At 47.3% G+C, this 115343-nt stretch carries 104 protein-coding genes and 4 tRNA genes (2 of these 108 only partly in view); 68 read left to right on the top strand and 40 right to left on the bottom strand.

The features are described from left to right. On the bottom strand, positions 1-148 hold the start of the coding sequence (gene sbcB / locus ACXAGX_RS15075; RefSeq protein ID WP_474839305.1) for an exodeoxyribonuclease I. The gene continues 1286 nt to the left of window position 1, outside the view; 148 of the gene's 1434 nt are visible here — the first part of the coding sequence; it begins with the start codon at positions 146-148; its stop codon lies off the left edge, out of view. Positions 149-279: 131 nt separating this feature from the next. On the opposite strand from sbcB, the gene ACXAGX_RS15070 reads away from it, so the two are divergent. Together ACXAGX_RS15070 and ACXAGX_RS15065 are read left to right on the top strand one after the other, a co-directional pair. After that, positions 280-1293 carry an isoaspartyl peptidase/L-asparaginase family protein gene (locus tag ACXAGX_RS15070; RefSeq protein ID WP_474839303.1) on the top strand — a complete coding sequence of 338 codons (1014 nt, stop codon included), beginning with the start codon at positions 280-282 and terminating at the stop codon, positions 1291-1293. Positions 1294-1388: 95 nt separating this feature from the next. Then, positions 1389-1811: a CBS domain-containing protein gene (locus ACXAGX_RS15065; RefSeq protein WP_474839301.1), complete on the top strand. Its 423-nt coding sequence runs from the start codon at positions 1389-1391 to the stop codon at positions 1809-1811. A 60-nt stretch (positions 1812-1871) separates the two neighbouring features. Here ACXAGX_RS15065 and ACXAGX_RS15060 read toward each other — a convergent pair whose 3' ends face one another. Next, on the bottom strand, positions 1872-3743 hold the full coding sequence (locus tag ACXAGX_RS15060) for a phytase (protein ID WP_474839299.1): 1872 nt from the start codon (positions 3741-3743) through the stop codon (positions 1872-1874). 81 nt (positions 3744-3824) lie between these two features. Then, positions 3825-6518 carry a TonB-dependent receptor gene (locus tag ACXAGX_RS15055; RefSeq protein WP_474839297.1) on the bottom strand — a complete coding sequence of 898 codons (2694 nt, stop codon included), beginning with the start codon at positions 6516-6518 and terminating at the stop codon, positions 3825-3827. Between the two features lie 355 nt (positions 6519-6873). On the opposite strand from ACXAGX_RS15055, the gene ACXAGX_RS15050 reads away from it, so the two are divergent. The 4 genes from ACXAGX_RS15050 (at position 6874) to ACXAGX_RS15035 (ending at position 13340) form a co-directional block, all read left to right on the top strand. After that, positions 6874-7773 carry a GGDEF domain-containing protein gene (locus ACXAGX_RS15050; protein ID WP_474839295.1) on the top strand — a complete coding sequence of 300 codons (900 nt, stop codon included), beginning with the start codon at positions 6874-6876 and terminating at the stop codon, positions 7771-7773. Then, the gene (locus ACXAGX_RS15045; protein WP_474839293.1) at positions 7770-8792 is read left to right on the top strand and encodes an AraC family transcriptional regulator ligand-binding domain-containing protein; all 1023 of its coding nucleotides are present in this window, start codon (positions 7770-7772) and stop codon (positions 8790-8792) included. Before ACXAGX_RS15050 ends, ACXAGX_RS15045 begins: the two co-directional genes overlap by 4 nt. Before the next feature lie 160 nt (positions 8793-8952). Beyond that, complete coding sequence (gene hrpA, locus ACXAGX_RS15040; protein WP_474839292.1) at positions 8953-12858, top strand: ATP-dependent RNA helicase HrpA; 3906 nt, start codon at positions 8953-8955, stop codon at positions 12856-12858. Between the two features lie 179 nt (positions 12859-13037). Next, on the top strand, positions 13038-13340 hold the full coding sequence (locus ACXAGX_RS15035) for a PilZ domain-containing protein (protein WP_070123261.1): 303 nt from the start codon (positions 13038-13040) through the stop codon (positions 13338-13340). 4 nt (positions 13341-13344) lie between these two features. Here ACXAGX_RS15035 and ACXAGX_RS15030 read toward each other — a convergent pair whose 3' ends face one another. Continuing rightward, complete coding sequence (locus ACXAGX_RS15030; RefSeq protein ID WP_474839290.1) at positions 13345-14538, bottom strand: class I SAM-dependent rRNA methyltransferase; 1194 nt, start codon at positions 14536-14538, stop codon at positions 13345-13347. A 133-nt stretch (positions 14539-14671) separates the two neighbouring features. Between ACXAGX_RS15030 and ACXAGX_RS15025 the strand changes: the two genes are divergently transcribed. The 3 genes from ACXAGX_RS15025 (at position 14672) to ACXAGX_RS15015 (ending at position 18117) form a co-directional block, all read left to right on the top strand. Then, positions 14672-15649: an NAD(P)H-quinone oxidoreductase gene (locus tag ACXAGX_RS15025; RefSeq protein ID WP_474839288.1), complete on the top strand. Its 978-nt coding sequence runs from the start codon at positions 14672-14674 to the stop codon at positions 15647-15649. A gap of 128 nt (positions 15650-15777) precedes the next feature. Beyond that, complete coding sequence (locus ACXAGX_RS15020) at positions 15778-16653, top strand: AraC family transcriptional regulator (RefSeq protein ID WP_474839286.1); 876 nt, start codon at positions 15778-15780, stop codon at positions 16651-16653. Positions 16654-16953: 300 nt separating this feature from the next. Then, positions 16954-18117, top strand: coding sequence for an alpha/beta hydrolase-fold protein (locus ACXAGX_RS15015; protein ID WP_474839284.1), 1164 nt, complete (start codon positions 16954-16956; stop codon positions 18115-18117). A 496-nt stretch (positions 18118-18613) separates the two neighbouring features. Here the strand turns inward: ACXAGX_RS15015 and ACXAGX_RS15010 are convergent, their stop codons facing one another. Together ACXAGX_RS15010 and rnhA are read right to left on the bottom strand one after the other, a co-directional pair. After that, positions 18614-19480, bottom strand: a complete 867-nt coding sequence (locus ACXAGX_RS15010; RefSeq protein ID WP_474839282.1) for a PhzF family phenazine biosynthesis protein — start codon at positions 19478-19480, stop codon at positions 18614-18616. Between the two features lie 73 nt (positions 19481-19553). Then, positions 19554-20018, bottom strand: a complete 465-nt coding sequence (gene rnhA / locus ACXAGX_RS15005) for a ribonuclease HI (protein ID WP_070123253.1) — start codon at positions 20016-20018, stop codon at positions 19554-19556. A gap of 139 nt (positions 20019-20157) precedes the next feature. On the opposite strand from rnhA, the gene dnaQ reads away from it, so the two are divergent. From dnaQ to lolE, 10 genes are all read left to right on the top strand, one after another. Then, positions 20158-20871, top strand: a complete 714-nt coding sequence (gene dnaQ, locus ACXAGX_RS15000) for a DNA polymerase III subunit epsilon (RefSeq protein WP_070123252.1) — start codon at positions 20158-20160, stop codon at positions 20869-20871. Beyond that, positions 20847-22283 carry a TIGR03503 family protein gene (locus tag ACXAGX_RS14995; protein WP_474839280.1) on the top strand — a complete coding sequence of 479 codons (1437 nt, stop codon included), beginning with the start codon at positions 20847-20849 and terminating at the stop codon, positions 22281-22283. The genes dnaQ and ACXAGX_RS14995 overlap by 25 nt, the downstream gene beginning before the upstream one ends. Positions 22284-22532: 249 nt before the next feature. Further along, a tRNA-Asp gene (locus tag ACXAGX_RS14990) sits at positions 22533-22609 on the top strand. A 30-nt stretch (positions 22610-22639) separates the two neighbouring features. Continuing rightward, a tRNA-Asp gene (locus ACXAGX_RS14985) sits at positions 22640-22716 on the top strand. Between the two features lie 25 nt (positions 22717-22741). After that, positions 22742-22818, top strand: a tRNA-Asp gene (locus ACXAGX_RS14980). Between the two features lie 29 nt (positions 22819-22847). After that, positions 22848-22924, top strand: a tRNA-Asp gene (locus ACXAGX_RS14975). A 184-nt stretch (positions 22925-23108) separates the two neighbouring features. Next, a complete protein-coding gene (locus ACXAGX_RS14970) occupies positions 23109-23789 on the top strand; it encodes a HupE/UreJ family protein (protein WP_474839605.1) in 681 nt (226 codons plus the stop codon). 15 nt (positions 23790-23804) lie between these two features. After that, positions 23805-24335, top strand: a complete 531-nt coding sequence (locus tag ACXAGX_RS14965) for a hypothetical protein (protein WP_474839278.1) — start codon at positions 23805-23807, stop codon at positions 24333-24335. Positions 24336-24471: 136 nt separating this feature from the next. After that, positions 24472-25158 carry a lipoprotein-releasing ABC transporter ATP-binding protein LolD gene (lolD, locus tag ACXAGX_RS14960; protein ID WP_474839276.1) on the top strand — a complete coding sequence of 229 codons (687 nt, stop codon included), beginning with the start codon at positions 24472-24474 and terminating at the stop codon, positions 25156-25158. After that, positions 25155-26390, top strand: a complete 1236-nt coding sequence (gene lolE / locus ACXAGX_RS14955; RefSeq protein ID WP_474839274.1) for a lipoprotein-releasing ABC transporter permease subunit LolE — start codon at positions 25155-25157, stop codon at positions 26388-26390. The genes lolD and lolE overlap by 4 nt, the downstream gene beginning before the upstream one ends. A 68-nt stretch (positions 26391-26458) precedes the next feature. Here lolE and ACXAGX_RS14950 read toward each other — a convergent pair whose 3' ends face one another. Then, entirely contained in the window at positions 26459-27805 is a 1347-nt protein-coding gene (locus tag ACXAGX_RS14950; RefSeq protein ID WP_474839272.1) for a dicarboxylate/amino acid:cation symporter, read from the bottom strand. 122 nt (positions 27806-27927) lie between these two features. On the opposite strand from ACXAGX_RS14950, the gene ACXAGX_RS14945 reads away from it, so the two are divergent. Continuing rightward, the gene (locus ACXAGX_RS14945) at positions 27928-30486 is read left to right on the top strand and encodes an Ig-like domain-containing protein (protein ID WP_474839270.1); all 2559 of its coding nucleotides are present in this window, start codon (positions 27928-27930) and stop codon (positions 30484-30486) included. A gap of 77 nt (positions 30487-30563) precedes the next feature. On the opposite strand, the gene astB is transcribed toward ACXAGX_RS14945, so the two are convergent. Beyond that, positions 30564-31904 (bottom strand): N-succinylarginine dihydrolase, encoded by a 1341-nt coding sequence (gene astB, locus ACXAGX_RS14940; RefSeq protein WP_474839268.1) that lies wholly within the window; start codon positions 31902-31904, stop codon positions 30564-30566. A 354-nt stretch (positions 31905-32258) separates the two neighbouring features. Here astB and topA point away from each other — a divergent pair, with 354 nt between their 5' ends. Both topA and ACXAGX_RS14930 read left to right on the top strand, forming a co-directional pair. Further along, positions 32259-34892, top strand: a complete 2634-nt coding sequence (topA, locus tag ACXAGX_RS14935; protein ID WP_474824785.1) for a type I DNA topoisomerase — start codon at positions 32259-32261, stop codon at positions 34890-34892. A 7-nt stretch (positions 34893-34899) separates the two neighbouring features. Further along, the gene (locus ACXAGX_RS14930; protein ID WP_474839266.1) at positions 34900-35451 is read left to right on the top strand and encodes a DUF2058 domain-containing protein; all 552 of its coding nucleotides are present in this window, start codon (positions 34900-34902) and stop codon (positions 35449-35451) included. Between the two features lie 70 nt (positions 35452-35521). Here the strand turns inward: ACXAGX_RS14930 and ACXAGX_RS14925 are convergent, their stop codons facing one another. The 3 genes from ACXAGX_RS14925 to ACXAGX_RS14915 all read right to left on the bottom strand — a co-directional run bounded on the left by ACXAGX_RS14925 (position 35522) and on the right by ACXAGX_RS14915 (position 40136). Next, entirely contained in the window at positions 35522-36499 is a 978-nt protein-coding gene (locus tag ACXAGX_RS14925) for a phosphotransferase (RefSeq protein ID WP_474839264.1), read from the bottom strand. Between the two features lie 82 nt (positions 36500-36581). After that, the gene (rne, locus tag ACXAGX_RS14920) at positions 36582-39806 is read right to left on the bottom strand and encodes a ribonuclease E (protein ID WP_474839262.1); all 3225 of its coding nucleotides are present in this window, start codon (positions 39804-39806) and stop codon (positions 36582-36584) included. A 135-nt stretch (positions 39807-39941) separates the two neighbouring features. Then, entirely contained in the window at positions 39942-40136 is a 195-nt protein-coding gene (locus ACXAGX_RS14915) for a hypothetical protein (RefSeq protein WP_474824781.1), read from the bottom strand. Between the two features lie 378 nt (positions 40137-40514). Here ACXAGX_RS14915 and rluC point away from each other — a divergent pair, with 378 nt between their 5' ends. Next, the gene (gene rluC / locus ACXAGX_RS14910; protein ID WP_474824780.1) at positions 40515-41465 is read left to right on the top strand and encodes a 23S rRNA pseudouridine(955/2504/2580) synthase RluC; all 951 of its coding nucleotides are present in this window, start codon (positions 40515-40517) and stop codon (positions 41463-41465) included. Then, positions 41455-42105, top strand: a complete 651-nt coding sequence (locus tag ACXAGX_RS14905; RefSeq protein ID WP_474839260.1) for an HAD-IA family hydrolase — start codon at positions 41455-41457, stop codon at positions 42103-42105. Before rluC ends, ACXAGX_RS14905 begins: the two co-directional genes overlap by 11 nt. Here the strand turns inward: ACXAGX_RS14905 and ACXAGX_RS14900 are convergent. Then, entirely contained in the window at positions 42091-42729 is a 639-nt protein-coding gene (locus tag ACXAGX_RS14900) for a Maf family protein (RefSeq protein WP_474839258.1), read from the bottom strand. The genes ACXAGX_RS14905 and ACXAGX_RS14900 overlap by 15 nt on opposite strands. 172 nt (positions 42730-42901) lie before the next feature. Here ACXAGX_RS14900 and yceD point away from each other — a divergent pair, with 172 nt between their 5' ends. The 17 genes from yceD to ACXAGX_RS14815 all read left to right on the top strand — a co-directional run bounded on the left by yceD (position 42902) and on the right by ACXAGX_RS14815 (position 57117). Beyond that, a complete protein-coding gene (gene yceD, locus ACXAGX_RS14895; RefSeq protein ID WP_474839256.1) occupies positions 42902-43435 on the top strand; it encodes a 23S rRNA accumulation protein YceD in 534 nt (177 codons plus the stop codon). 3 nt (positions 43436-43438) lie between these two features. Next, positions 43439-43609 (top strand): 50S ribosomal protein L32, encoded by a 171-nt coding sequence (gene rpmF / locus ACXAGX_RS14890; protein ID WP_070123237.1) that lies wholly within the window; start codon positions 43439-43441, stop codon positions 43607-43609. 17 nt (positions 43610-43626) lie between these two features. Then, positions 43627-44652, top strand: coding sequence for a phosphate acyltransferase PlsX (plsX, locus tag ACXAGX_RS14885; RefSeq protein ID WP_070123236.1), 1026 nt, complete (start codon positions 43627-43629; stop codon positions 44650-44652). Beyond that, on the top strand, positions 44649-45614 hold the full coding sequence (locus ACXAGX_RS14880) for a beta-ketoacyl-ACP synthase III (RefSeq protein ID WP_070123235.1): 966 nt from the start codon (positions 44649-44651) through the stop codon (positions 45612-45614). The genes plsX and ACXAGX_RS14880 overlap by 4 nt, the downstream gene beginning before the upstream one ends. A 49-nt stretch (positions 45615-45663) precedes the next feature. After that, the gene (fabD, locus tag ACXAGX_RS14875; RefSeq protein WP_474839253.1) at positions 45664-46587 is read left to right on the top strand and encodes an ACP S-malonyltransferase; all 924 of its coding nucleotides are present in this window, start codon (positions 45664-45666) and stop codon (positions 46585-46587) included. Between the two features lie 19 nt (positions 46588-46606). Then, positions 46607-47347 carry a 3-oxoacyl-ACP reductase FabG gene (fabG, locus tag ACXAGX_RS14870; protein ID WP_070123233.1) on the top strand — a complete coding sequence of 247 codons (741 nt, stop codon included), beginning with the start codon at positions 46607-46609 and terminating at the stop codon, positions 47345-47347. Between the two features lie 190 nt (positions 47348-47537). Next, complete coding sequence (gene acpP / locus ACXAGX_RS14865; protein ID WP_070123232.1) at positions 47538-47777, top strand: acyl carrier protein; 240 nt, start codon at positions 47538-47540, stop codon at positions 47775-47777. A gap of 82 nt (positions 47778-47859) precedes the next feature. Beyond that, complete coding sequence (fabF, locus tag ACXAGX_RS14860; protein WP_474824774.1) at positions 47860-49104, top strand: beta-ketoacyl-ACP synthase II; 1245 nt, start codon at positions 47860-47862, stop codon at positions 49102-49104. A gap of 209 nt (positions 49105-49313) precedes the next feature. Next, positions 49314-50120 (top strand): aminodeoxychorismate lyase, encoded by an 807-nt coding sequence (gene pabC, locus ACXAGX_RS14855; protein ID WP_474839251.1) that lies wholly within the window; start codon positions 49314-49316, stop codon positions 50118-50120. Next, a complete protein-coding gene (mltG, locus tag ACXAGX_RS14850) occupies positions 50104-51138 on the top strand; it encodes an endolytic transglycosylase MltG (RefSeq protein ID WP_474839249.1) in 1035 nt (344 codons plus the stop codon). The genes pabC and mltG overlap by 17 nt, the downstream gene beginning before the upstream one ends. Before the next feature lie 3 nt (positions 51139-51141). Then, positions 51142-51759: a dTMP kinase gene (gene tmk / locus ACXAGX_RS14845; RefSeq protein ID WP_474839247.1), complete on the top strand. Its 618-nt coding sequence runs from the start codon at positions 51142-51144 to the stop codon at positions 51757-51759. Continuing rightward, positions 51756-52646 (top strand): DNA polymerase III subunit delta', encoded by an 891-nt coding sequence (holB, locus tag ACXAGX_RS14840; protein WP_474839246.1) that lies wholly within the window; start codon positions 51756-51758, stop codon positions 52644-52646. The genes tmk and holB overlap by 4 nt, the downstream gene beginning before the upstream one ends. Before the next feature lie 24 nt (positions 52647-52670). Beyond that, complete coding sequence (locus tag ACXAGX_RS14835; RefSeq protein ID WP_474824769.1) at positions 52671-53447, top strand: TatD family hydrolase; 777 nt, start codon at positions 52671-52673, stop codon at positions 53445-53447. Beyond that, positions 53437-54012 (top strand): pyridoxamine 5'-phosphate oxidase family protein, encoded by a 576-nt coding sequence (locus ACXAGX_RS14830; RefSeq protein WP_474839244.1) that lies wholly within the window; start codon positions 53437-53439, stop codon positions 54010-54012. The genes ACXAGX_RS14835 and ACXAGX_RS14830 overlap by 11 nt, the downstream gene beginning before the upstream one ends. A gap of 126 nt (positions 54013-54138) precedes the next feature. Then, positions 54139-54933, top strand: a complete 795-nt coding sequence (locus ACXAGX_RS14825) for a DODA-type extradiol aromatic ring-opening family dioxygenase (RefSeq protein WP_474839243.1) — start codon at positions 54139-54141, stop codon at positions 54931-54933. A 189-nt stretch (positions 54934-55122) separates the two neighbouring features. Beyond that, the gene (locus ACXAGX_RS14820; RefSeq protein WP_474839241.1) at positions 55123-56274 is read left to right on the top strand and encodes a methyl-accepting chemotaxis protein; all 1152 of its coding nucleotides are present in this window, start codon (positions 55123-55125) and stop codon (positions 56272-56274) included. 6 nt (positions 56275-56280) lie between these two features. After that, positions 56281-57117 (top strand): nitrate- and nitrite sensing domain-containing protein, encoded by an 837-nt coding sequence (locus ACXAGX_RS14815; RefSeq protein ID WP_474839239.1) that lies wholly within the window; start codon positions 56281-56283, stop codon positions 57115-57117. A gap of 120 nt (positions 57118-57237) precedes the next feature. Here ACXAGX_RS14815 and ACXAGX_RS14810 read toward each other — a convergent pair whose 3' ends face one another. After that, positions 57238-58146 (bottom strand): NAD(P)/FAD-dependent oxidoreductase, encoded by a 909-nt coding sequence (locus ACXAGX_RS14810; protein WP_474839237.1) that lies wholly within the window; start codon positions 58144-58146, stop codon positions 57238-57240. Positions 58147-58263: 117 nt separating this feature from the next. Here ACXAGX_RS14810 and ACXAGX_RS14805 point away from each other — a divergent pair, with 117 nt between their 5' ends. The 4 genes from ACXAGX_RS14805 to ACXAGX_RS14790 all read left to right on the top strand — a co-directional run bounded on the left by ACXAGX_RS14805 (position 58264) and on the right by ACXAGX_RS14790 (position 59831). Continuing rightward, on the top strand, positions 58264-58683 hold the full coding sequence (locus ACXAGX_RS14805; protein WP_474824763.1) for an RrF2 family transcriptional regulator: 420 nt from the start codon (positions 58264-58266) through the stop codon (positions 58681-58683). A 68-nt stretch (positions 58684-58751) separates the two neighbouring features. After that, positions 58752-59000 (top strand): hypothetical protein, encoded by a 249-nt coding sequence (locus ACXAGX_RS14800; RefSeq protein WP_474824762.1) that lies wholly within the window; start codon positions 58752-58754, stop codon positions 58998-59000. After that, entirely contained in the window at positions 58975-59523 is a 549-nt protein-coding gene (locus ACXAGX_RS14795) for a YaeQ family protein (protein WP_474839235.1), read from the top strand. Before ACXAGX_RS14800 ends, ACXAGX_RS14795 begins: the two co-directional genes overlap by 26 nt. After that, positions 59523-59831 carry a hypothetical protein gene (locus tag ACXAGX_RS14790; RefSeq protein WP_474824760.1) on the top strand — a complete coding sequence of 103 codons (309 nt, stop codon included), beginning with the start codon at positions 59523-59525 and terminating at the stop codon, positions 59829-59831. Before ACXAGX_RS14795 ends, ACXAGX_RS14790 begins: the two co-directional genes overlap by 1 nt. Positions 59832-59837: 6 nt before the next feature. On the opposite strand, the gene ACXAGX_RS14785 is transcribed toward ACXAGX_RS14790, so the two are convergent. From ACXAGX_RS14785 to ACXAGX_RS14755, 7 genes are all read right to left on the bottom strand, one after another. Beyond that, entirely contained in the window at positions 59838-60299 is a 462-nt protein-coding gene (locus tag ACXAGX_RS14785; protein ID WP_474824759.1) for a YchJ family protein, read from the bottom strand. Positions 60300-60349: 50 nt separating this feature from the next. After that, the gene (locus tag ACXAGX_RS14780) at positions 60350-60709 is read right to left on the bottom strand and encodes a deoxyguanosinetriphosphate triphosphohydrolase (protein ID WP_474824758.1); all 360 of its coding nucleotides are present in this window, start codon (positions 60707-60709) and stop codon (positions 60350-60352) included. Positions 60710-60846: 137 nt separating this feature from the next. Further along, positions 60847-61461: a protein-methionine-sulfoxide reductase heme-binding subunit MsrQ gene (locus tag ACXAGX_RS14775; RefSeq protein ID WP_474824757.1), complete on the bottom strand. Its 615-nt coding sequence runs from the start codon at positions 61459-61461 to the stop codon at positions 60847-60849. Beyond that, complete coding sequence (gene msrP / locus ACXAGX_RS14770) at positions 61461-62468, bottom strand: protein-methionine-sulfoxide reductase catalytic subunit MsrP (RefSeq protein WP_474839233.1); 1008 nt, start codon at positions 62466-62468, stop codon at positions 61461-61463. The genes ACXAGX_RS14775 and msrP overlap by 1 nt, the downstream gene beginning before the upstream one ends. Before the next feature lie 132 nt (positions 62469-62600). Further along, positions 62601-63935, bottom strand: a complete 1335-nt coding sequence (locus tag ACXAGX_RS14765) for an anti-phage deoxyguanosine triphosphatase (RefSeq protein WP_474824755.1) — start codon at positions 63933-63935, stop codon at positions 62601-62603. 121 nt (positions 63936-64056) lie between these two features. After that, complete coding sequence (yfbR, locus tag ACXAGX_RS14760; protein ID WP_070127772.1) at positions 64057-64662, bottom strand: 5'-deoxynucleotidase; 606 nt, start codon at positions 64660-64662, stop codon at positions 64057-64059. Positions 64663-64720: 58 nt separating this feature from the next. Further along, positions 64721-65950 (bottom strand): pyridoxal phosphate-dependent aminotransferase, encoded by a 1230-nt coding sequence (locus ACXAGX_RS14755; protein WP_474824754.1) that lies wholly within the window; start codon positions 65948-65950, stop codon positions 64721-64723. A 670-nt stretch (positions 65951-66620) separates the two neighbouring features. Here ACXAGX_RS14755 and ACXAGX_RS14750 point away from each other — a divergent pair. Continuing rightward, positions 66621-66941, top strand: a complete 321-nt coding sequence (locus ACXAGX_RS14750; protein ID WP_070127770.1) for a DUF3718 domain-containing protein — start codon at positions 66621-66623, stop codon at positions 66939-66941. Positions 66942-67020: 79 nt separating this feature from the next. Here ACXAGX_RS14750 and ACXAGX_RS14745 read toward each other — a convergent pair whose 3' ends face one another. The 6 genes from ACXAGX_RS14745 to ACXAGX_RS14720 all read right to left on the bottom strand — a co-directional run bounded on the left by ACXAGX_RS14745 (position 67021) and on the right by ACXAGX_RS14720 (position 76927). Next, positions 67021-70107 (bottom strand): efflux RND transporter permease subunit, encoded by a 3087-nt coding sequence (locus tag ACXAGX_RS14745; RefSeq protein ID WP_474824753.1) that lies wholly within the window; start codon positions 70105-70107, stop codon positions 67021-67023. Beyond that, positions 70100-73393, bottom strand: a complete 3294-nt coding sequence (locus ACXAGX_RS14740; RefSeq protein ID WP_474824752.1) for an efflux RND transporter permease subunit — start codon at positions 73391-73393, stop codon at positions 70100-70102. The genes ACXAGX_RS14745 and ACXAGX_RS14740 overlap by 8 nt, the downstream gene beginning before the upstream one ends. A 25-nt stretch (positions 73394-73418) precedes the next feature. Then, a complete protein-coding gene (locus ACXAGX_RS14735; RefSeq protein ID WP_474824751.1) occupies positions 73419-74486 on the bottom strand; it encodes an efflux RND transporter periplasmic adaptor subunit in 1068 nt (355 codons plus the stop codon). A gap of 213 nt (positions 74487-74699) precedes the next feature. Continuing rightward, positions 74700-75575 (bottom strand): multidrug transporter, encoded by an 876-nt coding sequence (locus ACXAGX_RS14730; RefSeq protein ID WP_474824750.1) that lies wholly within the window; start codon positions 75573-75575, stop codon positions 74700-74702. A gap of 88 nt (positions 75576-75663) precedes the next feature. Continuing rightward, entirely contained in the window at positions 75664-76059 is a 396-nt protein-coding gene (locus ACXAGX_RS14725; protein ID WP_474824749.1) for an OsmC family protein, read from the bottom strand. A 19-nt stretch (positions 76060-76078) separates the two neighbouring features. Then, a complete protein-coding gene (locus ACXAGX_RS14720) occupies positions 76079-76927 on the bottom strand; it encodes a CvfB family protein (RefSeq protein ID WP_474824748.1) in 849 nt (282 codons plus the stop codon). Positions 76928-76994: 67 nt separating this feature from the next. On the opposite strand from ACXAGX_RS14720, the gene ACXAGX_RS14715 reads away from it, so the two are divergent. From ACXAGX_RS14715 to ACXAGX_RS14700, 4 genes are read left to right on the top strand one after another with little or no spacing between them, the layout of a single operon-like run. After that, complete coding sequence (locus ACXAGX_RS14715) at positions 76995-77735, top strand: 5-oxoprolinase subunit PxpA (protein ID WP_474824747.1); 741 nt, start codon at positions 76995-76997, stop codon at positions 77733-77735. Beyond that, the gene (gene pxpB, locus ACXAGX_RS14710) at positions 77719-78414 is read left to right on the top strand and encodes a 5-oxoprolinase subunit PxpB (RefSeq protein ID WP_474824746.1); all 696 of its coding nucleotides are present in this window, start codon (positions 77719-77721) and stop codon (positions 78412-78414) included. The genes ACXAGX_RS14715 and pxpB overlap by 17 nt, the downstream gene beginning before the upstream one ends. Then, complete coding sequence (locus ACXAGX_RS14705; RefSeq protein ID WP_474839232.1) at positions 78411-79343, top strand: 5-oxoprolinase subunit C family protein; 933 nt, start codon at positions 78411-78413, stop codon at positions 79341-79343. The genes pxpB and ACXAGX_RS14705 overlap by 4 nt, the downstream gene beginning before the upstream one ends. A gap of 9 nt (positions 79344-79352) precedes the next feature. Further along, positions 79353-80219: an aminotransferase class IV gene (locus tag ACXAGX_RS14700; RefSeq protein WP_474824744.1), complete on the top strand. Its 867-nt coding sequence runs from the start codon at positions 79353-79355 to the stop codon at positions 80217-80219. A gap of 30 nt (positions 80220-80249) precedes the next feature. Here ACXAGX_RS14700 and fur read toward each other — a convergent pair whose 3' ends face one another. Continuing rightward, positions 80250-80675: a ferric iron uptake transcriptional regulator gene (gene fur / locus ACXAGX_RS14695; protein ID WP_474824743.1), complete on the bottom strand. Its 426-nt coding sequence runs from the start codon at positions 80673-80675 to the stop codon at positions 80250-80252. Between the two features lie 375 nt (positions 80676-81050). On the opposite strand from fur, the gene ACXAGX_RS14690 reads away from it, so the two are divergent. Further along, entirely contained in the window at positions 81051-83057 is a 2007-nt protein-coding gene (locus ACXAGX_RS14690) for a methyl-accepting chemotaxis protein (RefSeq protein WP_474839230.1), read from the top strand. 67 nt (positions 83058-83124) lie between these two features. Here ACXAGX_RS14690 and fldA read toward each other — a convergent pair whose 3' ends face one another. From fldA to ACXAGX_RS14665, 5 genes are all read right to left on the bottom strand, one after another. Continuing rightward, complete coding sequence (gene fldA / locus ACXAGX_RS14685; protein ID WP_070127759.1) at positions 83125-83649, bottom strand: flavodoxin FldA; 525 nt, start codon at positions 83647-83649, stop codon at positions 83125-83127. A 31-nt stretch (positions 83650-83680) separates the two neighbouring features. Continuing rightward, on the bottom strand, positions 83681-83899 hold the full coding sequence (locus ACXAGX_RS14680) for a DUF2788 domain-containing protein (protein WP_070127758.1): 219 nt from the start codon (positions 83897-83899) through the stop codon (positions 83681-83683). A 92-nt stretch (positions 83900-83991) separates the two neighbouring features. Beyond that, a complete protein-coding gene (locus tag ACXAGX_RS14675; protein ID WP_474839227.1) occupies positions 83992-84774 on the bottom strand; it encodes an alpha/beta fold hydrolase in 783 nt (260 codons plus the stop codon). A gap of 58 nt (positions 84775-84832) precedes the next feature. Continuing rightward, positions 84833-85225 carry an H-NS histone family protein gene (locus ACXAGX_RS14670; protein WP_070127756.1) on the bottom strand — a complete coding sequence of 131 codons (393 nt, stop codon included), beginning with the start codon at positions 85223-85225 and terminating at the stop codon, positions 84833-84835. 139 nt (positions 85226-85364) lie between these two features. Next, positions 85365-87008, bottom strand: coding sequence for an electron transfer flavoprotein-ubiquinone oxidoreductase (locus ACXAGX_RS14665; RefSeq protein ID WP_474839225.1), 1644 nt, complete (start codon positions 87006-87008; stop codon positions 85365-85367). Positions 87009-87234: 226 nt separating this feature from the next. Here ACXAGX_RS14665 and ACXAGX_RS14660 point away from each other — a divergent pair, with 226 nt between their 5' ends. Continuing rightward, the gene (locus ACXAGX_RS14660; protein ID WP_474839603.1) at positions 87235-87987 is read left to right on the top strand and encodes an electron transfer flavoprotein subunit beta/FixA family protein; all 753 of its coding nucleotides are present in this window, start codon (positions 87235-87237) and stop codon (positions 87985-87987) included. Continuing rightward, positions 87984-88910, top strand: a complete 927-nt coding sequence (locus ACXAGX_RS14655) for an electron transfer flavoprotein subunit alpha/FixB family protein (RefSeq protein WP_474839223.1) — start codon at positions 87984-87986, stop codon at positions 88908-88910. The genes ACXAGX_RS14660 and ACXAGX_RS14655 overlap by 4 nt, the downstream gene beginning before the upstream one ends. Before the next feature lie 69 nt (positions 88911-88979). Here the strand turns inward: ACXAGX_RS14655 and ACXAGX_RS14650 are convergent, their stop codons facing one another. Then, entirely contained in the window at positions 88980-89288 is a 309-nt protein-coding gene (locus ACXAGX_RS14650; RefSeq protein WP_474839221.1) for an isoamylase early set domain-containing protein, read from the bottom strand. Positions 89289-89620: 332 nt separating this feature from the next. Between ACXAGX_RS14650 and ACXAGX_RS14645 the strand changes: the two genes are divergently transcribed. From ACXAGX_RS14645 to ACXAGX_RS14630, 4 genes are all read left to right on the top strand, one after another. Continuing rightward, a complete protein-coding gene (locus tag ACXAGX_RS14645; RefSeq protein ID WP_474839219.1) occupies positions 89621-90841 on the top strand; it encodes an efflux RND transporter periplasmic adaptor subunit in 1221 nt (406 codons plus the stop codon). Then, on the top strand, positions 90834-94001 hold the full coding sequence (locus tag ACXAGX_RS14640) for an efflux RND transporter permease subunit (protein WP_474824734.1): 3168 nt from the start codon (positions 90834-90836) through the stop codon (positions 93999-94001). The genes ACXAGX_RS14645 and ACXAGX_RS14640 overlap by 8 nt, the downstream gene beginning before the upstream one ends. 96 nt (positions 94002-94097) lie before the next feature. Continuing rightward, a complete protein-coding gene (locus ACXAGX_RS14635; protein WP_474824733.1) occupies positions 94098-94475 on the top strand; it encodes a hypothetical protein in 378 nt (125 codons plus the stop codon). 132 nt (positions 94476-94607) lie between these two features. Next, positions 94608-95771: a hypothetical protein gene (locus ACXAGX_RS14630; RefSeq protein ID WP_474824732.1), complete on the top strand. Its 1164-nt coding sequence runs from the start codon at positions 94608-94610 to the stop codon at positions 95769-95771. A gap of 52 nt (positions 95772-95823) precedes the next feature. On the opposite strand, the gene ACXAGX_RS14625 is transcribed toward ACXAGX_RS14630, so the two are convergent. Further along, on the bottom strand, positions 95824-97014 hold the full coding sequence (locus tag ACXAGX_RS14625; protein ID WP_474824731.1) for an amino acid aminotransferase: 1191 nt from the start codon (positions 97012-97014) through the stop codon (positions 95824-95826). Between the two features lie 347 nt (positions 97015-97361). Here ACXAGX_RS14625 and ACXAGX_RS14620 point away from each other — a divergent pair, with 347 nt between their 5' ends. Further along, entirely contained in the window at positions 97362-98606 is a 1245-nt protein-coding gene (locus tag ACXAGX_RS14620) for a cystathionine gamma-synthase family protein (protein ID WP_474839217.1), read from the top strand. A gap of 463 nt (positions 98607-99069) precedes the next feature. Here the strand turns inward: ACXAGX_RS14620 and ACXAGX_RS14615 are convergent, their stop codons facing one another. After that, positions 99070-99606, bottom strand: coding sequence for a glutathione peroxidase (locus tag ACXAGX_RS14615; protein WP_474839215.1), 537 nt, complete (start codon positions 99604-99606; stop codon positions 99070-99072). A 200-nt stretch (positions 99607-99806) separates the two neighbouring features. On the opposite strand from ACXAGX_RS14615, the gene ACXAGX_RS14610 reads away from it, so the two are divergent. The 4 genes from ACXAGX_RS14610 (at position 99807) to ACXAGX_RS14595 (ending at position 105602) form a co-directional block, all read left to right on the top strand. After that, a complete protein-coding gene (locus ACXAGX_RS14610; RefSeq protein ID WP_474839213.1) occupies positions 99807-102314 on the top strand; it encodes a prolyl oligopeptidase family serine peptidase in 2508 nt (835 codons plus the stop codon). Between the two features lie 143 nt (positions 102315-102457). Further along, complete coding sequence (locus ACXAGX_RS14605) at positions 102458-103156, top strand: 3-keto-disaccharide hydrolase (RefSeq protein WP_474839211.1); 699 nt, start codon at positions 102458-102460, stop codon at positions 103154-103156. A 2-nt stretch (positions 103157-103158) separates the two neighbouring features. Next, positions 103159-104838, top strand: coding sequence for a GMC family oxidoreductase (locus ACXAGX_RS14600; protein WP_474839209.1), 1680 nt, complete (start codon positions 103159-103161; stop codon positions 104836-104838). Beyond that, positions 104838-105602 (top strand): gluconate 2-dehydrogenase subunit 3 family protein, encoded by a 765-nt coding sequence (locus ACXAGX_RS14595; protein WP_474839207.1) that lies wholly within the window; start codon positions 104838-104840, stop codon positions 105600-105602. The genes ACXAGX_RS14600 and ACXAGX_RS14595 overlap by 1 nt, the downstream gene beginning before the upstream one ends. 7 nt (positions 105603-105609) lie before the next feature. On the opposite strand, the gene rrtA is transcribed toward ACXAGX_RS14595, so the two are convergent. Beyond that, complete coding sequence (rrtA, locus tag ACXAGX_RS14590) at positions 105610-106200, bottom strand: rhombosortase (protein ID WP_474839205.1); 591 nt, start codon at positions 106198-106200, stop codon at positions 105610-105612. An 84-nt stretch (positions 106201-106284) separates the two neighbouring features. Here rrtA and ACXAGX_RS14585 point away from each other — a divergent pair, with 84 nt between their 5' ends. Both ACXAGX_RS14585 and ggt read left to right on the top strand, forming a co-directional pair. Next, the gene (locus tag ACXAGX_RS14585; protein ID WP_474839203.1) at positions 106285-107049 is read left to right on the top strand and encodes an enoyl-CoA hydratase; all 765 of its coding nucleotides are present in this window, start codon (positions 106285-106287) and stop codon (positions 107047-107049) included. A gap of 52 nt (positions 107050-107101) precedes the next feature. After that, positions 107102-108820, top strand: coding sequence for a gamma-glutamyltransferase (gene ggt / locus ACXAGX_RS14580; RefSeq protein ID WP_474839601.1), 1719 nt, complete (start codon positions 107102-107104; stop codon positions 108818-108820). Here ggt and ACXAGX_RS14575 read toward each other — a convergent pair whose 3' ends face one another. Further along, a complete protein-coding gene (locus tag ACXAGX_RS14575; RefSeq protein ID WP_474824722.1) occupies positions 108821-109288 on the bottom strand; it encodes a nuclear transport factor 2 family protein in 468 nt (155 codons plus the stop codon). A 103-nt stretch (positions 109289-109391) separates the two neighbouring features. Further along, positions 109392-110357 (bottom strand): cysteine synthase A, encoded by a 966-nt coding sequence (gene cysK / locus ACXAGX_RS14570; protein ID WP_070127737.1) that lies wholly within the window; start codon positions 110355-110357, stop codon positions 109392-109394. Positions 110358-110565: 208 nt separating this feature from the next. Here cysK and ACXAGX_RS14565 point away from each other — a divergent pair, with 208 nt between their 5' ends. The 4 genes from ACXAGX_RS14565 to ACXAGX_RS14550 all read left to right on the top strand — a co-directional run bounded on the left by ACXAGX_RS14565 (position 110566) and on the right by ACXAGX_RS14550 (position 113774). Continuing rightward, positions 110566-111405: an RDD family protein gene (locus ACXAGX_RS14565; protein ID WP_474839201.1), complete on the top strand. Its 840-nt coding sequence runs from the start codon at positions 110566-110568 to the stop codon at positions 111403-111405. Continuing rightward, positions 111402-112430, top strand: a complete 1029-nt coding sequence (locus ACXAGX_RS14560; RefSeq protein ID WP_474839199.1) for an XdhC family protein — start codon at positions 111402-111404, stop codon at positions 112428-112430. Before ACXAGX_RS14565 ends, ACXAGX_RS14560 begins: the two co-directional genes overlap by 4 nt. Further along, the gene (locus ACXAGX_RS14555; protein WP_474839197.1) at positions 112415-113029 is read left to right on the top strand and encodes a nucleotidyltransferase family protein; all 615 of its coding nucleotides are present in this window, start codon (positions 112415-112417) and stop codon (positions 113027-113029) included. The genes ACXAGX_RS14560 and ACXAGX_RS14555 overlap by 16 nt, the downstream gene beginning before the upstream one ends. Positions 113030-113108: 79 nt before the next feature. After that, positions 113109-113774 carry a rhomboid family intramembrane serine protease gene (locus ACXAGX_RS14550; protein ID WP_474839195.1) on the top strand — a complete coding sequence of 222 codons (666 nt, stop codon included), beginning with the start codon at positions 113109-113111 and terminating at the stop codon, positions 113772-113774. Here ACXAGX_RS14550 and ACXAGX_RS14545 read toward each other — a convergent pair. Beyond that, positions 113756-115117 (bottom strand): MATE family efflux transporter, encoded by a 1362-nt coding sequence (locus ACXAGX_RS14545; RefSeq protein ID WP_474839193.1) that lies wholly within the window; start codon positions 115115-115117, stop codon positions 113756-113758. The genes ACXAGX_RS14550 and ACXAGX_RS14545 overlap by 19 nt on opposite strands. Before the next feature lie 6 nt (positions 115118-115123). Beyond that, positions 115124-115343, bottom strand: partial view of a molybdopterin molybdotransferase MoeA gene (moeA, locus tag ACXAGX_RS14540; protein ID WP_474839191.1) — the 3' end only. It continues 1034 nt past the right edge of the window; 220 of the gene's 1254 nt are visible here — the last part of the coding sequence; the start codon falls outside the window, past its right edge; the stop codon is at positions 115124-115126.

The raw sequence follows: 115343 nt of genomic DNA, 5'->3' as shown, positions 1-115343 counted from the left end.
TTTGCGCCATGATATTGATGGGTTTACCAACGACATTCAGTGCCATATCTGTACGTATTGCGGCAAACTGGCAAGGACTGTCTTTGAGTGGGTTGGCCCCCCAACTTTCAAAATCGTACCATAGCAGGGAAGGCGTGTTTTGTGTCATTGGTAATGCATGTCCATTGTGTTATTACTGTGCGCAGGCACTATACCAGCGCCGTTTTCACCATGCTAGCCGAAGGGGCTGGCTGACACACCAATTCGGTTAATAACTCAACAATAATAAAGGATTCACACATGAAAGCAGTCATAACCGCCGTTTTATTCGGTGCCGCTAATTTACTTACCCCAGCCGTAGCTGCCGAAAAGCCCGTTGCCATTGTTATTCACGGTGGTGCAGGCACTATTTTAAAAGAGAATTTTACCCCGGAACTTGAGCAAGCTTATAAAGCGAAGCTGGCAGAAGCGGCATCTACCGGGTATGCCCTTCTAGAAAAGGGCGAGCCGGGCGAAAAGGCCGTAATCGCCGCCATTCAGATCCTGGAAACCTCACCGCTTTTTAATGCCGGTATTGGTGCGGTGTATACCTGGAAAGGTGAACATGAACTGGATGCGTCGCTCATGCATGGCGGTACGCGAAATGCAGGCGCTGTAGCGGGTGTGAAAACCATTCGTAGTCCCATTGCAGCGGCAGCCGCCGTTATGCATCAGTCGCCACATGTGATGCTATCTGGTAAAGGAGCCGAAACCTTCGCCAAAGAGCAAGGTTTAGAGCAGGTGGATAACCACATTTTTGATACGGAACGCCGTTTTGAGTCGTTGAAAAAAGTAAAACAGCGCATGGAAAATGCGGGGTTATACGGCGATCAGCAAGGCAACGAACGTTTTGGTACGGTTGGCGCAGTGGTACTGGATGCCGAAGGTAACCTCATCGCCGGCACTAGCACCGGCGGAATGACCGCCAAGCGTTACGGCCGCATCGGCGATTCGCCTGTGATTGGTGCCGGAACCTGGGCAGATAACGACAGCTGTGCGGTGTCTGCAACGGGACACGGTGAGTACTTTATCCGCTATCACGTGGCGGCAGATATTTGCTCGCGTATGAAGTACCAGAATATGAGTCTTAAAGACGCGTCTGATACCGTTATTTTTGATGTACTAAAACCGGTGGGCGGGGACGGCGGCATTATCGCCATCGACCACGAGGGTAACATTGCGACGCCGTTTAATTCTGCGGGAATGTATCGGGCCAAAATTGATAAGCACGGTAAGCTTTCTGTTGGAATTTATGGTGAATGGGCCGACTTGTAAAAAAAATGTGAGATTTGGCGGCTGGCAACTCGCATAACCTGATAACAGCGTCTAGGCTGAAAGAAAGCGCTAATGTGGCGGACTGGAGGCTAAATATGGAATCTTTGCAAGTAAGCGATTATATGAACCATCATCCGGTGAATTTAACCGAAGAAATGACGGTAGCAGCCGCGGTGGAGACATTGCTGGCCAGCAAACAAACAGGGGGAGCCGTTCAAGATAGTAAAGGGCAGGTTGTCGGTTTTTTGTCTGAGCAGGATTGTCTCAAACAAATGATTGAATCGACTTATTATCGTGAACAGGTTTGTCGGGTGAAAGACATCATGCAAACCACAATAAGCGCGGTAAAACCCTGGGATTCTGTGCTTGAAGTTGCCCAGCGCCTCATTGCCGAACGACCACGGGTGTTTCCGGTTATCGATGAAGATGGCGTACTGGTAGGCGTAATAAACCGTGCGGCCATCCTCCGGGCTATCGATAAGCAATTGGAATCGGGTTACAGCCGCATTGCCAGCTAAATAGAAATGCCGGATCGCAGTTGCGAGCCGGCTTTGTTTTTCTAAATAGAATCACTTTATTTAGCGGTACTGGCGAATAAATTCGGCCAGTTGATAGCCCGATACTAGCTTAAAATTTTGCTGTTGCGAAGGCATAACGTTATGGCCATCCTGCACCACCAGCAGACCTTCCGGTAAGCTTTCTCCAAAAGATACTGACAAACTTTCCAGCCCATCGGTTTCAGACACGCCGTCTATTCCCGCATCTGTGTCTGCAGCAATCGCAAACGTGCCCAACAAGCGATGGTCTTTGGTACTGAACACGCCATAGCGATGATTACCCTGGCTCGAAATGATGAGATAGCGCTCGCCATCTACATCGAACAACGACATGCCTTCGATATCATCTTGGATAGGTCCGCCAACGCGAGCGAGTATGCGCGGTGTGGCGTCGATATTATTTAGATCACGTATCCACACCGCCTTATCTTCTTCGCCGTAATACAGCATGCCAGTTTCGTCATCAGCCACACAACCTTCAGGCTGTGAAGGCACGGTAAAGGTATCAATAATTCGGCTGGTGATGCTATCGTTTTGCATCGTTAAACGGTGGCGTTCAACGTGACCGTCGGTATCGTTAACCAGTACGTCCAGTTCACCTTTGTCACTGTGATACATACATAGGCCATACAAATCATTCAAATTAGATTTTAGCTTACTCGCGGTGCTTGCCGTGCGGGTATCAGCATCGAGTAAAAAAATATCAACGGTACGGCTAGTGCGGTTTGATGCAGCGGCGATGTCGAACGTGCCTTGCTCCGATTGCCAATGGGTACGCACATCCACATTGTTCACCCTGCCAACAGGCAAATGCTGTAAACGTTTGCCGGATAAATCAAACAAGTCCAACCCGCCTTTTTTATCGGTACCCAATATGACGGACTTCTCCGGCGAATCGGTCAAATACCAGATAGCCGGATCATCAGCAGCATCGCCAAATCGTGCAACGGTATCGGTTTGCGCGAAGGCTGTAAGGTAGGTGTCGACTCTCGCGCTTGTGGAAACTTTGGGTTCCGCCTCGGCGGGCAGGGCGAAGCGCACGGTATAAAGGGATTCCGTTTTATCGTCGTACAGACCTATAATTGCGTTATCGTTGTATGCCGTAAACCGGATGGTTTCCCATTTGTGATCGCCGTTGGTGGTGGTCCAGTTAATGGTTGAGTCGTTCAATACGCCAACGGCGTTGATATCTGGTGATACCAGCATTGTTAGGCCGTTATAAACGCCAACGCCTTCTATGCCCGCCATATCGGGTAAAGTAATCAGATCACGGCCATCACCGGCTTCTACTGAATTGTCATACTGCCACAAGCCCACGTTTTCATCTGCTAGCAATACCTTTCCATTCATCGAGTCGATTTGACAGTTTTTCAGCCCGGTCCCCACGTTTACTGTACGCATGGCAATGTTTTTGTCGTGTTCAAGCCAGAACTGCTGCATGCGGCCGAGGGCATCACCCGTGATCAAATTAAGTTTGTCGTTTACCGATGACAGGCAGACGGCTTCCAAATCTGCGGAGCCTGCATTTACCGTGGTGAGCGGGGAAAATGCATGATTGGCGAATGTATAACGGAACAATTCAACACCATAGGTATCGTTGTTGAGTGCTGCAACGATAAAGCCGCTGTCGGTGACGAGCACATCGGACTGAGCGAAGTGACCGGCCAGGGTCGCAACAGGCTGTTCTTTTTCATTGGTAAGGATTAAACCTTCGGTTTCGCTGGTCACCAGGTAGAAAAGCTTTTCATTCATTGCTAGCGGGGTGAGCTGAGCACCATTTACAGAAAACGCCTGAGGCTCTGCGATTGCGAACACATCGTCAGCCATTACTTTACAAGGTGCGAGGAGCAAACTGGAGAATAAAAAGGAAAGGGGGAAGAAGGTATTTTTCACTGGAAGTCTCGGTTAATGTTATGAGAAAACGATAAATCTATGAGAGATCAGATGCGACCAGCGGCCGCATCTGCCGGCGTTTTACATCTGCCAGGTAAAGCCAATTTCAAAAGTGCGGCCGTACTCTTCATACTGTGCATTGCGGTTACGCTGGTCGAAATAGTTGTAATATGGCTCATCAGTGAGGTTCACACCATTGAGATACAACATCATATCGTCGTTGATATAGTACTTGCCGGAAAAATCGAGTTGGTGATGATCGTCTTCCATGCGCAGCATATCGCCATCAATTTCCTCAAAGTTCTCGCTCTTGTACGTCATGGTTAAACGCAGACTCACCAGATTATTTTCATAACCTAACGTGAGATTGCCAATACGGTCAGACTGATTAGGTAAACTGGTTTCAAAGCGCTCACCGTCAACCAGCGTGGTCGCATCGGAATTTGAGAAGGTGCCGTTAGCAGATACTAAAAAGCCGTTATCGAAGGCTTTTACCCATGATAATTCCAAACCATGCAGACTGGCAGATTCGCCATTCAACGGCTGTATGACTTCATCATAACCTTCCCAACCTTCGGTACCGGCAACGTCGGCATAAACCACAAAATTGTCGATATCTTTGTAGAAATATCCGGCAGATACCACACCGATAGCGCCAGGGTAATATTCTACTGATAAATCAAAGTTATCTGATTCGTATGGCTGTAATTCAGGATTACCCACTTCAGCTTCACGAACTGTCACGAAGCTGTCGCCGTCTTCTTCTGTTTTGGTTTCGATAATTTGGAAAGCGGCCACGTCCTCAAATTTTGGGCGGGCAATGGTTTGTGTATAAGCACCACGCAAAACCACTTTGTCATTCAAGTCGTAGCGCAGGTTTACACTGGGTAGCCAGTAATCGTAATCACGATCTGAATTCCACGGTGTGTTAATGACTTCTTCAACGTCGGTCTGTTCGTTTTCTACCAGCTCTACACGCATGCCGTTGGTGCTGAAGTCGGTTTTTTCGTAGCGCAAACCGGCGACAACACGTAGTGCGTCAATGTCGGCGGTTAACATGGCGTAGGCGGCAAAAATGTCCTCTTTATTCACGTAAGACGCACCATTGGATTCAACTTCCGAGTCTAACTCGGCCAGTTCCAGTGCTTTGCGGTTAGCCTCAAAGTTGCTGCGCAGGGCTCCGCGGTTCAGGCCATCGCCAAAGTTGCCAATGTTCCAGTCTGGCTGCGCGGCTGCGAAAGCCTCTCCGGTGATGCCTTCAAAATCGCCGTCATAAATATAGATGCCACTGTCGCGATCTTTTTCCCGGGAACGGTACTTACTACCAAACTTAAATTCACCCGCGTAGTCACCCAATTGCACGGAACGAATGAAGTCAATTTTGGCGCTTTTCTCAACATCTTTGGTGTAATTATCTTCATAACTGATTTCGTCTAGGTCGTAGAGTGACAAGTCCATGGCTTCAGCATTTTGCTGAACCTGGGGCTTCATGGTGTCGAGATCGGCTGAAATACTGCTGTTGTCTTGCTTAAACACATAGTAAACGCCGCCTGGCTCATCTTCGTCAGATTTTGCATAACCCAACTGCCAGTTAATATCCCAGTTGTCCAACTGGTGCTCACCACCTGCGGCGATAGTAAGAATGGTTTGGGTTTCTTTACGGTCTTTACTCTCACGCTCGATTTCAGAGTCTTCGCCGTCGAAAGTGAAAACGTTAGCCTGACGGAATTCGTCATCAGAGAATTCGCTGTACAGCGTGCGCAGGAAGTATTGATTGTTGAAGTCTGGACGGAAATCAAAGTTAACCGCTGCGCCCAGACGTTCCCGGGTGATTTGATAATCACGTTGTTCTACTTCGTCGTCACCGTTACTTTCCACATTATCTGAGCCAAAGTCGCGCTCAAACCAGGACAACGCAGCAGCAACACCAAACGACTCGTTGAAACGATGTGTGTAGCTGCCAGAAACCTTAGGACTTGTTTCATCTACCAGCTCATTGTGGCTGGCCTGCAGGGTCAGTTTTGCGGTGTCTTGCTGATAATCAAATGCGCTGACACTTTTTACTTCAACGGAACCACCAATCGCATCGGCATCCATGTCTGGTGTAACAGATTTAGACACTTCCAGGGTTTGAATCAGTTCGGAAGGAATAACATCGAGGGCGACAGAACGTACACCAGACTCCGGAGAAGGGATGTTCAGGCCGTTGATGGTCACGTTGTTGAGGTTAGGATCGATACCGCGAATGCCAACAAACCGGCCTTCGCCCTGGTCTCGCTCGATGGAAAGGCCAGGTAGGCGCTGTAAGGCTTCTGCGGCGTTTTGATCGGGAAATTGTCCAATGGCATCGGCAGAAACAACCGAAGAGATCCTATCTGATACGCGCTGACGGTTAATGGCGCTGGCCTGGCCGCTGCGTTGACCCTTCACCAGAATATCAGCAATGGCTTTGCCGTTGTCAGACAATGAAATGACCGGAGTGACAACACCGTCTTCAGTTACCGAAACCACTTCTGTTACCGGCTGAGCGCCCAGGTAGCTGATATGAAGCGTATAGGTTCCTGCCGGGAGTGCAGTAAAACGAAACGTGCCATCGCGGCGAGATTCCGTAGTGAGATTCAGTTCTTGGATTTTCACCTGAGCGCCGGCGAAAACCCGGCTGTTGTCATTATTGGTCAGCTGGCCGGCAATTTCACCGGCATTAGCAGTAAGTGCAAAAGTGCTTAAGCTGAGTGCTGCAAGGCAATGTTGAGTCAGTTTCGAAAGACGTGGCATGTGTGCGTTCCTGCAAAGAAATTTATTGTTGAGTCAAAATGCTGGCTGCTACGCTAAAAACTATTGATGACAAATTTGTGACTGAAACGTGACAGAGACTGTCATAAATCACTGTTTTTAATAAAATTCTGATGTTTCGATAAAAGCGTGAGCCTAAATGACCCTTCGCTAACATGCTGATGTCATAGCGCTTTTTAGGAAAATTCACGGTTTAGGCGAGAAAGTTATCATGGGATTGTCACATTCATGAGCCAATATGACCCTGTTCTTTGTCAGGCTGGCAAGATATTAAGTCTGCTAAATCGAATCAAGTCACCATGACAGCCAGTTTGATGGTTGTATTAATCGAGGTATTATGAATCCTGTATATCGTTACCGACAGAGTCATCTGATTGGTGCCAGTGTAGGCGCGCAGAGCATTGCTGTGTACTTAAGTTTATCCCACGGTGTATTGCGTCCTGCAGCAGAAATCGATTGGTTTGATGTACTTGGCGAAGGCTGCGTATTGTTGTTCGCTTTAACCTGGATCGTCGCCGCGATCATCAGTCGTCCGCCGGGCAGGGTAACCACCTTGTTAGTGGCAGGACTCAATTGCTTTGCGTTTACCGCATTACTCGATTTTCTCGATGAGAGTATGAGCTACTCGGCTGCCCATGAATGGTTGAGTATGCTTGAATCCATGCCAGCTGCTTTTGGCATGGTGGTGATGTCGGCGGCACTCATAGGCTGGCATAAGGAACAAAAGGCGCTGAATCGCCAGCTTGAGCGCAGAGAGTGGTCGTATCGGAATCACGAGCAAATCGATCCGGTGACGCAGCTTTATCAGGCCGACTATTGGCGGGCGCGGGTGAACGATGCCAAATCTCATCAGCTTAGCGGCTGTGTGATGATGCTGGATATTAATAGATTCTCGTCGTTCAACGAAAATCACGGTTACCAGGAAGGTGATCGTTTCTTACAAGACATAGCCCGCTTACTAATAATGCATGTCAGAGCATCGGATCTCGTGTGCCGTTTTGCCGGTGACAGATTTGTGTTCCTAATGCCGGAACTATCCTGTGAATCCGCAACAAGATTAGCGAGTGATATTCAGGTATCCATACGTCATCTCGCGTTTAAATGCGGGGCAAATACCACGGCATTGTTCCAGTCTGCCCGGGTGTCAGTGTTGAATATTAACGATGGCACTAATGCCGATAATCTACTGTGTATACTGCAAAGCCGACTCAACAGCCGGGACTTCCACGCTGCATGAGTAAATGGCAATTAATGATGTCTAACAGGGTGATAGCTCAGGACACACGGTATATTCCTGCGCAGCCGCTATGCCAGGTCGTGGTCGATATTTGTCGCTCCCGGGGCGTGGCTGAACATAAATTATTGCGCGGTACAGGGATATTTGAAGCAGACATCCGGGATAACGGAAAGGTGTCGGCGCTGCAATTGGCCGCATTACTGGTTAATGCGGAAAAACTGAGCGGTGCAAGAGAGCTAGGGTTTGTTATTGGACAAGCGTTGGCAACGTCACACAACAAAGGGTTTTTGAATGCCCTGGGTTACAGCCGCGATTTAAATCAGGCTTTACGGCTACTGTCGGCCTTTGTTAATCAGGTATGCCCACTGGTATCATTTGGGGAGTATCGTCAGGGCAGTGCCAGATTGTTCACGTTTAGAGATGCCGCTGGCCATCACAAAGCGTTTGGTATTGCATCGATGATTGTTTGTTCAGCCATGGTCTCACTCAGTAAACTGTGGTGTGGTCACCGGTTACCGCTAACCTTCCATTTCCCTTTCAGCCGCCCCAGACACATCGCAGAATTCGAAATGTATCTGGGCCGAAAGTTACATTTCGATTCACCTTGTTTTAGTGTGACTGTTCCTGAAAACGCATTGGTTGAACCGTTTTCCAGGGCCGACAGCTTTTTGCTTATGGCTTCGGTTCACCATTTCGCAAAAACGCGAAAAGTAGGGGGCTTGTTACCGCAAATTATTAGAAATCTAGTTACGCGTAACCCTCAGATTGCTGCGCTGGACGTGGCTCAAGCCCTTGATATAAGCCCCGCCACGCTAAAACGTAAACTTAAAGAATGTAATACCACCTTTTCTGCACTCAACGACGAAGTGCGCCGTGAACAGGCGGTATTTTTACTGCGCATTTGCCGATTAACTAACGAGCAAAGCGCGCTGAACATGGCCATTTCCGACCTAACCAATTTTCGCCGGGCTGTAAAACGCTGGACCGGTCGTACTCCTAGCGAACTCAGAGGTCACTAAACGCAGCGTGCCGTGTCTTTCAGGCCGAATGATAACGACACAGTGTTTTACGACATGCGTCTTTATGCGGTGTGACATTGTGATAAACTATTTGTCTTTTTTGTCGTAATTATCCGGAACGACCAAAATTACTGATTAGTCTTGTTGTAAGGAAAGTGTCTTGTCTTCAGAACCTGCCGCACCGTCAGTTTCTTCGCTGTTTAATGAATTATCACACTGTATGCTGGCCGACCGCTTCCCTCTGCGTCGTCGACTGCAAAAAGTGTCTTCACTGATTAAAGAAAAGTCGCCCAAAGCGGGTGAAGCTGTTGCTGATGTGACTCAGCGCATTGAAGATTCGAAAACACGTCGTCAGTGGCGGGCAGATAACCTGCCAGAGATTGAGTATCCGCCGCTGCCGGTGAGCGATAAAAAAGACGACATCAAAGCCGCTATCGAAGCCCATCAGGTTGTGATTGTTGCCGGTGAGACCGGTTCAGGTAAAACCACTCAGTTGCCGAAGATTTGTCTCGAATTAGGGCGGGGCGTAAACGGCATGATTGCCCACACCCAACCACGACGACTGGCGGCCCGCAGCGTGGCTAGCCGTATTGCGGAAGAACTGAAAACGCCGCTGGGTGACAAAGTCGGTTTTAAAATTCGCTTTTCCGATCAGGTCAGCGATGCCAGCTACGTGAAACTGATGACTGACGGTATGCTACTGGCTGAAATGCAGCAGGACCGCTTCCTTAATCAGTACGACACCATCATTATCGATGAAGCCCACGAACGTAGTTTGAACATCGACTTTTTGCTGGGTTATCTGCGACAGCTTCTCGACAAGCGTCCGGAGCTGAAGCTTATTATCACCTCGGCGACCATCGACCCAGAACGGTTCAGCCGACACTTTAACGATGCGCCCATTGTGGAAGTGAGCGGTCGGACCTATCCGGTAGAAATTCGCTATCACGATCCCGAAGATCGTAACGATGATGCTGATCAAACTGAAGCCATTGTCGCTGCCGTAGATGAACTACGCAATGAAGCCCCCGGCGACATCCTGGTGTTTTTAAGTGGTGAGCGTGATATCCGCGATACCCAGGACGCATTGGAAAAACAAAAATACCGTAATACGGAAATCGTGCCGCTTTATGCCCGTTTGTCGGCAGCTGAACAGAACCGTATTTTTCAGTCTCACAGTGGCCAGCGTATTGTACTTGCCACCAACGTGGCCGAAACCTCGCTCACCGTTCCGGGTATTAAGTATGTTATTGATCCGGGTACCGCGCGGATTTCTCGCTACAGTGCCAGAAGCAAAGTACAGCGCCTTCCCATTGAGCCGATTTCCCAGGCCTCCGCGAACCAGCGGGCCGGACGATGTGGCCGTGTTTCTAATGGTATTTGTATTCGCTTATACAGCGAGGACGATTACCTTGGCAGACCGGAATTTACCGATCCGGAAATTCTACGTACTAATCTGGCGTCGGTTATTCTTCAGATGCTGGCACTGGGCTTAGGTGACATCGGCGCGTTCCCGTTTGTACAGCCGCCAGACAGTCGTAATATCACCGACGGTTTCCGTTTACTGGAAGAAATTCAAGCCATAGCTCGTAGCAAAGGGCAGCCGAAACTCACGCAAATGGGTCGTAATATTGCCCGTTTACCTATCGACCCTCGTTATGCCCGCATGGTGATTGAAGCCGGACGAACCAATGCACTGCGGGAAGTGATGGTTATCGCTGCCGGTTTATCTATTCAAGATCCCCGTGAGCGGCCACAAGAGAAACGTCAGCAGGCCGATGAGAAGCATAACGAACACCGCGACAAAGATTCCGATTTTATCAGTCTGTTTAATCTGTGGCAGGCGTTCCGCGACCAGCAGGCTGTACTGACCAATAATCAATTGCGTAAATGGTGTAAGACGAATTTTATTAATTACCTGCGCATGCGTGAATGGCAAGACATTGTCAGCCAGTTGAAAAAATCAGTGGCCGAAATTGGTCTTGGGATCAGTAAACAGGAAGCAGATTTCCAGTCTGTGCATCAGGCGCTATGCAGTGGCTTGCTGTCGCATCTTGGAATGAAAGACAAAGAACGGGAATATTTAGGCTCACGCAATACCAAATTCATGATTTTCCCGGGCTCGGGATTATCAAAAGCGCAGCCAAAGTGGATCATGGCTGCAGAGCTGGTGGAAACGTCCCGTTTATTCGCTCGCATGAATGCGAAGATCGATCCTGCCTGGGTAGAACCGATAGCAAAACACGTGACGCAATCGAGCTATTCCGAGCCGCACTGGTCGAAAAAACAAGGTGCGGTGATCGCGTTTGAAAAAGTGACGCTGTTTGGCCTACCCATCGTGCCGAAACGTTCAGTGGTGTACAGCAAAATCGACGCCCATGTGTCGCAAGATTTATTCATCCGCCACGCCCTGATTGAGGGTGACACCAAGCTGAATGACAAGGTGTTGCAGGACAATCAAGCGCTGCTCGAGCAGGTTGATGAGCTGGAAAAGAAAACCCGTCGCCGTGACATTCTGGTAGACGAAGAATTGCTGGTTAACTTCTATGCCATGCGCTTGCCGGTTGACGTGAACAACGAAGCGGCATTTAGGAAATGGTGGCAAAAGCAGCCGGACAAGTCGGTACTAGCGTTTACCGAAGACGACGTGTATCGCCAGCAGCCAGGTCAAGCTACTGCCAATGCGTTTCCGGATGTGTGGAAGCAAGGCACCATTACCTTACCCTTACGCTATCATTTCGAGCCAAACGCCAAAGACGATGGGGTTACCGTTACAATTCCATTACCGATTCTGAATCAGGTGAGTGAAAAAGGCTTCGACTGGCTGGTACCGGGTTTGCGTCATGAACTTATCGTGAGCCTTATTCGCGGCCTACCAAAACGCTTACGCAAGAATTTTGTGCCGGCCCCCAACTATGCTGACGCTTGTCTGGAAGATATCAATCAGTTTGATAAGCAAGGGCAACCTGTACCGATATTGCAGGCGCTATCTGACAAACTTCGCCGAATGACAGGTGTCACAATAGAGGAAGAGGAGTGGCAAACCGATCAGTTGGAACGTCACCTGAAAATGCATTTTGCCGTAGTCAATGGCAAAGGCGCAGTGATTGAGCAAGGTGACGACCTCGAAGCGCTGAAAAAGCAATGTCAGGGGCAGGTTAAAGCGACCTTTGAAAAAGCAGCGACACCAGAACTTGAGCGTAAAGGCTTACAAGAATGGGACTTTGATAAACTGCCAGCCACCTTCACCCAAAAGATGGGCGGCTTTGAGGTGCAAGCATTTCCTGCTCTGGTACCACAAGGTGATAAAGTTGACATCGTGCTGGTGGATGAAGCTGACAAAGCCCGTGCTGAACATCGACGTGGTGTCAACGTACTGATTCGAAATGCAATGCCATCGCCGCTGAGTTATTTGCAAAGTAAGTTACCGAATAAAGCCAAGTTGGGATTGTACTTTAATCCGTTTGGTCAGATTAAAGCCCTGATTGATGATTGTATTTTGGCTGGAATCGATGACTTAACTCGCCGCTTTATGCAAGAACACAACTCTGAGGTTCGTGACGCAGACACGTTTAAAGCCTGTTTGGATGTTGTGCGTGCAGAAATTAACGACGTGGTGCTGGATATCGCGAAACAAGTCGAGGAAGGCCTCACCTTGGCACACCAGTGTCAGAAACAAATGAAAGGAAACGTGCCGCTGAACATGGTTAGCGCATTGGGCGATGTAAAACAGCATCTTGGCACACTGGTTTACCCTGGATTCGTTACCGGTCTTGGAAGACAACGACTGAGCGACTGGAACCGTTATATCAAGGGGCTCGCCCGTCGTCTTGAGAAGCTGCCTATCGATCCGAATAAAGATCGCATGCATCAGCATACCGTTGAGAAGGCAGAAGCGGCGTATAAAAAAGCGTGCAATAAATTCCCGGCGGATAAAGTGCCTGCAGAATTGGCTGAAATTCGCTGGATGATTGAAGAACTCAGAGTGTCATTGTTTGCTCAACAGCTAGGAACGGCTTATCCCGTTTCAGCCAAACGGGTATTGAATGCATTGGAGAATTTCTAGTAATAAAGTAAGAGTGCTATCGCACCTTTAATTTAAAGGGGTGAGGGATATACCATCATATTCTTTCGCATATCAAACTTTGCGCTATTAGCGGGTAAACTAAGTTGACATAAGCAGGGTCCCGTCCTATAAGAGATGGGTACTTTATTAAGTTGTAACTGAGGTTGGGAGAAGTAAACGTGTTGGGATACGACGATAAAAGAAATTTTTTCAGAATGATGGTGAATTCACCCTGTCAGGTTCAAATCAACGATGAAGAATCGAGCCGGACTCACCAAGCTGTATGTAAAGACATCAGCGCGACTGGAATGTCTTTGGAAGTAGAAGAGCCGTCTATAGAGGTGGGTACACAGGTAAATGTATCTATAGACTCTAACAGCTCGCAAATTCCATCGTTATCCGCACTGGCAACCGTGGTTCGCTGTGTTCCGGAAACCGAAGAAAGCTGTATTATCGGTGTGGAAATCTCAGAAATGAAGTAACTGATCACAGATCAGTTACTTCGCATACCAACCCTTTTAGGTAGTAGCCTTCCGGATACGTTCCTATCACCGGGTGGTCTTTTGCCTGCGTCAGGCGTTCAACTATCTTAATTGTCTTGCCGGCATCCAGCGCGGCATCGGCCACAATCTTCTGAAATAAATCGGCTGGCATCAGGCCCGAACAACTGAATGTCAGCAGTAATCCGCCTGATTTCACCGCGTGCATTCCGTACATGTTAATGTCTTTGTAGCCACGTGATGCGCGACCCAGCGACGCTTTGCTGTCGACAAATTTGGGTGGGTCGAGGATCACCATATCAAACTGGCGCTGTTCTTCGTGATACTTGCGCAGAACCTGAAACACATCACCGTTCACCATGTCGCAACGCGCACTGTCAAGCTCATTGATTTCAAGGTGTTTGGCTGCAAGAGCGAGTGCCGGATCAGACACATCCACATTGGTGACATGTTTCGCGCCGCCTTGTAGCGCATAGCACGAGAATGTACCGGTATAACTGAAACAGTTCAGCACCTCTTTATCTTTGGCGTAGCGGCCGGCAGCGGCACGGGCATCACGCTGATCGAGGTAAAAACCGGTTTTATGGCCGTTGCGAATGTCTACCTGGATCTGAATACCATTCTCGAGAATAGTGACCACCGGTTCCGGGTCGCCATGAAGCGTCTGCACCAGGGGTTTCAACCCTTCTTTTGCACGCACATCCACGTCGCTGCGTTCAAAAATGTCTTTGCCCGGCAGCACTTTTTTCAGAGCCCACACAATCTTGTCTCGTTGCTTATCAGCACCGGCGCTCAACAGTTGCACCACAATCACCGTGTTGTACACGTCTATAGTCACGCCAGGCAATCCGTCGGATTCTGAAGCGATAAGGCGATAACTGTTGGTGTTTTCGCTGATCACCAGATTCTCACGAAGGGTGAAGGCTGTGGTAAGACGACGAACAAAAAAACCGTTGTCTACGGGTTCATCTTTGTTGAATGTCCACATGCGTACACGTAATTGTGATTCAGGTGACCAGGCGCCACGGCCCAACCAGTCACCTTCTGCACTTACCACATCAACGGTGTCTCCGCTGCGGCAACGTCCGTTTACCGTGGCGACAGCGCTGGCAAAAACCCAGGGATGACGACGGCGCAGTGATTTATCACGTTGAGGTTGTAAGACGACGGTGGCAGACATTGTTATGATAACCCTTAGATGAAAGTGGCGCGCAGTATAGCTTTTCTCATTATCCGGCGCGACTTTTGAACCGAATATTTGTGACGACCATAGGTATCTTTGAATTCAGATCGTCAAACCAGGGAGTACAGCGATGCGATATATCGATTTCGAAAAGGGCGCGGGGCCTGAATCTTTGCAGATCAGTGAAATAACCCCCCCTGTTGTTGCCAGTGGCCAGGTACTCGTTAAAGTGCACGCGTTTGGGGTTAACCGTGCTGACACCTTACAACGCCAGGGAAAATACCCGCCACCACCAGGTGAAAGCGACATTCTCGGGCTCGAAGTGTCCGGGGAAGTAACCGACGTTGCCGATGATGTCACTCACTGGAAAGTGGGCGATAAGGTGTGCGGTTTGGTCGCGGGCGGCGGCTATGCTGAATATGTGGCGGTAAATGCCCGTCATCTAATGCCAGTGCCAGAGAGTATGTCGTTGACATACGCAGCAGGGCTCACGGAGGTGTTTCTTACCGCCTGGCAAGCATTATTCACCATTGGTAACCTGCAACCTCAAGATAAAGCCCTTATTCATGCCGGTGCCAGCGGTGTTGGCCTAGCTGCACTGCAGCTTTGCAAACTGAAGGGCATTGCCACAGCGACCACCGCGTCTTCTGAAGATAAACTAGCACAGTGTCGTGAAATGGGCGCTAACCTTACCATTAATTACAAGGAGCAGGATTTCGCAGCCGTCTTGAAAGACACCTGGCCCGAAGGCGTGAACTTTGTGCTCGATTTTGTGGCAGGGGATTACCTGAACCGCAATTTAAAAGTACTCGCGCAAGACGGACACATTGTTTACCTAGCCATGTTGGCTGGTCGCTTTGCTGACAAGTTGGATATGGCATTGATGTTGGGCAAACGCGCCCGCATTCAGGGATCAACACTGAGAAACCGCAGTGACAGTTACAAAGCTGGTTTAATTCGTGATTTCTGCGAACACGGCTTACCGGGTTTTGACGACGGTACGCTCACAGTAAATGTCGATACAGTATTGCCGGTTGAAGAGGTCGCCACTGCCCATGCCCGCCTTGAAGCCAACGATAGTCGCGGCAAAATCATTGTTGAATGGTAATGAATGCGAGATTCACCTGACAGGTATGTTTTGGTGAATCCCCTCAAACAGCAAAAACGGTCAGGCGCAGTAGATGGGAAGCCGGTAAACTACAGCAACATTTTTACCCCGTGACCTGATGAGACAGAATGCGCGCTGATACAAGAATCGTTTTTGAAAAAGTCATAGCCTGGCTGGAATCTAATAGTGGTATAACGCCGAATTTGGACGAACTGGCGGCGGTGGCTGGTTTGTCCCGGCATCATTTTCACCGCCAGTTTTCTACGACCTTCGGGATTAGCCTACAAACGCTTATGCGAAGGGTTCGGACACATCGCGCCGCCTGGCAACTCGCTTATCGCCATTCTATGTCTGTCACTGATATTGGGTTTGAGGCAGGCTATGAAAACAGCGAGAGCTTCAGCAGGGCTTTCAAACGTCAGACCGGCGTGACACCCAGCGAATTCCGGCATTCTCCGGACCTTGAGCGCATAACACAGCTCGCCAATGCGGTAAGGTTGCTGGACAGTGAGACTCCAGATAATACCGCTACGGATACGTCGGCACCGGCGTTAGTTCAGTTTGAAGGTGTTAAGTTGGCACAGCTTCTTCATATGGGGTCACCACAAACGCTGATGGCTTCCGTTGGTGCCTTTATTCAATGGCGAAAGTTGAATGGCTTACCGCCTTCTCAAAGCCGAACGTTTAACATCTTTTATTCAGATCCTAGCACTACTGAACTTGAGGCCTTTACCTTCGGTATTGCTGCTGAGCACGACAAAGGCATAGCGCCAAATAAGCAGGGCGTATCTGAAGCCCACATTCCAGCTTTGCATTGTTTAAGCTGGATAGAAACTGGCAGCGACGGCAAGTTACAGCGGCGTATTGAACAGGTTATTGGCGAAGGGGGCTATGACTGGGACTTCGAACAATTCCCACCATTCTTAGAGCGACTGCGCTTTTACCCGGATGTGCCTTTGGAAGAGGCGCAAAGTAGGGTGTATTTGCCGGTGCAGGCTGAGTGATAGTGGTGGCGATATAATCTATATTTGCGTGAGCTGCCTGCTATAAAGAGAAGATAAGAAATATTGCTAAGACAAACTTCCTTTTCATTGTGCTAAAGCTCCTTTTATACGTTTCATACAGATCTACAGTGCGTCGTTATCCCAGTGCTGCTTGGGTGACAATAGACACTTCTTTGAACTAAGTACATTCGTACTCATCGCAAGACTATCACGTAACCTGTGACAAAAATAATGTGCAAACAAAAACACAACATGCACTGATAAGCTGTTAAGGTAGAAGAAAAAATTACAAGGATAAGTATGAAGTATTTCAAATGGTTGTTTACTGCGGCATTGCTTGCGTCTTCGTTTCAAAGTCTGGCAAATGATTACGAAGTGGTGAACATAGATTCAGAGGTATTGGACGAACGGCGGCAATATCATGTTTTACTGCCAGAGGATTATTTCGCCACATCGCAAAATTATCCCGTAATTTACCGGCTTGACGGCGCTGAGAATATTCCTCTGATGAAAGAGGTATTAGGCAGATTACAAAAAGCTGACGCCGCTCCCGGCGTTATCATTGTTGCGATTGAAAATACCGACAGACTCCACGACATGTATCCCACAGTTAATCAGGACAGAAATGGCCCGGTTGGTATTGGCGGCGGGGCTAAAAATTTTCTTACGTTCATCGAGCAAGAACTGATCCCCGATGTGGAAAAACGGTATCGCACACATTCAACCCGAATTATCGCCGGGGCATCAGCTGCTGGCGTGTTTAGTTTGTATGCCATGCAACAGCGCCCGGGCCTTTTCAATGCGCATATCGCTTATAGTCCTGCGGTTTGGTGGAATGCGGGGGCAATGGTGGAACGAACCAAAAAGTGGCTGTCTACTAAACCTTCTGAATCTGCCTATGTTTATATGAATATGGGGAATGAAGGGCTTCCAATGCGACCGTATTACGACGCGCTCTTAACGGCGTTTTCAAATCATGAAAACCCCCATCTAAGTTTAGTCGTAAACGAACATACTGGTGTTTCTCACGGGCTCACATCGGCGGCTGGCATTTTTAACGCTTATCAATCATTTTTCCTAAGTAAAACATTTCCCCGGGAGAAAGTGACTGCAAATATGCAAGTGATCGACGATTACTATCGGCGGTTAGGTGAACAATGGGGTATAGACTCAACGCCACCAGAAAATGTGGTTCGCGAATTGGGTTACTACTTTGACTGGCAGAAAAAGCCCCATTTAGCCATGATGCTGTATAAGCATAATATGTCTCATCATCCTGAAAACCCTGATGCAATTGCCGGTGTTGCGTATGGCTATGAAGGACAAAACAAACTCAGGGAAGCGCTGACGTACGCGAAAAAAGCGTTGGCTGTCGCTACAGAAGATATTCCTTACTACGATTATTTTGTTGAGAATGTACAGCGCTTAGAAAACAAATTGAAAAGCACAAAGAAAGCGAATTAATTCGCTTTCTCTGGAGTGATGTATAAGGAAAATAAAATATTCAATGAGAAATAAACGGGAAGTGTATGTATAAGCAGAACAGGTTTTGCACCGATGTAGGCATTCAGTATCCTATTGTTCAGGCTCCAATGGCGGGTGTGTCAACGCCAACATTAGCTGCTGCAGCCTCCATTGGCATATGATGCCGCTAAAAAGTTACACAGCGGGGCATCAAAGCAAGGTAATTTTGATTTTGCGGCTTATTGGTCTCTGGTCAGGGTGCTCCGCTGAAAAGGGCGCTGCCGGCCGACGCGCTTGTCAGGCTGCTAGTTGAAGAATGTAATTGGTGAAGTAAAAAGTGCTCATTAATTTGAATAAACGCTTTATTGGAATAAGTGAGCTCGGGTTGTTTGACAAGCGATACAAATAAAAAATGGGATCGTCAAGATCCCATTTATATCTACTCAAAAAATACTGCCAATAGGTTACGTATTGTGTTCCAGGTCATTTTGAATAGTCAGAGATAAATCTGGCGCACTCCGATCTCGCCTGCTTTCCCGCCAACTAACACACGAACCATCTGATTATCCTTATACTCAAGTTCTGCGGTTATCTGAGATGTGGCGCCCATCAGGCGGCCCTGTTCAAAGACAAAATTGCGTTTATGGTTGCCAAATTGTTTTACAAGATAGCAAGCCAGTGCACCACTGGCACTACCGGTCGCAGACTCTTCCGGTATAGCAAATAATGGAGCGAAATTACGGCACCGTGCAGTGCTGAGATTCTTGTGTTTATTTAATTCGAAAGCATGAATACCTACGACCTGATGCTGTTTGCAGAATTCACTGGTTGCTTTATCGTCTAAGCGGATTTTATCCAGGTAGCCGACTGGAACAGGCACAATGATATCCGGCAGGCCGGTGGACACGACCTCTATAGGTAAACCTGTAGAGGCCAGAATGTCAGTGGACAAACCTATTAGCGGTGAAATCTGTTCACGGGTAAAAGTGGCTAGATATTGTGGTAAAGCCTGCTCCATAATGATACTACCGTCAGAGTGAACGGTAACTGGAAGCAATCCCGCATTAGTGTGCTGTTTATACACCCCTGCGGTTACAACACCTTGTCTAAAAAGTGTGGAAAATGTGGCCAGCGTTGCATGGCCGCAAAAATCCACTTCGCCGGTAGTCGTATAAAAGGATACTCTGAAGTCTGTATCCGGATCCTCTGACACGAAGGCGGTTTCAGAATAGCCAACGGACTTTGCGATAAATAGCTTTTCTTCGTCAGTCAGGTTTGCTGCCGATAAAACTACACCCGCAGGATTTCCACCATGGCCATTGTGAGTGAACGCATTCACCAAAAATACTTCAACGGATTTCAATATGAATCTCTTTTTGAACTAACTGTGTCAGAATATACGCTGCAATCAGGGGGACTTGAGCAGCACGTTTTAATTAACCGCTAAAGCCGTCATCATCCCGCGTAGGGGATTCCGCCGCGGCACGGGCCAAATCATCAACCCGTTCATTTTCCGGATGTCCGGAGTGGCCTTTTACCCAATGCCAGTCGATATCGTGCTTCTTCACTGCTTCGTCGAGACGCTTCCACAGGTCGGCATTTTTAACCGGTTTCTTATCAGCGGTGCGCCAGCCATTCTTGCGCCAGTTTTTGATCCACTGGTTAATGCCGTTTTTCACATATTGACTGTCAGTGGTGATGTCCACCTGACAGGGTTCTGTCAAACATTCTAACGCGACCGATGGGGCCATCAACTCCATACGGTTGTTGGTAGTCATGTTAAACCCTTCGCTGAGTTCCTTTTCGTGCTTACCATAAATCAGCAATGCGCCGTATCCGCCGGGGCCGGGATTGCCGAGACAAGATCCATCGGTGAAGATAGCGATTTTTTTCTTTGCCATAGTGAGGCCTTTTTTACTTCAGATTGTGTTTCTCTGCGATTGGCTTGGTATACTAAAGAAGTGAAAAGGGCTCTACCAGCGAAAACTGAAAATCCCTTTAACCATTCTTAATTGTGCAATAAAACAAGGTGTTGTAAACATGCGTCAGATTGTTCTGGATACGGAAACCACGGGTATCGAGCCGAAAGAAGGGCACCGTATCATCGAAATAGGCTGTGTCGAGGTGATAAACCGTAAGCTCACCGGTAATCATTTCCATGTTTATATTAATCCGCAGCGCATTGTTGAGCAGGAAGCGATTGAGGTTCACGGTATCACTAACGAATTCCTCGCCGATAAGCCTTTGTTTGCGGATGTTGCACAGGATTTTATCGACTTTATCCGTGGTGGGCAGTTAGTTATTCACAACGCGGCTTTCGACGTGGGCTTTATGGATCATGAATTTGCCATGAACCCGGCAACGCGTTCGGTGAAAACTGCTGAAATATGTACTGTTCTTGATTCGTTATTGCTTGCCAGAAAAATGCATCCTGGCCAGAAGAACAACCTCGATGCATTGTGTCGTCGTTATGGCATAGATAATAGTCACCGTGAACTTCACGGCGCATTACTCGATGCGGAGATCCTGGCTGACGTTTATCTGTTAATGACCGGCGGCCAGACAAAATTGAATCTGGCGGGACAAAACAGTGGCAGTGGTGACGACGGCGCTATTCGCAGAGTGCAGCGAAACGGAAATAAATTAAAGGTTATCAGTGCCTCCGCCGATGAATTAGAACAACATGAGGCACGTCTGGATATCGTGCAAAAAAGCGGTGGAAAGTGTTTGTGGCGACCAGCTTCCGAAAATTAATAACTTCAATTTCCCTGGCTATCGTTGCCGCGATAGCCTGTTATATTCCTTTATCTGCGGCACAGCAGTCTCAGCCTGTGGCTGAACCCGTCGATACCAGCGTGCTTACCTCACTGGGCGACGACTACCAAAATTCCATCATTCTGCTTCAAAATCGTTTTCGCATTGACCACGAAGTCGATGAAGTCACGCTGATATTTTTCCGTGAGTTTGGCTCAGCCCCAGTCGTGCTCGTGCGGCCTGATGGGTCGAAAATTTTTAGCAGTCAGGCTGAAAAGAATAACGTCGAATGGTTCGATGATGACACCTTCGACATGATAAAGATTAAAAATCCTGTACCCGGCCCATGGCAAGCGGTGGGGCAGGTAATGCCTGAAAGCCGCGTGATGGTGATTTCAGAAATAGAATTGCATGCCGACCCGTTGCCGGCGGTCATATTCTCTGGAGAAGTGCTTAAGCAAACGGCCTATCTTACCAATGGTGGCAAACCCATCGATTATTCGCAGTTCCGTGATGTAGTAGATGTGTCCATTGAATTGCGCAGTACGAATAACCCGAATTACGATAATTTCGGTGCTAACGTCGAACAGATTGCTCGTTTCGAAGACAATGGCCGAGGCATGGATGAGGCACCGGAAGATGGTGTGTTCACTGGTCAGTTTAACTTAGCTATTCCTGCGGGCGAGTGGCGCCCTGTATTCACCGTAAGCACCCCTATGTTTTCCCGGGAGCAAGTTGACCCGGTCATCATGTTACATAAAAACCCGGTTACCATGCGCGAAGTGCTGAATGATGGCCAACAGGGTTATCACGATCTTTATATAGATGTGGTAAGAGACCAAATCGATATAGCGTCGTTATTAATAGACGGTAAAGTGCGGTTCCCTAATGGAGACGTGCAGAATTTCTCGATTACCGAACCATCCCCAGAACCCAGGCTACATCGCATTTTAGCGTACGGTGAGGGCTTGTTCAGAGTGAAAATTACTGCCTACGCCACTACGGTAGATGGCAGAGACGTGATCCTTGATGTGCCTGAGTATACTTTTCGTGGAGAAGCACCAGACAGTGCCGAGGAAGGCGACGGCAGCGATGCGCCTGTCGATCTCGAAGCGCAGCTGATGGATAAAATGAACGCGCCCGAAATGCCAGTAATTCCACCTGAAGAGCAGGGGATGGATGATGCGACACTTTATTTGCTCATCGGCGCAGTCAACGGCGGTATCATTTTAATTGGCGCGATTGTGGTGATTATTATCATCTGGCGACGAAAACGCGCGGCGAAGAAGTTGGCCATTAAAGACGAACAAACTTCGGAGACTGCAGAACCCGTTGAAAAGAAACCGGGATTTCTGGCGGGTTTACTGGCTAAATTTAAGAAAAAGAAAGAACCTGAGGCTAGTAGCGATTGAATCGGTACTGTTCGAGGCGCATAAAAAGTAAAGCTTATACATCTGTTTCTCAGTGAAAATGCTGCTCTGGTAGTCTATTTGATTTATATTGCAGCATTGTGGCGATTATTCAGTCAAACGGAACGAATTGACCTACTTTATCGAAAAAAACCGTTGACTCGACCATAGGGAATACGTATTATCTGCGCCGCAGTCAGGGCAGAGACTTGAATAAAGATTCTGCAAGCTGCTGAAAAAATTGAAAAAAGTGGAGCGGTAGTTCAGTTGGTTAGAATACCGGCCTGTCACGCCGGGGGTCGCGGGTTCGAGTCCCGTCCGCTCCGCCACTTTCAATAGCAAAACTAATATGGTTCTTCGGAGCGGTAGTTCAGTTGGTTAGAATACCGGCCTGTCACGCCGGGGGTCGCGGGTTCGAGTCCCGTCCGCTCCGCCATTTAGTTTCGCGTCTTCTCTTGTGTGGAGCGGTAGTTCAGTTGGTTAGAATACCGGCCTGTCACGCCGGGGGTCGCGGGTTCGAGTCCCGTCCGCTCCGCCATTCAAGAGTACAGAACAAAAAATGCCGTTGGAGCGGTAGTTCAGTTGGTTAGAATACCGGCCTGTCACGCCGGGGGTCGCGGGTTCGAGTCCCGTCCGCTCCGCCATTTCCCTTCTTGTTTTATCGTTTATTTCCAATTTCGTTAGTAATCAAATTTTTCTTCTAAAATACGCCTTCGTTATTGAGTCTATTCACCAATAAATCTCGCTATCTGTTTGATAATTTGTAAAACTCCGTTGTTAATATAAAAGATAAAAGTCTTAAGGAGCGGGCAAGTGCCAGCTGCATTTATCAGATGCTGCATTCTTTTCTTTAGCGTAGCAGCCACATTGTGGTGTACAGACGTTTTTGCTCACGGTGTAGATAACAACACTCGCGCTTTTCTTCAGCAGAGTGAAGGCATTCAATTTATCCCGTTCCTTTATATCGGCGCTAAACACATGGTGACCGGTTACGATCACCTGCTATTCTTACTCGGCGTCATATTCTTTTTGTATCGCAGTAAAGAAATCCTGCTCTTTGTTACCTTATTCACTATTGGCCACAGCACCACCTTGTTATTGGGCGTGCTGATGCACATTCAGGTTAATGCGTACCTTATCGATGCTATCATCGGCTTGTCTGTTGTTTATAAAGGTTTTGACAATTTAGGTGGCTTTAAACGGTGTTTTAATTGGCAACCCGACGCCCGTCTAGCGGTTTTTATTTTTGGTTTATGTCATGGTTTTGGATTGGCAACTAAACTGCAAGAATTCGAACTATCTGAAAACGGCCTGTTTGCGAACCTCGTTGCTTTTAACCTCGGTGTGGAAGTGGGGCAATTTAGCGCGTTGGCTGTAATTTTGATTTTGATCACTGCCTGGCGTAAATTGCCGTCTTTTCAACATTTTGCAACTATCACCAATACACTGCTAATGAGTGCCGGACTTATGCTTATGGGTTACCAGCTTACCGGCTATTTCCTCAGTTAACGCACAGAGAGCATTATGGAACATACCGTTAGTTCAAAAACACTAATTAAAGCGTCATTAACCGCATTGCTCCTCGCTGCGATAACACTTTTGACCGTTATTCTTCCTGCTGAGTACAACATTGACCCTACTGGCGTAGGTAAGGCACTTGGGCTAACTGTATTCGCGGGAAGTGAAGAAATAGCTCAGCCTGTACAGAGTGAGAATGAGATAGCAGTTAGCGATAGCTTCGAGGCAATTAAAGTTACTGTTCCGGCAGGAAAGGGCGTGGAGTATAAATTCTCGATGCCACAGTACGCGAAAATGACCTACGAATGGATAACCGATGGAACACCATTGTATTTCGACTTACACGGCGAGCCAGAGGGTGATACCACAGGATATTTTGAGAGTTACACGATATCCACATCCACCGAAATGAAAGGAAGTTTTACTGCACCTTTTGCGGGTAGCCATGGTTGGTATTGGCGGAACTACAGTGGGGAACCTGTGGTGGTTAAACTCTATGTAAAAGGTCAGTACACGGTTATCGGATTAAAACAGTAAATCAAATTTGAAGAAAACAGCCGCTCTGAGCGGTTTCTCCCTGCCGTTCTGCAATTTAAACGCTTCTTTGTTTGCCATTCATCACAGGCGCGATAGTATCTGCACTGTCAGAAACGAAATTAGAAGCGCTAAATAAATGGAAGCATTACTCGCCTGTCGCGGGATCACAAAAATCTATCACGACGGACAGACTGACACGCCTGTACTGTCAAACGTATCCTTATCTGTAAAACCGTCTGAACATGTTGCTATTCTTGGCAGTTCGGGCTCTGGTAAAAGCACATTACTTCACATACTGGGTGGTTTAGACAAGCCTACGGAAGGTGAGGTGTGGTTTGAAGGAAAATCGATTACCTCGATGAAATCGGCGCAACTTGCTGCGCTGAGAAACCAGAAAATCGGGTTTATCTATCAGTTTCATCACTTGTTACCTGAATTCACCGCACTTGAGAACACGGCCATGCCACTGTTGATTGGTGGCGAAAATCCGACCAACGCAACGAAGCAAGCCCAGGAAATACTTGAAAAAGTAGGGTTGTCTCACCGTATGCAGCACAAGCCTTCTGCGTTGTCTGGTGGTGAACGTCAGCGTGTAGCCATTGCGCGCGCATTGGTGAATCGTCCTGCTTTGGTGCTGGCCGATGAGCCAACTGGCAATCTCGACAATAAAACCGGTGAGCAGATCTATCAGCTGCTCACATCACTCAGTGAAAGTTTAGGTACCAGCTTTGTGGTTGTAACACACGATAACGCGTTAGCAGCGAGAATGGACCGTATTCTACGCATCAAAGATGGCGTGCTTCATGGGGAGGCTAGCGCTTGAGTCTTGCGTGGCAATTAGCCTCTCGTTTTCGCCGGGCTAAACAGACAAACGGCTATATCTCGTTCATTTCATTCTCTTCAACACTGGGAATTGGTCTCGGTTGTTTTGTGCTCATTGTGCTGCTATCAATCATGAATGGCTTTGAACGTGAGCTTTTAAACCGGATTTTAGCCGTCATTCCTCACGGCGAACTTTATTCAGTAAACAGTGAAGGGATCCGCGATTGGAAAAGCGAAATCGCGTTGTTGGAACAAGATGACAGAGTCGAAAGCATTGAGCCCTACACCCGAATTACTGGCATGTTACAGCACAAAGGGAATCTGCGGGCTGTAGAACTCACCGGACTTGATATGAGCCGAGCGAGTCACGATCGTTGGCTAAATCAGGTCTCGGCTGAAGATTGGCAACAATTCAAGGCAGACGAAGATTCAGTGCTGATTGGTCAGGGGCTAATGGACAAGCTTGAACTCGCAGCGGGAGATCGCATTAGCGTACTCATTCCTACCGCCACGGAAGATTTGTCGTTTAAAGCGCCGCACCTCATGCATCTCACTGTTGCTGGCAGGCTCAAAGTTGGCGGTGAAATGGATAATTACTTGGCCATGATGCACCTGGCCACAGCCTCAACGGAATCCGGTGTCATCACCGGGGCTCAGGGGTTACGTTTCATGCTTAAAGATCCTTACAGCGCTTATGAAACGATGCGGGATATCGGTTATAACTTTGACCAACCCGTGTATATCTCGTATTGGATGCGTACCCAAGGTCACTTATACAACGACATTCAATTGGTGCGTGTTGTTGTGATGATTGCGCTGACGCTGGTGATTGCGGTGGCCTGTTTTAATATTGTTTCCACACTGGTTATGTCGGTGCGAGAAAAGCAGGGGGCAATAGCTATTCTTCGTACCATGGGAGCGCCTGACAGCCTGATTCGTCGTACCTTCATGATGCAAGGCATGATTAACGGTGTCATTGGCATTGTGTGCGGTACGGTAGCAGCAGTGGTGATTGCTCCGAATCTGTCAGCCATTGTCGCAACCATTGAGTCATGGACGGGCATTACACTGCTTTCCGGCGATATCTATTTTATTGATTTTTTGCCTTCGGAACTGCAATGGACCGATGTCATTCTTACGGTCGTAGTGGCATTTACACTTTGCTTGCTGGCAACCTGGTATCCGGCAAGACGGGCTGTGAATGTTGATCCTGCCCAGGCACTGAACCGCTAACAGTTCGAATTGAATATAAAAAAGGGGCGCATTGGTAAAATGCGCCCCTTTTCTTTTGAATCATCTAATTAACTGTTTTTGTCAAAGTGCTCGAAGTCGATGGTTTCTTCTTTTGTACCGGCATCAGGGTCGTTGAACACGGCTTCATCAAGCTCGCCTTCACTTTTTGCTACCACACAAGACACCATACAATCGCCGGTGATATTAACCGCTGTACGGGTCATATCGAGTAAGCGGTCGACACCAATGATAAGTGCAATTCCCTCTACTGGCAGGTTGACTTGTTGGAGTACCATTGCCAGCATAATAAGGCCAACACCAGGCACGCCTGCGGTACCCACCGAGGCCAACGTGGCGGTAAACACCACCATGATGTAATCACCAAGGGTTAAATCGACACCGTAAACTTGCGCGATAAACACGGTTGCCACACCTTGCATAATGGCGGTGCCATCCATGTTAATGGTTGACCCCAGCGGCAGGGTGAAAGATGAAACCGATTTACCCACACCCAGTTTGTTACGTGCGGTTTCCATGGTCACTGGCAAGGTGGCACTGCTGCTTGATGTGGTAAAGGCAAATAAGGCAGCATCACGCATTTTCTTGAGCATGATAACAGGGTTGAGACCGGTCGCGAGTTTCAGCATGACGGAGTAGGTTACAATGCCATGCAAAATAAGCACGACAATCACCAGAAAGAAATATTTCGCTAGGCTTCCCAGCATTTCAGCACCAATGGTGCTAAACAGTTTCGCCATCAATACAAACACACCGTACGGTGCAAGATTCATAATAATCGTCACCAAGCGCATGATGATTGTATTCAAATCTTCAAATACTGCGCCCAAACGCTTACCAGCATCGCCAGTCATTGCCATTGCAACGCCGAACAGCACGGCAAAGATAATAATTTGCAGCATGTTACCTTCCGCCATCGATTTAATCGGGTTGGTGGGGAACATGTTGATAATCACTTGACTGAAAGTCGGTGCTTCTTTGGCGACATAGGTTGCATCGGTGGGCATGGATACGCCGCTACCCGGACTTATCACTAATCCCAGACTGATAGCCAGTGTAATTGCAATGGCGGTTGTGAGTATATATAACGATACGGATTTGAGACCCAATCGACCCAATTTACTGGGGTCGGTTAAACTGCATGTACCGCATACAAGCGAGATAAACACTAGTGGTACCACTAACATTTTCAAGCTGGCGATGAAGATGGCGCCGACAGTTGAGAATATACCATCTACTAAAAAGGTATACGTGGAAAACTCGAAGCCGAATATCGAAAAGCGTAAATCTCCGCTATCATCGAACAGAAGCTGAAGTAATGCGCCGGTAATGATTCCGGCACCCATGCCGATAAAGATTCTGGCTGTCAAACTTAGCTTTTTAGAAGATTGAGACATGAAGGTTCCCTAACATCAGATGTTTCTTGATTTTGTTATAGCGCTAGTTTGCCAGAATCTTATCAGATTGAAATGAGAAATATTTCAGTAATGTCATTTACTAGAGGTCCAGGAAGACAACTATGAAAACACTTTCCAAGTCTCTGACGTTGTTCAGTATGCTGTTAATGTTATTTGCCTGCGGAGGCGGCGGAGGCTCACTTGAGCGCGAAACCAGCAGCGGTAACACCGGCGGAGACACGGGCACCACCACAGATCCCACTTACACAGTAACGCTTTCGCTTACCGATCAGGCTGGCGAAACCGACCGTGATTTATCTTCAGAAAATCCGCTGACTCTTACAGCGACGGTGGTGGATCAAGACGGCGCAGCACTAGCTGATGCTCTCGTTACTTTTTCCCTATCTAATGAAAACCTGGCTTCGTTTGGCAACGATACGGGTACCGCCAGAACGGATGATGCCGGTGTCGCTACCATCAACTTAACCGCCAGCACCGCCAGTGGTGATGGCCAGATTACGGCAACAACGCCTGACGGCACCACAGGCACAACGACGTTTTCGGCAACAGGTACAGGTGCAACATCAGACAACTATACGGTGACACTATCGTTAGCCAATGCTGGAGGGGAAGCTGACCGTGATTTATCTTCTGAAAATCCGCTCACCCTTAATTTTACGGCGGTAAATGCTAGCGGTAATCCGTTAACTGACGCACTCATCACCTTTACCCTGTCAAATGACGATATTGCACAGTTTTCTAACGACACTGGCACTGCTAGAACTAACGACAGCGGCGAAGCGACTATTGGATTGCTTGTGGGTTCTTCCGCGGGCGATGGCCAAGTTACTGCTACCTTGCCGGATGGATCTACTCAAACCACCACATTTTCTTCTGCGGGCGCCTCTGTTGTTACTGAAGTGCCAGCTGAAATGGAGTTTTATGCCTCTTCAGTGCTCTTACCTTCCAGCGGCTCAGATAGCGTTGAACTGATTGCTCTGGTTAAAAACTCTCAAAGTGTGCTTATGGAAGGCGTTGAGGTGAGCTTTTCTGCTCCTGCATCCGCTGGCGTAGAAATTCAGCAAGTAGACGATGCCACGCTGGAAAATGGTACTGCTTCAGCATTACTGAGCACCAGTAATAATGCAGGTAACCGCTTTGTCACCGTAACCGCTACAGCAGGAGACGTAGTGCGCACCATTGAAATTGAAATAGACGGTACAGAAGTCACCATTAATGGTTCCCGTTCAATTACGATTAACGATTCTGCGACCCTTACACTTCGTGTTCAGGACTCTGATGGCACAAACATTCCAAACCAATCTATCTCATTAAGTACTGATATCGGCACGCTGTCTGCGACAGAAGTGACCACAGGCACCAATGGTCAGGCTTCCGTAACGTTTACAGGCTCTGAATCTGGAACGGCGACAATTTCTGGTACTGCACTGGGGTCAACAACAACATTTACGGTTACTGTTCAAGAAGATGATTTTGCTTTTACAACAGTGCCAACCGAAGAAGTACCGGTAGCACCAGATAATGCTTATGAAGCTGGTGATTACACCACCTTGACCGTTTCCTGGAGTAAAGACAACGCCGTTTTTGCCGGTGGTAATGTGACTTTCACAGCCTCACGCGGCGATATTCGGCCTGGTGACGAAACCGGTACCACTGATGCTTCAGGCGAAATTTCATTCGACATCGCTTCGACGAATGCTGGCATTGCTGAAATTACCGCAACTGGTAATGACGGTGCAGGTAATGAAGTCACTGCAACGGTTGAAATAGAATTTATCGCCACAGATGCTGACATCATGTACGTAGATGCATCGCCGGATATCATTGGTCCTGATGGTCAAACAAGTACTATTTCCGCCATTGTTCGCGATCCGGCAGGTAATCTAGTTAAAAACAAGGTAGTTAGTTTCAATGTAAATGATACGAGCACCGGTACGATTTCACCTTCGCAAGCCACCACTGACAGTAACGGTATTGCATCTACCGTATTCACATCTGCAGCAGTAACGAGTGAAGAGTTTGTATTAATCACCGCGACTGTATTAGATGAACCAGAAGTGACGGCACAGGTTTCAATGACAGTGGGAAATCGTGCGTTTGATGTGTCAATTGGAACAGGGAACTTGTTAGGCGCCCCTGATGACACCATTTTCCTGAAAGAATTTGCTGTTTTTGTGACTGATTCTGCTGGACGTCCGATTGAAAACATTGAGTTAACGGCATCGTTGGTCCCGGTACCTACCGCTTTTAGCGGACAATATCACAAAGGTGACTGGACGTGGGATGGTACGCTATGGCGAGTGAATTACACAATATCATGCCCTAATGAAGATGATAACGATAACGGTATGCTAGACCCTCTTGAAGACGATAATGGCGATACATTCCTAACGCCTGGTATTGTCGGCTCCATAGCGTTCAAAGACGGTGTGAGTACTACCGATGCGAATGGCCAAGCAACACTAGAGGTGAGATACCCAAGAGAATATGGTGCATTTTATGAGTCGGAGATTACCATTTATGCGCAATCTACGGGTAGCGAGTCTAAGCAATCAATTCTGTATGATTACGAGGTGTTATCTACCGACCTGACTAACGAGAGTGTATCTCCACCCGACAGTCCTTTCGGAACATCTTCTGACTGTAGTGACTTCTTCTAACTAGCATTACAAATAAAAAGCCGGGTCACCTCACAGTGACCCGGCTTTTTCTTTATTTAAGAACTAATCTATGCGCATTAGCCCTGCTGGAACGGATAAACCGAACCAAGGTGCATTATTTGGGTGAGTTCATCTAATGCTGTGCGGCTTTCAATAAGCAGCTGCGGGTCGCGGAGATCCCGTTCGGATAAGCGATCGCGATAATGCTTGTCTATCCACTGGTTTAAACGGGCAAAAAGCGCCTCGTTCATCAACGTATTCGGGTTAGTTGCTGCAAGCTGTTGGTCATTCATCGCCACACGCAAGCGCAGACACGCAGGACCACCGCCATTACGCATGCTCTGTTTCACGTCAAAGAACTTCACTTCCTTAATGGGAGAGCCCAGTGTGGTAAGGGTTTTCAGGTAATCTGAAACCGCCGCATTTTCCTCGCATTCTGAAGGCGCGATAATGGCCATATGCCCTTCAGGAAGAGTAATGATCTGCGTGTTGAACAGGTAGGTGCTTACCGCATCCTGAACAGAAACCGCACTGGTGGGCACTTCGATAAAGTGCAACGGGTTGTCACCAAATTTAGCTTTTATTTCATCGAGTACCGCAGGCGTATTTAAGAACGCTTGCTGGTGATAAAACAGCACGTTTTGGTTACCCACAGAAATAACGTCGTTGTGGAATACGCCTTGGTCAATCACGTCGGGATTTTGCTGAATATAAACAACACGTTGCTCATCGAGACCATGCAAACGCGCTACGGCTTGACAGGCTTCCATTGTTTGGCGAGCAGGGTAGCGTGTCGGGGCAGGTTTACTGCTGTCGAAGGCATAGCGTCCGTATACAAAAAGTTCTACTCCCGCTTCGCCATACTGCGAGCACAAACGCGTGTGATTCGCAGCACCTTCATCACCAAAATGTTCGTTATCTGGCAGATGTACATGATGAGCAAAATGGGCCGTATCGGCAAAGGTGGCCTTTAAAATATTGCCAGTGACTTCAGGTTCTAACGAACGGTGAAATTTGTTGGTCAGGTTCGCTGGCGTGAAGTGAATTTTACCATCGGCTGTATCTGCGCCAGGTGATACTGTGGCCGCATTTGCGGTCCACATGCTTGAAGCCGAACAACACGCAAGAAAGACCTGTGGCGCTTGCTTGGCGGCTTTCTCTAACACCTCTGCATCGCTGCCAGAAAAGCCAAGACGACGGAGCATGACCATGTCCGGGCGTTCCTGCGGCGCGAGTACACCTTGTTGCATACCGATATCAGCCAGCGCTTTCATTTTTGCCAGACCTTGCTTGGCCGCTTCCTTTGGATTGCTTACAGCATTGGCATTGCTTTGTGATGCCACGTTGCCGACAGATAGTCCCGCATAATTGTGGGTGGGGCCTACCAGGCCGTCAAAGTTTACTTCGAATTGCTGCATATTTACGCCTCTTAACTCATAGATTTCCGTTTCTTACCGATGCTTGCTTGAATTTGAGCGATTCACCCTGATAATGCAGGCAGAGCAACGAATAAAGCGGGTTTTCTGGCTATTGGATTGGCGGCATTATACGGTTTTTACTAGGCTTGCCAACGTCGCAGGCTAAATAATGAACAGTTTGTGGCGGTATTTGAAGCAAGCGACAGAATAACTATTAAGAAGATCTTGTTTTCCATTCACTTTGTAGATATATGTTAAAAAAAGAAAGGGTAGTGCACCATCGCCACTCACTACACCTAAATATTCATTGAGACGATTTAAGTCTCTGATTACGAACAGGTTTAATCAATTTTTATGGCAAAATCACTGGTTATTGTCGAGTCACCAGCAAAAGCTAAAACGATAAATAAATATCTCGGTAAAAATTTTATCGTAAAATCTTCTGTTGGCCACGTTCGCGACCTGCCTACCAAGGCCGTGGGTAACGTCGAACCGAAAAAACCGGCAAAAGAACTAAAAACGATGAGCGACAAAGCGCGGGAAGAATACCTGCGCAAACACGAGTACCGCAAACTGGTCGATCGCATGGGCGTCGATCCAGAAGCAGACTGGCATGCCCACTACCAGGTATTGCAGGGAAAAGAGAAAGTCGTTAACGAACTTAAAAAGCTGGCGAAAGATGCTGACACTGTCTATCTCGCAACGGATTTGGACCGCGAAGGGGAGGCTATCGCCTGGCACCTGCGGGAACTTCTGGGTGAGAAAAACAAAACGTATCAGCGTGTAGTCTTCAACGAAATCACCAAAAACGCCATTCAGGAAGCCTTCTCTCATCCTGGTGAATTGAATCTTGACCGCGTGAATGCGCAGCAAGCCCGCCGTTTTCTTGATCGGGTTGTAGGGTTCATGGTGTCGCCACTGTTGTGGAAAAAGATTGCCCGTGGCTTGTCAGCTGGTCGTGTACAGTCGGTCGCCGTGCGGTTGGTGGTTGAGCGTGAGCGTGAAATTAAGGCTTTTGTACCGGAAGAGTTCTGGGATATTCATGCCGATGTTGCAGCAAGCAAGGCACAGCAACTGCGTATGCTGGTGGCCCGCTACCAGGACCAGCCTTTCAAGCCGAAGAACAAACAAGAAGCGGATACTGCGGTTGGCCATTTAGAAAATGCCGCGTACGTGGTGGAAAGCCGCGAATCCAAACCAACGCAGAGCAAGCCTTCCGCGCCATTTATTACATCGACGTTGCAACAGGCGGCGAGTACCCGTCTGGGTTTCGGTGTTAAGAAAACCATGATGCTGGCCCAGCGTTTGTATGAAGCCGGTCACATTACCTATATGCGTACCGACTCCACGAACCTGAGTCAGGAAGCACTGGATAATTGCCGCGCTTACATCGACGAGAATTTCGGTGCTAAGTATTTGCCAGCCTCGCCAATTCGCTACGGCAGCAAAGAAGGCGCTCAGGAAGCTCACGAAGCGATTCGTCCTTCAAGCGTAAAAGTACAGGCAGCATCTCTGAAAGACATGGAGAGAGACGCTCAGCGCTTGTATGAGCTTATTTGGCGTCAGTTTGTTGCATGCCAAATGACAAACGCAAAATACGATGCCACGACTATTCGTGTTGCCGCTGGCGATTATGAATTAACGGCAAAAGGTCGCGTACTTAAATTCGACGGTTGGACTAAGGTACAGCCGCAAATCCGCAAGAAAGGCGAAGAAGAATTACTGCTACCCGATGTGAAGCAGGGCGATACCCTGGATCTTAAAGCACTGGATCCAAAACAGCATTTCACTAAGCCTATTGCCCGCTTTAACGAAGCCTCGCTGGTTAAAGAGTTGGAAAAGCGTGGAATTGGCCGCCCGTCTACTTACGCGAGTATCATTTCTACTATTCAGGATCGCGGTTATGTGCGTCTTGAAAATAAACGTTTCTATGCTGAGAAAATGGGTGAAATCGTTAACGATCGTCTGATGGAAAACTTCGACGATTTGATGAGTTACGACTTTACCGCGAACATGGAACAGCACCTCGACGATATCGCCGAAGGAAAAGAAAACTGGAAGCAAGTGCTGAATAGCTTCTACACCGATTTCTACGGCAAACTGCTGAAAGCAGAGAAAGATGCTGATGAGGGCGGTATGCGTCCGAATCAGGCAGTGCCTGCCGGTATTACCTGTGACAAGTGCGGCCGCGAGATGAATGTGCGCACGGCTTCTACCGGTGTATTCCTTGGCTGTTCAGGTTACAACCTGCCGCCGAAAGAGCGTTGTACTAACACCATGAACCTGACTCCGGGTGAAGAAGTGGTGAAAGTAGACAACGAAGAGGAAATGGAAACTGAAGCGCTGCGTGCTAAACGTCGCTGTGACATTTGTGGTACGGCGATGGACAGTTATCTGGTTGATGAAAAACGTAAGCTGCATGTGTGTGGTAACACGCCAACCTGTCCGGGTACGTACGTCGAGGAAGGCACGTTCAAAATTAAAGGCTATGACGGTCCGGTTATCGAATGCGATAAATGCGGTAGCGACATGGAACTCAAAAACGGTCGTTTCGGCAAGTATTTTGGTTGTACCAACGAAGAATGTAAGAATACCCGTAAGTTGCTGCGTAACGGTGAAGCCGCGCCACCGAAGGAAGATCCGGTAGATTTACCCGAGCTGCCCTGCGAAAAATCTGACGCGCATTTTGTGCTGCGAGATGGTGCATCAGGTATTTTCTTAGCGGCCCATAATTTCCCTAAATCTAGGGAGACTCGTGCGCCGAAAGTGGAGGAACTTGCTCGCTTCCGTGACAGAATTTCGCCGAAATTCCAATATCTGGCCGATGCGCCCAAAGCTGACCCAGACGGTAATTTAGCCATTGTTCGCTTTAGCAGAAAGACAAAACAGCAGTATGTCATGTCTGAAAACAGCGAGGGCAAATCTACGGGCTGGTCTTCATGGTATGAAGGTGGCAAGTGGGTCGATCAGGACAAGAAAAAGAAGTAGGTGATTAGTGGCTTCATTACAAGATCAACTATTGAAAGCGGGTTTGGCGAACAAAAGTTCAGCCAAACAAGCCCGGGCGGATAAGCGCAAGAAACAAAAACTGAAAAATAAAAATCAGCAAGTTGAAGCGGATGCCGCCAAAATTGCTGCCGAACAAGCAGCAGAAGAGAAAAAAGCGAAAGACCGCGCCCTGAATGCTGAACAGCAACAAGAGCGCGAAAAGCGTTCGGTGATTGCGCAAATTAAACAGCTTATTAATGTGAATAAGCAAGAGCGTAAAGGCGACGTGGTATTAAACTTCACTCACGACAATGTGGTAAAACGCATGTACGTGAGTGAAGAAATGCATCGTCAGGTCACAAAAGGCCGCTTGGTTGTGGTGTTACTCGATGAAGCATATGAGCTGGTACCAACACCCGTTGCAGATAAAATTGCGCAACGTGACGAGAGTTTTGTGATTTATCGCGCCGTTCTGGATACCAAAGACGTCGACGGTAAACAGGAAGACGAAGAAGACTGGTATGCAGATTATGAAATTCCAGACGATTTAACCTGGTAGAGGTTCAATCGACGGGCATTCATAGACTCATCTTTGTTGTACTTGCTTCGTTACTAGCCCCCTCAATTTACTACAGGCCATTCAGTGCGCTTTTACACGCATCGCTGAGTGGCCTGTTTAGTTTCCAGTGGTCCGGACTCCAACCGGCCAGAAAACGGTAGAAATCTGCGCATGCAAGGTTGTATAAACCTCGCCATTCAGTGATTAATTTCGAAGCGTCCACCGAGGGGTGTTTTCTGTTTAATGCCTGCTGCAATGCGTTAAAATAAACGTTGAGGCAGTGTGCTGTTGTATCGCGCTGTTCCTGTTCAGACAACGCACTACCAATAAAATAGGCCACATCTTTCACGCCCACACCGTAACCTGTGTATTGAAAATCTACTGCTGCACAGTGTGATAAATCTTCGGTGAAACAAAAATTCGCGACTTTGGCATCGCCATGCAGTAGCGTCTGATATTTTGCATTTTTCAATGCGCTGGCAATGGTAGCTGCCTTGTCTTTTAACTCGCCAGCTTCCATCGCATGCCATTCATCCTGCCGGGTATTCAAGTGCCAATATGTCCCTTCTTCCCATACGTGTTCGTCTTCCAGGCCCAGGAAGCTGGCATGAAATTCAGCCAACCAGATAAGTACCACTTCACATTGCGTTGTTGATAAAACGCTTTCGCGGCGGCTGAACCCGGCTGCATCTAAATCTTCGAGGATTATTAAATGGGAATCCTGTTCCTGACATCCGCCTGCATAATCAGGAACCCGACACTGGTTATTTGTGTGCTTTTGCAAATGTTTATAAAAATAGTGTTCAACTTCAAACGATCGCAACTTTCGTTCATGAGACGCAGATGTTTTCCACCCCTTCGGATGAGAGGATGCCTGCTCTGGCTTTACACATTTAATGACAACCGGTTCATGGTTTTGTACTGAAAATGCGCGGAAACATGCGCCGTAGCCGCTCCAAAGTGTTTGAATATGTTGTGGGTTTTCGAACTCTAGATCAGAAACTTGATTTAGCCAGTTCAGGAAGGGCAAAAGAGGGCTATCAGACATACTGCTCACTTTGACAAACAAATAAAAAAAGCCGTACTACTAAGAGTACGGCCCTATCGCGTTTATTCAACTGTTAAGGTAATTATACCTCAGCTGTTTCTTCCGCTGTTTCTGCTTTGCTCTGACCTGGCAATGTCATGCCCGCAGAGGCAGAAGATGTTGCCTGGCTCATTGATGCGGCTTTGCCCGAAACAATCAGGGCAGGGCGAGCATCATCTGCTTTTGCCGTCAATGCAACATCATTGAATACGGCATCAACAGACGCAGGTAACGTCATCGGATGAGAAACGTGCCTACGACCACGGCTGGAAGTGGCAACGAAAGCAGGTTGGGCTTTTTCTGCCACCACTGGTTTCTCAGCTTCTGCTTTTACTTCTGCTTCAGCAACTTCTGGCGCTGATGTCGCTTCTTCTGCAGGGGCTTCAACTTCGTTAACTTCAGTTGTGGCTTCAGGTTCTGCTTCAACGACTGCAGACGGCGCAGCTTGTTCCGCTTTATCAGCGACACGCGCTTCTTCAACTGCTTCGGTTTTAGATTTCGCTTCAGCATTGTCGTTCAGGTTAATTTCTACCTGTTCTGGCGACACATCCGCAGAAACAACTTTGTCACCTTCAACCCGCACGCGTGGTTTAGCTGATTTAGGCTTCTCTTCAGTTTCAGGATGAGCAAGTTCAAAGTTAAGCTGGTCCTGTGCAGGCGCATCAGCTACCGCTTCTTTAACGTTGTCTTGTTTTTCCTGAACTTCAGTGTTCGCAGGCTTGGTGTCGTCAGAAACATGGCTAGTCGATTCAGCGTTGACTGTTTCTTCAGCTTGCGCAGTAACAACTGGAGCCACAGAGACATCATTTTGCTCGTTGTTTTCAGCAGCGCTCGATTGCTCTGCATCATCAACAGGCGTTTGCTCTTTCTTACGGCGTTGACCGGCAGCACGAACATGACGTGGAGAACGGCGTGAACGTCCACGGCTTTCGCGCTTCTGACCTGCTTCTTCACCATTTGTCGTGTCTGTTGTCGTTTCACCTTCCACTGTTACAGCAGATTTTTCCTGAGTTTTAGTCACTTCAGGTGCTTTATGCTCTTCAACGTTTGGCGCGTCAGTGGTTTTTACTTCTGAAACTGCGTCAACCGGTGCAGATTTAGCTTCTGCTGCAATAGCTGGCGTCTCTTCTGTATTCTGAGCGTTTTGCGCACCATCTTTATTTACGCGAACACTACGGCGCTTGTCACGACGCTTACGACGCTCTGCAACCTGCTTCTTACGTTCTGGCTGCTCCTGATTGTTGTCAGCATTTTCCACAGCGGCATTCTGCTGCTCTGGTTTACTCTGCTTGTCTTCCTGAGGCTTACGACGGCTCTTAGGACGATTACGCTTATCATCCTGACGCTTCTGTTGCGACTTGTTTTCATCGTTTACATTGCGATCATTGCGGTCGTTACGCTCACCACGCTCGTTGTTATCAGACTGCTGCTTTCCACCACGGCGGTTACGGTTGTTGCGAGGCTTGCGGTTGCGGTTGTCTTTATTACGAGGCGGTCGTGAAGATGTCTTTTTCTCAGTCGACTCTTCTTTAACTTCTTCTTTCTCGTCGCTACCCAGAATGGAAGAAATCCACTTACCCAGTTTGGTAAACAGGTTGCCACCATTTGCAGTTGGCGGGGTTTGTGGCGCGGCTGGGGTAGGAGCGGCTGCAACAGGAGTAGGTGGTGCCTGAGTCGGCGCTACTAAGCCCTTAAGTGCCGGTTCTTCACGTTTTGCAGGCTGCGCTACTGGCTGATACTTTTCCGTTTCATCCGGCTCTTTTAGTTCAACATCGTAGCTGGCGTCGGTGATGATTTCATCAGGACGGTGGCGAATCACTTCATAATGCGGCGTTTCCAGATGCGGATTCGGGATCAGCAACAGTGAAACACCGTGACGTTTTTCAATCACATTAATGGACTTACGCTTTTCGTTCAGCAGGTAAGTCGCTACCGGTACGGGTAACTGAGCTTCAATCTGACCGGTGTTATCTTTGATGCTCTCTTCTTCGATAATACGCAGAATAGACAGTGCCAGAGACTCAGTACCACGAATCGTACCGTGACCAGAACAGCGAGGGCACACGTGGTGCGCAGATTCGCCCAGAGACGGACGAAGACGTTGACGTGACATTTCCAGCAGACCAAAACGCGAGATACGGCCTAACTGAACACGAGCACGGTCGGAACGCACTGCGTCTTGCATGCGTTTTTCAACTTCACGCTGATGGCGCACTGGGGTCATATCGATGAAGTCGATAACCACTAAGCCACCTAAATCCCGAAGACGTAACTGACGGGCAATTTCGTCGGCGGCTTCAAGGTTGGTGTTCAGTGCGGTTTCTTCAATATCGCCACCCTTGGTTGCGCGGGCAGAGTTGATATCGATAGAGGTAAGCGCTTCGGTTGGGTCGATAACAATTGAACCGCCGGAAGGCAAACGCACTTCACGCTGGAATGCGGATTCAATTTGGCTTTCGATTTGGTAATGGCTGAACAGCGGCACATCGCCTTTGTACAGTTTTACGCGGTTTGCGAAATCAGGGCGAACCAGCTCAATGTGCTGCAGTGCTTGCTCATAAATGCTGGTTTTATCAATCAGAATTTCGCCAATGTCACGGCGCAAGTAATCGCGAATAGCGCGAACAATGACATTACTTTCCTGATGAATAAGGAAAGGTGCTGCACGATTTTCAGCAACTTCAGAAATGGCGTCCCAATGCTTAAGCAGAACCCGTAAATCCCACTCAAGTTCTTCATAAGATTTGCCTACACCCGCTGTACGCACAATTAAGCCCATACCGTCTGGCAAGTCGAGGCGGCTTAGTGAATCTTTTAGATCGTTACGTTCGTCACCTTCTATACGACGTGAAATACCGCCGGCACGAGGGTTATTTGGCATCAGTACCAGGTAGCTACCTGCTAATGACAGGAAAGTCGTCAGGGCGGCGCCTTTCTGGCCACGTTCTTCTTTATCAATTTGAACGATAACTTCCTGACCTTCCTTGATCACTTCTTTGATGTTTGGACGGCCTTCGAATTTGTAACCTTTCGGGAAGTAAGTGCGGGCAATTTCTTTTAGAGGGAGGAAACCATGACGTTCTGCGCCGTAGTCTACAAAGGCAGCTTCGAGGCTTGGCTCAACACGGGTAATCTTACCCTTGTAAATGTTAGCTTTCTTTTGCTCATGCCCCGGGCTTTCTATATCAAGATCATATAACCGTTGCCCATCTACCAGGGCAACGCGCAACTCTTCTTGCTGAGTTGCGTTAATCAACATTCTTTTCATTGTATCTAACTCTGTTTTTTGAACAGCCGCTTAGACACAAAATCAAAATGACACGTGCAAATACGCGTCACCCAGCCTCACGGCTGTGTGCGGGATTTGTTGTTTTCGCCGTATTACTCATATTGTCGGCACAGGTTATTCAGGTGCCTGACGGATAATTGCGAGTGTCGGGAACGACAAGCCCTTACTGTCTTTTATATTCTCACCCCTTTTGTTGCCAGGGGCGAAGGTCAATTCAATTCTGTTTGCTAAACGGCGAACTTTATTTTCATCAGTTGTGCTGAGGTTCTGGAGGTTTTGTGCTGCCCCCATGGAACCGGACGAATGCATTTATTCAGTTGTCCGCACACTATTATGGTTCATTACTTAAGTTCGAACCGGATTTTGCTAAGCAAGTGTACTGCAAAATCCTCGTGATTATCTCACCATACTCACGATATTAGCAAGCACAGTTATGCTGCTTTTGTACTAAAAACCAGCATTTAAAGTGTGGTTTTTTATAAGGGGCGTGAATAAACCATGTTTTGAGCAGGTTTATGACATTTAATTCATGGGGTAAAGTGAATTTAAAGGGGGAACTAAATGAAAGAATAATGATTCTTGAGACAGTTGTGAAATATCTGGATTGCTCACTCGACGGGTAACATTTTAATACTGTTTGCTATTTAGCTTTAGCGTAAGTCGGGGGGCTCAGGTATACTGCCGCCCATGAAAGAAGAACTTCCTCAAAAAGTACGCTTTGTGACCATCGAGTCCGATCTCGCCGGTCAGCGTATCGATAATTTCCTACGCACTCAGTTAAAAGGTGTGCCCAAAAGTATGATTTACCGTATTTTGCGAAAAGGCGAAGTGCGGGTAAATAAAGGTCGTGTAAAACCTGAGTATAAACTGCAGGCAGACGATTTGGTTCGTATTCCACCTGTACGGGTAGCGGAAGAGAAAGACACGCCTAATCCAAAACTGGAAAAAGTGGCCGAGCTGGAAAACTGTATCCTGTTTGAAGACGATCGTATTTTAGTCATCAACAAGCCTTCCGGTACGGCGGTTCATGGTGGCAGCGGACTAAGTTTTGGGCTTATTGAAGGGCTGCGTGCATTGCGCCCCGATGCCAAATTCATGGAATTGGTTCATCGGCTCGACCGCGATACCTCCGGCTGTATTCTCATCGCCAAGAAACGGTCGGCATTGCGCCACCTTCACGCTCAACTGCGAGAAGGCCAAATGGATAAGCGTTATCAGGCGCTGGTTGCCGGGCAATGGCCTGAAAACCGTTTTAAGGTTAAAGCACCACTATTGAAAAACGTGCTGCAATCGGGTGAACGTCTGGTAAGTGTAAACGAAAACGGCAAGCCATCGGAAACCCGCTATCGCATTCTAACCCGCTACGAAAATGCCACATTGGTAGAAGCATCGCCTATAACTGGCCGTACGCACCAAATTCGTGTGCACTGCTTGCACGCTGGTCATCCCATTGCTTGCGATCCAAAGTATGGTGATGCGGACTTTGACCAGCAAATGAACCGGGCTGGGCTAAAACGCCTTTTCCTGCATGCCGCAAGTATTCAGTTTCTGCATCCGGGCACCGAAGAACAAATTCGTTTTCAAGCCCCATTAGATGCTCAACTTAACAACGCACTAAAGCAGTTAAATGAAGTATAAATTTATTATTTTTGACTGGGATGGCACGCTGATGGACTCGGCGGCCAAGATTGTAAATTGTATGCAGCTGGCTGCAAAACAATGTGGTGTCGCTATTCCTTCTGCAGAAGAGGTGGGGGGCATTATTGGCATTAGCTTGCGCCCAGCCATTCAGAAACTGTTTAACACCACCGACGAGGTGCTAACCGATCAATTGTTTGAAGCGTATAAGAATACCTTTATCGAACAAGATCAAACGCCAAGCCCCATGTTTGATGGCGCAGATACGTTGCTCTCAGCATTGAAAGCAGACAATCGCACATTGGCTGTGGCTACCGGCAAAGCGAGAAGAGGGCTTGATCGTTGTTGGAATAATACCGGCACGGGCGTCTATTTCAGCTATTCGCGCACAGCCGATGACGCTGAATCTAAGCCGTCACCCGATATGATCCTCCAATTACTGGCGGAAGCGGGCGTAGCGCCGGAAGAGGCGGTAATGATTGGCGATACTACGTTTGATATGCAAATGGCCCGTGATGCTGGCGTTGATCGCATTGGTGTTTCTTTCGGCGTACATGCGCAGGTGCATTTAGAAAATTATGCCCCTCAAACCATTGTACACAGCTTAGGTGAACTGCAAGCGTATTTATTGGCCCATTGATGTGGCAAGCACCAGCAGGTCGATATTAAATTCGGCCAGCATGTCACGCAGTAGCATAACCGGAAGCCCAATAAGCGCATTGGGATCTCTTGAATCGATGCGTTCGAACAGCAGCACGCCTTTGCCCTCGGATTTAAAACTGCCAGCGCAATCGTAAGGCTGCTCATTGTGAAGATAAGCATCTATCTGTGCATCGCTCAGTTCCCTAAACCAAACCTGTGTCACATCGGTATCAGTTATAACCTTATTAGTTTGGGCATGATGTACGGTTAATGCTGAATAAAAGGTAACGCAACGTCCACTACACATTTGTAATTGTTCGCGGGCTTTTTCAAAGCTGCCTGGTTTACCTAATTGATGAAGCTTATCGTTTACACAAACCACAGCAACCTGGTCGCTGGCTATAATAATGCTATCGGCATGATGGCCTGCAATTTTTGCCGCTTTGGCGTTCGCGAGTCTTTCCGCTAATGCCTGTGGCAATTCGTGATCATGGGCAGATTCATCGATGTCTGGGGCAATGGCTTCAGCGGTAATACCTAGCGAGGCAAACTGTGCCTGACGATATTTCGATGAACTAGCAAGAATAAAATTCGGATATTGTTTTGTTGTTAGCGAGGGCATAGCAGACCGGGAAAGAAACTAGTTAACAGGCCGCTAGTAGGCCATATTTCATGGATTATTGCTAATATTGGGCTTTGTAAACATGCAAAACCCGTTGGAACCGTGGTTAATAGCGGTGATTGGCGATTAATCTTTTGACACAGACTAACCAAATCTATAATATGCGCGCCCTATGCAAAAAGTGAAATTACCTCATACCGTCGATCCGGTCAAAAGTGCCGTTAAACGCTCCGATTATCGAGGCGTTATCGCCACCAAAGAGTTGGAACGATTGAATGAAGCTGTTGTCAGCTGTGATGAATGGGTGAACGCCGAAGTTCAGTTCGAAAAAGACGCGCAGGGTCTTACTGTCTTTCACGGTCATCTGGAAACACAGGTAACACTTGTCTGCCAACGGTGTAATGGCGAGTTTAACCACTCCCTTTATACTGAATTCTGTTTTAGCCCGGTGCAGGGGAAAGATCAGGAACAGGCAGATGCATTACCCGAAGCTTATGAACCGGTAGAGGTCAACGACCACGGAGAAGTTGATTTATTTCAATTATTTGAAGATGAATTGATTATCTCATTACCTATCGTAGCCCTTCATGCAGAGGAGGATTGCGAAGTGGGTGAAGATGATATGACATTTGGTAAAATCGACTCGGCTAATGAGCGACCAAACCCTTTCGCGGTTTTGAAAGAACTTAAGCGAGACCAGGAGTAAGTTATGGCAGTACAACAAAATCGTAAAACACGCTCTAAGCGTGGCATGCGTCGTTCACACGATGCATTGACAGGCGCGACTTTGTCTGTCGATTCAACGTCGGGTGAAACACACCGTCGTCATCACGTGACCGAAGACGGTTACTATAAAGGCAAAAAAGTAATCGCCCGCTAATCAGTAGGTGACAACTTTTGTCTAAGCTAACCATCGCGTTAGATATCATGGGGGGCGATCATGGTCCCCCTGTTATCCTTTCCGCATCCCTCAAAGCCATCCGGCAACACCCAGATTTTAATTTCATTCTTTGCGGCAAGCAGGAAATTATTGAACCTGTTGTAGCCGATTTATTGCCTGAGCAACGTGCCAGAGTCACCATCGAGCATTGTGAAGATGTGGTCGAAATGGGTGATGCCCCCGCTTTTGCGTTACGTAATAAAAAACATTCTTCGATGCGACGCATTATCGAGCTGGTGGAATCTGGTGAAGCCGACGCGTGTGTGAGTGCGGGAAATACCGGTGCACTTTTAGCACTGGCTTATTACTTCCTTAAAACATTACCGGGCATCGACAGACCCGCGCTGGTATCGGCCATGCCCACAGCAAGCCAGCACAAGGTGTTTTTGCTCGACCTCGGCGCGAACGTAAACTGTACCTCAGAAACCTTGTTTCAATATGGGGTGATGGGCAGCGTACTGGCTCAGGAAGTGTCGGGCATTGAAAAGCCCAGAGTCGCGTTGCTGAATGTGGGTGAAGAAGACATTAAGGGCAATGCGCAGGTTAAAATTGCAGATCAGATGTTCCGCGATGCAGAAGCGCTGAATTACATTGGCTATGTAGAAGGCGATGATATTTTTACTGACCATGCTGATGTAGTGGTAACCGACGGTTTTACCGGCAATGTGGCGCTTAAATCTACCGAAGGTTTAGCAAAACTGGTTATAAATGAAGTAAAAAGGCAATCTCAAATGAACCTTTTGAGTCGTTTGATGGCCAGAATAGCGTTGCCGCTACTCAAAAGCATCTACAACAGGGTGAACCCCGACCAGTATAATGGGGCGAGTCTGTTAGGATTGCGCGGCATTGTAATCAAGAGTCACGGAAACGCTTCCGCTGACGCTTTTTACTACGCGATTCATCAGGGTATGCGAGAAGCCAAAATGGGCATCCCTGAGAAAATAAAAAGTAAAATAGAAACGGTATTGTTGGAGCAGCTTTGAGCAATTATTCACGAATTATCGGGACCGGCAGTTATTATCCAAGTGAAGTGCGAACCAACGCCGACCTGGAAAAAATGGTCGATACCAGTGACGAATGGATCACTGAACGCACGGGCATAAAAGAAAGACGTATTATTGGTGCAGACGAGACTGCAGCCACCATGGGATTCGAAGCCAGTAAGCACGCCATCGAAGCGGCGCAAATCGACCCCAAAACGATAGATATGATCGTGTGTGCCACGACCAGTGGTGCCCATGCCTTCCCAAGTACAGCCTGTGAAATTCAGGCTATGTTAGATATCAACGGTATTCCTGCTTTTGACGTAGCAGCGGCATGTGCAGGCTACTGCTATGCGTTAAGTGTTGCTGACCAGTACATCAAAACAGGCATGGCAAAGCGCATTCTGGTAATTGGTACTGACTGCCTTACTCGAATGATGGACCCCACCGATCGCGGTACTATTATCTTATTCGGTGACGGTGCGGGTGCAACAATCATTGAAGCCAGCGATGAGCCAGGCATTTTATCTACCCATATTCATGCTGCCGGGTCATACGGAGAGCTGCTGTATGCCGGTAATCCACAACGTGGTAATGCGGCGTCTGTAGAAGAAAATTGGTGTTCTATGAAAGGCAACGAGACTTTCAAAGTCGCCGTTACCAAGTTATCTGAAACCGTAGAACAGACACTGGCGGCCAATAACATGGCTAAATCTGATCTGGACTGGTTAGTACCACATCAGGCAAACTTCCGAATTATTAAAGCCACGGCAAGAAAACTGGACATGTCTCTTGACCAGGTCGTGCTTACTCTAGAAAAATATGGCAATACCTCAGCAGCGACGGTACCCACTGCATTAGATACCGCGATCAGAGATGGCCGCATTAAACGTGGTCAGCATTTACTGCTTGAGGCGTTTGGTGGCGGTTTTGCCTGGGCTTCTGCACTTGTCAGATATTAAGCCCACGCATTATATCCTGCTGATATAACGATAAGAATAAGGAAACTTTATGACTCGTACAGCCTGTGTATTTCCGGGACAAGGCTCCCAATCTGTAGGCATGTTAAAAGAACTGGCGGAAAATCACCCAGTTGTTATCGAGACTTTTGCTGAAGCTTCAGATGTGCTGGGTTATGATCTGTGGGATCTGGTTCAGAACGATGCCGATGGCAAATTGAACGAAACCCATATTACTCAACCCGCATTGCTGACAGCGAGTTTCGCAATTTGGCGTGTTCTTCAGGAGAAGGGTGTAGAGGTTGACTACCTGGCTGGTCACAGCTTGGGTGAATATTCAGCGCTAGTTTGTGCCGGTGCCATTGAATTCAAAGACGCCGTTAAACTGGTTGAAGCCCGTGGACAGTTCATGCAACAGGCAGTGCCTGCAGGTGCGGGTGCTATGTACGCCATCATCGGTCTTGACGACGAGACCATTGCGGATTGTTGTCAGCAAACGGCTATCGCTACGGGTGATGTAGTCGCTCCAGTTAACTATAACTCACCAGGTCAGGTGGTTATCGCCGGTGAGAAAGTAGCCGCAGAGCAAGCCGCCAATGCGTGTAAAGAAGCGGGGGCTAAACGCGCTTTACCACTCGCCGTGAGCGTGCCTTCACACTGTGAATTAATGCGTCCTGCTGCTGATCAGCTTGACGATGCACTGGCTGCCATTACCATTAGCGAGCCTGTTATTCAGGTGGTTAATAACGTTGATGTGAGCGTTGAATCTTCAGCAGCTGCTATTAAAGATGCATTGGTGCGTCAGCTTTATTGTCCGGTACAGTGGACCAGTACTGTAGAGTTTCTGGCGGCGCAAGGCGTTGAAAAAATCATTGAAGTCGGCCCGGGTAAAGTGCTTACCGGTCTGACCAAACGCATCGATAAAGCATTGACCAGTGTAGCGGTGAATACACGAGAAACACTGGCTGATCTATAATCTGACATGTAGGAAAAACATGACTCAATTATCTGGAAAAATTGCCCTGGTAACAGGTGCGAGCCGCGGCATTGGTAAAGCGATTGCCGAAGCACTTGCTGCACAGGGGGCGACCGTAATTGGTACCGCAACCAGTGAAAACGGTGCAGCGGCTATCAGTGAGTACCTGGCTGCCAGTGGCGGAAAAGGACTGGCGCTGAATGTGACTGACAAAGCGTCTGTAGAAGCGTCTCTGAAAGCGATTGCTGACGAGTTTGGTGGCATTGATATCTTGATCAACAATGCGGGCATTACCCGCGATAACCTGCTAATGCGGATGAAAGATGACGAGTGGCAGGATATCATTGATACTAACCTGAGCTCTATTTTCACACTGTCTAAAGCAGTGCTGCGCGGCATGATGAAAAAGCGTTATGGCCGCATTGTGAACGTAGGTTCTGTTGTAGGTAGTTCGGGTAACGCCGGACAGGCAAACTACGCGGCAGCGAAAGCCGGTGTGATTGGCTTCTCTAAGTCGATGGCCCGTGAAGTTGCTTCCCGTGGTATCACGATTAACGTGGTTGCCCCTGGTTTTATCGACACAGATATGACGAAAGCATTGACAGATGACCAGCGAGAAGCGATCTTTAAGGACATCCCGGCGAACCGTCTGGGCGCACCTGAAGAAATTGCATCAACGGTTGCTTTTTTAGTCAGTGATGGCGCTGCCTATATCACTGGCGAAACAATCCACGTTAACGGTGGAATGTATATGAACTAAGCTGCATTTGCAGCATTTTCGAGCCAAGGTCTTGTTTTAACAGGGTGTTGGTGTTAAAAATTTGTATAAATATTGGTTAGTTGCTGGTTTGACCACAGTTTTTACATGACTTGGTACTTGCAAGGAGAGACCTTGCAAAATAAACTAGCGGCACTTTTTTATCTAGTGACGTTAAGGGAAACCTAGAATTATGAGTAACATCGAAGAGCGCGTAAAAAAGATCATCGTAGAACAGCTGGGCGTTAAAGAAGAAGAAGTAAAAGCTGAAGCTTCCTTCGTTGATGATTTGGGCGCAGATTCACTCGACACTGTTGAGCTGGTAATGGCTTTAGAAGAAGAGTTCGATACTGAAATTCCTGATGAAGAAGCAGAGAAGATCACTACCGTTCAATCTGCTGTAGATTACATCAACGCAAACAAAGACGCTTAATTAGCTGTCTTGAGATTTGCGAAAACGGCTCTGTTAAGAGCCGTTTTCGTATCTAACGTTCAATCCAATACGAGGGCTTTTTGTGACAAAACGTCGCGTAGTGGTTACTGGCATGGGTATGCTGTCACCGTTGGATTCTTCTGTTGAAGGAACCTGGGCTCGTCTGTTAAAAGGCGAAAGCGGTATCGGTGATATCACCTTATTCGATTGCAGTAACTATTCCACTCGTTTTGCCGGTCAGGTCAACGATTTCGACCCGCAAGATTACATCGAAAAAAAAGAAGCAAAAAAGATGGATCGGTTTATTCAGCTGGGTATTGCAGCGGGTAAACAAGCTTTGGCCGATTCAGGCTTAGCAATCACTGACGACAATGCATACCGTGTAGGTGTAGCAATTGGTTCAGGTATTGGTGGTCTCGAACAAATCGAACAGAACCACACTAAGCTGACGAACAGCGGTCCAAAACGCGTTTCGCCATTCTTTGTGCCTTCTACGATTACGAATATGATTTCTGGCTTTCTGTCTATTATGGAAGGTCTGAAAGGTCCGAACCTGAATATCGTGACAGCGTGTACTACAGGCGTTCACAATATTGGTGTTGCGGCCCGTACCATCGCTTACGGTGATGCCGATGCCATGCTGGCCGGTGGTGCTGAAGCGTCTATCACACCGTTAGGTGTTGCCGGATTCGCTGCAGCCCGTGCATTGTCTTCAAACAATGACGCGCCACAGCAAGCGAGCCGTCCATGGGATAAAGACCGTGATGGTTTTGTCATGGGCGAGGGCGCTGGTGTGATGATGCTGGAATCTTATGATTCGGCAGTAGCCCGTGGTGCAAAAATCTACGCTGAGCTGGTTGGTTTTGGCATGAGCGGCGATGCCTATCACATGACGTCGCCACCGGAAGACGGTGATGGCGCGGCACGCTCTATGGAGAATGCACTGCGTGATGGCAACATCGATGCTGCAGACATTGGTTATATCAATGCCCACGGTACCTCTACGCCTGCGGGTGATATCGCAGAAGTTGCTGCGGTTAAGCGTGTATTCGGCGACCACGCCAAGAAGGTGCTGGTTAGCTCTACCAAGTCCATGACGGGTCACCTTCTGGGTGCGGCAGGTTCTGTTGAAGCTATCTTCACCGTACTGGCGCTGCGCGACAGAATGGCACCGCCTACCATTAACCTGGATAACCCGGGTGAAGGGTGCGATCTGGACTTTGTTCCGCATAAAGCGAAAGCGTTCAACGAATCGCTTGCACTGTGTAATTCGTTCGGCTTTGGCGGAACGAACGGCTCACTGGTCTTTAAACGTCTCGACGACTAATTTAAAGGCGAAAGCATTGAAAGGCAGCTTAACGCTGCCTTTTTTGTACCTTACCTGGTTACGCGTAACTAATTTCCGCCGCTCCCTGACGCATTTAATGGGAAGTAACATCGATCTCAGTGCCATCGGTTTGATTGCCTACTCCGCACACTGTAATTAACAGCTTGTACTGATATACTCCCTCCCATATTTATTTATCTCACATTCAAATGACGCAAAAGCTATATCAGGACAGGGCATTCCATTACGGCGACGGATTATTTACCACCATGCGAGTGGAAAACGGCAGGGTGAGCCTTTGGCGTTATCATTTGGCGCGTTTAGAGCACGACAGTTCTCGTCTTGGTTTAAAGCTCGATTTATCATATTTATCGCAACACGTTGCAGCAGCAGCTGACCAGCTTAGTAACAGTGTACTCAAGTTACATATTTCTTCTGGCGTGGGTGGCCGAGGTTACGCGCGACCTGAACATCCGGATATGCAATATCGTCTTTCAGAGCATGCTGTACCGGCCCATTACGCGAAATGGCGAACTGAGGGCATCACTACCGAAGTGAGCAAGGTTAAGCTCGGCTTACAACCATTGCTGGCGGGGATAAAACATTTGAACCGGCTCGAGCAAGTATTAATTAAGCAACAAATGCGGCGTGATGATGCCATTGTGTGCGATATCCATAATCACCTCATAGAAGGCAGTGCCAGCAATTTGTTCTGGATGATGGACGGTCAGTGGGTGACGCCCGCCCTTGACCAATGCGGTGTTGCTGGCGTGTACCGGGCATTTGTTCTTGATGTACTTAAAGCGCAGGGAACTGCAGTACAAACCGGTCATTTTGATGTTGCATCACTGGAGCACGCATCTGCGGTGTTTCTTTGTAATACCTTGATGGGGGTTGTGCCTGTCAATGCCGTCGAGCATCACTCTACATTAACCCGTTTCGACAAGTCGCCTGTATTAGATTTACAAGACAAGATTAAAGCCGCTTACGAGAGGGAAAATGAAGCGACTGATTAGTATTACAGCGATATTGTTTACGCTGCTGGCATTTGGTTCTGCGCTGGCATTCTGGGTGCTTAAATCTGTGAATGCGCCGCTCACCGTTAGCGAACCTGCATTATTTGCTGTGGAACCAGGCAGTTCTGCTATTTCGGTAGTGCGAAAGCTGGATAACGAAGGTTATGCTGATACCCCAGACGTGGTTGCTAAAATCTGGTTGAAGCTTGATGAGCAGGCCCGCGCCGTTAAAGCCGGTACCTACCAGCTCCAGCCTGATATGTCGCTACTCGATGCCCTGTATCTGATTGCGCGTAACGAGGAATTTCAGTTTTCCGTAGGACTTGTCGAAGGCTTTACACTCAAGCAATGGTTAGCCGTACTAGAGAATGCGCCATCGCTTAAGCAAGACATTGACTCGGTTGACGAGGTGAGCGGATTAGTCGCAGCCGCAGACGCTGCTGCTTTAGAAGGCACGCCGGTTGATAGTTATCCGGAAGGACTGTTTCTTGCAGATACCTATCATTACACAGCCGGTGCTTCGGTTTCCGGTATATTGAAACGTGCTAACAACGCCATGTCTGCATATCTGCAATCTGCATGGGAACAACGTCAGCCAGGATTGCCTTACGATACGCCGTATGAAGCGCTTATCATGGCGTCTATTATTGAAAAGGAAACCGCTGTTGCAGACGAGCGACCGCTTATTTCCGGGGTGTTTATCAACCGTTTGCAGAAAGATATGCGGCTGCAAACCGACCCCACGGTGATCTATGGATTAGGTGATAACTTCGATGGCAACATAACCCGTCGACACCTGCGCGAGAAAAACCCCTATAACACGTATACGGTAAGTGGTTTGCCACCAACGCCCATCGCGATGCCAGGTAAACCCGCGATTGATGCAGCCTTGCATCCTGCGGTGACCGATGCGCTTTATTTTGTATCCAGAGGCGATGGCACTCATGTTTTTTCTGCCACGTTAGAACAGCACAATCAGGCCGTGAACGAATATCAACGAAACATGAGTAGTAAGTAAACTATGTCAGGTAAATTTATTGTCATTGAAGGCCTAGAAGGCGCAGGTAAAAGCTCTGTTATTGAGGTTGTACGCAATTTTATTCAGGCACTGGGTCAAACGTGTGTTTGCACCCGTGAGCCCGGCGGCACGCCTATGGCTGAAGCCATTCGCGAGTGTGTGAAAGGTGATTGGCAGGAAACTGTTGCCGAAGAAACGGAATTGATGCTGATGTATGCCGCTCGTAGACAGTTACTCGTGAATGTGATTCATCCGGCAATGGCCAAAGGCGAATGGGTGCTCGGTGACCGCCATGATATGAGCTCATTGGCTTATCAGGGCGGTGGCAGACAAATACCTGAAGATAAATTGATGGCACTTCGTACATTGTGTTTGCAGGGCTTTGAACCAGACTTAACATTGTATCTTGATGTCGACCCTGAAGAAGGTTTGAAACGCGCTCGGGGTCGTGGTGAACTCGATCGTATTGAACGCTCGGGCATGGATTTCTTCCAGCGTACCCGTGACAAGTATTTGCAACTCGCGCAAGCGTCTTCCACTACTGTTACAATTAATGCCATGCAGCCTATGGCAAAGGTACACGAGGATGTGGTTGCCGCGTTGGAGGCTCGATTGGCATGATGCTGCCCTGGTTCCAATCGGTTTATTCGCAGTTTATACGTCGCCTTCAGTCGCAGACATTGCACCATGCGTTGCTACTTTCTGGTCCAGCTGGATTAGGTAAGGCTGCATTGGCCGATGAATTGGCCAAATCACTGCTGTGTAAACAATTAACTGCGGAGGGCAGTTGCGGCGCGTGTCAAAGCTGTCAGCTGTTTGCTGCCGGGAACCACCCAGACTTTCACCCTTTGGTTAGTGAAAAGCAAATTGGTGTAGATACCATTCGTGGCGGCATTGCAAAACTCTCAGGCACCGCGCAGCTTGGTCACAACAAGGTACTAGTCATACATCACGCCGATACCATGACAGAAGCCGCTTCAAATGCCTTGTTAAAAACCCTTGAAGAACCGACCACTAATACCTATCTCATACTCTTAGCCAGTAAATTAAATGCGTTGCTACCCACAATTCTTAGTCGTTCTGAGAAGCACATACTCAAGTTACCAGCAGAAGGTGAAACACTCAGCTGGCTAGCCGGGCAGGGGCACAACGATGTCACGCCTGCCACAATAAAAGCATATGGCAATGCGCCGTTTTTAGTGAAAGCCAGTTTGGAAGATGAGTCAAAAGGGCTCTCATTCAGTGAATTCCAGGAAGGCATTGGTAGGTTGATGTCGGGGACTGATTCGTCTGTGCAGCTCGCATCCAAATGGCAGGATAGTGGTAAGCAAGTGGTAAGTTGGCTGCAATCCGCTGCCCATGAAAAGTACGTACAAAATTATTTGCCAGCCGATTACGACGCGTATTCTTACTGTCAGCAGGCGCTGAAACATTTTGAGCACCCGGGTGTGAATAAAACCGTTATTCTTACCGGCGTGCTGGATGTATTCGCGGTAAATCCTCTTTAAATTTTTATAAAAAGGTAAGTCATTTTGTTTGTAGATTCTCATTGTCACTTAGACCGTTTAAAAATGGACGATGCTGAGCTTGGAGAAACCCTGAAATTCGCTCGCCAGCGTGGCGTCGAGCATTTTCTTTGTGTTTGCGTAGCGGTGAACGATTTCGACGACATGTATGACAAGGTAAAAGGGTATCCCGATGTATCGGTGTCCTGTGGTGTGCATCCGCTTCATCAGGAGGATGCCTGCGATTATCAGACGCTATTAGAAAAAGCTGATAAACCTGAGGTTGTCGCTATTGGCGAAACTGGGCTGGATTACTTTTACAGCGCCGATACCCGTGAAGTACAACTCAGTTCGTTTATCGACCACATCAAAGTGGCTAACGCGCTCAAAAAGCCTTTGATCATTCATACTCGTGACGCCAGGGAAGATACGCTGAATCTTCTAAAGGAATATAAAGATCCTGACACCATCGGCGTGTTGCATTGCTTCACCGAAAGCCTGGAAATGGCACAAGCAGCTATTGAAATGGGTTTCTATGTGTCGATTTCAGGCATCGTTACGTTTAATTCTGCCGATGAATTGCGTGAAGTGGTGAAAGCATTACCGCTAGACAGGTTATTAATTGAAACCGACTCACCCTGGCTGGCTCCGGTGCCGCATCGTGGTAAACAGAATCAGCCTGGCTATGTGGTAGAAGTGGCTGAGTTTATCGCCGAACTGAAAGGGGTAACGGCAGAAGAATTGGCCCGTCAGACCACTGAAAACTTTTACCGCTTGTTCAACCGGACTCAACGTGCTGATTAATACCCAACCGCTTTGGGCTACTCGATTGCAAAAAAGTTTGCAGATCAGTAAAGACATGCCGGAAAGTCGCTTTCTCCAGGTGGCGACAATTGATGAGTCTGGCGTGCCACAAAACCGCACATTGGTTTTTCGCTCTTTAGATGCCGACAGCGCTGTGCTGTCGGTGATTTCAGATCTCCGTACTCCAAAAATTGCAGAGTTGAAGGGTGATCCGCGTGCTTCCATTTGCTGGTATTTCACCCGCAGTAGAGAGCAATTCCGTTTCGCTTGTTCTACTACCATTCTGGTGCACGGTATTGATGGTGTGGATCTCACTTCCCAGTGGAAGGCACTATCAGCGCAGGGGAAAAAGCAATTTCTTTGGGGCGAGCCTAAAACGCTTCGTGTGGATGACGGCCCATTGCAGGCTACTGTGCCAGACAATTCGTCTCCACCGCCGCATTTTTGCCAGATTAACTTTCATGTTGCCGAAGTTGATTACCTTAATCTAAAAGCTAACCCGCAGTATCGAGAACTTCATCAATTACAAGACGGGCAGTGGTCTTCAGTTTCTGTTATTCCCTGACATCATTCCATTAAATAGACTTTTATGTCCGATTTTAGGACAAAGACAATTGTCATCAGAGGCGTATCATTTGTTGCATGAACAGGCTGATGTGGATCAGCTAAACCATGAGGTAACACCATGATAATGACGCCATCAAATATTCTTTATCTTTCCCACGGCGGCGGCCCATTTCCCTTGCTCGGTGAGCCATCGCACCAGCATATGGTAGAGCAGTTAAAAGCGGTAACCGCAACGATAGCGAAACCGAAGCGAATTTTGTTGATCAGTGCGCACTGGGAAGAATCCAGTTTTACCGTTACCGGTAATCCGCAGCCCGAGCTGATTTACGATTATTACGGTTTTCCTGAGGAAGCGTATCGCATCCAGTATCCCGCAAAAGGTAATCCTGACTTTGCCGCAGCATTAAGCGAGGCGGCCTGGAAAAGTGGTACGAAGATAGCCATCGATGCGAAGCGAGGTTACGATCACGGTATGTTTGTGCCGTTAAAACTTATGTATCCCGATGCAGATATTCCGATTGTGCAGCTTTCGCTGGCTGCCAGTCTGAATGCGTCGTTGCATGTGCGGCTGGGTGAAGCGCTGCAAGCTGCCGACCTGACTGATACCCTGGTGATTGGTTCTGGCTTCTCTTTTCACAACATGAAAGTGTTTTTTAGACACATACCCGGTGCCGATGAACAAAACGATGCGTTCCAACACTGGCTTAAAGAAACCGTTGAAAGCGAATCACTGACCGAAGGGCAGCGTGCTGAGCGATTAATCAATTGGGAGACCACAGCGCCCCATGCCCGATTCTGCCATCCCAGAGAAGAGCATTTATTGCCGCTGCATGTGTGTTATGGCCTGGCTAACCGAAAAGCGAGTAGGGTAGAACAAACAGATATTGCAGGCAAAACGGCCACTTTAGCTCTTTGGTAAACGAAAACGGTTAAACTTTCAGTATCATTTCAGTGCACTAGTATGTCTATGTTAGTGCATTGATATTAATAAAAGCATTCGCTGTATTTTTATTTTATGATTTTTAAGGTTTTTTTGTCACCCTGATCTGGAATGACAATTGCTGCATTGCAGTAGTGCTAAATTTCTCATTACAGGTTTCCTTTGCCTATGCCGACATTTTTACTGTGGCCGAGCAAATCCATCATTAATGGATTTGGTCTGAAACACGCCACAGCATTGGTTTCTTTTATCATCGCGGCGGGTTTTGTGTTTATTCTTATCGCCCCGCCTGACTTTCTTTTTGCCCCTATAATTTGTGCTGTATTGATGATTTGGCTCAGTGCTTCTCATTCATTTTTACTCGCTAATCAGCTTCATTCCCTGGACAACTTACTGACAAGCACACAGAGTGATCCTGAAAGTTATCGGAACTTACCCGCCAACGAATGGCTATTGCCGGCTCATGTGAAAGTAATATTTGACGTACTTAAAGAGATGAGTCGTAAGCGTGAGCATCTTGAAGAGTTCTTATCTGAAATGCGCTATTCCGCCGACCAGATGATCACGTCAGTGATGAAAGTGGCCGATAATGCCACTACACAGTCAGCCGCAACTACCTCTACCGCTGCAGCTGTGAATGAGTTAACCCAATCCCTCGCTGGTGTTGTTGATACCTTTGAGCAGGTCAATCAGGCTGCTATTAATGCCAGAACCCATTCCGAAGCCGGTAAAACGCGGGTGGCATCGTTAACCACTGAGTTTGCTCAGGTGGAATCTGACGTAATTAATACGCAAGGCGCACTCGAACGACTGAACAACAGTATGGAAAAAGTAATGGAGCTTACCGGCTCTATTCAAAAAATAGCCGAGCAAACCAATTTACTTGCCCTGAATGCCTCTATCGAAGCCGCCCGGGCCGGAGAAGCCGGAAGAGGTTTTGCCGTGGTGGCAGATGAAGTGAGAAACCTTGCCGAAGATTGCCGCCAATCGGCTGAAGTCATAAACAGCAGAGTTGGTGAGTTAGTTAACGAACGTGATTTGGTACTGGCAAGCATGGAATCAGTAACTGAACGGGCGAGGGCGTGTTTTGTTAAAGCCGAAGAGGCCAGCACACTTTTAGACAGTATTAGCCACGAATCAGAAATAGTGCAGCAGCAAGTTGCGGATATTGCAGATATTACCAGCCAACAAAGCTTGGCAACCGAAGAGATATCCAGGAATATTGAGAAGGTAGTGGAAAGCTCGAATGATAACGCGCAATTGGCAAAACAAACGTCAACCGTTGCTGAATACCTCCGTTCACTCGCTTTAAAGGACTGATGCACTATGTTAATTGCCATTATCGCGTTTATGGTTTTACTTCTGGTGGCCTTAATTGTGTTTCAGCGCCAGTATCGTAAAAGGGAAGATAAAAAGCGGGCTCAGCAAGTATTGATTTACGCAAGAGATGTGAAAAGCCTGATAGGGTTTTCGCAAAAGCACAGAGGGCACACCGCCACGTTTCTGCAAGGAAATGCCGAGTCGGAACAACATATCATCGCGCTGCAGGAAAGCATCCAACAAACCATTCAGCGATTGAGCACATCCACCGACCTTATTAAGCAATCCCGATGGCAAAGCTACATGGACCATTGGCAGCGCTTGAGCGGTACCTATATGACACTCACGGTACCAAACAGTTTTTTACAACATACAAACCTAATCGAAAACCTGCTGTACATTCTTGAAGATGTAGCCGAAGAATTTCAGTTCCTTTCAAACGATCAAGACCCGGAACTCAGCCAGTTTGTGTGGCATGATTTTCCCTTCGCCATTGAGTTCGTCGGGCAGGCCAGGGCAACAGGTTCGGCTGTCGCCACTAAAGGCGGCAGCACGCAGATTGATAAAGTGAAACTTGGCTACCTGCTAGAAAAAATAGCCAACCTTACCGATCGGGTTTTCCGGCAAATCGAAACACGATCTCTGTCAGAAAACCTAAGCCAAGTACGTCACGCAAGAGAAAACTGCAACGATTTCCTCGCCCTCATTAAGCGCGAATTTATCGACAGTGATAAAACGACAGTACCTGCCAAAACTTATTTTGAAACCGCCACCTTGGTGATGGACGAGCTGAATATTCTTTTGGATGAACAGATAACCTCGTTGATTAACGAGAGGCATTAGTGGGTAAGGTGTCTGGTTTGAGCGAATAGCGGAAATCGCTATTCGCTCTGTGATAGCAGCTTAAAACCATAAACCACCGGTTGGACGGTTTACTATCACTTGTTGTTTATCCCTGGAACTTTATTGCCCTAAACCTTCGAAAATCAATGATTGATGTGTGCTTATGCCGGTTACAGTACCAGATGCTATTGCTAGTGTACCGCTCTGCATCGGGTTGGACAGGTCTCCCGCAACGTAGACGCCTTTTACAGAACTTTCTTTTAATTCATTCACTTCGACAACTTTCCCTAGCGGAGCATCTGACAAAGATAAACCCAATTGATTCACTAGAGGGGAGGTTATTTCTATCTTGGGGCCGACGTACAATCCACCTAGTGGAATTATCCTTCCATCAGCGAGTTCTACTGACTCCATCTTTTCATCGTTGCCGTTTACCGCAACAACAGGCGAGTGCTCGAAATTCACATTGCGCCCACGTAGAAACATCTCGAAAGCCGGTTCCGGAAAATAAACTCCTTGAGTAAACAAAGTGGTATCTCCCCAATCAGGGATCATCGCGGCTTGATGCATCGACAATTCTGATGTGGCCAGAACACCTAACGCCGTGTTCCGCAACTCATATCCATGACAATACGGACAATGCACTACATTTTTTCCCCAATACTTTTGAAGCCCGGTCAATTCAGGCAATTTATCAGTAATCCCACAAGCCAGAATTAACCGTTTGGCCTTGGCTCTCATGTCTTGTTGCGTTTGAATCGAAAACTGGTTTTCTTGTTGTTCGACAGTAGTTACAGCGTCTTGCCAGAATTCGAAAGTAGGATAAACGAGAAGTTGCTCTAGAGCAGTTTTACGAATTTCGGCAGGTGTTTTTCCGTCCAGGCAAAATACACCGTGCGATGCAGTGGCAAAGCGATTCCTTGGTAAGTTGGTATCAATCACCAAGACTTTTCGCTGTGCACGAACTAACTGCATAGCTGCGGCAAGACCAGCAAAACTACCCCCTACAATAATCACGTCATACATCATTACTAAGCTCCAATATTTTAATGTAACAATTGTTGTTACTTGAGATAGGCTAACATGACTCATGTAACTTTAAAAGTTTCGTGTTAAGATTTGTCTGCATATCAAAGAGAAACAAGAATGAGAAAAGACAGTCGACTTTCACGCGTACTACATGTGTTGATTCACCTGGATGTGCATGAGCATCCAGTGACGTCAGAGAGCATTGCAAAAATGCTCACAACCAACCCTGTCGTTGTTCGCCGTACAATGGCTCTATTGCGGAAGTGCGGGTATGTTGAATCTATTAAAGGGCACAATGGTGGATGGTCGCTGAATCGTCCACTAGCGGAAATTACCTTATTGGATATACACCTGGCATTAGGTGAAAGCAGCGTTTTTACAATCGGTCTTACTGATGAGCACAATAATTGTTTGATTGAGCATGCAGTAAATCGTGCATTAGCGGATGCTATGCATGATGCAGAAGCGGTTCTCCTTCAGCGATTTGGAGAGGTGACGTTAGCAGAGTTGGGTAAAGATTTTGAACCTAATTCTTAACTATTGTTTCCTACTCGAACAACCGATAGAAATTAGGTTATATTGACTAGCCATTCAAGGTGAACAGGATGTCCGCTTCTCAGGGCGAGAGCATGAACGTTCAAATATCGTTCAACGCTACCAAACCCGCCTCCGAATTTACCGGCGCGATTCAACCAAGCCATCAGCAATTCATCAAAACAAATCGACTACAGCGCACCTTGAGTTTTACTGATACTATACGCGGCGACATTACCGGGCAAGAATATCAACCAATTATGATGCCCGGATCAGCACTTATTCGGACATACCATGGCACTGAAAGCGACCATCTTTAAAGCGGACATTTCGATTACCGATATGGACCGTAATTACTATAACGATCACAACTTAACCATTGCTCGACATCCTTCTGAGAACGACGAGCGCATGATGCTGCGGCTGATTGCCTTTATTGTTAATGCCCACGAGCGTCTGCAGTTTACAAAAGGGCTTTCTGACGACGATGTGCCTGATCTCTGGCAGAAAAGTTACAGTGATGAAATCGAGCTTTGGATTGAGCTGGGTCAGCCGTCTGAGCAGAGAATTAAGAAAGGCTGTAATCAGAGTCAACAGATGATGATTTATGCCTATGCAGACAATAGCTTTGATGTGTGGTGGAAAAAAGAAAGCAGCAAACTGCAAATGCGGAAGAATTTATTGGTATTTACTGTGCCTGAAAGCTTGGCCGCGCAATTGGCTGAAGCTGTTCAGCGTTCAATGCAAATTCAGGTTACCATTCAAGATGGCCAAATGTGGTTAACCATTGATGGTTCGGAAACGAGCCAGAGTTTGGAAGTCGACATTCAGAAGCACATGTAATGAAAAAACTCTCTTCAGTACAGTTAAAGCAACAGGCTATTGTTGCCGACGTCTGCGATACCATTGAATCCGAAGGGCGAGCGGCTCTGGCAGGATTTGTTCAATGCTGGTTCAGTGTTGAATATCACCAGTTTCCTGGCTCACTGTTGTTGCGTTTTCAGTTTGAAAATGAAGAGGCGCTGCAATCGGCGGAGCCGGAATTGAAAAGCTGGCAACGATGCCTAAGCGCTATGCTTCTTAAAAAGGGTGTGGTACTAAGAGATATGCGTCGACATTTGTTGTTTACCGTTGCAGGACCTGACGACTAACGAAATCTACCGCAGCTTGGTCATGCAACATTGTTTGTGTTTCTTGCCACTGCCGCAAAAACATGGATCGTTCCGGCCCATTTTAACACTGCCAGTATCGTCATGCATTTCACCGTTATGGTAAAGCCAGTGTCCATCTTCCTGCACAAAAGACGAAGTTTCGTGCATGAGTCCGAGTTTCTTTCCTTCGCTGAACCAAGCTTTGAATTCCACTGTGTCTGTGTCTGCGTGACACACATCGAGATGTAACCAATGTGTATTGGCTGCACTGGCCTGTAGATCCTGAGTGGTTAGCTGGCTTCGTTTTTCTCGGCTGTATGTCGCCAGAACATAATCAAATCGCCCGACTTTGTATGCACTATAACGGGAACGCATTAATTGTTCTGCGTTAGGCGCGGCAATGCCATCGTCTAATAATGGGCCGCAGCATTGCTTATATTCCCGTTGACTGTTGCAGTAACAAAGCATGTTTTACACTCCTGAAGAATCTGGGGCGAGTGTACATGCTAGGCTGATAATTACCAAGGGCCCATAACAACGTTCTTACGTTGCTGGCCATTTTCTTCATTAGTGACTTTCAGGTTAACCACAGAAACCGCATAACGCTGACATAACTGTTTAATAATAACCCGTTGTGCTTCATCTAATGCTAAGTTCTCAACATATATGGTTGTGCATTGACCAGAAGTGATCAACCGGGAGATCCATGCTGGGACTTGTTCTTCGGCGGGCTTCTGCATGCGAATGGTGTGCGGAACATCTTTTTTAAACGCAACAGATTCGGCAAGTAGATAAGACCAACCGCGGATGCGGGTTACTTCTTTAGGTTCACCATCGAATGCAAAACTTAATTGAACTACGTTATTTGAATGTGCCATAACAATGCCTGTTTGTTTGTACAGTGTATAGGTGTACAGTACTTTGTGTTTGTATATTGGGCAAGTTTTTTTTGCATAAAAAAACACCGCAGGTTGTGCGGTGTTTTTTAAGGTTATGATTTAATGGTATTTTTTATCTAAAATTTTTTTAGCTTTGTAAATCGTAAGGCGATGAGCAGTACTGCGGCTATCCAGTAGTATACAGGTTCTTGCCAAGCCGTTTTCAGCGACCAGGTATAATGGAGCACAATAAGCACCAGTGCGAGGTAGACTAAGTTATGCAATGGTTGCCACTTCTGTCGCATTTTTTTACGCACAATCATGGGGGAGGTGATAGTTAAAGCGAACAGAATAAGCAGTGCCAGCATGCCCACAAGAATGTAGGGCCGACTAACGATTTCCTCTGCCACCAGCGACATATCAAACTGCAATTCAAACGCAATATAGGTAAACAGGTGAAACAGTCCATACACAAACACATATACGCCTGCCATTCGCCGACATTTTATTAAATCGCCGCAGGGAAGGCGCCGAGCGAGCTGTGAAAGACAAAGACTGAAAAACAACATGAGCAACGCAATAATGCCGCTTGAGTGCAACAATGCTTCAACGGGGTCGCCGCCAAGATTATCGTTCACCCCAGCCATGAATAGCCAAACGAGATAGCCAAGTGCCAGACAGTGATAAAGAGCCTTGATGCCATTTACCTGCAACTTTGTTAAACGGACGGGTCGGTTAAACAGCGTTTTCATTAATAGTTTCTGGTTAAATCCATGCCGGTATACAAACTTGCCACTTCCTCATAACCATTGAATGGTAACGTTGGGATACGCTTCTGGTTAAACAAGCCACCTGTCGTGATACGTCTTTCACTGGCCTGACTCCATCGAGGGTGATCTACCGCAGGATTCACGTTTGCGTAAAAACCGTATTCCTGATGGGCCAGTCGTTTCCAGGTTGTAGGGGGCTCTTTGTCAGTAAGCGTAATTTTCACCACCGATTTGATGCTTTTAAAGCCGTATTTCCATGGCACAACGAGTCGAATGGGCGCGCCATTTTGCGGAGGAAGGGTTTTACCGTACACACCGACCGACAACATAGTCAGCGGGTGAGTAGCTTCATCGATACGTAAACCTTCAACATAGGGGTAGTCGATGCCACCACCGACAAAGCGGCTTTTCTGCCCGGGCATTTGTTTCGGATCGTACAACGTTTGGAAGGCGACATATTTGGCGCTGGATAATGGCTTAACGGCTGCAAGTACGCTACTTAACTGAAAGCCCGTCCATGGGATCACCATCGACCAGGCTTCCACACAGCGCATGCGATAAATTCTCTCCTCAAGCGCGAACTTACTGTAGAGATCTTCATAGTTCAGAGTAAGCGGTTTCTCTACCAGACCATCGATGGTGAGCGACCAGGGATCAACATTAAAGCCTTGTGCGTTTTCAACCGGATCACCTTTGTCGGTGCCGAACTCATAGAAGTTATTAAATGAGCTGACCTTGTCATACGGCGTTAACGTTTCATCAATAGCGAACTTTTCATTACGGGTATAATCGAGATCACGACTTTGAAAGACCGACTTTTCCTCATCGTCGTCGGTAAACCAGCCGAAAGCCGATACGGGTTGGCTCATCAACGAACCCAGTCCGATGAAACCCATGGACTTCAATAACTGTCTGCGTTGAGCGTATACCGATTCATCGGTAACGTCGTTGTCGGTAAGCTTCACTGATGGCTTGAAAAGGCGAGGCATCTGAAATCCTTTAGTTGTGCTATTTACTCATTGATACTCAATGGACCACAAACAGACCGGATAAATTTCAATTAAATTTCTGTCATCCAGAATAAACCGCTACTTCTAAGCTTTGACTTGACCGCTGGCAGGTTAGTTAAATCCGTCGAACTGCGCCGTTTGGTTGGGCAAAAACAGGCTAGCATACATACGTGCTGCGAAATCGTCAGTCATGCCAGAAATGTAATCCGCTATAACTCTAAAACCGTTGTCGAATTGTTGCGCTCTCTGCCAGCGTGCCCGGGTGTTGTCTGGTAATAATCGTTCTGGCTCAGCACTGAATGCTTCGAACAATTCCATTACGGTTTGTTGCCCTTTGAACTCAAGAATTTGTACTTCGGTTTTGCGGATCACGAATTTAAGAACGAAGTCTTTAAAAAGCGCCAGTGCAGCAGAGTGGTCTTCAGGCATTACTGCCTGATAACGCAGCAGAGGGTGGGTAAATACCTCTAGGCTACGAATTTCGATGGCGGTGATAAAGCTGTTCACCAGTGCGCCGATGGCATTTTTACGCTTGTGATGGGTATTACTGAATAAGCGCTCAGTCAGCGATAAAATGTTGTCGGAAAGCCAAGGCACACCAAGTTTGTTCAATGGCACCGCAACGGCTTCCATAAAGGTGCTTTGGTTTACCATCTTCATCACAATGGCATCTTCAAGATCATGAATGCCGTAAGCGATGTCGTCAGCCAGTTCCATAATTGAGCAATCAAACGATTTAAAGCGGGTTTTGCCGTGTTTAACATCCGATTGGGTGAAGCCCATGAATTGTTCACGATCGTGATGATCAAGAGGCTCCAGTAACCAGTCAAACAGGGGCTGATCGCAGCGATACAAGCCCTTTGGTGGATGCCAGTGTGACGCCTGTAATTGTCGGTATGAAGATGGCCGTGTGCCTAAACAGGCTGGATTGGTAAGGGTGTCGATAAAATTCGGATACTTTACCAGCCCAAGTACGCTGCGCCGACACAGATTCATACCGTGGTTTTGGGTGTAGGGCTCAAGTTCACAAATGATACGAAACGTTTGCCCGTTCCCTTCGAACCCTCCGTGGTCGTGCATCATGTAATTTAAGGCAATTTCTCCACCATGACCAAACGGCGGATGGCCGATATCATGAGCCAGGCACAGGGTTTCAATTAAGCTGGCGTCCAGTTGTAACTCTTCCGTTTGCTTTGGAAACTTACCTTGTAACTGGGCGGTAATGCCGGTACCAATTTGCGCGGCTTCCAATGAATGGGTGAGGCGGGTACGGTAGAAGTCGCTTAAACCGGCACCGAGAACCTGTGTTTTTGCCTGTAAACGCCGGAATGCGGCGGAGTGTAGCACCCGTGCTTTGTCACGCTGATAAGGATTGCGATGATCACCATCGCGAGATTGGTTACGGGGAAGGCGTCGTTCACACCAGGGAGAAGAAAAATCCAGCATTATGTTACTGACCTGTCACTGCTTTTCAGGCAATTGGCTAAAATTAAAACATACCACTGATTGACGGTTTACACCAACTGGCGGTTTGTACATGCATTATCAAATCGGCAAAGCAAAAGTTTTAAATATCTTGCTGGGACAGTTCGTCAACGCTGACTAAACAATTATCGGTGAAGGTATCGAACAGAAACCGAACTTCTGGCAACTTTTCTTTAAAGTGCGCCAGCATGCCGTCGAGACGATCGCGAACGGGAATAAATTCACGGTTACCAAACGCAATTTCATCGCAGGCTTTGAGGTAGGCAGAAATTAAATCGGCTGCTTTAACCAGTGTTTTGTATTCCGGATCAACCTGCTGTTGTATGACTAATGAGGAAAAGTGCTTTTGCAGTGAGGCTGGTAACGAGGCGATACATTCCCGTTCTGCCACATCTTCAAGCTTCTTAAACTCGCGAGTAATATGGGGGTTATGATATTTGGTCACATGGTTAATATCAGATAACTTGGTTTCTGAAACTTCATGATACAGGGCTACGGTAGCTGCTCTGTCCGGATTTAGGGTACCACCGAAATGTTCATTGCGGATCACCGCCAGCAGATGCGCGATAACAGCAACCTGATGGGAGTGCTCGGCTATATTTTCCTGTTTCACAGTGTGCATGAGTGACCAGCGTTTGATCAGCGGCATGCGTAAAATCCAGGCCAGGAAGGTGCTTTGCTTTTTCATATCAGGTTGTCCGTAAAGAAGGTTACGTTAACGGGTACTGACTTTCCCCGTTAACCGATCATACCGCCGGACCGTGCTGACGATAGTGTTTAAAGAATGAACCAATACGGGCGAGGGCGGGTTGCAGAATATCTGCATGGGGCAGAAACACCAGGCGAAAATAGCAGCCTTCCTGTAGATTAAAGGCGCGACCGTGCACTAACAGGATTTTCTCTTCATTCAGCAGGTCGAATATCATCTGCTCATCATTGCTGATGTTGAATTTCTGCGCGTCTACCCGGGCGAAACAATACATGGCACCTTTGGGTTTCACGCAGTGAATGCCAGGAATATCGTTAAGCATGTTAGCAGCAACGTCACGCTGCATTTTTAGGCGACCACCGTCGTGTACCAGGTCATTAATACTCTGGTAACCCCCTAAAGCCGTTTGGATGGCACTTTGACAGGGCACATTGGCACACATTCGCATAGAGGCGAGCATGCTGATCCCTTCAATATAGTCTTTAGCGACACGCTTATTGCCACTTACCAGCAACCAACCTGCGCGGAAACCCGCAACACGATAGTTTTTAGACAACCCGCCAAGGGTAACAAAGAAGACTTCGTCGGTTAGCGACGCAATGCAGGTATGCTTATAGCCGTCGTAAAGGATCTTGTCGTAGATCTCGTCGGAGAAAATGACCAGGCCATGCTCTTTCGCCACATCGACCACTTGTTGCAGCAGTGCTTTATCGTAAACAGCACCGGTGGGGTTGTTCGGGTTAATCAACACAATAGCACGGGTACGACTGGTGATCTTACTTTTAATATCGTCGATATCCGGGAACCAATCCGCTTCTTCGTCGCAGCGGTAGTGTACCGGTGTGCCAGATGACAAACTAACCGCAGCTGTCCACAGCGGATAATCTGGCGCAGGCAGCAATACTTCATCGCCGGTATTCAACAGCGCCTGCATGGACATCATGATCATTTCACTCACACCATTACCGATAAAGATATCGTTAATGCGAATGTCCTGAATGTTCATCTGCTGGTAATACTGCATTACCGCTACACGGGCAGCATAAATACCTGAAGAATCTGAGTATCCCTGGGATGTGGGCAGATTATAAATCACATCTTTAAGAATATCGTCTGGCGCTTCGAAGCCGAAAGGCGCTGGGTTACCAATATTCAGTTTTAAAATGCGATGCCCCTCATCTTCCATTTTGCGTGCTTGCGCAGCAATTGGACCTCGAATGTCATAGCATACATTGTCCAGTTTATGAGAGCGTTCTACAGGTTTCATTGCGGTATCGATTAGTCGTGAAATAAGGTCAGACAGGGTATCCCATAGAGCAGGGGGATGTTAAGTGGATTTTGTTATCTTTATCATCATTTTATACTGATATTGCAAAATAGTGTTTACCCATTGATTTGATTACCAGCAAATGACTCAGATAGCTTTCATCGTTAGAGGGCGAATTAGTGGTGCTATAAACACGAAATTAAGTAACAGGAACGCATAAAATTTAGCCAGGGCAATATCGCTCGTGATGCATATTTGCCTAAAAAAATACCACTTTACTTAGTCAAAAGTAGGGTTGAAATGTAGTTTTATTACAGAATTTGGTGCTATTTATAGGTCCTTGACCCCGTAAAAGCCGTTAAATTTTGTTAAACTTTCAGTTTGGCTACGGCAAAAAGTGTCATTTCAAGCATATTTTTTAGATTTTATTTATCATTAATTAAATTTTTATATTCTCTATTGTTATATCGGGCTCTTGTTTGTTTCGTAAATTCAATTACTTACAAATGTGAATAAATGAGCGCATTAGGTTTTACTAACCTGTTACCCACCTGAAACAATAATACAACAGCATTTACGCGCATTTTGTAGGATAAATATAAACGTCGAGAGGGCACAGGGTCCTTGAGGCAATAACAACAAGTTCGCCAAAACTTCTGAGGAAATAACTATGAAAGCTATCGTAAAATCTATCGCTGCTGTATTAACTGTTGCTGCTGTATCTTCGCCTGCACTTGCTGCTGACAAAGAATACCGTTTTGTAGGTGACACGCAATTTGCTGGTTTCTGTAAAGCTGTTGCAACTAACGACGTTCGTGCACTGCGCGTTAACCTGAGCCGTAACGTAGGTCGTATCGCTGCTACTGAACGTGAAGTTCTGCGTATGGTTACTGCTGAAGACGGTCTGACTTGTAACGGTGAAAACCTGGTTGATTTCTCAGTAAAACGTGATGCATCAGACGTACACGAGTTCCTGGTTTCACGTAGCTAATTGTGGGTTGGCTAAAGAACAGGGTGAATACCATTCCTCCGTTGGATATTCGCCCTGCTCAATAGCACCGCAACTTTCTCTACTCGGACTTAGCGCTCAGCAATCTGTCCACTTTCAATTTGCTACTTCTTAGCATCTTGCCCACTTGATATCGCATACGCAATAGCGCCACATACGTGAGTGGAACCAGAATTAAGCTGGTAAGCGTTGAAAACACCAAACCCCCAATGATTGCTATCGCCATCGGTGAATAAGCGGGGCCATCGCCGCCAATTCTTGTGGTACCTACAGCGAGCGGGATCAGACCCAAAATTGTTGTGGCTACTGTCATTAATACCGGGCGAATACGCGTCATACAACCTTCAATGACCGCTTCATATAAAGACATACCTTGAACAATCAGTTGGTTGATACGGTCTACCAGCACAATGCCATTGTTTACCACAATGCCCATTAAGATTAGCATCCCTATCATTCCCATTACCGACATAGCGGTGCCTGTAATCAAGAAGGCCCAAAAAACGCCGGTAAACGAGAACAACAACGACGTGATCACCGCTGTAGGTAACAAGATTGATTCAAACAGGGCAGCCATAACGATGTAAATCATGCAGATGGCCAACAGCATGTTCATCTGCATCACTGCAGCCGCTTCGTCTTGCCTACGGAAACTGCCATCTAACGTCCACTGATAGCCGGTAGGCATGACAATATATTGCATGGCATTTTCAATGCGTTCGCGCGCTTCTTCAACAGTGAGATCTTCACTGAGGTTTGCGCCAATAGATAGAGCGGTTTGGCGATAAAAACGGCGGATCTCAGAAAGTTGAGGCTTCATGGTGATATTCGCCACCATATCAAGGGTTATTGGGCGACCATCTTGTTGGCTAATCACAACGCTTTTTAGTGTTTGTAACGACGCTGCAGCAGGCTCACCAAACTTCAATTGAACGCCTATTTCTCCACTGTCGCCGTAGCGGAAAGTTCGCAAGTTACTGCCACGTAATGCCGTGCTGATAAGACTGGCAACATCTCTGGGTTTTATGCCCAGGCGCCAGGCTTTTTCACTGTTAACCTTAATTTGATATTCCTGTTTTACTGCACCTACGTCGGCTTTCACATCGTCTAACCCATCGATAGATGCGAGCACGGGGACGATATTGTCAGCCAGTTCTCGCAGGCGGGTAGTGGAATCGCCCAATAACGTTACTCGAACACCACCGCCACCACCGCTGTTCCATTGAAAAGACGGACGAGCACGAGCAAACTTTGGCATATCTTCGCGGATCATTTCTTTAATGTCTGACGCCGGGATCGGCAGATCATCTTCCAGGGTAATACGGGAGGTGGCGTGTCCCGCTTCGAAATAACTATAAACCTGCTTTATATGGTATTCCTGCTGGTGGCTATACAGAAATTCTTCCATTTTAACCACGGTGCGTTCTACTTCTTCCAAACTATAATTCTGGGTAACGTGGTAGTTTAGCCAGAAACCGTCTTCGTCGTCGTTACCTTCATCGTCACCACTCACAGCTCCCATGGGGATAGCCGTGCTGATCAAAATAATCATGGCTATCAACCCGGTGACTTTTTGGTGCTTTAGCGACCATCTTAGTACGTTGCCATAGCGGATAATGTAACCAGGTTGGCTCAGGCTTTTCTGTTCCGGCACTTTTATTTTTGACACCAGTAACGGGATCAATGTTTGCGACAATAACAGCGAAGCAAACAGAGAAATACAAATCGCAATGGCCACATGTTCGAGGAAAATCGTGATGTCGATTTTGACGCCAACAATATTTGGCAAGAACACAATGGCGGTGGTGGCGGTACCCGCGATAACTGCCAAGCTCACCCGGTTTATGCCGGTTTGTGTTGCGCGCAGCGCGTTGCTGTCGGTCTGACGAGCCTGAAAAATACTCTCGGTGACGACAACGGCATTGTCTACCAGCATGCCCACGGCCAGCATTAAACCCATCAGTGACAGTATATTTAGCGTGTAACCCATGAGGTACATGAGGCCAAGGGTGATACAAATTGAAAAGGGCACAGAGAGCACCACGATAAGCGTAGATGACAGCTGTCTGAGGAAGGCATACAAAACAATCACCGATAGCAGCGCACCTAGCAATCCGGCGGCAATGAGATCGCCAAGGGAGGAGCTCACGCTTTTAGCAGTATCTTCCATGACAAATAAGTTGATACCGTTAAATTCTGGGTCCGTTTCTGCTTTTTTAATGACCGCCATCACGCTGTCGGCCACTTCAACCAGGTTGCTTCCGGATTCACGATAAATGTTAAAGCCAACGGCATAAGTGCGATCAAGGTGACGCCCTTCGTCGCGTTCAGGACTTTCAAGTCCAACGTCGGCAATGTCCTTTAATTTCACGCCGGGACGCACGATAAAGTTCTTGAAATCGTCAATGTGGGTGAATTCGCCCATGGGATTCACCAACACTTTATTTTCTGTGCCGAGGGCACCAGCGCTGGCTGAAAAATTAACCTGACGCAAGCGCTGCACTAATGCTGGCGTATCGATGTTCATAGCAGCCAATTTGGTGGGATTCAGATGGATCACGATTTGCTTTTTCAGTACACCATAGAGTTCCACTTTTGATACGCCGGGTACGCGTTCTAATGGCTTTTTAAGATTGCGATCTAATAAATCGTAAGCGTTACTCAAATCTCGCTCACTGGACACCCGTAACTGAAAAACGGGCATATCATTGGTGTTGAATTTAAACACCAGAATGCGTTCTACATCGTCTGGCAAGGTGTTGCGGATGGTATCAATTTTCTCCCGGGCCTCGATGCTCTTGGCTTTGATGTTCTCATCCCAGTCGAATTCAATGAACACCTGGGCACGGTTTTCATAAGATGTGGCCTGTATGCGCTTGATACCCGACATGGTAGCGAGTACCTCCTCAAGCGGACGAGTGATCATGCGCTCAACTTCAGCGGGGGTGGCATCTTCGTAGGGGACTTCCACAACGATTTGTGGAATATCAATACCTGGGAATTTTTCCAGTGGCAGTAAACGTGACGCCACGGCACCGAAAATCAGCATTGATAAAAAGCACATACACACGGTGACCGGATGACTCAGGGCAAACCTGGCTAAACCCGCTCCTGAACTGCGCGGCGACGGTACTTCTTGCTTATCCATAAGTGCGCTCTCCGCTTTCGTTCGCCAGTTCCGTGTTTGTCGTACGGAACGTTTTGGTATCAAACAATTGATACAAAACTGGAATTAACACCAGTGTGAGAAGGGTGGCAAACACCAGTCCAAAAATGACCGTTACAGCCATTGGTGTGCGCACTTCCGCGCCATCGCCAAAACCAATAGCCATGGGTAATAGCCCCAGTACAGTGGTGAGGGTGGTCATAATGATGGGGCGCAGTCGGCTTTTGCCTGCGTCGATAATGGCTGCTTGTTTCTGCATGCCTGCTGCCCGCGATTGGTTAATTTTGTCCACCAGTACAATAGCGTTGTTTACCACAATGCCGCATAGCATGATTAAACCGATAAACACCACCACGGATACATTGGTACCTGTGAGCCACAATCCGAACAGGGAGCCGGCACCGGCTAAAGGTACTGAAAACAAAATAAGTAAGGGGTGTAAAAGCGACTCAAACTGCGAGGCCATAACCAGGTACACCATGAATACTGCCAGCGCGAGTGCAAATTGTAGTGAGGCAAAGCTTTCTTCCATGTCTTCGCTTTGACCGGCTACTTTGGCCTTCATGGATAAGGGGAGTGACACTGTAGCGAGGAGATCTTCAGCTTGGCTAACGGCTTCAGCCAGATCGCCATAAGCCAGGTTAGCGCTAATTAGCACCACACGTTGTTGACTCACGCGGGTAATTTCCCCCGGACCGGTGCTCATGAAAACATCGGCTACAGCAGAGAGCGGTACGGGATAATCACTGTCAGGATTAACAATAATATTGCGTACGTCGTCTACATTATCTCGTTGTCGCTGCTGGTTGCGAACCAATACATCGATTTTTCGATCTTCAAGACTGTATTGTGTTGCCACTGTGCCGCCAACCTGAGCAGCAATAACATCAGATACCGCTTTTGCATCGAGCTCTAATCTGGCCAGGCGAGCTTCATTGAAGGCAATTTTGAGCTCGGGATTACCAGACTGCAACGTCGTTGTAATATCGGTAAATCGGGAGTCTTGTGCTAGTCTGTCCATGATTAACTGACTGTAACGTTGCAATTGTGACAGTTCATACCCCTGAAGCTGTATTTGCAGTGGAGCGGCAAAACTGAAGAGTTCTGGCTCGCCAAACTTGCTTTGTACACCGGCTTTAGACGCCAAAAAAACACGCATACTTTGTTTAACGGCATCAATGTTTAATTGACTGCTGCCTGGCTGCATCACTACGTTTAACTGTCCCCAATGATCGCCGCCTTGCGAGGGCGCAGCACTTAGCAAACTACCGGTTCCGGCAAGAGAATACGTACGTGCCACATGGGGTTGTGCATTTGTCACCTCAGCCAGTTCCGCCAAGAGCGCATCGGTACGTTCAACCCGGGAGCCAGCCGGTAAATTTACTTCTGCGTAAAATTCACCTTGCGACATTTTAGGAATAAGCTCTACGCCAATGCCAGGGATCAGCAATAAGGATGAACCGGTGAGCAGGGCAGCAATGCCAAGCACTAGCACGGGTTGCTTGAGTGCTGCACGAATAATGCTATCGTAAGTGCGTCCAAGCACAGAAAAGCCTATTGCCACAAAAGCGGTAAGCGGTCGAAATATAAACCCCAGTACCATCGATGTTACCCGCCACAGGCCCAGGCAAAGTGTCATTAGTACATAGGGTAAATAAACAAATACCACACGAAACGGCAAGGTTAGCGCAAATACTGCCCAGGCGACAAAGCCCTGTCGTGGCGGCTTTGGTGGTGTCTCAAAGGTATCAGCGTGGGCGGGCGAGGTATTTCGTGAACGGGCTGCCAGTGCTGGGATCAAAGTTAATGCGACTATCAAAGACGCAGCGAGAGCAAATGACACCGTCATCGCTTGGTCGCTAAACAACTGACCGGCTACGCCGTCTACAAAAATCAATGGTACAAAAACAGCCATGGTTGTGAGGGTTGAAGCAACGATAGCACCTGCTACTTCTCGGGTGCCTCGCTCGGCAGCCCGGGCATTGTCACCCGGTTGAGATTTGCGGTGACGGTCGATGTTTTCGAGTACCACTATACTGTTGTCTACCAGCAGGCCCACTGCCAAGGCAATACCACCCAAGCTCATGATGTTCAGACTGATATCGTTGCCGTACATTAAATTGAACGTGGCAATAACTGAAACAGGAATCGATACGGAAATGATCAGGGTGGTCCAGAAATCTCGAAGGAACAGGTAGATGACCAGCATGGCGAGTAAGCCACCGATAATCGCTGATGTTTTTACATCATCGATAGCCTGCTTTATGAAGGTACTTTGGTTATAGATGGTTTCCAGATAATAATTCTGTGGCAGAGCGTCATGCAGAGAAGTGAGCTCTTGATTAACACGGCGAGCCACATCTACGGAGTTGGCATCACCTTCTTTGTAAATGGCAATTTCAGTACCTTCAACACCGTTAAAACGGGTGATAGCATCTCGCTCTTTGTAACTGTTTTGTATGCTTGCCACGTCTTTAAGTTGAACATTTCGGCCCTCGAACTGGCTGAGAAACACGTTTCCAATATCGTTAAGGCTGTCGAATTCGTTCAGTGTGCGTACCAGGAAAGCCTGTGAACTCGCGTTTAGGCGCCCACCGGCGGCATTCACATTTTCTTCTTGTAGACGGGTAATGATCTGGCTCACGCTTACGCCGAGCTGACTGGCTTTACGTGGGTCTACTAATACCTGAACTTCATTTTCCAGCCCGCCACCCAAGCGAACCGATGCGACACCTTCCACCGACTCTAGCTTGCGTTTAATTTGTTCTTCAGCAAAAAGTCGCAACGTTTTCATCTGACTAATTCGCTGTTCAGTATTGGTGCTTGCGGCATTTTCATTAAGTGACAAACCGAGCTTCATCACCGGGTCCATGCCTGGATTGAACTTCAATAGGCGGGGTTTCTCAACATCTAGCGGCAATTGCAGAATGTCGAGCTTTTCACGGACTTCAAGCGCAGCAAAGTCCATGTCAGTACCCCAACTGAACTTTAAAACGACATCCGATTGTCCGGCCCGGGAAATGGATCGCACATCTTTTACGCCTTTTACCACGCCGACCGCTTCTTCAATAGGTTTGCTTACCAATTGTTCCAACTCGGCAGGCGCTGCGCCTTCGTAATCTGTGCGAATGGTTAAGGTTGGGTAGGAGAGTTCAGGGAGTAGGTTAACGGAAAGCCTGCTCAACGACACCATACCAAAAAGTAAGATGGCTGCGGTGAACATGGCGATAGCTACCGGGCGGTTAACCGCCAGTTTTACGATATTCATAGTAAACAGTCCTTTTTAAAACAAATCAGCTGTTTACAACTTCAACTGGTGTTTGGTCCTTGAGGTTCTGGTGACCGACGGTAACCACGGTCTCGCTGCCTACCAGGCCGCTTGTAATTTCAACCATATCGCTGTTTTCGAAACCCAAGGTAACGGGTACCTTTAGCGCTTTTCCTTCGCGCACCACGAACACAGTGCTTTGATTATCAATACTGATCAATGCCTGGCGCGGTAACAGTGGTGTATCTGAACGGGTGTCATAATTCAGTGCAACTTCGGAGAACATGCCAGCCTTTAATTGTTCTTTGTCGTTAGGAACGGTTAGCGTCACTTTAAATGTGCCGGTGGTGGCATCGATGACCGGACTGATTCGTTCTACCCGGGCGGTCACGGTTTCATTCGCCAGGGCTGGAATTGTAAGGGTAGCGGCTTGTGCTTTTTTAATACGAGAGAGCTCGCTTTCTGGCAGGTAAACAATACCTTGTAGGGCTTTTTGCTGAACAATGTGGAACATGCGTTCACGTTGGAAGGATTCTGTGAGGTTCCCTACCTTGGCATTACGCTCTGCAATGTAGCCGCTGATTGGTGCGGTAATGGTGGTTTCTTTTAAATCCAATTCGGCTAACTCTACATTGGCGCGTGCAGATTGATACTGTGCCGTGAGCTTTTGAAATGCATCATCACTCACCAGTTTACGGGAGTAAACCTTGTTAATTTTCGCCAGTTCCTGCTCGATACCAGCTAGATCAGCCCGAGCCTTTTCGAGGTTCAATTCATATCGACGTTTATCGAGTTGCGCCAGCACCTGGCCTTTCTCGACGTAATCGCCTTCTTCAACCAAAATGTGTTCAATGATCCCGGCTGCTCTGGCGACCACAAACGCTTCTTCCTTGGCTTCGAGGATCGCTGTGGTGGCGTAATTTGAAGAAATGACACCCCGCGTAATGGTGGTGGTTTCCACCGGAATGCTAACAACAATAACGTCTTTTTTCTTATCGTCTACGGCGCCAGCATCGCCGCAACCAGTGAGTAGTGAGGTGAGCATCCCTAGAGTAAGAGAGGCAGCTAAGAGATGTGTTTTCTTCGTTTCCATGGTCAAAACCCGCAAGGTGAACTGTTATTAGTTATAGGCGATTATGAGCATCGTGCATGCCAAGGTGTGGGGAACAAAATAATATGTTTTAAATCAGTATGTTATTTTTATTTGTAAGATGTGGTGAATTTGAAGAGTCGCTAAATGTGGTCTGAATAACTATTTAATGGTGAATGCCGCCATTGTTATATGGCGGCATTAGGCGAGGCGTTGTTACGTCCACATGACACAAATGGCCGCTGCCGAAATTAACAGCAAGCCGGCTATTTCGTTCCGTTTAACCGGAGTTTTAAGCATCCATGCGGATATCAACATGGTGGTGAGCACTTCAACCTGACCGAGTGTTTTCACATAAGCCACATACTGAATACTCATGGCACTGAACCAGCACATAGAACCAAAGCAACTGGTTGTACTGGCAGCCAGCGTGAGCGGTAATTGACGGCGAAGTTGGCCAAACACTTCGGGTTCTTTTACCGCGATGTAGCCGGCCAGTAACGCGGTTTGCACACACAGCACCCATAACAATACCCAGGCGGCGCTAACCGGAAACGGTACGTCGAGAAGTTGAGCAGCTTCACGGACATACAATGAGGTAAGGGCGAAGCTACCGCCACAAGCAAGACCAATTAGCGCCGTTTTGATGCTTAGTTCACCCTTTCGGGTTGCACCACTTAATACAAAAACAGCAACAGCGCCTACAACAATCCCAACCCAACCGAGTAGCGAAAGCTGGCTACCGAAAAACAGCGTGCCAAGGACTGCTGCCACCAAAGCTTCGCTCTTTGCCAGCCCTGCGCCTACGGCAAAGTTCTTTTGTTTGAACAGCGTCACCATTAAGAAGGTGGCGACAATTTGCATCACTGCAGATATACAAACAAACCCAATGAACTTCATTGAAAATGAAGGTACCGATACCGAATAAAACTGATACAGGCCGATAAGATATACAAGCGCGATAGGTGGAGCAAAAAGAAAGCGGGCGAGGGTAACGCCGGAGGTATTTACTTTTGCACCGAGCTTGCTTTGGAAGGCATTTCTGAACGTTTGAAAAAGGACAGCGCCCAGGGTAAGAAATATCCAGGTCAAAATCTGGTTTACCTTTTGGAATTAAGCGATTGAGAGAAATAAAACGAAGACGCCAGAGTGGCGTCTTCACATGTTTGGTATTCGTTTTTTAGCTGAGAATTTCGTAGCTGGTTTCAATGTCCACATTGCCGGCGAGCATAAGCATCACGGAACAGTATTTTTCTGCTGATAACTGTACGGCACGAGCAACGGCTTTATCGGTAATACCGGTGCCTTTCACTTCATAGTGAGCATGAATTTTAGTGAATACCCGAGGTGGGTTTTCAGCCCGTTCTGCATTGAGCTCACATTCACAGTGCTCAATCTCAAAACGGCCTTTCTTTAAAATATCCACAACATCAATACTTGAACAACTTCCCGCCGCAATCAACACCGATTCCATGGGGGAAATAGCCTGGCCATTGCCATCCATCACCGTTTTGTATCCGGAATCTGTTGTACCGGTAAACGTAAGGTCGTTGTCCCAGATAACTTTTGCTTTCATTTATACCTTGTCCTTAACCTTATTTGTTCAGTCTAATGGCAGTTTTATCAATGGAAATACGACGCTGTTTATACAGTGCCCCCAGCGCCTTTTTATAAGCGGCCTTACTCACATTAAAATGTGAATAAATTTCCTCTGGTTTACTTTTGTCGGTTAGCGTGGAAACGCCGCCATGCGCCTCTAAATCGTCGAGAATGGCTTCTTCCAACGTTTTACGACCGGCTTTATCGGTGCGCTGTAGGGCAACATCAATTTTGCCGTCTTCACGTACCGTTTTTACAAACGCTTCCAATTCCTGGCCGATGCGTAATTTCTTGTAGGCATCACTGTGAAAAATAAGTCCCAGATATTGCTTCTCGATGACAACCTTAAAGCCCAGTTCGGTTTTTCCGTAAACAATGCAATTAATCGCATCGCCGGCTTTCAAATAAGGCGCACTTTCTTTCAGGAATCGATGCAGCTTGGTGGCACCTAAAATACGGTTAGTACTTTCATCAATATAAATATGCACTACATAGTGCATGCCTTCATTTACCGGCGTTTCCTGCATCCCTGATGGTACCAGCAAATCACGGTCTGCACCCCAGTCGAAGAAGCCGCCAAAATGTGTCGCACCCACGGCCTTAAGTACCACCGTTTCGCCCACATTCGCTATGGGAGCATTGGGCCAGGCTTCGAGATTGCCGGTTTCATCCAGACCAACGAACACACTAAGCTCGTCTCCTGGCTTAACAGGCTGATCTAAATCTGTGGCTTTTTCGTGAGAAAGCAGTACAAGGGGATCGTTGTCGTCACCGGTAGTGAGGTGAAAGCCGAAAGGTAATTCTTCGGCAACGCGTAAAAGATTGATTTTTCCAATGTCTATCATCAGGGACTGACTGTAAAAGTAAATACAGGTAGTATGATAACGAATTGTCGGAGTTAGCTAAACCATTATGAAGTTGAATTGCGATTTGGGTGAGAGTTTTGGGGCCTGGACCATGCCGGTAGATGCCTCGGTAATGGATTATATCGACCAGGCCAATATTGCCTGTGGCTTTCATGCTGGCGATCCGGTTGTTATGAAACAGGCAATTAAAGCCGCAGCTAGCGCTGGTGTAACAATAGGTGCGCATCCTTCTTATCCTGATTTACAAGGTTTTGGCCGACGCTCAATGGCCATGTCCCCTTTAGAACTCAAAGCCTGTATTCAATATCAGGTGGCGGCCCTGAGCGGCATGGCAGTGTGTGAAGGTGAAACCGTGCGCTACGTTAAGCCCCACGGCGCACTGTATAACGATTTGATGCAAGACAAGCGCATCCGTCAGACCGTGATGGAGGCGGTGGCTGAAATCGGCAACGGCAAGTTGACATTGATGATTCAAGCGCACCCTTCGGCAAATCTGTTGCGTGAAGAAGCGGCGCAGTTTTCACTACCGTTGATGTTTGAAGCGTTTGCCGATCGTCGCTATACCGATGATGGCTATCTGATGTCTCGGCGACTCGCGGGGGCTGTGCTTAACACGCAACAAGCTGAAACACAGGTGCGTCAACTACTTGCCGATGGCACTGTGACAACAGAAAGTGGCCGCCAGCTACCGCTGGAAGTCGATACGTTATGTGTACACGGCGATTCAACCGGCGCTGTGGAAATGGTAAAAACCTTCAGGACGATGCTAAATGATGCAGCCATTTAATGCCGTCAGCCGTATTGAGTATGCCGGGTTGGATGGACTGATATTATACTTCTCAGACAACGATACTCAGGCAACCAGTGCCAGAGTGTCGAATTGTCATCAGGCATTGAAAGCCGCCTCGCCAATTTGGCTTCGTGAAGCCATACCGTCGTTTGATTCTCTGCTAGTCATCTTCGATCCATTCGCTATTGATGATCATGGTGTGTATCAGTTTATTCGCCAATTACCCGTTAGCCAGGATAATGTCATTGCCGGTAAACACCACCGTATTCCCGTGTGGTACGGCGCGCCTGGAGCCAATGATTTGGAAGATATTGCTCGTTTAACCGGCCTCAGTAAAGATGGCATTATCAATACCCATACAGCCACCACATATCGTGTTTACGCGGTGGGGTTTGCGCCAGGTTTTGCTTACCTGGGTGACAGTGCTGATACCTTAAACGTGCCCCGACGACAATCGCCTCGTACCGCCGTTCCCGTTGGTGCTGTGGCCCTGGCCGATAAACAAAGTGCGGTTTACCCGCAGCGCTCGCCCGGCGGATGGCAGTTACTCGGACTTACGCCGGTAGCCATGTTTCGCTCTGGGGCAGAGCAACCGGCGCTATTAAACATGGGCGATACGGTATCGTTTTATGGTATCGACGAAGACACATTTCGACAGTGGGATATACAAGCATGACGGCGCTTAACGTAATCAGCCCTGGAATTGTGAGTCTGCTGGTGGATGGCGGTCGAATTGGTATGCAGGACCAGGGTTTCTCAGGCTCTGGTCCGTTGGACCCCATGAGTTTTCGGTTTGCTCAGTGGTTGTGTGGTAATGCTATCGACACCGCAGCCATCGAAATTGTGGGGAATGCCGCTTTTCGTTTTAATATGGCGGCTACCATTGCCTTATGCGGGCCCGATGTTCACCTCACCATTGATGACTGCGAATTTCCGACCTGGCAAACGGTAACGGTAAAGCCCGGGCAAACTATTCAAGTATCGGCTGAGCAAATAGGGCAGCGCTATTATCTTGCGGTGTCGGCGGATTGGCAGGTTCCCACAGTGGCAGGTTCGGCTTGTACCGTAATGCGAGAAAAACTGGGTGGGCTTAGAGGGGACGGTTCGCCGCTGAAGGCGGGAGATGATTTGCCAATGAAGGCAAGAGCAATAACTCCGACCAGAAAAATACCGTCTTCGTTACGTCCTGATTTTTCATTATCCACAGCTGTCGACATTATTCCGGGTTATCAGCATCTTGCCTTTGACAGCGTGACGCAAGCAACCTTCTATTCATCTGTTTATACCGTTGCGCCGCAAAGCGATCGTATGGGCATGCGGTTGTCGGGGGCCGCTGTGCCAAGTTCGTTAACGGCGATGCGTTCAGAGGGGATTAATTTCGGTTCTGTACAGGTGCCATCCGATGGTCAGCCAATTATAATGCTCGCCGATCGGCAAACCTTGGGCGGTTATCCCAAAATTGGCGTTGTTGCCAGTTACGACATCCCGCGATTAGCCCAGGCCGTGGCAGGAAGTGAACTTGCTTTTACACCTGTCGATGCAAACAATGCCAGAAGTATCTGGCTTCTCAAAGAAACTAAGATTAAACGATTTTTTCAGGAATAAGTGTTACTGATGACAACGGCTTTTTTAAACGATTCGTATCTTCCGCTGGAAGAAGCCAGAATATCTCCTATGGACCGTGGTTTTCTCTTTGGCGACGGTATCTATGAAGTAATTCCCACTCTTGGCGGCAAGCCCGTTGGCATGGGCGCACACCTGTCTCGACTGCAAGACGGTCTTGATGCGTTGTCTATTACCAATCCTAAATCCGAAATAGAATGGCGTGAACTGGTCTCTGCGCTGGTGCAGAAAAACGCACAACATCTTCAGTCTGACTCTGTTGGAATTTATATTCAGGTTTCCCGAGGCACCGTGATGAATAGGGCGCATGGGTATCCGGAAGATATTCCGCCAACGGTGTTTGCCTTTGCTTTTGCTACGGCTGCGCCGCCAGTTGAAGACATAAACAAAGTGCCTGTTTTTTCCGTGATCACCGGTGAAGATAAACGCTGGCAACGCTGCAATATTAAATCGACCTCTTTGCTAGGTAACGTAATGCATTTTCAGCAAGGCAAAAGTGCCGGAAAGCAGGAAATAATCTTACTGAACCACAAAGGCGAAGTTACCGAAGCAAGTGCGTGCAATGTATTTGTCGTAAAAGACGGCGTAATTATGACCCCACCTCTCGATAATCAAATTCTACCGGGTATCACCCGTAAACTGGTGATCGACAGCCTCAAGCTTGAGGGGATTGAGGTGCAGCAGAAGCCCATAACGAAAGCCTTACTGGATAATGCCGATGAGGTTTGGTTGACCAGTTCAAGCAAAGAAATCGCGCCTGTGACATCGGTAGATGACAAACCGGTAGGTAGCGGCAAAGTCGGGGATATTTGGCTACAAGCTATTCGCGTGTTTAATCGCCACAAATTTGAGTTGTAAAAAAAGCCTGCTTCAAAGCAGGCTTTTTTCTTATTCTGTTTTGTCACAGTTGCCGTCTTTACATTCACCGTAAAGATAGAGGCTGTGATGCGTTAGCTTTATGTTGTTCCGTTCAGCAATTTCGATCTGACGTTGTTCAATAAGCTCATCTTCAAACTCAATAACTTTGCCACACTTTAGGCAAACGAGATGGTCGTGGTGTTCTTTATGGCTGATTTCGAAAACTGACTTACCGCCTTCAAAATGGTGACGGTTAAGAATGCCCGCATCGTCGAATTGGTTAAGGACGCGATACACGGTAGCCAGACCAATTTCTTCGCCCTGATCAATCAGGATCTTATACACGTCTTCAGCGCTGATATGCTGATTAGCCGGCTCCTGCAGTATCTGCAGAATTTTTAAACGAGGAAGCGTGACCTTTAGGCCCGCTTTTTTCAGTTCTTTATTTTGATCCATAGATAACCACTTCTATACGCACTTTTATTTAATCGCTCATTATAGGTACTTTGTTTTCATTTGAAAGTACATGCCGACGAATTCTTCACATTTATTTGCGCTTGTTGATGCGCACTATTCATTTTTTCACCAGTGATAACGATGTGAGAGTAAAACGATTTCCCTCAGTATTTTAACAAAAATAAAACATGTTATTTTATTATCAGATTAATAAGGTTAATCTTAAAGACAGGTATGACCTCTTGTAATTCAGTCAATATGCAGGTCAAAAGGCGATGTTAATTTTCGACTGAATTACGCAAAAAATAACAATATAAATTAAGATTATCAGTGCAATGCACTGATTTCATGATTACAAAGGGTTGAGACCGTCTAATGCGCTTAACAGTAGTTCAAAAAATCACATTGGGTTTTGCTTTATTTGGCTCCCTGCTCCTTACTACCAGCTTGCTTGCTTACCTGGGTTTAACCGACATTCGGCAATCTGCCCGTGCCGTGGTAGAAGAAAAAATGCCGCTGCAAACGAGTATGATGTCGCTTAAAACCGATAGCCAGCTATTGGCCAACATATCGGTAAACGGTTATTTCACCGAAGAAGCCACAGCGCTCAAAGAAAACCACGCGGAATTCGCTGCACTAAGTGAAGTATTGGCTGAAGAGATGTCGGTGTTCGACACGCACTTTTCGAATAATCAGGAAGCTGCACAGGCTGTAGAGTCCACTCAGTTATTTATTAGTGAAAGCATGAAAATGTATGCTGCCCTGGAAGAGAGCAAAGAAGACCAGTTTGCTTTGGCTAAGAAACTAACCAGTGCCCAGGCGCACATCAATGAAGCTGGTGCGTTGATGATGGATTTAAGCTTTCTTGAGTCGGACCAGCCTGGTTTTGATGCGCTAGCGGGCCTGGGGACGAACATCGATAACAAGCTCATTACGCTCAGTGCGTTAGTGGGTGAACTTGTCGAATCGGTTAAACCAAACCAGTCCGCTAAATTATTATCAGACCTCAATTATCAACTGAGCAACCTGGATGTTGATAAAGCGTACTTTTTACGCTCAGCCGACGGCATGGATACAGACGGCATTGTAGAGAAATTTCAATCTGAATATGCCGAGGTAGTGCGATTTATTGAAGGTGACAACGGCATAATTGCTCTGCAAGAAAATAAAATAGCGCGTATCGAGCTTGCAGCAAATAGCAGACTTATTGCCAATCATGCCTTCACCGACGCCATGGCGACAATTAATACGCTCTATGATGAAGTGTCTGCAGAAACCCTCGAAGGACAAAACCTTATTCTCGACACGGTTCAGGATAGTTTACTCGATACTCTCATTGTGTGCGGTATTGGCCTGTTGGCAGCTGTCGTACTTACCTTAACCGTGAGAAAGAGCATCGCGGGGCCACTGGGCAGAATTAACGCTGGGCTCGGGCGCTTGAGTCAGGGGGATTTATCTTATCGTTTGGCACAAGATGGTAACGATGAATTTGCTGATCTCGCTGCAAAGGTAAACAGCTTGGCTGATGCTCTGCGAGAACTTATCGGTAACATTCAGGATAAAGAGCGTGCCGTACTTAGCGTTGCTCAGGAAAGCATGAAAATGGGCGAACGCAGTTTGTCGCTGGTGGATCAACAACGAGATCGGGTGCACCAAACTTCAGCTGACACCGATAATGTCCGTGAAACCAGTCAGAAAAACCTGGCGATGATTGAACAAGCGCTTAATGAGTTAAATGGCGTGGCCGAACAAGCAAGGGCAACGTCTGATATGGTGAAGCAAAATCGTCAGCAGGTCGCAGAGCAATCTGCGCAGGCGCTGGAATCTGCAACTATTATCGGTCGTCTTGAAGAAAACAGTAAAAATATCGGCTCTATTCTTGATGTCATTAAAACCATTGCAGAACAAACAAACTTGCTTGCGCTGAATGCTGCCATTGAAGCAGCTCGGGCAGGAGAGCAGGGGCGAGGTTTCGCGGTGGTGGCTGATGAAGTACGGACTCTGGCCAACCGTACCCAGAATTCTACAGAAGAAATTGAGAGTATGATTGGTAGTTTACAGCGTGATGCGCAAAACGCGGTAACAGCCATTAACATCAGTAAAGAAAAAGCAGAACAGGGCGTGTCGGTGAGTGAGCAGGTTTATCAGCAAGTGAACGACATTAGCGATGTTATCGCTAAGCTACAGGCTTTCAATGAATCTTTTGTACAAGATACCCATGCGCAGAATGCATTACTAACCGCAGTGGCAGGTAATCTTGATGCGATTGTTAAATTGGCAGACGAAAGTGCGCAAAGCACACGCCAGGCCAATGAGTCGAGTGGCCGTGTAGACAAACAAATGGAGGGCTTAAGGGCGGTAATTGAGCGCTTTAAGGTTTAAATTAAAACAACTTAACACAGGTACAAAAAAACGGGCTGCAGCCCGTTTTCTTTTAAAAGTATATGCTTTAAGCCAATTCAGCTAAACATAACTCTTCGTGAAGCTGCTTACACCAGGCGCGAACACGCTCTTCAGTGAGTTCAGGCTGACGATCTTCATCGATACCTAAGCCAACGAAATGATCATCGTCTGCCATGCCCTTGGAGGCTTCAAAGTCATAACCTTCAGTAGGCCATTGACCAACCAGAATAGCACCACGGGGTTCTACGATATCGCGTACCATGCCCATGGCATCCAGGAAATATTCTGCGTAGTCTTCCTGGTCTCCGCAACCAAAAATCGCGACCAGTTTATCATTGAAATCGATCTCTTCCAGTTCAGGGAAAAAATCATCCCAGTCGCATTGTGCTTCACCGTAATACCAGGTTGGAATGCCGAAGATAAGCAAATCAAACTCTGCGATCTGTTCTTTGGTACTTTTTGCGATATCCTGAACATCAATCAGGTTTTTACCTAATTCTTTTTGAATCATTTTCGCAACGTGTTCGGTATTTCCTGTGTCGCTACCGAAAAACAAGCCAACACTTGCCATAATTAACCTCTGTCCGATATATCTTGTGAAATTACACGCCAGTGCTCAGGAAGAACAACTCAATGATACCTTTGGCAACGAAACCCAGTGCACCCAGGCCAAGTACTCCGTAGGCCACCACGCGACCAATCAACGGTACATCATTACTTTTCAAAACATCATGAACGGCGTAGCCCATTAACAGAAACAGGCCAATCAGGCCCAAAGTGAACATGATGGATTCGATGGTTTCGTAATTTTCAGCAAGCATAGTTTTACTTAGTCCAAAATCGGCGCAAACTATAGCACACAATTTATCTCACTCGCAGTGAAATGAATGACATTTTTGCGCTATATCAGTTGTTATGGGCGCGCCAACTGTTTTTCAATAATCCGATTGAATGCATCTGGCTTTTCAGAGTGCAGCCAGTGTCCCACGCCTTCAATAACATGAGCACGTGCTTTTGGGAAATAATCAGCAATGGTGCCTTGCATATTCATATCGATGTAATCTGAATTACCCGCTTTGATAAACAATGTTGGCTTATCAAATACGGCATCAATAGTCTGCCAGCCAATAATTTCCTGATAATTTGCTTCCAGACCAGCAAGGTTAAATCGCCATTGCCAGTTTTTCTGCTCACCTTGATACAAGCTTTTCAACAGGAACTGTCGTACGCCCGCTTCCTGGATGAACGGTTTCATCGCTGCATCTGCGTCAGAGCGTTTGTTCACTGCACCGAGATCAACCGAATTCAGCCCTTTGAATATGTCGTCATGTCGCGGTTTGTAGGTCACTGGAGCGATATCTGCAACAATCAGCGAATCCAGCTCATTGGGATAACGCAGTGCAAACCGCATGGCCACTTTACCGCCAAGAGAATGACCAACGATAGCCACTTTCGATTTTTTGTATTGCTGAACAAGGGGAAGTAACGCATCCACACAGGCGTCGAGTGAAAACTTATCAATGTGTTTGGATTCACCGTGATCAAGCAGGTCGATGGTGAGTACATTCGTGGAATCGACAAAATGGCGTCTTACCACAGATAAATTATCCATGGTGCCAAATAGACCGTGAATAACGACTAAAAGTACATCGGAATCGTTTTTTTCAAAATAAGAGTAATTTAGCGGGGAGGGCATGTCATAACCTAAAAAAGGCGACCAATGTCGCCTTTGTAAATTAACGTAAATTTAGAAATTAGATCGCGTAATCTTCGAGAGATTTACCGCTTTCAAGGGCATCTTTGTATACGCGAGGCATACGACCGATACCTGTCCATGGATGCTCTTTACCATCGCTGTCTGTTAGCGTGTATTTAACAGGACGTTTCTTACCAGTAGATTTCTTTTCTGCAGGTGCGGATTCTAAATCACTAACATCAAGGCCAGCTTCTTGGAGCTGCTTCTGAATGTCTGCAATTTTTTGCAGTTTTTCTTGCTGTTCTTTCTGTTCTTCGAGATCTTTTTCTTTACGCTTCTCGATAATGTTGGTTAATTTTTCCTGTACAGATTCTAATTCGGCTGTGCTTAAATCCTTTACTGCACCTTGTAAACGTCTTCCGTGAGTTAAAATTTCTAAAAAGTCGCTCATTAATCAACCTTGTGTTAGTTTTCTATGTAATTAAACGGGTATTTAAATTTTAGTCTAAAAAAAGCAGCGTGACACTGCTTTTTTTATTTAATTCGATAAATACTCATAAAAAATGAGATAGATCACTATTTAAGAGCGCTTACATATTCGGATAGTTTGGACCGCCACCCCCTTCAGGTGTTACCCATTGAATATTTTGTGAAGGATCTTTAATGTCGCAGGTTTTGCAGTGAATACAGTTCTGTGCGTTTATTTGTAAAGTTTTGCTCGTGCCATCTTCTACTATTTCATAAACCCCCGCAGGGCAATAACGTTGCGCTGGCTCGTCAAACTTTGGCAAATTCACATTAATTGGAATTAATTCATCGGTGAGTTTAAGGTGACAAGGCTGATTTTCTTCGTGATTTGTATTCGACAGGTACACGGATGAAAGCTTATCGAAACTAAGAATGCCATCGGGTTTAGAGTACGTGTGAACTTCGCTATCTTGAATACTTTTCATTGAAACGTAATCTGCATTCCTGTCGGCAATTTCAAATTTTGAATTACCACTCAGTACATTCTGTTCAAAAGTATTAAATGCGCCGCCCCAGAATGCACCATATTTGTGAATTGCAGCACCAAAGTTTCTTGCACTATGTAGTTCATTAAATAACCAGCTTTGTTTAAATTGCTGGCTAAATTCTGCTTCTAACGACTGTTGGGAGCTTTGAGTCATTTGTTTAATTAGGGTGTCCGCGGCGAGCATACCGGATTTCATTGCCGTATGATTTCCTTTTATTTTAGAAAAATTCAAGGTACCCGCGTTACATCCCACCAACATACCGCCAGGAAAAGCCATTTCTGGTAAGGAATTAAAGCCGCCTTTCGCAATGGCTCTGGCACCATAAGAAACCCTTTTTCCATTTTCGAGATAGCGTTTAAATACAGGATGGTGTTTTAACTGTTGAAATTCATCAAAAGGACTCAAAGTTGGATTGGTGTAATTAAGGTCTACAATTAATCCGACAAATACCTGATTATCTTCGGCATGATATAAATAGCCGCCGCCAGTGGCTTCTGAAAGTGGCCAACCCGTGGTATGAATAACTTTGCCAGGTTGATGAAGCGCAGGATCGATATCCCATACTTCTTTAAATCCAAGCGCATAATGTTGAGGCTGGCTATCTTTATCTAAACTGAATTTTTCAATTAATTGCTTTCCCAGATGTCCCCGACAACCTTCGGCAAAAAGGGTATATTTTGCCCGCAGTTCCATGCCGGGCATAAACCCCTCTTTATGGCTACCGTCACTGGCAACGCCCATATCACCGGTAATCACACCGGCCACGGCGCCATTGTCATCATACAGAATGTCTGCTGCCGGAAAACCCGGGAAAATTTCTGCACCTAAGGCTTCCGCTTGTTCTGCCAGCCACCGACAAACATTACCCATAGATACAATGTAGTTCCCAGGGTTATGCATCGTGCGGGGAACAAGGCTGTTGGGGATTTTATGACTTCGCTGCTTATCACGAAGATAGTAAATATCATCTTCCGTTACCTGCACATGCAGTGGTGCATGTTTTTCTTTCCAGTCAGGAAACAGCGCATTTAATGCCGTTGTTTCAAATACAGCGCCGGAAAGAATATGCGCACCGACTTCTGAACCTTTTTCAACTACGCACACCGTCAGAGGTTCAGCTAAAGATGAAGCTTGCTGCATCAACCTGCACGCAGCAGAAAGGCCTGCTGGGCCAGCACCAACGATAACAACGTCAAATTCCATCGATTCTCTTTCCATGACTCCTCCGCATTGCTTGTTTTTGTAATCAGGTTGACGTTTACGTCAACAGAAAGTAAATTGCATGCTAAGTTTACGTTAACGTAAAGATAAAGTCAGGTAACAGAAAGAAGGCTTGCTTCGAAAAGTGGTAACAAATGCTGACAGTGCATTATTGCTTGTCGTTGAAGAAGTAAAGGCCCACACGTTAAATGGCGATAAATTAACCGACAGAATGGGGTGCAAAATGAAAATACTCGTTCCCGTAAAGCGCGTTGTGGACTACAACGTAAAGGTGCGTGTTAAAGCAGATGAATCCGGGGTTGATCTGACCAATGCTAAAATGGCGATGAATCCATTTTGCGAAATTGCAGTAGAAGAAGCGATTCGCCTGAAAGAAAAGGGCTTGGCTTCTGAAGTTGTGGTGGTTTCGATTGGAACAAAAGCCTGTCATGAGCAAATAAGAACGGCACTGGCGCTCGGGGCAGACCGGGGTATTCATGTTAACACCGAGCTGAGTCTTGATAGCTTACAGGTCGCAAAATTACTCAATAAGGTGGTTGAAAAAGAACAACCTGGATTGGTTATTCTGGGTAAACAAAGCATTGATTCAGACAATAACCAAACCGGACAAATGCTGGCTGCGTTGGCAGATATGCCGCAAGGTACTTTTGCCTCTGAAGTCTCTGTAGAAAATGACCAAATAACCGTAACCCGTGAAGTCGACGGCGGGTTGCAAACACTACGCCTTAATTTGCCTGCTGTGGTTACCACCGATTTGCGACTGAACGAACCCCGTTATGCCACGTTGCCGAATATTATGAAGGCCAAGCGTAAACCTCTGGATACCATCGAGGCAGATGAATTTGGAGTTTCACTGGTATCCAAAGTAAAAACCATAAAAGTCACGCCACCCGCTCAACGCAGTGCCGGGATTAAAGTGGCGGACGTGGCAGAACTGGTGGATAAACTGAAAAATGAAGCGAAGGTGATCTCATGAAAACACTGATTATTGCTGAACATGATAACCTGAGCCTGAAGCCGGAAACCGCAAGACTGGTATCGGCAGCCGCTAAGTTGGGCGGCGAGATTCATATTCTTGTTGCGGGTGAAAACTGTGTACCTGTAGCAGATGCAGCGGCGAAGCTTGAGTCTACGGCAAAGGTATTGTTAGCAGACGGTTCATCGTTAGGTCACCAGCTGGCGGAAGAAGTTACCGCATTGATAGTGACGTTGGCAGGCGATTACCGTCATATTCTGGCCGCCGCATCCACTACGGGCAAGAATATTATGCCAAGGGTGGCTGCAGTACTCGATGTTGCGCAGATTTCCGACATTATCGCCATTGAAGCGCCTAACCGGTTTGTTCGTCCAGTTTACGCTGGCAATGCCATTGCTACCGTTGAGTCAGATGAAACTCAGCACGTTATTACGGTGCGCACATCGGCATTCGAAGGTGCAGTAGAAGGAAATAGCGCACCTGTCGAGTCGGTGAATGTGCCAGCAGGCAAAGATAAATCGATGTTTATCAGTGCCGAAATCGCTAAATCGGAACGGCCTGAACTGACCGCGGCCAACGTGATTATTTCCGGCGGCCGGGGGATGCAAAATGGTGAAAACTTTAAACTGTTGGAAGCCATCGCTGACAAACTCGGTGCGGCCATTGGCGCGTCGAGAGCCGCGGTAGATGCGGGCTTTGTTGCAAATGATATGCAGGTGGGGCAAACCGGTAAAATCGTCGCCCCTGATTTGTACATTGCAGTAGGAATTTCTGGCGCCATTCAGCATTTGGCCGGGATGAAAGATTCCAAAGTCATTGTTGCGATAAACAAAGACGAAGAAGCCCCGATTTTTCAGGTCGCTGATTACGGGTTAGTAGGCGATTTATTTGAAATTCTGCCGGAACTGGAAAAAGCGCTTTAAACAGCGCTTTTTCAGTGAATCCGTTGAGGCTCCTGCATGATCAGGAGCTTTACCCGTGATTAATCGTATTTAAACTCTGACCACAGAGTTTTCTTCGAGAGAGACAGGGGAGGGAGTATAAGCGTCTGCTTCCCAATCATTTTCCCAAACATCATCATTTAACAAATAGCGGAACTGATACTCGCTGTCTGATTCCAACGTTACCGTTTGCGTAAAGTCACCGTTTTTCAGTTTCTTCATAGGCGTGACTTCTAAATCCCATTCGTTGAAATCGCCGATAAGCTTCGCGGTTTCTGCTTCCTTGGCTTCATTGGCATTTAATCTGAAAGTGACTTTGCAAGCTGGTTTAGATTTCAAATACTGTTTTTTTAGACTCATGGGATCCCTCGTGCTAAACGACTAATACCTATACAACTTAAGTCTAAAATATCAACAGTTCAAGATGTTTTGAAGATATTTTAACCGTATCAGCTTTTCGACGTTTTTTAGCGGCGAGCGACAGACAAAACCTGTGCATTAAAACGTCATTTATAGGCTATACATTATTTGTAACAGGTTTATAGATTTAGAAATAAAATTTAACAATCTAAAAGCAGTCAGCTTTACGGAAGGCGGTTACACTTAGCGCCATCATTATTATAAGGGTAATTTGCATTCTTCTTCAGGCTGCGTCTTTACCTGTCAAAACGATATCCCATAAAGGAAGCACCATGTCTAAAAGCGGTTGGGTCAGATCTATCGGACCATTACTTGTACTTTTAATCGCCGTATTGCTGGCCATCATTTTCATTGCATCGAAAAAGCCACCTGAGCAAAAAGAGGTGGTGACCAAAGATTTTCTGGTAGAAGCACAAGTCGTGAATCGTGAGGCAACCGCTTTTGTGGTGAGTTCACAGGGCAATGTGGTGCCAAAAAATCAGACACGAATTAGTGCCCAGGTAAGTGGTCAGGTTGTGTCGCTTGCAGACGTGTTTGAAGTGGGCGGCATGTTTAATAAAGGAGATGTTCTGGCGGTACTGGAACAAACCGATTATGAAACCGAATTAAAACTCGCTGAAGCTGAATTGGCGCAAGCTGTGGCAGCATTGCAAGAAGAGATTGCCCGCGGCAAGGTGGCTGAAACCGAATGGCGCTCGGTGAACTCCAAGGTTCCGCCAGAATTGGGCTTACGGAAACCGCAACTCGCCAGTGAGCAGGCGAACGTGAAAGCCGCAGAAGCCAAACTCGAAAGAGCACGTCGTAACCTCGACAGAACTGAAATTAAGGCGCCGTACAACGGTATTGTGATTGCTCGCAATATCGACCTGGGGCAATTTGTATCATCGGGGAGCGAAGTCGGTACGCTGTATTCCACTGATGTGGCGGAAGTGCGTTTACCGATTACGGAATCTGAATTGGCGTATATTGATTTGCAAGCTGAATTAGCCAACAACACTGAGGTTGTGCTTTCAGCTAAAGTGGCAGGACAACGACAACACTGGCAAGCTAAATTAATGCGTACCGAAGGTATTCTCGATTCAGGCAGTCGGGTTATTTATGCCGTTGCTCAGATCAACGACCCGTACAATATGAATAAAGATCCTGCCCGCGCCACACTGCGATTTGGCCAGTTTGCTGAGGCAGAGATAACAGGCACACAGTCACAACCCCTTTATGTACTTCCTCGCAGTGTCTTACGACTAGACAATTCTATTCTCACTGTTTCTGATGAGAACACGCTACAAATAAACGACGTTGAAGTGATTCGTGCCACCGCTAAACATGTGTATATCAACGACGGGTTACCCGAACAGCCAAAAGTGGTATTCAGTGTAGTGCCAAACCCTTATGAAGGCATGAAAGTGAGAATTTCTGGCGAAGAACTCCAGCAGGAAAACGATACCGACGCTGACGCTATTGAACTGAATGTTACAGGTGGTAGCGATGAGTAGAGTTGACACGCAAAAAGGCGTCATTGCCTGGTTCGCAAGAAACAGTGTAGCGGCGAACTTATTGATGATCATATTGATCATCGGCGGCATTTTTTCAGCCCTTTCAATTCAGAAACAGGTTTTTCCGGCCTTTGAAATTAACGTGATTAACGTTCGAGTGCCTTATCTGGGTGCCGCCCCACAGGAAGTGGAAGAGGGTGTCATCCTTAAAATCGAAGAAGCCATCAAAGAAGTTGAAGGTATTAAGCAGATTAACTCAACCGCCGTGGAAGGCATGGGCACGGTAAGTATTGAGGTGGAAGACGACTACGACGTACAGGATGTGATGGACGAGGTAAAAGTGCTCGTCGACGCCATTCCCAGTTTTCCTAACAATACCGAAAAGCCCGTGGTATACCGTCAAAAAATTCAGCAGGACGTTATATGGGTGTCGGTGTACGGTGATGCCAGCGAGCGTGAGCTAAAAGAATTTGCCAAAAGCATGCGAGATGACATTGCAAATTTGCCGGGTATTTCAAGCGTGTCTGTTGAAGGTGCCCGTGACTATGAAGTGTCTATTGAACTGTCTGAAGTTGCATTGCAAAAATATAGCCTGACATTTTCAGAAGTTGTAAATGTGGTACGTGCTTCTAGTGTTGATTTACCTGGTGGCTCGATAAAAACGGAAAATGGCGACATTCTGCTGCGCACCAAAGGGCAGGCTTACCGCGGCGACGAATTCGCCCGTATCATTCTGCTCACCGACAGCAACGGCAGTCGGGTGACCTTAGGTGATGTGGCTGAGATCAACGACGGTTTTGTTGAAGACAATCAATTCTCTGAGTTTGATCACAAAGATGCAGTGCATATTCGCGTTCGTGCCGTGGGCGATCAAAACGCATTAGAAATTTCCAAGCAGGTTAATCAATACCTCGACGAAAACCGCGACAGCTTCCCGGGGAATATTTCAGCCGATTCGTGGGGTGACAGTTCGTTTTATTTAGCAGACCGCTTAAATATGATGTTGTCGAACATGTTCTTCGGCGCTTTATTGGTGTTTATCGTGCTGTCGTTGTTCCTGAAAATTAAACTGGCGTTCTGGGTGATATGGGGGCTACCCGTGTGCTTCTTAGGCACGTTGCTGGTGATGCCAACAGACGCTATCGATGTCTCTATCAATATGTTGAGTTTGTTTGCGTTTATTCTGGTGCTCGGGATTGTGGTGGATGATGCCATTATCATGGGAGAATCCGCGTATTCGGAAATAGATAAAAAAGGCCACTCTACCGAGAACGTGATTGTCGGCGTGAAGAAAGTGGCAATGCCTGCCACCTTCGGCGTATTAACCACGGTAGCTGCGTTTACCCCAATGGTTCTGGTTTCCGGACCAATGGGCGTAATTTGGAATACAATCGGGTGGGTGGTGATTGTTTGCTTACTTTTCTCTTTGTTGGAATCCAAACTTATCCTACCTGCTCACTTGGCACACATGAAGCTCAAGCCTTACGACCCGGCAAAAGCGAATCGTTTCCAGCGTTTCAGAGACTTCTTTGCTGAAGGCATTAAAACCTTTGTCGACAAAAAGTATGCGCCGTTTTTACGCAAAGCTATTCATTATCGTTATTTAACGCTGTCTGTATTTGTGGCAATGATGATCCTCACCATTGGTCTGTTTGCGGGTGGCTTGGTTCGCTTTGTGTTTTTCCCCAATATTCCCAGCGATTTTATGCAGGCTTCCTTCGAGCTTGAGCCTGGTTCGTCAATCCAGCAGCGTGACCAAACTCTCAATACGCTTCTCGAAGCCATGAGCCGTATGGATAAAACCATCACTGACGAAACTGGTGCCGCCATCGTCAAACATGCCGTAGCATTTGACAGCGGTTCCACAGGGGGTGAGATCTTCGTGGAACTGACCAAAGGTGAAAGCCGTGAAATGAAGGACTTTGAGATCCATCAACGCTGGCGTGATGAGCTGCCTGAAATACCTGGAATGAAAACACTGGATATCGGCGCTGGCGGTGGGTTCGGCGGCGGTGCCGACCTCAGTTTTGAATTTACTTCGTCCAATATCGACGCGTTACGGTCTATCAGTGCTGAGTTAAAACAGCGTTTGTCGACCTTTGAAGGTGTAACCGATATTAATGATACCTTTGCTGGGGGCAGTGATGAAATTCAGCTATCACTGACACCACAGGCAGATGCGTTGGGTATTTCGCTGCAGCAACTTGGACAGCAGGTAAGATACGGCTTCTACGGCGCTGAGGTGCAACGTATTCAGCGTGATGAAGAAGAAGTGAAGGTGATGGTGCGCTATCCCAAAGAAGAGCGTTCCTCTATCAGTCATTTGCAAGAAATGCGAGTACGCGCGGCAAATGGCGATGATATTCCGTTCGAAGAAGTGGGCGAGATCTCCCTGGGCAAAGGGTACGACTCGATTCTTCGGGTTGATGGAAATCGCTCGGTTACGGTTACCGCCAAAGTGAATAAAGATCTCATTGAGCCGGGTGAAATTACCCGTGAAGTCACGATGACCATTGTGCCAGATTTACTTGAACGCTATCCACGGGTGAATTTTAAGTTACAAGGTAACTCAAAAGAGGAAGCAGACGCTATGTTGGGGCTTGCGCAGGGGCTTATCTTCGCGCTGTTTGCGATATATGCGCTGTTAGCCATTCCTCTGAAGTCTTATAGCCAGCCGTTTATTATCATGTCGGTTATTCCATTTGGCATTGTTGGCGCTATTTTTGGCCACCTGGTACTCGGCTTGGCGGTGAGTGTATTGTCGATATGCGGCATTATTGCGTTATCTGGCGTAGTGGTAAACGACAGCCTTATTATGGTTGATTTTGTAAACCGGGCACGACAAGAAGGGCACCGATTGATTGATGCTGCCGTTCAGGCAGGAACACAACGTTTCCGCGCCATTGTATTAACGTCATTGACTACCTTTATGGGCTTAATGCCCATCGTGGCAGAAAAAAGTTTACAGGCACAAATTGTTATCCCGATGGCAGTATCGCTGGCATTCGGTATTTTATTTGCCACTGTGATTACTTTGTTGCTGGTGCCTTGTCTGTACATGATGATGCACGACGTACGCAACTTGCTACGTGGCCGCAAAAAACAACAGCATGTGGGGCATTATCAGCCGAGCGACCCGCAAGCGGTCGATCAGCAATAAATTAAAAAAAGCCCGATTCGGGCTTTTTTTATACAATTTGCTTGATATGTGTTCGTTTATACAGTACTGTTTACCTGTACAGTATTTGGAGGTGTTATGAACACAGGCCTAAAAACTATCGACAATTTAATCCATTCCTTTGGTGTTCGCACTGAGGAAGGTGAAGATAAATCTCAATCACTTACCACATTTTGTGGTGGCGATTTTCGGGTTAACACCGTGAAAATGCCGTTTTGCATTATGCAGAAGATTTTGCAGACACCACAAGAAAAGCAGTTGCGTTTATTGCAGTGGTTTTTACCTCACAAGCAAGCCCGGCTAGCCAGTTTTCTCATTGATGAATCCGGCGCTGTGATCGAGCAGGTGTATTTCCAGCGTGATGCCAGGCATGTCGAGGCTTGCCGTCGAATTCAAAAAATGGTCAGCCGAACGTATCGGCAGATTGCTGATACGCCAAGCGTGCTCGCGGCCTAATTTCCCCGCTACCTGGCCTTCGACCCAACGGGGCGGGTAGCTTTTTTCCCTTTATTTCAGGGCATTCCGTGCAAGATTGCTTTTCAGAAGCTATACCTTAGTTGATATGGCAAAAATGCACCGGAGGCACCGTTGAATTTACTCGTCGTCGAACCCGATGAGATACAGGCAGAAATACATCAGTTGTCATTGTCGGATATCTTCACCGTTGATATAGCAAACTCCTTTGCTCAGGCTAAATCTATGCTTGAGCAAAAAAGTTATTTGATTGTGGTGAGTGAATGGGAAATTGGCGGTGAAGTGGCAGTCTGCCTGGTACCCGAGAAATCCGATCCAGATACCATCACCACGCCTGCTGTTGTCGTTGTCAGTCACATTAAAGACGAAGAAGTCATGGTAGACGCGTACAAACAGGGGGTGGCTTACTATTTTACTAAGCCATATAACGTTGTACCGCTGCATGAAACCCTGGTGGCCATTCAAAGTCAGTCTGAAACGCTAAAACGTTTAAAGCTGAGTAATGAGCAAACAGAACTCGCTTCCCGGCAAGCCGTTAATCAGGCTGCACTTTATAGTATGGGAATGGGGTTATTATCACATCTCAATGAAGCTGAGGATGTCAGTGATATTGCGCGCATTACCTTGTCGGCCTTGAAAGAGCGGGGCATTTACGCCTGCCTGGAGTTCCGTCATCAAAACAGGCCATTGTATTTTGATAATCGCGCCGGAGGTTGCGACGAAACCACAGTAAAAGTATTTACCACGCTGCGCAAACAAGGCCCGGTGTTCTGCTTCGGTGAGCGAGTAATGTTTAACGCGGAGCATGTTTCATTGCTTGTTAAACAGGTAGCATCTGCAGAGCTTGTCAGTCAGAGTTTGCTTATTGATTTGGGCACTAAACTGCTTCCCGCGTTGAATATGTGTTTTCTGGCCTGGATGCAGGAGCATGCACTTAAAGAATCGAACCATGATATTGTACAAATGAAAAATCATCTACACGATGCCTTTCTTTCAAGCCGAGCAGGTAGTCTTGCATTGAGCGAAGCTGTTGCAAGTAAAGTGTTAGAAAATCCATCGTTCAGTGAATTAAAGCCCAACTTAAGAAAAGATCTGGTAGAGATTGTTCAGCAGGAACTTAAAACCAGTAATACGGAAGACGCTTTTATCAATCTCGAATCCCTTGCTGCAGGAATTATTGGCAGAATGGAAACCCGGCTACGGGCATTCTCCATCCATCCACGTGATTTCGGACAAACCGAAATAGACGATGAACTTAGCGGGTTAGAGTATTTTTAAATAAAAAAGGGTGACACAATGTCACCCTTTTCGTTTTCATCACTGTCTTAAATCACAGTACTGAAATCAGTGCTTTTGCTAGCGTATCAACGTTGTTTTGGTTAATACCTGCAACGTTAATTCGGCTTGAATCCACAAAGTAAACCGCGTGCTTCGCACGAATCTCGCGAACTTGCTCTGGGGTAATACACAAGTAAGAGAACATCCCTTTCTGCGTATTTAAGAAGCTGAAATCTTTATCTGCACCATTTTCGGTAAGTTTATCTACTAGCATCGTACGCAGTGAAGACATACGGTTACGCATTTCATTCACTTCTGTCATCCACTCGTTTTTCAGTGCCGTGTCAGCCAGAATGATATCTACCAGAGCGCCGCCCCAGCTTGGTGGCATAGAGTAGATTGCTCGGGCTACAGACTGAATTTGTCCTTGAGCAATTTTGCGGGTTGCTGAATCGTTAGTAACGATTGCAGCTAAACCTGTGCGCTCGCGGTACAGACCAAAGTTCTTTGAGCAAGATGCAGCAATGATAACTTCTGGCAGGTTTTCAGCGAGCAAACGGATACCGTAAGCATCTTCTTCCAGGCCGTCACCAAAACCTAGGTAAGCAACGTCAATAAATGGCAGGAAACCACGTTCTTGTGCCAGAACCAGGATTTCATCCCACTGTGCGTTAGTTAAGTCAGCCCCCGTTGGGTTGTGGCAGCAACCGTGAAGTAACACGATGTCGCCTTTGCCCGTTTGCTTAAGGGTTTCCATCATTGCGTCGAAATTGATACCCGCGGCTTCTTTATCGAAATACGGATAGGTTTTAATTTCGAGGCCAGCTGAACCAATCAGTGGAATGTGGTTGGCCCACGTAGGATCGCTCACCCAGCATTTCAGATTGTCGCCGCAACGTGCAAGTAGTTCAGAAAGAATGCGCAAAGAGCCACAACCACCTGGTGCCATTACAGCCGCTACACGGTCAGCCATCATCACTTTGCTGTTTTCGCCCAGCAACAGTTTCAGCAGGCCGTCGATAAAACCTTGATGACCTTGTGGCGTGATATAGGTTTTAGTGGTTTCTCTTTCTAACAGAATATTCTGGGCTTTAGCCACAGAAGACATGATAGGAGTTTTGCCTTGCTCATCTTTATAAACGCCAACACCTAAATCAATCTTAGCCGGATTTGTATCTTCACGGAAAGAGGCGGATAAACCAAGAATTGGATCTGGGGATAGTTGGGGTAACACTTCAAACACGATAGTTCCTCACGTTGCGTGATAATTAAGCGAGGACGGCATTATGCCACTGCCCGCGCAAAATACGAGACTTAATAACAATTTTTATGCTGACAATTTGGAATAAAACATAATGTATAGACGAATTTATTGAAATAGCACGGTTAATCACATGCTGTATTTTTACCTCTAAGCGTATACTTGCACTCATAGTCTGAATTGACACTGGGCGAAAGCCGCTGATTAAGTTAATATTCAGTCCCACTGGCATAGTCACTTGTGCTGTTTGCGTTCTGCCCCCGGACACTACTCATCATCTTCGAAGTGATTCTGCACAATCCAATACCATTCAAACGTGGAGTTTCAGCGTGAATAAACAGGGATTCACTACCCGTCAGGTCCATGCCGACCGTGTGCTTAACAAACCAGCTGATGGCACCGTACATACGGCGACTACCAATTCTGTACTTTATGCCTTCGATGATGCGCAGGGCATCATTGACGTGTTTCAGGGCAAAGTTCTCGGCCACGTTTATTCTCGTTCGTCTTCGCCATCAATTGCTTCATTGCAGAATATTCTTAATGAGCTTGAGGGCGGTGTAGGGGCGGTGTGCTTTGCAACGGGTATGGCAGCCATCAGTGGGACGTTATTGTCTCTCTTAAAAGCCGGTGACCATATTATTATGAGTCAGTACCTGTTTGGTAATACCCGCTGCTTTGCCGACACCATGGCCGATTTAGGTATTCAGATTAGCTTTGCGGATGTGACATCAGTAGACGATGTAAAAGCGCTCTATCAACCGAATACCCGTGCCGTGTTTTCCGAAACGGTTGCGAACCCGGCAACACAGGTGGCAGATGTACAGGCCATCGGTCAATTCTGTAAAGAAAAGTCGCTGTTATTTATTCTCGATAATACCATGACCCCGCCGCCGCTGTTTGATGCCAAAGCCGCCGGTGCCTCTATGGTGATTTCTTCGCTGACTAAGTATGTATCTGGTCACGGGAATGTCCTTGGTGGCGTAGTAGTCGATTTAGGTACTTTCGACTGGACGCAATTTCCAAATATCAAATCCAATTACCAGGTGGCAGATACCGCGCAATGGGGTTTGATGCAGGTGAAGAAGAAAGGGCTGCGCGACATGGGGGCGACACTTGCACCAGCGTCAGCTGTTACCATTGCTACAGGCTTGGAAACGTTGGCGTTGCGCATGAACAGAAACTGTGAAAACGCCATGAAGTTGGCGACTTTCCTGGATAATCATCCGTTAGTCGAGAAAGTGCATTATCCGGGCTTGTCTGAGCATCCTCAGCACTTTATTGCCCGCGAAATCATGCACGGTGGCTACGGTGCAATACTTAGCGTAGATTTAGTCGACCGTATCAGCCCACGTGATTTCATTAATGCCCTTGAGTTGGTGATTTGTGCAACGCATCTTGGCGACAATCGCACACTGGCGCTACCCGTTGCCTCAACAATTTTTTATGAGAATGGACTGGAAGAACGCCAGAAGATGGGGATTTCCGAAGGCATGATTAGACTGTCTGTTGGTATTGAAGAGACCGATGATCTGGTTAATGACTTTAAACAGGCATTCAGCAAATTTTCTTAATAGAACTGTTTAATTCAGTGGCGTGATAACACTATCGCGCCACGCTGCTCAGATTTGTAAATATGTGGTTATTTTAGAAGCTATATTGCTACAACTCTGTTAAGCTGATTTCAGCAAGTAAGCGGATAGTCGTTTTTCTCGTTTGGCGTTTTGGCGAACTTCGATACCGGGTGATGTTTGATAGTCCGCTGCTTGCTTCACTTCTCTTAATTCTTATATTTTATTCTCATTCTATTTCAACTACTTAAGAAATAATTCAGCCCGATATGAGAAATATTTCAAAATTTTTCTGAAAAAATTGAACTAAAGAATAATACCATTGACTAAATTAATGCAGTTAGCAATTAACGTTAAGGGAGAGCTTAACAGCTTATAACGTTACCGCTAAAGTGTGTTCCAAGTTGAGTGTGCTTGATTGCCCCGCAGATTCTGCGGGGCTTTTTTATGGGCGATGCAAAGAGAATTACATGGCCGCTTCGATATCGGCAACCAGTTTATCGTCGGAAGGTTTCACGCGACTGCCATAATGCTTAACAATTTTTCCGTTTTTATCTACCAGGTATTTATTGAAGTTCCAGCTTGGCTCTTCACCCGTTGCATTGGTTAGCATGCGATAGAGTGGGTCCTGATCGTCGCCGGTCACAACGGTAGGCTCGAACATGGGAAACTTCACACCGTACGTCAATTCACATAATTCAGCGGTTTTTCCTTCATCGTTGGCTTCTTGGTTGAAATCGTGCGAGGGAAATCCAAGAATCGCAAAATTCTGATCTTTATACTTATCATACATTGCCTCAAGGCCTTCAAACTGTGGCGTGAAACCACAATAGCTTGCAGTGTTTACGATAAGTAACGCCTTGCCCTGGTATGCTTCACAGAGGTTGACGGTTTCCTGGGAGTTCAGTTTACGCTTTACGAATTTAAGTACAGAAGGGCAGGAATCTGCAATCGCTGACCCTGAAAGCATGGCGAGCGTGGCGAACAAAAGTGTTTTTTTCATAATATCCTCAATGATGTGAAGGAAGTGTCGCACAGTCTCAGCAAAGCGGAAACCGCTGTGGCGGTTGGGTTGACTAACCCGACTTTACACCGTTAGGCTGGGATGATCTCACAAGTTAATTCGATGAATCCCGCTGTCGAACATGGCTTGTTGCGTATAATTAACCTGCTTATAAATAACATACTAAAGACAGATCTATAATGAAAAAAATGTTAAGCCTCGTAATTGCAGCTACTTTAGGTGGCTCAGTCTCTGGTTGTGCGTCTACGACTAGTGAAACACACCCTGTTGCTACTTCTACCTCTGTGCAATCGCCAGCACCGGCTGCAGTGGTAAATCCAATTGTTGAAAATACGCATTCTGATGGCACGATTACCCTTAAGAAAATCATGTCTGATCCGCAGTGGATGGGACGTTCACCCAGTCGTCCTGGATGGAACCTAGATGGCAGCAAACTGGTGTATGAACAGGAGCGTGAAAATAGCCATTTGCGTGATGTGTATACCGCGTCTATTAATAATCCTGGCAATGCTGAGCAAGTACCACTTTCAGAGCAGTATCTTTATCGATTCGATGAGAAGACCACCAATGCTGACGGTACCGTTACCGCATTTCGAGTTGGCGACAGCCTGTTTGTGAAACGCAACGGTCAACCGCTTGAACAGTTAGTACGTGGCGGCGAGTCGCTGCGTGCGTTACGTTTTATGACCGATGGTCGACTGATGTTCTCAGCAGGTTCACATATCGTCGCCATCGATTTAGACAACGGTAAACGTGAACAGCTTATGGAGTGGAAGTTTGCAGATAAACCCGAAGCGGTATCTGCGCCGAACGATTACATCGCAGAAGAGCAGCTTTCGCTCATTCGTTACCTTGATAAAAAGCGCAAGCAACGTCAGGCTTCCGCTGACCGCACCGAAACCCTTAAGCAAGTCAGTCCGGCATTTGTCGCTGAGCCTGTTTATTTTGAAAAAGGTGACAGGTTGGTCACGGCATCGGTATCGCCAAATGGCCAATATGCTGTAGTAGTGACAACGAAAGATGTGCCTTATCGTGATGAAACTGACATCATGCCGCACTACATTCAAGAAGATGCACGCATCAAACCGGTTCGTGCCCGGGCACGTGTGGCCGATGTAAAGTCGGCTAATCACGATGCCTGGCTGGTGAACCTGAAAACCAATAAGAAAACGAAACTGTCTTATGTGAGTCTGCCTGGCTACAACGATGATGTGCTGGCTGCTGTAAAAACAGAAAATGCCAAAGCCAAAGGTGAGGACTACCAGGTTAATCGTTTGCCTCGTGACATTACCCTGATGAGCAGTTGGGATGCCAACAACCCTTCTGTGAGTTGGAGTAACGACGGCAACGGGTTAGCGCTAATGCTGGAAGCCTGGGATAATAAAGATCGTTGGATTGTTACTGTCGATTTTGACAACGCAAAGCTGGTCACGCAGGAAAGGCTTCACGACGATGCTTGGATCAACTATAGCCACAATAGAATGGGTTGGTTGAATCATTCTAATACCTTGTATTATCAGTCGGAAAAAGATGGCTATTCGCATCTTTATGTTCAGCAACCTGGGCAAACAGCACGCCAATTAACTGCGGGGAAATTCGTAGTCGAAGACCTTACCTTATCTGACGATGATAAGTATGTTTATTACCGTGCAAATAAGAAACATCCTGGAATCTACGAAATTTACCGTGTGAACGTAGAGACCGGTGCGAGTGAAGCGCTTACTGAACTAAACGGTATGACGGATTACGTGTTAAGTCCGGATCAACAAACATTACTGTTGACGCACAGTAAGGTTAATCGTCCACCAGAGCTGTATATAAAGAAAGTGGGGCAAACCGCCGCAGCGAAAAAAATCACCGATACTATCAGCGACGAGTTCTTGTCTATGCCTTGGGCAACGCCACAAGTGGTCGCCATTCCATCCAGTCATACTGACCAGCCCATTTACGCCCGCGTCTATTTGCCAAACGACACTGCTTCAATGAGCGAAAATGCAGGCGCGAAAAAACGTGCCGTGGTGTTTAACCATGGTGCTGGTTATTTGCAAAATGCTCACCTTGGATGGTCGGGATACTTCCGCGAATACATGTTTAACAGCATGCTTGTGCAGCAAGGCTATGTGGTGATGGACATGGATTACCGCGCCTCTAAAGGCTACGGCCGAGACTGGCGTACCGCGATTTATCGTCAAATGGGGAAACCTGAAGTAGAAGATCTTAACGATGGCGTTAATTGGCTGATTGAAAATGCCAACGTCGACCGCGGAAGAATTGGTACATACGGTGGTTCCTATGGCGGGTTCCTGACCTTTATATCTATGTTTACCGATCCTGATTTGTTTGCAGCCGGTGCAGCGCTACGTCCAGTAACTGACTGGGCTCACTATAACGCGCCGTATACTGCTAACATCCTCAATACGCCAGATGTCGATCCACTCGCATTTGAACGAAGCTCGCCCATCTACTTTGCTGAAGGGCTACAGAATCCATTGCTGATCATATCTCCTATGGTCGATGACAATGTGTTTTTCCAGGATTCTGTTCGTTTGGTGCAGCGCCTTATCGAGCTAGAGAAGCAGAACTTTGAAACGGCGATATATCCCGTAGAGCCTCATGGTTTTGTACAACCAAGTTCTTGGTTAGACGAATACCGTCGGATCTACAAATTGTTTGAGACAAATCTGTAATTCACCGCACCCAGGATAGCTGTTGTCGATGACAGCTATCCTCTTCACCTCTGTCATCTGTACACCATCCCCTGTTCGCGTTAACGTAGTGTTGAAGGATAAAAACACTATAACGACAATAATTTAACGAACAGGTAACGGAAATGAATCGTTTCAAGACCCTTCTATCTGCATTGATAGTCAGTACCACCACCACGACCACTGCGCTTGCACAGGATAATCAACTCACCGCTGAACAAAAAGCACAGGGATGGATATCGTTATTCGATGGAAAAGCCCCGACGGCATGGCGTAATTATCAAAAGAGCGATATTCAGCCAGGTTGGGTAGTCGAAAACGGTGCGCTTAAATTGGAAAAAGCCGGTGCAGGGGATCTCATCAGTAAGCAGGCATTTGGCGACTTCGACCTTTATATCGACTGGAAAATCAGTGAAGCTGGCAACAGCGGGATTTTCATTCTGGCCGATGAAAAAGGAAAAATGATTTATTCCCATGCGCCAGAAATTCAGATATTGGATAACGAAAAAGCCCACGACAATAAAATCGATACCCATCTTGCAGGATCTCTCTACGACATGGTGGCCGTGCATTCATCCGCGTTAAAACCCGCTGGCGAGTGGAACACCGTGCGGATAAAGCTGCAGGATAAGTTGCTACAAATTTGGCAAAACGATGTCATGACCACCAATGTGGTTCTCGGCACCTCGACCTGGGACAATCTAGTTGCAGCGAGTAAATTTGCAAACTGGAACGGGTTTGCGGCCAACGAAACGGGGCATTTAGGTCTGCAAGACCACGGCAATGTTGTGTGGTTTAAGAACATGCGTATCAAGGAGCTGTAATCATGGCGAATACAGATTTCCAGGTACTGGTTGTTGGGTCTGGTGCTGGTGGCGCCATGGCGGCTTACGAGCTTACGCGCCAGGGCATCAAGGTATTAATGCTCGAGGCAGGCCGTGATTACAATCCCCGTGCTGAAACACCCATGTTCAATCGCAATGCCGATGCACCGCTGTTGGGCTCGGGTAATAAAGATAAAGATTTTGGTTTCTACGATGCCACCGTAGACGGCGGGTGGTCTGTGCCAGATGAACCATACACCATGGATGAAGACACCGAATTCATGTGGTGGCGTGCAAGAATGCTGGGTGGCAGAACTAATCACTGGGGCCGTTTCTCTTTGCGTTTTTCCGAGCATGATTTTAAGGGCAAAACCCGTGATGGTCATGGTGCTGATTGGCCTTTCGAATACCAAGATATTGCAAGCTGGTACGACAAAACAGAAACCTTGGTGGGGGTGTGTGGCGCGAACACAGGCCACGAGGATATGCCAGACTCAGCGCCGGGTGTACTGCAGCCACCCCCTAAAGCGCGAGTAACAGAATTACTGGTTGCGGCGGCTGCCGGTAAAGAAGGTATTCGCATGGCACCCATGCACCGTGCGGTGCTTACCCGTTCTCAGGATATACGGCAAAAATGTCTATACGCTACCTCTTGTGGACGTGGCTGTTCAATTGGGGCGGCCTTTCAAACAACCACATCACTCATTCCCCTAGCAAAAGCCACCGGAAACCTTACTGTCATCACCGATGCCATGGTGCGGGAAGTACGCACTGATGATACTGGAAAAGTGATCGGCGTAACTTATGTGAATAAATCCAGTGGGGAAAACGTTGCGCTGGATGCCCCTGTGGTTATATTGGCTGCCAGTGCCTGTGAATCAGCCCGTATTATGTTGAACTCCCGGTCTGAAAAGCACCCAGCAGGACTGGCCAATTCAAGCGGTCAGATTGGACGAAACCTGATGGACTCAACCGGTGCCAATCTTGGCGCATATATCCCCGCATTGCGTAATCGCCCACGCTACAATGAAGATGGACATACGTCTAACCACCTGTTTATTCCTTGGTGGGGACACGATGCACAGGCGAAAGGTGAGCTTGATTTTCCACGTGGGTATCACTTTGAAATTGGGAGTGGCTTTCGCGAGCCCGGCGCTTGGGTAGCCGGTGATTTTCAAGGCTATGGTGTCGAAGTGAAGGAAGAAGCCCGCGCGGCTTATGGTAGCTATATTGGCTTCGCCCTTCGCGGTGAAATGCTGCCCAACGACGATTGCTACATGGACATAGACGAAACCGTAACGGATAAATGGGGCATTCCGGTTGCACGCTTCCATTGGAAGTGGTCGGAAAATGAAATTAATCAGGTTCGGCATGGTTTGGAAACGGCGAAGAAAATTCTCACCAACATGGGCGCCGAGGTAGGCGCGTTGCCTGATCCCGAAGATGCGATTTTGAAAGGGGGGCAAATCATTCACGAAGTGGGTACTACGCGAATGGGTGATGATCCAACAAACTCAGTGACCAACCAGTGGGGGCAAACGTGGGATTGTGACAACTTGTTTGTCATGGATGCTGGCGTATTTGCATCGAATCCTCACAAGAACTGTACGTTGACCATTATGACACTGGCGATGCGGAATGCAGACTGGCTGGCTAAGCAAATCAAGCAGGGAGCAATGTAATGATGGGTGATAACACAAACAAAATTCGATCCTACGCGCCTTCAATGACACGTCGCGATTCATTGAAATGGATGGGTATAATGGCGGCGAGCGTGGCGTTTCCTGGTCTCAGTGCATGTTCATCGGGGGCAGGGCAAGCCAAGCAGGTTGGTACCACAGCCGGACACTGGCCAGAGTTAGCGCTAAAACCAATAACAGCACCGGGATATGGAAAAGATCCTGATCTTATTTCTCCTCCGTCACAGGTTTGGCCGCGCACCCTTTCTTCTGATCAATTAAACCTTGTGGCCATTTTGTCTGACTTAATTGTACCAGCAGAAGGAGAGTATCCATCTGCCACTCAAGTGAAAGTACCCGACGTGATTGATGAGTGGGTAAGTGCGCCTTACGCTTCTCAACAGCGAGACCGTGAGATGATTTTACCGCTTTTAACCTGGCTAAATGATGAGGCAGTCATTAGAGGTGGTGAGTCATTTATCGCACTTGCGCCTGAGCTACAACGTTTAATCTTAGATGATATAGCGACACTAAATGCGCAAACCCCTGCGGCGTTTGAACGACCCGCTCAGTCATTTGCCCGTTTACGAGCACTCGTTCTCGCGGGGTACTTCAGTTCGCCTCAGGGCACAAAGGATATTGGTTATCAGGGCAATGTTGCCATTGCCGGTGATTACCCTGGCCCTAGCGATGAAGCCTTGGCGCATATTAATCAAGTGATTGATGGACTTGGATTGTCGGCTTATACCTGGACAGATCCCGCTTAACTCGTCATTATCGCGAACGGCGGGCGGGGATGATCATTAGCACAAAAATGATCATCCCTGCTATTGCTCCGTATAGATGCGCATCGACTGCTACTGTGGCATCTATCAGCGACGCCAGTTCGTCTGAGCTTCCATAAAATTGTTCATAGCATACCTTTAATAGCACACCTGCCAACAACAGAAAGCCTGACTTCAGGCCGGCGCGAATGTCCATACAGGCGCCCCAGATAAACATGCCATGAAGGGCGCCAGACAAACCTGCATACCAAATTAGGCCAGGGGAGAAAAAGTAAATGCCCACGCTGGTGAGTACTGCGCACCACAAGAACACTTTCCAAAAGCGAATAATACGGTAGTGCTGACTATGTAGCAGACTGAGCAAGAGTAAACCGGTGAGATTCAGCAGCGTATGATAAAAGTTAGTGTGGACGATGTTTGCGGTAAGGAGACGCCAGGTTTCCATACCTTCAACAGCGTAGCGATCGTAAGCGAGCCATTGTCCTGAGAGGGGTTCGAATGCCTGTGCGAGCAGTGCAATCAACGCAAGAAGGACAGGACCACCATAGGCAGTAATGAATTGTTTGGATTTATCTGTCATGGAGTTTTGTAGTTTTTGTCATTAAGTCGCTATGATACAGAAAACTCACTACAAATTGCCTGAATTTTTAAGGGAGTGTACCCAATGCAATCCATTCTTAGTCATTTTGACAACCACGTACTGACACTCAGTTTTAATCGTGCTGATAAAAAAAATGCACTGACAAGGGAAATGTATCAGCAACTTGCTGATGCGCTTATCGCTGCAGAGCAAGATTCCGAGGTAAAAGTGATTTTACTGAAAGGTGAGGGAGACGGTTTTACCGCTGGAAATGATATAGCGGATTTTGCCCATCGCAATGAAGGCGATAATGTTGCTGAGGTGGTGGCTTTCATGAACGCCCTTTGCGCATGCTCTAATCCCGTTGTAGCGCAAGTTCATGGCGTTGCTGTTGGCATTGGTACTACCTTATTGTTACATTGCGACCTGGTATACAGTGCGCCAGAAAGTGTTTTCTGCCTGCCTTTTATTAACCTCGGACTGGTTCCGGAATATGCATCAAGTTACATTTTGCCGCGCATCGCGGGCAAACGTAAAGCCAGTGAGTGGCTGATGCTCGGAGAAACGTTTGGGGCGCAGGAAGCCTGTGATTATGGTGTGGTTACAGGCATCGTGCCTGCAAACCAACTTGATGAACACGTAAGTAACGTGTGTAAGAAGTTGGCGCAGAAACCGTCGTTTGCATTAAAGCAAACCAAGCTACTTATGAACAACGAGCAAGATGCCGTACAACAGCAGATCAGCACTGAATTAGATATTTTTCTCGAAGCTCTTAGTTCTGAAGCGGCCAAAGAAGCCTTCGATGCATTCATCAATAAGCGTCCTGTAAACCGGGACAAGTTCAAATAAACCCAGAGGAAATCGAACATTGAAGTTTAGTCAGGGAATCCTTGCAACGACAATTAAAGTCGTTTGTTTATCCGTATCACTTACCGCGACTTCTTATGCGGTAGAGCGTAATGAGCCTGAGGCTGCTACTGGTTATGAGCAGAAAAAGGCCCATATTGCTGAAGATTATATGGTTGTTGCTGCAAACCCTTATGCATCCTGGGCAGGTAAAAATATTATTGAAAAAGGTGGCTCGGCCATCGACGCTGCGGTAGCCGTTCAGGCCATGTTAACGCTGGTGGAGCCACAGTCATCGGGGATTGGCGGCGGTGCCTTTATTCTGTATTGGGATAATAAAACCAAAACGCTGCATACTTTTGATGGACGCGAGACTGCGCCTGCCGCCGTATCTCCATACTGGTTTTATGAAGGTAAAAAGCCAATGAGCTGGATTGAGGCTGTGGTTGGCGGTAAATCTGTGGGTGTACCGGGCGCCCTTCGCGCTTTGGAAATGGCGCAGAAAAAATTTGGCACACTAGAATGGAAAGAGTTGTTCGATGATGCCATTAATACCAGCGCCAATGGATTTCGGGTTTCTGCACGTCTAGCGCACCTGGTTGGCCTTGAAAAACATCCGGGACTCAAGACCTTTCCATCTAGTGCGACGTATTTTTATCCGGCAGGTAAGCCTCTTAAGGAAGGCATGATTAAGAAAAACAAAGCGCTGGCTGATACGCTGACGCGGATTGCTAACGACGGAGCAGACTATTTTTATGAAGGGCCTGTGGCTGAAAAGATTGCTAAAACGGTAAACAGTGCGTCTATTAATCCCGGTCAAATCACACCGGAAGATATTGCCAGTTACAAGCCATTAGAGAAAAAGCCAGTGTGTGGTGAATACCGTGACCACAAAATATGCGGTATGGCGCCTCCCAGCTCTGGTGGTGTAAATGTTTACCAAATCATGAAGTTGCTTGAAGGGCAGGATATTGCTTCATTAACTCCAGACAGTGCAGCGTTTGCCAATTTGTTTGCTCAAGCCAGTGCACTCAGTTTTGCTGACCGCGAAATGTATATTGCAGACAGCGATTTTAATGATATTCCATTCGCCTCCCTTATTAATGCACCGTATTTGAAGCGACGAGCAGACAGCATCGGCGCTGACAAATCTTGGCGGAAAGCGAAAGCCGGTAAGCCTTATACCAACGCAAATGTGCACTTGGGTATGAACCGCGAGCAGCCCAATACCAGCCATTTCTCCATCGTTGACAAAGACGGCAATGCCATTTCCATTACCACCAGCATTGAGTTTATGTTTGGTTCGGGTTTGATGGTCGAGGGTTTTCTGTTAAACAATCAGCTCACTGACTTTTCATTTAACCCAGATATCAACGGCTGGCCGGTTGTTAACCGCGTAGAGCCTGGTAAGCGGCCTCGCAGTGCAATGAGCCCCACCATGGTGTTCGACGATAATAATCAACTGGAACTGGTTGTGGGTTCTCCCGGCGGTAGTCGTATTATTGATTACGTGGCGCAGACGCTGTTTGGTGTATTAGACTTTGGGTTGGATATTCAACAAGCTATTAATTTGCCGCGCATGACCAACCGCAATGACTATACTGCTCTTGAAGCAGGTACTCAGGCTGAAAGCTTGAAACCGGCGCTGGAAGCGTTAGGGCATGATGTAAAAATCATGGATCTCAACTCTGGCCTGCACGGAATTCAGGTTAAAGACGGTAAACTAATTGGCGGCGCCGATCCCCGTCGTGAAGGGGTGGCAGTCGGCCAGTAATTACATAAAATGATCCGGGGCGATACGGTCAACCTTCCATTGGCCGTCTTCTCGGATCATATTCACTGTGCGTAAATCTTCCACTTTATCATCGCCGTACATGCCGCTAAAAAATAACGTCACGTTGGCGCTTTCTGAAAACTCACTGCGTCCTACGCCATTACCACCTTGAGGGGTTATCGTAACGGTGTCATATCGCAAATTTACAATGTAACGTTGCACGTTACGATTGGTGCGATAGCGCTTAAGCATTCTAGCCATGCTATCTGAACTCAGTTCTATAGCTTTTGAAATGTTTTTACCTTCGTAAATACTTTGCATAAAGGTGAGGGCGGCATAATCAGGGGTATTCTCGTCCATCATGCCATAACGACCAAGTCCTTCTTTCTTTTCACCACAGGCGCACAGCACAATTGCCAATAAACTGATAAGCGTAAATCGGCTGAGGGTGAAATGGGTGATTGTCATAATAATTCCGGTATTTATAAATGCTACAAGTAAAAATAGCAGAAAATAATGACAAAAAAAAAGCGAGGTGTGAACCTCGCTTTTCTATTTAATTTACAAATGCTTACTGAACTTCTTCTTGATCGCTAAATTCACCTGCGAACAATGGGCTACTCAGGTAACGTTCGGTACCGCTCGCTAACAGAACAACCACAATTTTGTCTTTGTTTTCTGGCTTTTCAGCGAAACGCTTCGCTGCAACCACGGCCGCACCTGAAGAGATGCCCGCCAGAATACCTTCTTCTTTCATCAGGCGGTGGGTCATTTCCATACATTCTTCGTTGGAAACTTGCTCAACTTCGTCAATTAAGTCTAAGTCTAGGTTACCTGGAATAAAGCCTGCACCAATACCTTGTATTTTGTGTGGCCCAGGTGTGAGTTCTTCGCCGTTTTTCGCCTGTGTGATGACAGGAGAGTCTTTAGGTTCTACCGCGATAGACGTAATGGCTTTACCTTGGGTGTTTTTAAGGTAACGGCTAACACCTGTGATAGTACCACCGGTACCAACACCAGCAACAAACGCATCAACTTTACCATCTGTGGCGTTCCAGATTTCAGGACCTGTGGTTTTCTCATGAATTGCCGGGTTGGCTGGGTTATCGAACTGCTGCAGTAATACATATTTCTCAGGATCTGATGCAACGATTTCCTGAGCGGCTGCCACTGCGCCTTTCATCCCTTTAGGTGCTTCTGTGAGTACCAGGTTTGCGCCCAGTGCTTTAAGCAGTTTGCGGCGTTCCAGACTCATGCTGCTAGGCATGGTTAATGTCAGTTTATAGCCACGTGAAGCGGCAACAAACGCAAGTGCAATACCGGTGTTACCACTGGTAGGCTCAACAATCTCTTTTCCTGGGCCGAGTACACCACGTGATTCTGCATCCCAAATCATGTTCGCGCCGATACGGCACTTAACACTGAAGCTCGGGTTACGCGATTCGATTTTGGCATAAACATTACCACCAGTAACACGATTAAGTTTAACCAGAGGCGTGTTGCCGATAGATAAAGAGGCGTCGTCAAATACTTGCATTATTATTCCTTAAGTGTTTAAAAATACCTGCAGACAATTTTTACGGGAATCATTGTAGATTCAGCATATTTCCCGTACAGGTTTTTGCGTACAGTTATATAATTGGTGTCATTCTGCAAAATGAAAAGTGCTTTTTCGATATAAGTTATTTTTATTTGCGCTGAAACTTGAATAAATACTAAAAAATGCGATTGGCAAGGATTGCGACATGGCAGAAAAACAAGAAAACAACACACTTCACGAACCCCCACCACAGTCTAGTACTGAAAAAGAAGACAATACGATCGTTACCCCGTATGCCTTTCAGGTATCGCCGGAGCTGCTCGGTAAACCCTTGGCTACGCCTTCACGAAGGGCCACAGCGCAGTGCATCGATTTGGTGCTGTTGTACTTTATCTCTCACGCCAATGCTCTGGTCTTGGGCATATTGGCTGCGCTCACGTTTATGCGCGCAGGGAGTAACGTGATTAAAGGTAAGGGCAGCACATCTAGAGGTAAGTTCTTGCGGCTAGGCGCAGCTTGCTTGTTGGGTTTTATGGTTTTTACCCTCTTTGACGGGCCGCCTGACACCTCCGACTATAAAGTGATCCAGGCCAGCCATATTAGCGATACAACTCTGGACGACAGCGAGGAGCCGCTAGAAAAGGCAGATGAGTCAGGATCCGAGGCAAACTTCTTTGAATCCTTAAGCGAGTTTCTCCATGATGGACAAGCATTCTTAAGTGAGTTGGGGCTCGGTCTTGGTTGGGCGGCACTTTACTACAGTGCGTTTACCGCATACATGCAAGGCTGCACTCCCGGTAAGTGGATCACCCGTATACGGGTACTCAGGCTCGACGGCAGACCTCCTTCATTGTGGGAAAGTTTCGGCCGATATGGCGGATATGGAGCAGGTGTTGCCACAGGCATGCTTGGCTTCCTGCAGATTTTCTGGGATGCAAACAGACAATCTATTCAAGATAAAATAGCAGAAACATTGGTGGTCAGGCATTCGGTTAAGGTACTTCCTAAAGCGAGCGAGGCCGGAACATCAGGCGAAGGTATATGAATCACCACATTTACCATGTGTTGTCGGCGTGGGCCGGACAGCGCGATGCAGGTAACTGGTTACTTGCCACTATTATAAGTACTGAAGGGTCGTCCTACCGCAAAGCGGGGGCGATGATGCTTTTTAGCCAAGAAGGCGCGCAATTAGGCGTGGTTTCCGGCGGTTGTTTGGAAAGCGATTTACTGCACCAGGCCAGGCGCTGTTGGGAAACCGGTGAAAGTCGCATTGTCACATATGACATGCAAGAAGAAGGCGATATCGCCTGGCGTCTGGGCATTGGTTGTGGTGGCGAAGTGACCTTATTGCTTCAGCCGGTAAATGCCGACAATGACTATATAGGTTTACAGAGCGTGCTTGATAGCTTGCAGCAACAACAATCTATCTGGTATTCGCAGCCAGCCAGAGCGGGTCAACCCGCCGGACTGGTCAGCACTGAAAAGCCGAGCAACTCGGAAGATTTCTGTTGTGAGCTTTTGCCTCCACCAACCCTTGGTATTGCGGGTGGTGGTGTTGACGCAATGCCCCTGTGTGACATGGCGGCTCGTCTTGGCTGGCGCGTTATTGTGAACGACAGCAGGGCCCGTTATGCCCGTGCCGGCGACTTCAAAACGGCTACCAGTACAACTGATTTACCTGCCGGCGACTTCAAAACGGCTACCAGTACAACTGATTTACCTGCCGGCGACATTGCTCAGGCAGAATGGTATCACCAACTCGATGCGCTCATCGTTATGCACCACCAGGTACGCCTGGACGGTGAAACGCTTAATGCTTTGGTAAATGATACGCCAGCGTCATTGAAGTACTTGGCACTTTTAGGGCCGTCTCACCGTGCAGAGCGCGTGTTATCTGAAGCCGATCTTACTGAAGACTCACTCCCGCTTACGTTACACGCGCCAGCGGGTATTGCCATCGGTGGAGAACTCCCGGAATCAATCGCGTTGTCGATGCTGGCACAAGCCCATGCTGTGTTGCACGGTAAGTCTGGTTCATCACTCAAAGGGCGGCCATGTCAGTCAGACTAGCGATTATTATTTTGGCAGCGGGTGAAGCCCGTCGATACGGCAGTAACAAGTTGCTGAGTGAGCATCCAAGCGGTGACAGCCTTTTACACTACGTTATTTCGCAGTATCAGCCACTATCCGCCTTGCCAATTACCGTGGTTACCGGGCGCTTTGATGATGAACTTCGACAAGCACTGTCGACAGGGCATGCTATACGAATCGCAAAAAACGAAGATTGGCAATCAGGCATGGGCGGGAGTATCAGTACAGGAATAAGAGCCGTAATGACGCTCGCTGATTCTACTCCCGCCTCGCTTTATCCTACGCACTTTATGGTTGGGTTAGCAGATACACCGCTTGTCACTACAGAAGGTTTGCAAGAGCTGGTGGACAAAGCCTGTATATTTCCAAATGCGCGTATAGCCAGTGAAGCTGAAGGCGTACGTATGTCACCTGCCATATTTCCGCTTAGCGATGAAGATGCACTTACAGGTTTAACAGGGCAAAAGGGCGCTGCAAAATTACTCAATGCCGCCGCGCCTCACTGTATTGCAGTCCCTTTCAAGGAAGCCGCAATAGATATCGATGAGCCATCTGACTGGCGGGCATTAGGGCGCTAATCTTCACGTCATCTGTTCGTTTCATTCTCAAAGTGGCGGGTTCGATTGTTTTATTGCTGTGCGCCCTCATATTTTCTGGATGAACAGAAAACTCAATCGTGATGCGCTAATTCAGGCCATCAAATTAAGCACAGTATTCGTTGCGTTGCTTTGGGTAATCCAATCGGCTGGCGTGCTTTTTCATTTACCTTTAAGAGAACTTGGTATCACGCCATTATCCATGGCGGGACTGCACGGTATTTTTACTGCACCACTGGTGCATAGTTCCTACGAGCACCTTTTCCATAACACATTGCCGCTCTTAATCCTTGGCTCTGCGTTGGTATACGGTTACCCAAAAACCCGGATTAAAGTATTATTGTTTGCCTGGCTGGGCTCTGGTATCGGCGTTTGGCTATTTGGTCGTCCATCAATGCATCTGGGAGCCAGTGGTGTTGCCCATGGATTATTTTTCTACTTGTTTGTGGTTGCCATATTGCGCAGAGATAAGCGCTCGGTGGGCCTCATGATGATCGCTTTTTTCCTTTATGGCGGCATGATGATGTCTATCTTCCCTAGAGATCCGCAGATATCTTATGAGGCACATTTCTTTGGTGCATTAGGCGGTGCAATCGCGGCAATATTATTTGGAAAGCAGGACCCTAAACCGGTGCGCAAAGTCTACACATGGGAAGTGTTGGAAGATGACGACCCGGTCATTGGCGATCAGTGGAAAGCGCCGATTGATCACGAAAGTCGTCGCTGAATATAACGAACGCGGGCGCCAAGTAATATAGCTGCAGCGCTGAGACCAACAATAATACCAATCCAGAATCCAGCTGCTGACATGGGTTCGTCAGTGAGCCAATTTGTGCGGCCCAGTATAATCCCGGTGGGCATGCCAACAAGCCAATAGGCAGTAAAAGTGATTACCGACATGGCAGTGGTATCTTTATACCCACGTAGCGCATTAGCAGAGAGTACCTGAATGGCGTCGGAAAATTGAAATAGCGCGGCGTAGACCAGCAACGAATTGGCGAGGTCGAATACGGCTTTATCCTGTGTATAGAGCGCGATAATGGTACTTTTTGCCAAAACAGTAAAACTGGCAGTGAGTACAGCGACAAACATGCCGATAGTCAGCCCGCTTTTCACCACCATTTTTGCTTGCGTCAGATTATTCTGGCCAGCCCGGTATCCTACGCGTATCGATAACGCCATGCCCAGGCTCATGGGAAACATAAACATAATCGCGCTGAAATTCAGGGCTATTTGGTGGGCGGCAACGGTATTTGGACCAAAAGGGGCTAACAGAAGCGCAACAGCGGCAAAGAGTGTGACTTCAAACAACAGTGTCATTGCCACCGGCAGACCAAGCTTAAAGGTTCGCCATATCATGGTGAATTCAGGCTTATAGGTACGGGTGAACAAATGGTATTTTTTGAGTCTGCTTGAAAGCGCCACGTATACTGCAGTGGCAAAAAACATGGTGTATATAACGATTGCCGTGGCTATGCCACAACCTGCGCCACCAAATGCTGGAATGGGACCGGCACCGTAGATAAAAATGTAATTACCTACCAAATTACATGCCAGCCCAACCAGTGTAATAAGCATGGTTGGCTTGGTGGTACCCAGACCCTCACAGAAATTTCTCAGCCATTGATATAAGGCAAATGCGGGCATGGAGAGAAGCACAAACTGTACATAGTCTACTGTAATGGCAAACAGTTGCAGGTCCATTGGAAACAGCGCTACCAGTGACTCAACAAAGGGCCACAGCAACATGATGACCAGGCTACAAGCTAATAGCAGATAACCAGCCTGCTGCGCGGCGTTAGCCACATCAGAAGTATTTCCTTTACCGTGAAGTCGAGACAATATGGGGGGCATGGCAAGGCCCAAGCCCTGAATAAAACACTGTAACGGAATAATGATACTGAATCCCAGCGCCACCGCAGCCATGTCTATGGCACTGTAATTACCTGCCATGATCGTATCAATAACGCCCATCAGCATTTGCGTGATTTGCGCAATAAGTAATGGCCAGGCGAGTTTAATAAGGCGTTTGCCCTCAAGAACAAAACGCGGAGAAAAGAAGCTTTGCATGGAAGGTTACTGGGTCTCTAGCAATGAAAACGGCTGAATAGTAACACTATTACCTTCATGAATCTCAGAACATTCTGCAGGTAAAATGATGTAACAGTTGGCTTGCGTGACCGTGGTCATTACACCTGAACTTTGCTTGGCCAGCGGAACCACGTCATAATCGCCATAAGCGTTTTTTTGCATGTGCGCTCGCACAAACTCCTTTCTACCGGCTCTGCGACGCAAA

It is taken from the genome of Alteromonas sp. ABV4_515, assembly GCF_056160345.1.
The sequence above is the reverse complement of the archived record's forward strand: the minus strand, read 5'-3'. Positions and strand labels throughout refer to the sequence as shown.

Bases quoted from the DNA above. Each gene is read 5' to 3' on its own strand.
- ACXAGX_RS15070 (WP_474839303.1), top strand. From the start codon at position 280: ATGAAAGCAGTCATAACCGCCGTTTTATTCGGTGCCGCTAATTTACTT.
- ACXAGX_RS15065 (WP_474839301.1), top strand. From the start codon at position 1,389: ATGGAATCTTTGCAAGTAAGCGATTATATGAACCATCATCCGGTGAAT.
- ACXAGX_RS15055 (WP_474839297.1), bottom strand. From the start codon at position 6,518: ATGCCACGTCTTTCGAAACTGACTCAACATTGCCTTGCAGCACTCAGC.
- ACXAGX_RS15050 (WP_474839295.1), top strand. From the start codon at position 6,874: ATGAATCCTGTATATCGTTACCGACAGAGTCATCTGATTGGTGCCAGT.
- ACXAGX_RS15045 (WP_474839293.1), top strand. From the start codon at position 7,770: ATGAGTAAATGGCAATTAATGATGTCTAACAGGGTGATAGCTCAGGAC.
- ACXAGX_RS15030 (WP_474839290.1), bottom strand. From the start codon at position 14,538: ATGTCTGCCACCGTCGTCTTACAACCTCAACGTGATAAATCACTGCGC.
- ACXAGX_RS15025 (WP_474839288.1), top strand. From the start codon at position 14,672: ATGCGATATATCGATTTCGAAAAGGGCGCGGGGCCTGAATCTTTGCAG.
- ACXAGX_RS15020 (WP_474839286.1), top strand. From the start codon at position 15,778: ATGCGCGCTGATACAAGAATCGTTTTTGAAAAAGTCATAGCCTGGCTG.
- ACXAGX_RS15015 (WP_474839284.1), top strand. From the start codon at position 16,954: ATGAAGTATTTCAAATGGTTGTTTACTGCGGCATTGCTTGCGTCTTCG.
- rnhA (WP_070123253.1), bottom strand. From the start codon at position 20,018: ATGGCAAAGAAAAAAATCGCTATCTTCACCGATGGATCTTGTCTCGGC.
- dnaQ (WP_070123252.1), top strand. From the start codon at position 20,158: ATGCGTCAGATTGTTCTGGATACGGAAACCACGGGTATCGAGCCGAAA.
- ACXAGX_RS14965 (WP_474839278.1), top strand. From the start codon at position 23,805: ATGGAACATACCGTTAGTTCAAAAACACTAATTAAAGCGTCATTAACC.
- lolD (WP_474839276.1), top strand. From the start codon at position 24,472: ATGGAAGCATTACTCGCCTGTCGCGGGATCACAAAAATCTATCACGAC.
- ACXAGX_RS14950 (WP_474839272.1), bottom strand. From the start codon at position 27,805: ATGTCTCAATCTTCTAAAAAGCTAAGTTTGACAGCCAGAATCTTTATC.
- ACXAGX_RS14945 (WP_474839270.1), top strand. From the start codon at position 27,928: ATGAAAACACTTTCCAAGTCTCTGACGTTGTTCAGTATGCTGTTAATG.
- astB (WP_474839268.1), bottom strand. From the start codon at position 31,904: ATGCAGCAATTCGAAGTAAACTTTGACGGCCTGGTAGGCCCCACCCAC.
- topA (WP_474824785.1), top strand. From the start codon at position 32,259: ATGGCAAAATCACTGGTTATTGTCGAGTCACCAGCAAAAGCTAAAACG.
- ACXAGX_RS14925 (WP_474839264.1), bottom strand. From the start codon at position 36,499: ATGTCTGATAGCCCTCTTTTGCCCTTCCTGAACTGGCTAAATCAAGTT.
- rne (WP_474839262.1), bottom strand. From the start codon at position 39,806: ATGAAAAGAATGTTGATTAACGCAACTCAGCAAGAAGAGTTGCGCGTT.
- ACXAGX_RS14915 (WP_474824781.1), bottom strand. From the start codon at position 40,136: ATGCATTCGTCCGGTTCCATGGGGGCAGCACAAAACCTCCAGAACCTC.
- rluC (WP_474824780.1), top strand. From the start codon at position 40,515: ATGAAAGAAGAACTTCCTCAAAAAGTACGCTTTGTGACCATCGAGTCC.
- ACXAGX_RS14905 (WP_474839260.1), top strand. From the start codon at position 41,455: ATGAAGTATAAATTTATTATTTTTGACTGGGATGGCACGCTGATGGAC.
- ACXAGX_RS14900 (WP_474839258.1), bottom strand. From the start codon at position 42,729: ATGCCCTCGCTAACAACAAAACAATATCCGAATTTTATTCTTGCTAGT.
- yceD (WP_474839256.1), top strand. From the start codon at position 42,902: ATGCAAAAAGTGAAATTACCTCATACCGTCGATCCGGTCAAAAGTGCC.
- rpmF (WP_070123237.1), top strand. From the start codon at position 43,439: ATGGCAGTACAACAAAATCGTAAAACACGCTCTAAGCGTGGCATGCGT.
- fabD (WP_474839253.1), top strand. From the start codon at position 45,664: ATGACTCGTACAGCCTGTGTATTTCCGGGACAAGGCTCCCAATCTGTA.
- fabG (WP_070123233.1), top strand. From the start codon at position 46,607: ATGACTCAATTATCTGGAAAAATTGCCCTGGTAACAGGTGCGAGCCGC.
- acpP (WP_070123232.1), top strand. From the start codon at position 47,538: ATGAGTAACATCGAAGAGCGCGTAAAAAAGATCATCGTAGAACAGCTG.
- pabC (WP_474839251.1), top strand. From the start codon at position 49,314: ATGACGCAAAAGCTATATCAGGACAGGGCATTCCATTACGGCGACGGA.
- mltG (WP_474839249.1), top strand. From the start codon at position 50,104: ATGAAGCGACTGATTAGTATTACAGCGATATTGTTTACGCTGCTGGCA.
- tmk (WP_474839247.1), top strand. From the start codon at position 51,142: ATGTCAGGTAAATTTATTGTCATTGAAGGCCTAGAAGGCGCAGGTAAA.
- holB (WP_474839246.1), top strand. From the start codon at position 51,756: ATGATGCTGCCCTGGTTCCAATCGGTTTATTCGCAGTTTATACGTCGC.
- ACXAGX_RS14825 (WP_474839243.1), top strand. From the start codon at position 54,139: ATGACGCCATCAAATATTCTTTATCTTTCCCACGGCGGCGGCCCATTT.
- ACXAGX_RS14820 (WP_474839241.1), top strand. From the start codon at position 55,123: ATGCCGACATTTTTACTGTGGCCGAGCAAATCCATCATTAATGGATTT.
- ACXAGX_RS14815 (WP_474839239.1), top strand. From the start codon at position 56,281: ATGTTAATTGCCATTATCGCGTTTATGGTTTTACTTCTGGTGGCCTTA.
- ACXAGX_RS14810 (WP_474839237.1), bottom strand. From the start codon at position 58,146: ATGATGTATGACGTGATTATTGTAGGGGGTAGTTTTGCTGGTCTTGCC.
- ACXAGX_RS14805 (WP_474824763.1), top strand. From the start codon at position 58,264: ATGAGAAAAGACAGTCGACTTTCACGCGTACTACATGTGTTGATTCAC.
- ACXAGX_RS14800 (WP_474824762.1), top strand. From the start codon at position 58,752: ATGTCCGCTTCTCAGGGCGAGAGCATGAACGTTCAAATATCGTTCAAC.
- ACXAGX_RS14795 (WP_474839235.1), top strand. From the start codon at position 58,975: ATGGCACTGAAAGCGACCATCTTTAAAGCGGACATTTCGATTACCGAT.
- ACXAGX_RS14790 (WP_474824760.1), top strand. From the start codon at position 59,523: ATGAAAAAACTCTCTTCAGTACAGTTAAAGCAACAGGCTATTGTTGCC.
- ACXAGX_RS14785 (WP_474824759.1), bottom strand. From the start codon at position 60,299: ATGCTTTGTTACTGCAACAGTCAACGGGAATATAAGCAATGCTGCGGC.
- ACXAGX_RS14780 (WP_474824758.1), bottom strand. From the start codon at position 60,709: ATGGCACATTCAAATAACGTAGTTCAATTAAGTTTTGCATTCGATGGT.
- ACXAGX_RS14775 (WP_474824757.1), bottom strand. From the start codon at position 61,461: ATGAAAACGCTGTTTAACCGACCCGTCCGTTTAACAAAGTTGCAGGTA.
- msrP (WP_474839233.1), bottom strand. From the start codon at position 62,468: ATGCCTCGCCTTTTCAAGCCATCAGTGAAGCTTACCGACAACGACGTT.
- ACXAGX_RS14765 (WP_474824755.1), bottom strand. From the start codon at position 63,935: ATGCTGGATTTTTCTTCTCCCTGGTGTGAACGACGCCTTCCCCGTAAC.
- yfbR (WP_070127772.1), bottom strand. From the start codon at position 64,662: ATGAAAAAGCAAAGCACCTTCCTGGCCTGGATTTTACGCATGCCGCTG.
- ACXAGX_RS14755 (WP_474824754.1), bottom strand. From the start codon at position 65,950: ATGAAACCTGTAGAACGCTCTCATAAACTGGACAATGTATGCTATGAC.
- ACXAGX_RS14750 (WP_070127770.1), top strand. From the start codon at position 66,621: ATGAAAGCTATCGTAAAATCTATCGCTGCTGTATTAACTGTTGCTGCT.
- ACXAGX_RS14745 (WP_474824753.1), bottom strand. From the start codon at position 70,107: ATGGATAAGCAAGAAGTACCGTCGCCGCGCAGTTCAGGAGCGGGTTTA.
- ACXAGX_RS14740 (WP_474824752.1), bottom strand. From the start codon at position 73,393: ATGAATATCGTAAAACTGGCGGTTAACCGCCCGGTAGCTATCGCCATG.
- ACXAGX_RS14735 (WP_474824751.1), bottom strand. From the start codon at position 74,486: ATGGAAACGAAGAAAACACATCTCTTAGCTGCCTCTCTTACTCTAGGG.
- ACXAGX_RS14725 (WP_474824749.1), bottom strand. From the start codon at position 76,059: ATGAAAGCAAAAGTTATCTGGGACAACGACCTTACGTTTACCGGTACA.
- ACXAGX_RS14720 (WP_474824748.1), bottom strand. From the start codon at position 76,927: ATGATAGACATTGGAAAAATCAATCTTTTACGCGTTGCCGAAGAATTA.
- ACXAGX_RS14715 (WP_474824747.1), top strand. From the start codon at position 76,995: ATGAAGTTGAATTGCGATTTGGGTGAGAGTTTTGGGGCCTGGACCATG.
- pxpB (WP_474824746.1), top strand. From the start codon at position 77,719: ATGATGCAGCCATTTAATGCCGTCAGCCGTATTGAGTATGCCGGGTTG.
- ACXAGX_RS14705 (WP_474839232.1), top strand. From the start codon at position 78,411: ATGACGGCGCTTAACGTAATCAGCCCTGGAATTGTGAGTCTGCTGGTG.
- ACXAGX_RS14700 (WP_474824744.1), top strand. From the start codon at position 79,353: ATGACAACGGCTTTTTTAAACGATTCGTATCTTCCGCTGGAAGAAGCC.
- fur (WP_474824743.1), bottom strand. From the start codon at position 80,675: ATGGATCAAAATAAAGAACTGAAAAAAGCGGGCCTAAAGGTCACGCTT.
- ACXAGX_RS14690 (WP_474839230.1), top strand. From the start codon at position 81,051: ATGCGCTTAACAGTAGTTCAAAAAATCACATTGGGTTTTGCTTTATTT.
- fldA (WP_070127759.1), bottom strand. From the start codon at position 83,649: ATGGCAAGTGTTGGCTTGTTTTTCGGTAGCGACACAGGAAATACCGAA.
- ACXAGX_RS14680 (WP_070127758.1), bottom strand. From the start codon at position 83,899: ATGCTTGCTGAAAATTACGAAACCATCGAATCCATCATGTTCACTTTG.
- ACXAGX_RS14675 (WP_474839227.1), bottom strand. From the start codon at position 84,774: ATGCCCTCCCCGCTAAATTACTCTTATTTTGAAAAAAACGATTCCGAT.
- ACXAGX_RS14670 (WP_070127756.1), bottom strand. From the start codon at position 85,225: ATGAGCGACTTTTTAGAAATTTTAACTCACGGAAGACGTTTACAAGGT.
- ACXAGX_RS14665 (WP_474839225.1), bottom strand. From the start codon at position 87,008: ATGGAAAGAGAATCGATGGAATTTGACGTTGTTATCGTTGGTGCTGGC.
- ACXAGX_RS14660 (WP_474839603.1), top strand. From the start codon at position 87,235: ATGAAAATACTCGTTCCCGTAAAGCGCGTTGTGGACTACAACGTAAAG.
- ACXAGX_RS14655 (WP_474839223.1), top strand. From the start codon at position 87,984: ATGAAAACACTGATTATTGCTGAACATGATAACCTGAGCCTGAAGCCG.
- ACXAGX_RS14650 (WP_474839221.1), bottom strand. From the start codon at position 89,288: ATGAGTCTAAAAAAACAGTATTTGAAATCTAAACCAGCTTGCAAAGTC.
- ACXAGX_RS14645 (WP_474839219.1), top strand. From the start codon at position 89,621: ATGTCTAAAAGCGGTTGGGTCAGATCTATCGGACCATTACTTGTACTT.
- ACXAGX_RS14640 (WP_474824734.1), top strand. From the start codon at position 90,834: ATGAGTAGAGTTGACACGCAAAAAGGCGTCATTGCCTGGTTCGCAAGA.
- ACXAGX_RS14635 (WP_474824733.1), top strand. From the start codon at position 94,098: ATGAACACAGGCCTAAAAACTATCGACAATTTAATCCATTCCTTTGGT.
- ACXAGX_RS14615 (WP_474839215.1), bottom strand. From the start codon at position 99,606: ATGAAAAAAACACTTTTGTTCGCCACGCTCGCCATGCTTTCAGGGTCA.
- ACXAGX_RS14610 (WP_474839213.1), top strand. From the start codon at position 99,807: ATGAAAAAAATGTTAAGCCTCGTAATTGCAGCTACTTTAGGTGGCTCA.
- ACXAGX_RS14605 (WP_474839211.1), top strand. From the start codon at position 102,458: ATGAATCGTTTCAAGACCCTTCTATCTGCATTGATAGTCAGTACCACC.
- ACXAGX_RS14600 (WP_474839209.1), top strand. From the start codon at position 103,159: ATGGCGAATACAGATTTCCAGGTACTGGTTGTTGGGTCTGGTGCTGGT.
- ACXAGX_RS14595 (WP_474839207.1), top strand. From the start codon at position 104,838: ATGATGGGTGATAACACAAACAAAATTCGATCCTACGCGCCTTCAATG.
- rrtA (WP_474839205.1), bottom strand. From the start codon at position 106,200: ATGACAGATAAATCCAAACAATTCATTACTGCCTATGGTGGTCCTGTC.
- ACXAGX_RS14585 (WP_474839203.1), top strand. From the start codon at position 106,285: ATGCAATCCATTCTTAGTCATTTTGACAACCACGTACTGACACTCAGT.
- ACXAGX_RS14575 (WP_474824722.1), bottom strand. From the start codon at position 109,288: ATGACAATCACCCATTTCACCCTCAGCCGATTTACGCTTATCAGTTTA.
- cysK (WP_070127737.1), bottom strand. From the start codon at position 110,357: ATGCAAGTATTTGACGACGCCTCTTTATCTATCGGCAACACGCCTCTG.
- ACXAGX_RS14565 (WP_474839201.1), top strand. From the start codon at position 110,566: ATGGCAGAAAAACAAGAAAACAACACACTTCACGAACCCCCACCACAG.
- ACXAGX_RS14560 (WP_474839199.1), top strand. From the start codon at position 111,402: ATGAATCACCACATTTACCATGTGTTGTCGGCGTGGGCCGGACAGCGC.
- ACXAGX_RS14555 (WP_474839197.1), top strand. From the start codon at position 112,415: ATGTCAGTCAGACTAGCGATTATTATTTTGGCAGCGGGTGAAGCCCGT.
- ACXAGX_RS14550 (WP_474839195.1), top strand. From the start codon at position 113,109: ATGAACAGAAAACTCAATCGTGATGCGCTAATTCAGGCCATCAAATTA.
- ACXAGX_RS14545 (WP_474839193.1), bottom strand. From the start codon at position 115,117: ATGCAAAGCTTCTTTTCTCCGCGTTTTGTTCTTGAGGGCAAACGCCTT.